The organism is Chitinophaga dinghuensis (assembly GCF_003259435.1).
Taxonomy (GTDB): domain Bacteria; phylum Bacteroidota; class Bacteroidia; order Chitinophagales; family Chitinophagaceae; genus Chitinophaga; species Chitinophaga dinghuensis.
Genome location: NZ_QLMA01000009.1, coordinates 177514 through 292856 on the forward strand (window position 1 = coordinate 177514; position 115343 = coordinate 292856).

Here is a 115343-nt window from a genome sequence, read left to right on the forward strand (position 1 = left end):
ACTGCTACTAATGGACAATATATGATGTCGAATAGAATAACTGCTCCTGTAAGATATACGGTTTATCGAAATGGAGAATTATACCTAACAAAGGATTTTTTAGATTACATGAATTCCTGGTACTTTGAAATCGATCCTACCTGGGAAGATTATGAAATCATATTAGAAGACATCCAACCCTAAAATTTAACCTCTTACCCATGTTAACACGATTGTTTGTTTTCCTGATGTTGCTCTCTTCTGCAGCATCAGCCCAGAGTAATGCCACAGTGAACCGCTTATTGGTAAAGGATTCCATGAGTATTGGCGGACGTTGGATCAGAGAGATAAAATCCGATAGTACCATGCAAGGGACCAGTGAAGGTACAATTTCAACGGATGGCGCATGGAAAAGCTATATTCTGAATACGGTGCGTAATAGCCCTTTAAGCCCGGTTCCCGGGCCACCAAGAGATAGCGCTCTTACAATTGATCCGGTAACCGGAAAGCCTGCAATTACTAAAGTATTAAGAAAGCTTTTGATTAAACAGGATTCGATACTCTTTCGAAATCCCTGGTTAAAAGTATCTATGCTTCCTCCTGGCAATGGCGGGGCAATTCTGGAAGATACTATTTATGTAAAATGTACCAGCAGTGATGGCATAGAAAGTGTAGTATCCTTTAATGGTGGCTATCCTGATTGGAACTATGCAAAAGGAATTCCACCATTTAAAGTGGCCATCGACCTGGTCAATAAATATCCTGGTAAAATAATACAGCTGGAGGTAAGAGGTGGCTTTGTTCCCAATAGTTTTAATGTAATGAATCTGTTTATTGGCCGATATAATGACACTATCCATTTTGAGCAAAAGCATCTTAATGAACCAATTGAGGTGCTAATCTCGCTTTTAGATTCCCTAAAGAATTACAAGTCAATATCAATGACTGTAAGGAACAGGACATCTTCTATGATTAACATGGAAGTTCCTGGAGGCGTTAACAAAGTATTGCCGGGTGAAGATCTTTGTTATGAACATTGGTACAGTTCAAATCTATATTTTACTGTGAATGGGGTGTCTGTGTCAAAAACAGGAATAATGATCGTTGTAGGTCGAATTAGACACCAAATCAGATATCAGATTTATGAAAATGGAATTCTTACTAATACTATCCAAGAGGATTTGCATAGTAATATGCCTATCCCCATTAAAGACCCAACTGCTAAAATTGAAATAGTGCTGGAGGATAGATAGGATACTTTTAAATAGAAATAATAATAATGATACAAATACAGTTCATTAGAAATATGTCGATTTTGTTTTTGGGTCTGTTGTGTAACTTGTCGAATACTTACTCTCAAAGTAATTTGAGCTCAGACCGAGTAGTGGTGAAGGAATCTTTGACGTTGAAGGATCGACAGATTAATACAATTAATAAAGACAATCAACTGAGTAAAGCAAGTAACAGTACACTATCTACAGGAGGAGCCATCCGTAATTTTATTGACAACCTCGTAGGATTAATTCCTGTGGGCAGTAACCAGCAAAGAGATAGTATACTTTCACGCAATCCGATAACAGGAGTGCTGGAACTATCTCCTGCTCTGTTATTGAAAGATATTTCAATGGAGTTGTTGGCCAAGCGTCAGATGCTGGAATTAAATATTACATCTTACAGCGAAATGCCAGTTTCTGAGTTCGTAGATTCTCTGGATGTTACAATCATAAGCAGCGATGGAGTGATTACAAAAACACGTTGTGGAGGAAATGCATTAACCCGCGTGTACGGTTATGGATCCCCTCCTTTCAATATTTCTTTTTTCTGTATTAATACACGGCCGGACAGAATTTATATGCTCGAGGGCAGAAACTATTTTAATTTTTATCAGATATGTTATTATGGAGATACACTCCACTATACTGCGAATAAACTATGTGAACAAGTATATATATCATTTGAGAATCTCCCGAAATTTGGAACTGCCCTCCGTGATTCGGTAGCGAAAGAAGTAACTATCGTTAATAATACAAAGAGTTATTGGCTATACCTCGACTCCTACGAAGATATCACAGTTGCACCAGGGGATTCTACCACTATTTTTTTTAGATATCTTCCCTATGCCCGTTTGAACTTTAATGCCTATGTATGGTATCCTTATGAAGGATACCTTCTGGAGGAGTACAGTTTAGAATACATGCATTATCGACTATACAAGAACGATGTATTGTTTGAAGAGATGGATGTTCCAAAACCTATAGGAACAGTTATTCAGTATCCTACTGATTCTACATGGAGGAGGTTCAAACTAGTTCTGGACAACATTTAACTTACTTAAATCTCAAAATAATTCTGGTTTCACATGATGAAGATAATTTTTATATTCAGCCTTTTCCTATTGAAATTATTCATAACACCAATTTATTGCCAAAACATTACTGTGGTGAACAGGCTGTTAGTAAAGGATTCACTGGCTTTAGGTAGTAGCTGGATTCACTGTATATCTGATGACTCAGATATGCTCCATGCCGGCTCTAATGCACTTGCTAATGACGCTGCTTTGAAAAATTACATGTCCGCAGCTCTTAAAGCACCAGTATTAACTAGTAGCTCACGTTCTGATAGCCTATTGTCTATTGATCCCTTAACTAGAAAGTATTGCATGGTCCCCAATCCTATGGAGCATAACCCCTCGCCGAATGAAGTTATTGAAATGATGCATATTCATCCGCATATATTAAGATTTAAATATTTTCGTGATATGGATTGGGGGCCTGTGGCTATGGAAGTAGTAAGTAGCGATGGTACAATCAACTCAATGGCACTTACCGGAGAATCGGGGATGTTATTTGCTTTTGGTAGACCGCCTTTCACCTTGAAAATTGATAACATTAATTCTTTCCCTGATAAGGCGATTGGCATTTCTCTTTATAAGCCACGGACAGAAATTTCCCCCTATGTAGAACTTAGTAGGACAGTACTTCCCGGAGATACCCAAACTATTGTAGTAGACGAATTAACAGGAGGTTATGATCTCTATTTAGGGTTAATACAAGCAAGTAGCTCTTCAATGAAAAAATTGATTATGAGGAGCGAAACCAACAATTTTATGCTCGGGCTTCTTAGAGAATATGTATGGCCTGGAAAAACTAAAGATATTTCTGTTACTACCTTTGGCTATGGAAATAGTATTGAGTTCTGGACAATTCCATTTGTAAAAACGCAAACGGGGGAATATGCAATGATCTGGAATAACCCCTCAAAATACAGCACTCGGACCTTGACTGCGGACATCTACATTAACAACGTGTTTTATCAAACCAAAACTTTTACTGGGAAATTTAGTTTGCCAAACGATTCCACCTGGAATACCATCGAAGTAATCCTTAAAGACCCCTCTGAACCCATGCCATAAAGCATTTCGTAGTATCCGGACGTCTCGTTTTAATCCCTCGGACGTCTGGTTTTACCTGTATTATACCTCTCCTGTTCCCATAAAAAAAGCCTGCTCACCAGGAGTAGGCTTTAGTATGATATAATTAGGTATGATTAGAAATCTACTCCCATTCCAAAGTACCAGATGGGTCCTCCTTTAAAGAATCCTGTCATTGGCCAGCCTGCATCTGTACGCAGGAAGTAGCCGGCGATCGTGGTTCTTGCACCGAAGCCATAACCCGCAATAAATGGTCCGAGGAAGCCTTCTTTCACACGGGTTACTACGCCTGAATTATCAACATAGTTACCGTAGTTGGAGTCTTTAAATACCAGCTTTCCATTCCATGCCGTACCAATATCCATGAAGCTAAGCAGCTGGAAGTTACGCAGGAAGGCTGAGTTGATAGGCTTATCAATGAAGGTGGCAAATACTGGTAAGCGCAGCTCTGTATTCAGCAACATCACGTTGTTACCATTCTTCTGATTCTGTTTGTAACCGCGGAGGTTTCCTGCCAATGTCTGATATGCATAGTTCACATTGGTATTTACTGGCGTATTTCCATTGATTTGCGGATTCAACCAGTTATCGATACCACCCAGGTAGTAAATCATTTTACGGGTACCCCATGACATATCCATCGCGAATCTGGTAGCCCAGATGAAGTTGCGGTAGATCTTCTCATAGTGACGGATATCTACTCCCCAGTTATAGGTAAAGCGACCGTTTGCAGCCGGGGCATCCGGATTGAACAACTCATTCAGACCGCCATTGGTCAGCTGTGAGTTAAGATCCATATACACTTTGTAACGGGTACCATTCCAGATATTGATAGCTGGGTTAATGGTATTATCGTATACATATTCCAGTCGGCCAAGTGCGTAGGTTTCTTTGAAATCTTTCGCATTCAGACTTGGTTTATCCTTGGCGGTCAGCACCAGTTTGTCTGTACGTATACCTACCTGCAAGCGAATGCTCCTCACCTGGTCAAATGGATAGCGCATTTCTCCCTGATAGAGATTGGTAACCAGTTTAGTAGGCAGGAACTGTTGCTGGTTCTGATCATCTGTATAGTTGAAACCACCGCTTCTGTCTAACTTCCTGTAGTAAGTGAATTTGTAATCGAAGCGTTTTTTCAGGTAAGAGGTAGAGAAGAAGTATTCAGATCCCTGTAAGCTGGACGGAATACGGAAACCACCATTGAATTTAACATCTTCAAACAGATCGCTTACGCCTATACGAATTAATCCGTTTACCGGATCTGTCAGTCGGATAGGATTATTTCCCGGAGGGCCGGTGAAGATCTGATATCTGTTAATCAGCACCGAGTTATCTATCTGAAGGATGAGATAATCAGATGCAAATTTCAGTTTATAAGGAAGCAGTTTAGATTGCTTCAGTATGGAAGGCTGCTGTTTGTTCAGTTGTTTGAAGCCTGTTACCTCATCATATTCGTTCTTAATGACGGGCGCTTTGGCTACTTCCGCCACGAGTGTGTCTTTGGGCTCGTCGCCAAATTCATTCTGGAAGAAGTTAGGATGATTGTTGGTGGCGGTATCCTTGCGAGGCGCCATGAATGTGGGCAGTCCTTGTCGGAGACTATCCTGGTGCATTTGATCCTGACGGAAACGCGTATTTCTGGCGGAAACATTCCTTCTGACAAGTGTAGTCGTGTCTACCTTTAACTTCATCAGACGCTTCATATCTCCATATTTCACTACTTCTGAGAGCTCTCCTTTTTCGCCGGTGATCCTGGATTCCAGGATGCCATATGGATAGTTGGAAATAGGGAAAGTATAGGTAGAGTCGTTGGTGATGGTCACGGCTTCCACGGAATCAGGCGCGCTGGCGCCATAAGCTGCCAGGGCAGAATCCAGCTCCTCTTTTTCAGGGTTATGCAGGATTTCTGATCCGATATAGAAAAGAGAGTCCACACCTGCATTTTCTGAATGGAAATAACCCGCATAACGGTTACGGATACCGTTGGCGTCAGAAACGAAGGTAAAATGCATGGTGTTGTACTGCATCGGCAGTTTGGCATTACCAGCCTTCATATTGGTAAGCTGGGTAATCTGCCTGTCGGCACTCTTATTCCAGTTGTCTACCATGAAGATATTGTACGGGTTATTCAGCAGAGAGGTATCGCTACCGCGGCCTTTAGGCCCCGGACGGTTAGAGGAATAGATAATTCCGCTCTTGCCAGGGAATGCTGCGTAGGATGGATCGAGGTCATCATACACATCATTAGTGATCTGATCTGTTTTGGAATTACTGATGTTATAGGTGAAAATATCTGTGTGTCCGTTTTTCACGGCAGACAGTAACAGGGTATTTTCCATTACCGGCATGTATTTGAAGTCGATCACGCGGTCGAACTGTGGCAGGTCCTGGCGCAGGGTGATGCGGGTAACCAGGTCGTACACCATCAGTTTTGTTTTGCCTTCATGCTCATAAATCACGGCCAGACGGTTTCCTTTAGGATTCCATGCCATCTGTGGATAATTCGGGTCCAGTTGGTTGGCCAGTTGCATTACCCCACTTTTCAGCAGCACTTTAGGCTTATTCCAGCCCAGTTGAATTTGTACTTTATAGAGGCCTTTGCGGAACTCCACAACGGCATAAGAGTTGTTTTTGGGATTAGGATTGAAACGGTAGTAATCGGATTTACCGATTTCCTGGGCTACAATTGTGCGGCCTTTGGCAGATGTCTTACGACGTTTATTATCATCCAGGTATCTTTTCTGATAGAATACAAGGAAGTCCTGTGTTGCTTTTTTAGGTGTCAGGTTCAATACCTGCTCGAAACCTTTTTTCAGTCCTCTGTTGATACGGGTGATATACATGAGGTATGGCACCGCATCTTTGCCGTATTTGGCTTCCACATAGTACCAGAAGGCATGTCCGGCCAACAGGGGATGATCATAGGCCAGTTGGTTGAAGTTGGAATATTTACCGGAGAGGATGATAGATTTCAGTTCCTCATCTTCCTGGGCGGTCCAATTTTCTGCGGCGTAGGCAATAAAGCCGTCAGTAAACCATTTAGGGAAGTCGATAAGTGCGGCATTACCGGCAAATTCGCCGATATCTTCCCCAAATAATAATGTTTCCAGCATAATGCGGGCAATCCCTTGCCGGATCTGTTGGCGGAGATGCTCGTGGTTACCGTCGAAGTAAACAATCATCTTGTTGCCTACCAGTTTGGTGACGCCACCGGTATTTTGCCAGTCGACGCCAATACCGATGTTGGACTGCTTCATTTCGCCGAAGCTGTTATAGACCACAATGTTGATACGCTGACGGGGCGTGGTTTCCATGAATTGTTCCAGCTGGGGTAATTCCTTCTCCGCGATTTGTACCACGTATTTCCCGAGTTCCATACCATTTTGGGCGAAATAGGTATTGAAGTGCCGACTTTGGTAGTATCTCCACTTAAAATTCTTAAACTGCACACGATTCTGGCCGAATTCTACGGTATTTGTCTGCGCAAACGACACCATCGTTCCAAGTAATAGGGCTCCGTGGAATAATAACCTGGTAATAAATCTGTTCATACAGAAAGTATTGATAATATTGTGATCTGTTTACAAATTAGCTAAAAATCGGGTAACATGATCGAACTTCACCATTTCACCTTTAGTCCCTTGCAGGAAAATACCTACCTGCTTATTAACGAAAAAAAGGAATGCATAATTATAGACCCGGGTTGTTATTTTCAGGACGAAAGAAAAGAAATATTACAATATATACAAACGCAAGGGCTAATTGTTACGAGGCTATTGAATACTCACTGTCACCTGGACCACATTTTTGGTAACAAATTGGTATCCGATACTTACAAGGTAAGACCGGAGATTCACCCCAACGAACAAACGATTTTGGACCGTTCCCAGCAGGCCGGCGCCATGTATAATCTGCCTTTTGATCCTTCCCCTATGCCGGGCCGTTACCTGGAAGAGGGCGAAATCATCACTTTTGGCGATAATTCCCTGAAAGTACTGCTGACTCCCGGTCATTCTCCCGGAAGTGTATCATTTTATTGTGAAGCCCAGAAATTTGTAATTGCGGGTGATGTGTTGTTTTACCAGAGTATAGGAAGAACCGATCTTCCTGGAGGAGACCACCAAACCTTGTTGAATAGTATTCATACCCAGTTATTTGTATTGCCGGATGATGTGAAAGTATATAGTGGTCATGGACCGGCTACCTTTATTGGCGCGGAGAAAAAGAATAATCCTTTCTTGCAGTAAGCGATCAGCTATATTATACGGCCATCCCTATACGAAGTACGGGGATGGCTTTTTTATTAGCGAAAATATTTACCAATGAAGGGAAAGCGGGCAAATTCCCGTTTTTCCATACGGATAATGAAAAACAGATATCCCAGGAAGAAAACAGTGGACAGGGCCAGGGAGGAGCCTTTGAGCGCGTAAATATGTCCAGGGCTGATAAAGGTACTGTTGATCCAGGTATAGAGATAGAAGATGCCTATCGCCAGGAGCATGTAGGTAAGGATTTTAGGGAGATGATATGGCACTGGGTAATGCTTTTGTCCCCATACATAACAGATAACCATCTGCACGAGGTAACATACCATAGTGGCCAATGCAGCTCCGAAATAGCCCATTACCGGAATCCACCACCAGTTGAGTAAAAAGGCCAGGCCGGCGGAAATCAGGGTGATAACGGCGCCAGCGCGGGTGTTGTTAGTCAGTTTGAACCAGATGGTCAGGTTGTAGTAGATGCCCAGGAATATATAGCCCATCAACAGTAACGGAACTATTTTCAACCCGTCATAATACTCCGGTTTACGTAGGAAAGCCTTCCAGATATTCAGGTACAGGCTCACAAACAGGAACATGGAACATAATAAGACCACGAAGATTTTCATCACGCGGGCATACACTTTCTGCGGATTTTCCGACTCCGCCTGTTTGAAAAAGAAAGGCTCCGCTCCAAGACGGAAGGCCTGAATGAACATATTTATTAGGATCGCCAGTTTGTAATTGGCACTATAAATACCGATCAGGGCTTTTTTCTTTTCCTCGTCTCCGCCAGGCAGGAATGTAGGAAGGAACCAGGCGCGGTCAAATGTTTCGTTTACCATTCCCGCCATACCCACTATAATCAGGGGCAGGGCATATACAATCATCTCTTTCCACAGGCCTGCGTTGAATTCCCATTTTATCCGGCGTATCTGTGGCAGGAACATGACGAGTGTCAGGCCGCTGGCCAACATGTTGCTGAGGTAGATATATCCCAAAGTTCCGCCGCCGCCCAGTACATCCGGTACCCAGTGGTGACCGGAGCTGTAGAGCAAGGGGCATATTTTCAGGAAGAATATATTGAAAACGACGTTGGTAACGATATTGGCTATACGAATAAATGCATACCGCAGCGGCCGGTTTTCGAGTCGCAATTGTGCATAGGGAATCGCTGTCAGGGCATCAAAAGCCATGATCATCACGATATAGAAGTAGAAAGACGCGTGTCCGCTGAGTCCTGCCATTTCCCCTGAATGGGAATTGGTAATCGGGCTTTGAAGGAGTAAAAGCAAAATAGTGGCGCCAATGGTGGAAAAGATCAAAGAGATCATCGAGGTACTGAGTACCTGTTGCTCTTTGTCTTTCTTCGCAAAACGAAAGAAAGCGGTTTCCATACCATAGGTTAGCACAATATTGGCAAAAGGAACATAGGAATAGGCGGTGGACATCTCTCCAAAAGCGGAGGCGCTGATGATGCCCAGATAAAAGGGGGTCAGTAAATAATTCAGCAGTTTGCTGATAATGTTGCTGAGGCCGTAGTAAATCGTTTGTCCTGCCAGTGTCTTAATGCTCAATGCCTGTAGATTTTATACAAATTTATTCAAAGTTTCCTCCTCTGCGCTGCTGCTTTTTATCGGAAAGCCGCTTTTTGAACTGTATGCGCTTCTCCACCATGGCCTTACTGGGTTTGGTGGCAATACGTTTTTTCCGGGGAATGAGCGCTTTATTTATCAACTCATTCATTTTTCGCAGTACTTCTTGTTTATTCCCCAGCTGGGTGCGGGATGTCTGAGATTTTACCAACAGCATCCCCTCTGCATTAATCCGGTTGGAAAGCTTTTCCTGTAAGATGCCTTTCTGCGCGTCTGTTAACAATCCCGACGCGTTTATATCGAAGTAACCTTCCACCATCGTTTCCACCTTGTTCACATTTTGTCCGCCCTTACCCCCACTGCGGGCCGTGCGGAATGTGATCTCGGGGGTTACATCTATGTTCATAATCTATTAAATATATTTATATATAATGTGAAAGCACATTATCCGGGGGCAAGTTATTAAAACATTTACCAATGATTTCCATTAATTTCCCTCCCGGACAAAATTGAAATGTACATGAGAGCGGTGATACAACGCGTTAGCAGGGCTTCTGTAACGGTAGACGGAACAGTAACAGGAGCAATTGAAATGGGATTACTGGTCCTGTTGGGAATAGAAGATGCAGATACCATGGAGGATATTCAGTGGTTGAGCAGTAAAATTGTGAACTTACGCATATTCAATGATGATGCAGGGGTAATGAATGTATCTGTAAAGGATGCCCATGGAGATATCCTGCTGGTAAGCCAGTTTACCTTGCACGCCTCTACGAAAAAAGGCAATCGTCCTTCCTATCTGAAGGCCAGCAAGCCCGATTTTGCCATCCCTATGTATGAAAAAATGATCCTGCAGCTGGAAAAAGATATGGAAACCTTAATCCAACGAGGCATTTTTGGGGCCGATATGAAAGTGGAACTCCTCAATGATGGCCCGGTTACCATCATTATTGATTCTCAAAACAGGGAGTAAACTTTTCCTGTAACTTTCGCCAGAGGTCTCCGTTTAACAGTGGTATGTAGCAGGCAGACTGTATGCCTGTAAAAAAATCACTGCCAAAATCAACCTCGTTATGTTGAAAAAATTACTCCTTGCCGCTTGTTGCCTGATGGCCCTTTCCTGCAAAAAGAAAGATAAAGAAGATGCTCCAAAAGTAGACTGTAGTGCTGTATTGTGCGTGTCCGGAACACAATCCTTCTCCTTCCGCCTTACAGACGGGTTCAGTGGCAAAGATATCGTGTCTGGCTCTCAGCCAACCATTGCGCTGTCAGATATCAGCCTGAAATTCAGTAATACTACCCTCCCACTAGCGATCAAAGCCGCCACAGCAAACGATAATAATGGGTTTATATATACTAATATTAATCCAGTCGCTCCTTTTACGGATGCTACTGTGCCACTGCTTTTGACGGTAAAGATAAACGGCGAGAATAAAGTGTATAATCTAAGCCTGAAAACAAAATACAGCCCATGCTGCGGACAGTTTGTATTGGGCATGTACGTCAATAGCGGGTCTACATTAATTGAAAAAGTAGATGGTGTGATGAGTTTCAACATTCTGAACTAATATTCGTTTCATGCCCAATAACCCATCGTAGTTCTTCCGTGTATTGTATAACGGTATGGGATATACGATTTTAAATGTTCAGGTCGGAAATCTTTTCCTGCCTGAACATTTTTTTATTGCTTTCCTTATCTTTAGGAGAATTAACAATTTATCCAACATGACGATTAAGGAAGCGCAGGAAAGAATAGACAACTGGATCAACACCACTGGTGTACGCTACTTCAGCGAACTCACCAATATGGCTATTCTCACTGAGGAAGTGGGGGAAGTGGCCAGAGTGATGGCCAGAAAATATGGGGATCAGTCGTCTAAAGAAAGCGATCATAAAAAAGAACTGGCCGATGAGCTGGCCGATGTAATGTGGGTGCTGTTATGTATCGCCAATCAAACCGGGGTAGACATGACGGTAGCCCTGGAAAAGAACTTTGATAAAAAAAATATCCGGGATGCTCACCGACATGTGAATAATCCCAAGTTAAAATAAATGAAAAAAGAGAGTAAAATAAAGATAGTCTGGCAGGTGCTAAAGCAGTCTGGTAGCGAATTTATGAATGATAAGGTACTGAAGCTGAGTGCGGCTTTATCTTATTATACCATATTTTCCATCGCGCCTATGCTCATTATCATTATTTTCCTCTGCGACCTCTTTCTCAGTAAGGAATCCATAGAAGGTAGCGTATATAGTCAGATACGTGCATTGGTAGGTAACGACGCTACTATTCAGATTCAATCCATGATCAAGAACGCTACTCTCTCCAATGATGTCAGTTGGGCGACTGTAGTCGGCGGCGTGACGTTGGTCATTGGCGCTACGGGCGTATTCGCAGAAATCCAGGATTCCATCAACTTCATCTGGAAACTGAAAGCCAAACCCAAGAAAAGCGGTATCGTCAAATTGTTACTGAACCGACTCCTGTCTTTCTCCCTGGTTATAAGTATGGGCTTTATCCTGCTGGTATCCCTGGCGCTGAATGGCTTGATGGAGGTGCTCAATCATCGACTGCTGGCCCTTTTCCCGCAAGTAGAATACCTGGCTGTATACGTAGCTAACCTGGTCATCACTTTCCTGGTGATCACGTGTCTCTTTGCTATTATCTTCAAAGTCCTCCCGGATGCCCGCATCCGCTGGAAAGATATACTGGTAGGGGCAATCGCCACTGCCATCCTGTTTATGCTGGGCAAATTTGCTATCGGCTACTACCTGGGCGCAAGCAGAATTTCTTCCGCCTATGGGGCCGCCGGCTCCATCGTTATTATTCTCCTTTGGGTATATTACTCTGCCGCCATCCTTTATTTTGGCGCTGTCTTTACCCGGGTCTGGGTACAATACTTTGGCTCCCGTATATACCCCAATGATTACGCCATCTGGATGCGGGAAGTGGAAGACGATACAACTAATAAGTAGCAATAATATGATTGATATTTATTGGTAATTAATTATATATAGATGTAATAATAATTACATCCATATTTTCAATTTTGGCATTTATCTTTGCGCAACTATGTCTACAGATCAGAATATATTCCAGGCGATTATATCGCATTGTAAAGAATACGGTTTTATTTTCCAGTCCAGCGAAATATACGATGGACTCAGCGCGGTATATGACTATGGTCAGAACGGTGCTCAGTTAAAGAAAAACATCAGGGATTACTGGTGGAAAAGTATGACGCAGCTCCATGAGAATATCGTGGGTATTGATGCGGCTATCTTTATGCACCCTACTACCTGGAAAGCCTCCGGTCACGTGGATAACTTCAGTGATCCAATGATCGACAATAAAGACAGTAATAAGCGTTACCGTGTAGATCACCTGATTGAAGGTCATGCCGAGAAATTGTCTGAGGCAGATGCCGCAGCACTCCTGGCTACCATGGATAAACTGCTGGCAGATAACGACTTCGCCGGTCTGAAACAACTCATTGAAGACAATAAAATTGCCTGCTCCGTGAGCGGTACCGTTAACTGGACAGATGTTCGTCAGTTTAACCTGATGTTCTCCACCCAGCTGGGTAGCGTTACTGACGAGGCAAGTGAAATATATCTCCGTCCGGAAACCGCTCAGGGTATCTTCGTGAACTTCCTGAACGTACAGAAAACCGGCAGGATGAAAGTACCTTTTGGTATCGCACAGGTGGGTAAAGCCTTCCGTAACGAAATCGTTGCCCGTCAGTTCATTTTCCGTATGCGTGAATTTGAACAAATGGAAATGCAGTTCTTCGTGCGCCCTGGCACCCAGAAAGAATGGTACGAGAAATGGAAAGAAGAGCGTATGCAGTGGCACCTGAGCCTCGGTATCGATCCTTCTAAATACCGTTTCAAAGATCACGTGAAACTGGCGCACTATGCAGATGCCGCAGTGGATATCGAATTCGATTTCCCAATTGGTTTCAAAGAAGTGGAAGGTATTCACTCCCGTACCGACTTCGATCTGACCCAGCATCAGCAATTCAGCAGAAAGAAAATCCAGTACTTCGATACAGAAATCAATCAGAACTATGTTCCTTATGTAATCGAAACGTCTATCGGTCTGGATCGTATGTTCTTGCTGGTGATCTGTTCCGCTTATGCAGAAGAAGACCTGAGCACGCCAGAAAAACAAGACAGTCGCGTAGTACTGCGTCTGCCTGCGAAACTGGCTCCTACCAAACTGGCTATCTTCCCGCTGACCAAAAAAGATGGTCTGCCTGAACTGGCACAGCAGCTGATGACAGAGTGTAAACCGCATTTCTACTGCTTCTACGAAGAGAAAGATGCCATCGGTAAGCGTTACCGCCGTCAGGATGCCGTAGGTACTCCTTTCTGCGTAACCATCGATCACCAAACTAAAGAAGACGGTACTGTTACTATTCGCTACCGCGATACCATGGAACAGGAGCGTATTCCAATGTCAGAAGTGAAAAATCTGGTACTGAATAAAATCGCATAGTAGCTGATACGCTATATAGTAAAAGGTCCGTCTCTACGTAGTAAAGACGGACCTTTTTTTATTTATGCGACTAACCATATAATTCCTGGTGTATGCTTTTTCGGTCATATCCGAGGGCTTGTATGCGTTGCTTTGCCTCGTCTATCATGGCTTTCCAGCCACAGAGATAAAAGTTCGCCGGGCGTTTGTCCTGTAGCATTTCTTCATAAACCTGGTGTACATACCCTTTACGGCCGGTCCACGCTTCTTGCCGGGATAAAGTAGGAATGTAATGAAAGCCGGGAAAATCTGCTTCCAGCTGGCGCATCTCTGCAGCATATAACAGATCCGATTCATACCTGGTGCCGAAAATGAGATGGATATCTTTATGAGGAATGTTATGCTGCATCAGGTACTTGGTCATGGCGCGGAAAGGGGCAATGCCGGTACCGGTGCAAATAAAGAAAAGATCAGTGTCTAACGTTGGCGGTAGTACGAAAACTCCTAAAGGCCCTTTTAAAACTAACTCGCTTCCCTCCTTCACTTCGTTGAAAAGATAGTTAGTGCCGGCTCCGCCTTCCAGCAATACGATAACGAGTTCTATTTCATTAGTACCATCCGGATGAGAAGCAATAGAATAGCTGCGCCACCTTTTATTCTTTTTTTCGTGGATGGGAAGGTCGAGTGTTACAAACTGTCCTGGCTTGAAATCGAAGATTTCCATGTCAGGAATTTTGATCCAGAACCTGCGCGTATTGTGGGTTTCATCCACAATCTTAGTAACAATGCCGGTATGCCAGTTTTCAGTCATGTGGAATGGGGATTTTCTGTTATTGAATATAAGGCAAATTGTTGAAGAATAAAGGCTATTTGTGATAACGCCTAACTGGATCGTACCTACGGGAAACTTTTCAAGAGGAGCGCTTTTCATCGCTCTATAATTATCTTGTTTATTGTAAATTAAGTATATAGATATTTATAATTAATTTTATACCAAATCTAATTTATCCTTATCCAATGAAAAATATGTACTGGCAGTGCGCTACTGCTCTACTATTTAGCGTTTGCGTTATTTCCTGTTCGAAAGGAAAAGATCCTGTGCCTGATGTTCCTGTAAGACCTGAAGCATTGCTGGACTCCGTTGTTGAAAAAAATACTTTCTATAATTCTATTTATCACTTTGAATATAATCCACAGGGCGCCTTAGCTGCGTTACACTATGTAGATCTGGACCCTGTGAGGGGATATGATTATGACGAATATTATGCCTATAACAGCAAGCATCAACTAGCCTATGTGTCTGGCGATGCGAGTGAACCGCCAAGTGAGAACTCCTTTATATGGCGTTTCCGTTACAATGCATCTGGCCAGCAGTTAATGATTGACCCAGGAGATAATGAGTATAGAGATTCGGTCATCTTAAACAGCAATAAGCAATTAATCAGAAGATATAAATACCGTCAGAACGAGCTGCAATTCGCAGATACGCTCACCTGGTCAGGCAACAATGTGGTGAAAATAAATACAGGCGTTTTTTCTCCTGGTAGCCTGCCGGCGCGTACCCTGAAAGTCTTTAAGTATGACGATAAGAAGAATCCATATGCATCTGCTGCTGTAATTGCTATGTATCAGGGAATGGGCGAACATATATGGATGAGCGCCAATAACGTGACAGAAATCGCTGAAACCTATATCAATTCTTATGATAATCAAGTCGGCGGCGTAAATGCGACTACCATCACTTATAAGTATAACGATAACGGCTATCCGATAAGTAGTGTTGCGAATATAATTACCAATGATTATCCAACTACTACCACAAAACAGTATACCTACAAGAAGTAATTATCAGTAGTGTAGGTTAAATGATTACAGAGAAGGGACGCCATTCGCGTCCCTTCTCTTATTTTTTATGGGGATGAATCAATTATTTGAATACTTGTAGTTGTATAGTGTATTGATAATTAGATAGATAGGTATGTAGATAGGAAGAGGTTCCCAGAAATTTTATTACAGGAAATAATACATTCGTTTAATATATTATTCGAAAGGGACGCCAGCGCGTCCCTTTTTCTTTTTAACGTTCTTCTTACAAGAGAAATTTAATTTCTTCGTATCTTTGCAGCCTTCATGAATTTACAGGCCGTATTACAACTTTTTCAGCGTGATAGTCGCCTGCAAACCCTGGTGAAAGGGATCAACTCCCCCGCCCCGCAATATTTTCAGCTATCTTCCCTTAGCGGAAGTGCGATCAATTTTGTAGCGGTAGGCGCCTGGGCTCAAGCAGATGCGAACCATCTCTTTATCCTCAACGATAAAGAGGAGGCGGCGTATTTTCAAAACGACCTGGAGCAACTCTCCCAGGCCCTCGATATCTTCTATTTCCCCGATTCTTTCAAGAAAACAGGCCAGTTCAACGACATCAACGGTAGCCACAGCATGCTGCGAACCGAAGCATTGATGAAATTCTCCGGCCCAAGTCCACATAAAAAAATACTCGTTACCTACCCGGAAGCCCTCTGGGAAAAGGTTGCCGCCAGCAATGCATTTAGTAGCAACATGGTGCAACTGAAAGTAGGCGACGTGTTGAAAGTGGATGATCTCCTGGAAAAACTTGTGGAATGGGGATTCCATTTTACCGATTTCGTCTATGAACCCGGCCAATATGCTGTGCGTGGCGGTATCGTCGATATCTACTCCTTTGGTAACGACAAACCGTATCGTATAGAATTGTTTGGGGAAGACATTGATTCTATCCGCCTCTTTGATCCCGAATCCCAGCTGAGTGAGCGTAAACTAAACCAGGTGACCCTCATCGCTAATATGGATACAAGAGCGGCGGAACGCGATAAAACCTCTCTGCTCGAATTCCTCCCGGATAATACCATCGTTTGGATGAAAGATCCATCCTATATCCAGGGCGTTATCGAACAAATGGAACAACGCCTGGATGATTTCCTCCAAACCGGCCAGAAAGTAAGAGTAGACGATGATGAAGAGATGATCCTCAAAGAGGAAGACTTCGTAAAAGCAGCCGTTCTCATAGAACAACTGAAAAAACGGACCAATATCATCTTCGGAAGTAAAGACTGGCTGCAAACAGAAGGCTTAAAGGCAGAAACCATCGCATTTGATACCCAGGAACAACCTGTCTTTAACAGACAGTTTGATATGCTCCTGAAGGATCTCGGCACACATAACACCAATAAATATTCTCTTTTCATATTCGCAGACAATCCGCGTCAGCTGGAACGTCTGCGCAGTATTTTCGAAGATCTTAAAGCACAGTTTGTATTCTATCCGATTCCAGTGCCCGTCAGCAGAGGATTCATAGATCACTCCCTCAAACTGGTTTGCTATACAGATCACCAAATCTTCCAGCGTTTCCATAAATCCAAGGTAAAACAAGCCTACAACAAGAATAAGGCAATTACCATGAAAACGTTAAGGGAGCTGCAACCCGGCGACTATGTAACCCATATCGATCATGGTGTGGGCGTATACAGCGGATTGCAGAAAATTGAAGTAGGCGGGAAAATGCAGGAGGCCATCCGCATTATTTACAAAAACAACGACCTGTTGTATGTGAATATCAACTCCCTCCATAAAATCAGCAAATACACCGGTAAAGAAGGCGTAGAACCTCGCGTGAATAAACTGGGTAGCGATGCCTGGGATAAGCTGAAAGAAAAAGCTAAAACCCAGGTAAAAGATATCGCAAAGGATCTGATCCAATTATATGCGGTACGCAAAGCCCAGCAAGGTTTCTCACACACGCCTGATACCTACCTGCAAACTGAACTGGAAGCATCCTTCATTTATGAGGATACCCCGGATCAGAGCAAAGCAACTGCAGATGTAAAGAGAGACATGGAAGCCCCTTCTCCTATGGACCGCCTCGTATGCGGCGACGTAGGCTTTGGTAAAACAGAAGTGGCCGTACGTGCAGCTTTTAAATCTGTAGTGGATGGGAAACAGGCCGCAATCCTGGTACCTACTACCATCCTGGCTTTCCAGCACTATAAAACTTTCGCCGATCGCCTGAAAGACTTCCCTTGCACCGTCGATTATCTCAACCGATTCAAATCTTCCAAGGAAAAGAAAGAAACGCTTAAGAAACTGGAAGAAGGTAAAATCGACATCATCGTTGGTACGCATGCGTTGTTAAGTAAAGACGTGAAGTTCAAAGACCTCGGCGTACTCATCGTCGATGAAGAACAGAAATTCGGCGTAAGCGCTAAAGAAAAACTCAAGCAGATAAAACATAATGTGGATACGCTGACCCTAACGGCAACGCCTATCCCAAGAACCCTGCAGTTCTCCCTCATGGGAGCAAGGGATCTCTCCATTATCAATACGCCTCCTCCCAATCGCCAGGCAATTGAAACCGAAGTGCATGTATTCGATCATGACCTCATCCGCGATGCCATCTATTATGAAGCAGAACGCGGCGGACAGGTATACTTCGTGCATAACCGCGTGAAAGGGCTGGGCGAAATGGCCGGACTGATACAGGGTCTGTGCCCCGATCTGTCTATCGCTACCGCCCATGGCCAATTAGAAGGCCATCAGTTGGAAGAAGTTATCCTCGATTTCATCGATAGAAAATACGACGTATTAGTTTGTACCAATATCGTGGAAAGTGGAGTGGATATTCCTAACGCGAATACCATCATCATTAATAATGCGCATCACTTTGGATTAAGCGACCTCCATCAGCTGCGTGGTCGCGTAGGCCGCAGTAACAAGAAAGCATTCTGTTATCTGCTGGCGCCTCCAATGAGTACGCTGCCTGCCGATAGCCGTAAACGCCTCCAAACACTGGAACAACACAGTGAATTGGGTAGCGGCTTCCAAATCGCTATGCGCGACCTGGATATCCGCGGAGCCGGAAACCTGCTTGGAGGAGAACAAAGTGGATTCATGGCGGAAATAGGCTTCGATATGTACCAGAAAATCCTGGACGAAGCTATCCGCGAACTAAAACAAAACGAATTCCGCGAACTCTTTAAAGAACAACTGGAAGAGAAAAAGGACTTCGTGTCTGACTGTACAATCGATACCGATCTCGAAATCCTCATCCCTGATACCTATATTGAAAGTATACAGGAACGTCTGAACCTCTATCAGGAACTGGATAATACCACCGAAGAAGGTAAACTCCAGGCATTTGAAGCGGAACTCATAGACCGCTTCGGCCCCATGCCAGAACCAGTGAAAGACCTCCTGACAATGATCCGCTGCCGCTGGATGGCTATACAGCTGGGCTTTGAGAAAATGATGCTCAAAGAAGAAAACCTGCGCTGCTACTTTATTAACAACCCGGATTCCCCTTATTTCGAATCCCCTACTTTCAATCATATCCTGACCTATATTCAAACCCGCACCAACAACGCGAAACTGAAACAAGTAGGTAAAAACTTCATGCTCGTCGTAAACCGTATCCGGAATATGAACGACCTCTTCGACTTCCTCAAAGGCATGACCGATAGCCGTCACTAAAATTTTTTTGTAACATTTTTTGGGTGTAACCGTTTCATTATTAACTCGAAACGCATAATTTTTATTTATTAACTAAAAATTTTCACCCTCCTTTATGGAAACGCATCATGATACCGCATCATGTTGTCGTAATTCACAAAGAACATTTTTTACAAAGAAAAACACAGACACATGAAAAAGGTAATGTTATTAGCCGCAGGATTATTTTTAGCGATGACTTCATTTGCACAGGCAGCAGACAATAAAACAACTGAAAAGAAAATCGAAGTAACCGGTTCTTCCGAAATAGAAATAACTCCTGACGAAATCTATTTCCAGATCTCCCTGAAGGAATATATGAAAGGTAAAACCAAAGTGGAAATCACCGCACTGGAAAAACAATTACAGAAAGCTGTGATAGACGCAGGTATTCCTAAAGAAAATCTCACTGTGGAAAATGTTTCCGGATATAACTACGACTGGATGAACAAGAAGAAAAACCCACAAGAGTTTATGGCCAGCAAACAATTCCGCCTGAAACTGAGCAAGCTGGATAAAATCAACATCATCCTCGGCGCCGTAGATGCAGAGGGCATTGAAAGCACCAGAATCACTTCTTATTCTTCCAGCAAAATGGATGAATACCGCAAAGAAGCTAAAATTAAAGCGCTGCAGGCAGCTAAAACAAAAGCGGATTATATGGTGAACGCTATCGGCGAGAAACTGGGCGGTATCCTGGAAATTCAGGAAATCAATACAGACAACTATGTAGATGTTCGTCCAATGGCAGTAAACTATATGGCTAAATCTGCTGATGGAATGGGTGGTGGAATCTCCGATGTGGATTTCAAAACCATTAAAGTACGCGCTGAAGTAAGAACTGTTTTCAGCATCAAATAAATACAACAGCTATACGGATGAATAAAGAAGGGCTGACCATTTGGTCAGCCCTTCTTTCATATTGTTCTTACTAACTCAATATTAGAAGCTATATCTCAGACCCAGCTGCATCTGGTATCTTGATGCAAAGAAATCTGTTGCATAAGGTACGCCAGGGTTAGACCAGGTGTAGATTGGATAACCGTTAACAGGAGCATTTTTGGTTGCTTTCAGACCAACACTGGAAGTAGAGTTGAATGTGTTTGGAGAGAAAGTTTGGATACCCCAGTTTTTGTCCAGCAGGTTAGTCAGGTTCACGATATCATAAGTCAGGGTAATAGTGTGAGTACGTTTACCAGTTTTGATATTCAGATCCTGAGACAGACGGAAGTCAGCCTGATAGTTCCATGGAGTACGGCCACCGTTACGCTCTGTGAAGTTACCTTTACGAGTGCTCAGGTATTTGTTGCCATCTACATAAGACATGAACTCAGCAGCTTGTTGTGCAGCGGTTTTACCACCAGCGATGTCTACGAAGAATTTCTGTGCTTCGGTTACATCAGCAGGGATATAAGCCAGGCTCACTTGCTGTGGAGTACCCTGGATGGTAGCGTTTACGAAACCATAGGTATAAGGAGTACCAGATTGAGCGCTGAAGAACAGGCTGAAGTTAGTTACCCATTTACCTTTAGAACCCCAGTCTTGTTTGTAGTTAGCAGTTGCTACGATACGGTGACGGATGTCGAAGTTAGAGTAAGCCAGTCCTGGATTGTTTGGATTCAGTGCCTGGTTCAGCTGCCAGTTAGACTCCATAGAGTTACGGATACCGTTGGTGATATCTTTCGCCTGACCGTAAGTGTAAGCAGTCATGAAGTTCAGACCCCAAGGGAATGTTTTGGTAATCTGACCAGTGATGCTGTAACGGTAACCTTTGTCGGTGTTAGACAGCAGGTAAGCGTTGGTGTACAGCGGATTGATTTTCTTACCAGAGAAGATCGGCTGTTGTTTATTTACGTCGTAAGCGTAGTAAGTAGGATTGTCTACCAGGTTAACCTGTTGGAACATCAGATCCTTGATTACTTTGGTATAGATACCCTCTACAGTGAATTTCCACTGGTCCTGAGTAGTGTAATCAAATGCCAGACTGCTTCTCCATACCTGAGGCATTTTGAAGTTATTGTCGATCAGATCCACCTGAGTAGCGCCAGCTGCGTTGTTAACATCAACACCGTTCTGTTTTGCGAAATCGGCGATACCGTTTGCAGAAGGTTTAGCAGCAGGCAGCGGAGTGTTTACAAATGCTTTGTCGGAAGATTTCTGATCGTAAGCACCGTAAGTTACACCGTTGTTGTAGAATGCATAACCCAACCATGCGAAAGGAATACGACCAGTGAATAAACCAGTACCACCGCGCAGTACCATAGTGTTGTCACCTTTAATGTCGAAGTTAAAACCTAAGCGTGGAGAGATCTGTACATTATTCAGGAAATCATTTTTGATATCCGCTGGTTTAGTGTAGGTATAGGTAGTGCCGTAGTTAGCATCAACAGGCGCTTTGGTAGTTTTGTCGCTCAAAGGCTGTTTGTTAGGAATACCGGCGTAGTCCAGACGGATACCTGGAGTGATTTTGAAACGGTCAGTCAACTGAATTTCATCCTGTCCATACAGACTCAGCAAGTTCACTTTAAATTGAGCAGGAGGATTGTTCCAGATATAATCGCGGGAGTTGTTAGCGTAGTTGTAGTTACCACGTACACGAGCCGGATTGTTATTCAGGAAGTCAGCTACAGAGTTGTAGTCCAGACGACCGTTCCAGGAGTTAACAAAACCATAGGTGATGTTATAGAACTCATTGTGAGTACCTATGGTGAATGTATTTTTACCTTTGAAGATGGTAACGTTATCAGTTACTTCAAAAGTTTTCTGTTTCATGTTGAAGATACTAGCTTCACGGTCAGTACCCAGGAAGATAGTAGTACCAGGCGTTTTACCAGCAATCTGGATCTGCGGAGTAGCAGGATCAGACAGTGGATCACGGTAGTCATGTACAGAAGAGTAACCCAGAATGAAACTGTTGGAAACAGTTGGGTTGAAGTTACTTTTCAGTTCTGCTACTGTAGAAGACTGGTTATTGGTTTGTTTGAAGTCAATTCCTTTGAAACGGAAGTTCTGTTGATCGCGCTCCAGGTTGGTTGCTTCAGAAGTAATCGTGTTGTTACGCAGTGTCAGCGTGTGTTTGGAGTTGATATGCCAGTCCAGACGATTGAAGAATTTGTTGGAGTTGGAATAGATGGAAGTGTTACCATAAGTTCCTGGATCCACACCGTATTCTTTCATTTTAGCGGTGATATCCTGTGCATCTTTTTCGCTGAGGATATTTGCTACGTCAGGAGTACCTGCTGCAAGGATAACTGGATCTACACGACGAGTGATTTCCGCATTCGTGAAGAAGAACAGTTTATTCTTAATGATAGGGAAACCTAAACGAACACCTGCCTGATAATCATGGAAATCAGAAGGCAGTTTGGAACCGTCGCCTGCATTGTTTTTACCAACCATGAAAGCGCCACGACCATAACCATAAACAGAACCATGGAATTCATTGGTACCGCTACGAGTTACAGCGTTGATAGAACCTCCAAGAAAGTTACCCACTTTTACGTCAAATGGAGCCAGTAATACCTGTACATCCTGGATCGCATCGAGAGAAACAGGGTTAGTACGAGTAGAACTACCTGGCTGACCGCTGGTGTTAGACTGACCACCCAAAGAAGGACTGAAACCAATCGCATCGTTGTTGATGGCGCCATCCAGGGTTACGTTATTGTAACGGTAGTTAGTACCCAGGAAAGAGTTGTTGCTGCTCTGAGGAGTGATCTTAGTCATATCCTGCAGGCTGCGGTTCAGGGAAGGAATACGCTTAATCTGCTCCTGCCCTACTCTTACGCCGTCTTTTTTACCACCATTACCAGTGATAACGACTTCGCTCAATGATTTCGATTCTTCTGATAATTTAAAAGAAAACTGTGTGGAGCCCAACGCGAGGTTAATTTCTTTAGCCTCTTCTGCCTTATACCCGATAAAGGAAACGGTGATAGTGTAAGGACCACCTGGGTTAAGGTTGTTGATAATGTAACGTCCGTCAGTGTTGGTCTGTGTACCAGCCTTAATACCGGTGGAGACGTTCAGAATTACTACCGTTGCTCCGGGAATAGCTTGTCCTTTTGGATCTGCTACCTTCCCTGTGATGGAGGAAGTTGTTACCTGAGCTTGCGCACTGTACAAGAACAATACTATAAAGCTAGCTAATAACGTAATAAATGATTTCATAAAAGTTGCTGTCTGTATTTACTCCGCAAAGGAATAAACCCAAAGCAACCTGAATGTTAACAGAAGATTACGGAATTGTTAAGAGCTCGGTATGGTTACCCCATTTTGATCGTAATTTTCATAAAATTGGTTTAAAAAGTATCATTTTCATGAACTTAATGTTAACAGATTACTTAGAATATGTTAAATTTTTAAACCTATACAACCAATTGAAAACGATAAAGTTCTGTTAAGAAAAAGCCCCGCTTTTAAAAGCAGGGCCGGTTGAATCTTAAAACGATGATTTACTAATAATTGACTTTAAAAGTCCCGTCCGTTAAAGGTTTTTCAATTTCACCACTGGTTAAAGTGCCGGAGAATGTACCTTCGGCATGTTTACTATTGATGCTAGTTAAATTAATTGTGATCCCTGTTCCCATACAGTAATACATTACCTTATTCGCCTTGACATCCGATAAAATCAGGAAAACATCCGTATTATACTGACCTGTCTTGGCGGAATCCGGGAAAAACAGGGTGAGCGACATATGCTGATTAAAGTTGTTCGTGATACCATTGATGGTTAAGGCCATCTTCTTTTCGGCAGTATCCCGCGCCAACGTCGTTTCCGTAGAGGATGACGTATAAGTCATATCTCCTATCTGAAAACTAAAATAACTGACAGGTATCCCTTCCTTGGACGACCCACAGCCGGTAAAAACAGTTACTATGGCAATTAATGCCACTAACCATAGGGTAAATCTCATTGTTAATTATTTTGAGTGTTGATGATATGCCCAGAAAATCCCGGAACGCAAGTAGCTGGCGTCAATTTCACAGGTATGGATATGCTGCTGGCCATGACTCATAGGCACAACGTCCCGGCCAGCAATCATTTTATAAATCGACATAGGATGCCGGTGAGCATCTTGGTATAGGGATAAAATATATCTGCAATATATGCAGAAAATTATAAATTATATAAAATATTTATAAGAATAATTTATAAAGGGTTGTTTCGGGAGACGACAGCCGCTCAGAAGGCTTGTGTCTCTTTAAAATACATATTTAACAATATTTTTCTCCACCTAATTGCCTATTATTACGATCTTACGCCATTAATTAACTAAAGCGCATTATGTCGTCCGAAGTGATCAAACAATTACAGGAAGCCGTGCAGTTTTCCCCGGAGAATGTGCCGCTACGACTGCACCTCGCTCAGGTGCTCCTGCAGGATTTTCAATATCAGCAGGCAGAAGAACAATACAGAAAAGTACTGGAACTCTCCCATGATAATATACCAGCCCAGCTAGGACTGGCCCGCACTTTCTACCATCAGACGAAATATTCTGTGGCCATCGTTGTACTGGAACAACTGGAACACCAGGACCCTGATAACTTCGATGCCCTCCTGCTCCATTGCAGAATATTGGTGAGAGAAAATTCCATGGAAGCAGCCAGAGATATGTATCAGCATCTGTTAGCACTCAATCCCGGCTTCCGCGATGAAGCCCTGGATGGCTATTTCAGAATGCCGCAACAACAATCTGCCCCTTCTCTGGATGATGAAGAAGAAGAGGTGGAAAAAATCTTCACCCTCGAAAAACCGGAGATCAATTTCGGCGACGTGGGCGGCATGGAAAGAGAAAAACAGGAAATAGACCTGAAAATTATAAAACCACTGCAATTCCCGGATCTGTATAAAGCCTACGGCAAAAAAGCCGGTGGCGGTATCTTATTATACGGCCCTCCAGGCTGCGGTAAAACCTACCTGGCGCGCGCTACCGCCGGCCAGATACAGGCAGAATTCATCAACGTCGGCATTCACGATGTGCTGGATATGTGGATCGGTAACAGTGAGAAAAACCTCCACAGCCTCTTTGAACTGGCCCGCCAGTCCAAACCATGCGTACTCTTCTTCGATGAAGTAGATGCCCTCGGCGCTAATCGCAGCTCTATGCGCAACAGCGGCGCCAGTCATCTCATCAATCAATTCCTTTCCGAAATGGACGGCATCGCTGCCAACAACGACAATGTCCTGATCATCGGCGCCACCAACGCTCCTTGGAGCCTGGACCCGGCTTTCCGCCGCCCTGGCCGATTCGACAGAATCGTTTTCGTAGCTCCTCCAGATCAGGAAAGCCGCGAAGAAGTACTGCGCATCCAACTACGGAACAAACCTGTTGAAGCCATTGATTACCGCGCTATCGCTAAAGCAACCGCTGGCTATTCCGGCGCTGATCTGAAAGCTATCGTGGACCTGGCCATTGAAGATAAACTGATGGAAGCCTTACAGAAAGGTATTCCACAACCTATTACCCAGAAAGATTTGATGAAGGCTACCAAAACGCATCGCGCTACTACCAGGGAATGGTTCAATACCGCCCGCAATTACGCGCTGTACTCCAACGAGGCCGGCCTCTACGACGACGTTTTGAAATACCTGGATATTAAGAAATAGCATATGGCTTTATTGATACAACGCGCTCAATTGCTCATGCAACAAGGCCGTGTACAGGATGCAGTCACCACTTTACGCCAACATCTCAGCACTTACGCCAACGATATTGACGGACTTTTTCTACTGACCATCTGCTACCTGGAATTAAATAATATTGAAGAAGCAGAACACATCATCAGCACCGCGCTCGGTATGGCGCCTGCTGATGATAGGTTCCTATACCTGCGCTCCCGGATCGCATTTAACAGAAATCAGTTTAGCGCTGCCATTATCGCCATCGGTGAAGCAGTCGCCGTAAACCCGAACGAACCAGATTATTTCGCTATGTGGAGCCAAATTCTGCTCTACAAAAAGGACTACCAGGAAGCCCTCGCCAAAGCGGAAGAAGGACTCGCCCTGGACCCTGAAAATCAAGCCTGCCTTAATCTGCGATCCAATGCGTTGTTTAACCTGGGCCGAAAAGAAGAGGCCTTTTCAGACCTCCGCGAAGCCCTGGAACGTAACCCGGAAAACGCTTATACACACGCAAATATCGGCTGGAAATGGCTACAGGCCGGCGATCATCGCCAGGCGCTGGAACATTTCAGAGAATCCCTGAAACTGGACCCCAACCAATCTTTCGCCAAAGAAGGTATGGTGCAGGCCATGAAAGCCAGATATTGGCTCTATCGCCAGTTCCTGAAATACGCCTTCTTCATGGGCAAACAGAAAGCTGGCGTACAATGGGGAATTATCATCGCGATTTTTATTTTAGGTCGTATAGCCAGTAACGTATTTTTCCCGCTATACATCCTGTTTGCTGTAATGGCCATCAGCACCTGGCTGATCTTACCTATCAGCAATCTTTTCCTGCGACTGAACCCATACGGCCGCTATGCCCTTACTCCTGAAGAAACCCGGGTATCCACCATCGTAGGTATTCTCCTACTGGTAGCGCTACTCTCGGCAGGCGCCTTCTGGATTACATCCTTCGTCCCATTCGTGGCACTCGCCATTACATCGGGAGTAATGATGCTACCAGTTTCCAGCCTGTATGCCTCGCAGGATAAAAAGAAAAGAACCTTATTCCTTGTATACACCCTGGCACTGGCGGTGATGGGCCTGGGCGGGATCTGGATGTCTTTCTCTCTGGGCGGCGATTTTGATAATAATATATGCATGAATATAATGCTGATAGGGGTATTCATCTATCAGTTAATGGCCAACTTCGTGATTAGTCGGGGCCGTTGATGATTTTGAACTATCCGTATATCGCCCACTAACCTATGAAACCCTATGACATCTGCTGTGATTCAACGTGCGCAAATTCTAATAGAACAGCGCCGTTTTCAGGACGCTATTTCCTATATACTGGAACATCTTGCGTCCCTCCCCAATAATAGCTATGCCCTTTATCTCCTAGCATTCTGTCATATCCAGCTACAACAAATAGATGAGGCAGAGATAGTGGTAAACAATGCCCTTGCAATAGATCCTACACGAGATACATTATTTTTTCTAAAGGCTAGAATTGCCTTTATGAAAGACGAGTACCAGGATGCTATTCAGGCTATTAAAGAGGCGATAGCCATCAACCCCCAAGAGGCAGATTATTTTGCTTTCTGGAGTCAGGTCTTACTCTCTAAAAGTTTTTATAAAGAAGGCCTCGCCAAAGCAGAAGAAGGGCTGGCCCTGGCTCCGGAACATGAGAACTGTCTTAATATGCGCTCAAACGCACTTTATTACCTAGGTAAAAAAGATGCTGCATTCTCGGATTTGAAAGATGTACTCAGCCGCAACCCGGAAGATGCCTATTCTCATGCCAGTTTGGGCTGGAAAAGACTGGAAGCTGGGGATCATCGCCAGGCGGTGGAAGACTTCCGGGAATCACTACGGCTGCACCCCAATCAGCTATGGTCAAAAAGAGGAGCCCTGCAGGCACTTCAGGCCAGGTACCTGATATTTCGGCAGATATTGAAATATACCTTCTTTATGAAGCGCCAGGGATTGTTTATCCAGTTATTCCTCATTGTAGGAATACTGGTACTGGGGCATCTTATCAGCCAGGTATTCTTTCCATTATACTTATTATTTGCAATGATGGCTGTAGCTCCATGGTTGATGGATCCTTTGAGTGACCTCTTTTTACGATTTCACTTAAAGGAGCGTCCTATTGCTGCTGAGGAGCAATCCGGCTTATCCTCGCTGACAGGTATACTCTTTAACATAGCCATTACAGCCGCTGTTGGATACTGCGTAACAGCTATTCATCCTTTGTTGGGACTCGCTGCTATTATAGGCGGTATGATGCTGCCGGTTATCAATGTCTTTTCAACCTATGACGGCAGGCCCCCCAGTACCATTATCATTTGCTATATCCTGATAATAGCAGCCATGGGAATTACTGGTATTGGGATAACCATAGCCTCCCGTGATCCTTTTAGTATATGCATGTCCGTTATAGTGATTGCCGCATTTATTTATCAACTTTTGGCAAAATTTGTTTTCAGTCAGAAAAAATGATTTTTTAAATACCAGTAACTTAATACCATAACCTGTGAATCCTTCTCTATCTGCAGACATTCAACGTGCACGAATACTAATAGATCAAAGACGATATCGGGATGCTATTCCCTACTTGCTGGAACATCTTGCTTCCTGTCCCAATGATATATACTGCCTGTCTGTATTGGCGGAATGCCATATTAATCTGGGCAAACTAATTGACGCAACCCGGGTTATTGACAGTGCCCTCGCTATTAGTCCTGCTGACGACAAACTAATGTACCTTAAATCCAGGGTGGCCTTTTATAAAAAACGGCTGGATACTTCTATTCAGCATCTCGAAGAAGCAATCGCCATCAATCCGAATCAGCCGAGCTATTTTGCTGCATGGGGAGAAGTCCTCATGTATAAGAATGATTTTACACAGGTTCTCGCTAAAGCAGAACAAGGGCTGGCGCTGGATCCGGAAAACAGTATCTGCCTTAGCCTGCGCTCTCATGCCCTGTTTCAGCTGGGTAAAACGGCAACGGCTATTTCGGATCTGGAGCACATGCTAAGTCAAAATCCGGAAGATGTGGGATTGCATTGCAGTCTGGGCTGGAAATGGCTGGAAGTCGGCGATTATCCCAGGGCAACAGGTTATTTGCGGGAGTCGCTACGACTGGATCCTAACTATGATTGGGCGAATCAGGGGATATTACTTGCCATGCAGGCGAAGTATTGGGTTTGTCGCCCATACATAAAGTATAATTTCCTTTTTAAGACACATGTCAGAAGGCTGCTATTGGGGCTCCTGGTAGGCTTTCCTTTATTAGGTTATTGGATCAGTGTTCTCTTTCTGCCATTATATATCGTATTAGCGGTGATGTTATTATCTCCCTGGCTGGTATTGCCAATAGGTAATATCATGTTGTTGTTTAGCCGGTCTGGCAGAACCGCGCTCCCGAGTGTACAAACAAGGATTTCTTCAGCAATAGGTTTCCTCCTTTTGATGATAATTGCGGCAACTGCCGGATATTGGCTGATGACTACCAAGTTCCTGCTGGCCATTGGTATGGTGGCCGGTGCCTTGATCTTACCTTTAGGTTCTGTGTATTTGTCGCACAAGAAAGTACGCTGGCCACTGGCATCTTTTTATACCTGGCTACTCGCTGTTTTAGGGATAATCGGCATCTATCGCACTATTGCAAGTGGTCATTTATTCAATGGCTGGATGATAGCGATGTTTATTGCGTTATATATCTTCCAGCTTTTTGCACTTAAAGTATTTGGTCAATTACGGAAATGAATATAATAAGGAAGGGCCTGCAGTCGCAGGCCCTTCCTTATTATATATATGCTCTTTTATTATGCATCAATCTTAGCATATTTCGCATGAGATTCAATGAACTCACGACGAGGAGGAACTTCGTCTCCCATTAACATACTGAACACGCGATCTGCTTCTGCAGCGCTTTCAATAGTTACTTGTTTCAGGGTACGATTATCCGGATTCATGGTGGTATCCCACAGCTGTTCTGCGTTCATCTCACCAAGACCTTTATATCGTTGAACAGTAACGCTGTCTTCACGGCCATTACCCGCAATACGCGCGATAGCTGCTCTACGTTGTTCTTCTGTCCAGCAATACTCCTGATCTTTACCTTTCTTCACCAGGTACAGCGGCGGTTGTGCGATGTACACATATCCTTGCTCCACCATCGCTTTCATATAACGGAATACGAAAGTCAGGATCAGCGTTGCGATGTGGCTACCATCCACGTCGGCATCCGTCATGATGATCAGTTTGTGATAGCGCAGTTTAGCGAGATTCAGGGCTTTTTCATCTTCTTCTGTACCGATGGTAACACCCAGAGCAGTGAAGATATTCTTGATCTCTTCGTTCTCGTAGATCTTGTGCTCCATCGCTTTTTCTACGTTGAGGATTTTACCTCTCAGTGGCAGAATCGCCTGGAACTGACGGTTACGGCCTTGTTTGGCTGTACCACCCGCGGAATCCCCTTCGACAAGGTACAATTCGCATTTTTCAGGATCATTATCAGAACAGTCTGCCAGTTTACCAGGAAGACCGCTACCAGTCATAACGCTTTTACGTTGTACCAGCTGACGGGCTTTACGGGCAGCTTCACGTGCCTGCGCTGCAAGAACTACTTTATTAATAACGGTCTTAGCTTCGCGAGGATGTTCTTCCAGGTAAGCTTCCAGTACGCTGGCAACAGAACTGTCTACCACACCCATTACATCGGAGTTACCGAGTTTGGTTTTGGTCTGACCTTCGAACTGAGGCTCAGGTACTTTTACGCTAATAATAGCGCTCAGACCTTCGCGGAAGTCATCTCCGGTTACTTCTACCTTCGATTTCTCAAATAATTTATTCTTATCGCCATAGGACTTGAATACACGGGTGATCGCACGGCGGAAACCGGCAACGTGCGTACCACCTTCTATGGTGTTGATGTTATTCACATAAGAGAAAATGCTCTCACTGAAAGAGTCATTATATAACAATGCTACTTCCACAGCAACATTAGAATCTTTATCCTGTGCTTCGATAAAGATAGGCGCTGGCAACAATGCATTTCTGCGACCATTCTTATCAAGCATCTGTACAAACTCCATAATACCGCCTTCAGAATAGAAAACTTCTTTATGGAATTGACCATTCTCGTCTTTCTCACGCTCGTCCGTGAGGGTAATACGAATCTGGCGATTCAGATAAGCCAGTTCGCGTAAACGACCAGCTAGGATTTCTCTGTTATAGGTGGTTTCCTTAAAGATTTCGCTATCTGGCTTGAAGTGAACGGTAGTACCAGTACTATCCGCTACGCCGATCTCACGTACGGCATACTGTGGAATACCACGATGGTATTCCTGCTCGAAGATCTTGCCTTCAGTACGAACAGTAACATGCTGACGGGAGCTGAGCGCATTCACGCAACTCACACCCACACCGTGCAGACCTCCGGATACCTTATAGGTGTTTTTGTCGAATTTACCACCGGCATGCAGTACAGTCATTACTACTTCCAGTGCTGAACGTCCCTCTTTTGGAATAATACCTACAGGGATACCACGGCCATCATCTACCACACGGATGGAATTATCTTCCAAGATAGTTACATCAATGTTTTTGCAATATCCGGCCAGCGCCTCATCGATAGAGTTATCCACAACCTCGTAAACCAGGTGGTGTAAACCCTTAATACCGATATCGCCAATGTACATGGCCGGGCGCTTGCGCACGGCTTCCAGACCTTCCAATACTTGGATGCTCCCCGCATTATAACTGTTGCTGGGGCTGGTTGCTTGCACTAATTCTTCGCTCATATGTTGGTGTAAAATCTATTAGAAATAAAATGTGTCGACAATCATGCAAAAGTACGAAAAATAAGCCTTATTTCAATAAAAAAACAACTGTTTTTAAGTAGGATGGATGTAGAGTTTTCTTTCTATATTTTGCCAGTCCCTGCGGTTTCTTTTACGCCCGCGAAAATCGTTTTCCAAATAAGATTGAAAAAAGACTTCCGGATATCCCGCTGTAGCGTAGGCCGACTAATTCTTACATTCTCTCCAGGCAAAGGATTACTTTCTTTCAGCGCCATAATATTAGCCAATAAGCTGATAAGCCCCTTCCTCACATACTCATTATGTGCTTTATCCTCTTTAAGAATGGCAATTCTGAGATGATCGTACAGTAGTTTCACCTGTCCGGAAGCTTTACGCTCGTCTCCCTTAATCTGGAAACTCAGTTCATTGATATGGCAGGACCGGATTTCCACTTTTCCTAAGGGTTTGGTAACAGGATTTAACTCCTTGCCATTCATATTTTTCAGCTCCCCGGATACAGCAAAATTACCGGTTTTACTGCCAAGGATGAAATCAAAACGGGCTGTCAATTTGCCACTATTCATCAAAATGGCATCTATATCAGCAGTACAATGATTATTCCTTTGCACCAGGGAATCCACATTGGTGATATTCAAAAATCGACCATTAATATTGCTGAAACGGAGCTCCCCACTACGTCCGGATTCGGGATTTGTTTCCATATACTGCATATTCACCCGATGCCCCATTAAGGTATCTATTACTATTGGCACCGCAAATTTGGCCAATACCTGGTTTGGGAACTGCCCCAGTTTATCTCCTGGCGGCAAGGGCAAGCTTCTGTCGCGGTAAATTTCAAGTTTTCCCCCTCCTATTACCACTTTATCTGCCCAGATCTGCTGAGCCTGCAATAATAATTTCGGATTAATATTATATACCGCGATATCGCTTAATATCGCATAGTAATAGTCTTGCTGGTAACCCAATAACTGTTGAAAAGCCTCTTTTTCGTACCTGGGATTGACTTCTATACCTCCAATTCTGAGGGTTCGTTCTGCTGCTTCATAGCGTATTCCAGTGATATTCAATGAATAAAGACTATCCTTGGTAAGAGAGGTGTAATTCCGCATCCCGATCTCATAATTCCGGGCATACAGGAAGCGGGTAGGGTCGTTCAGGGCTTGTGAATCAATCAGGAAATCGTTTACCCGGATATCCAGGTTCTGGAACTCATGCAGCACTACTGAGGAATCCTTCCTGATAAACTTGTACCTGACATGCGTGCTGTCCAGCGCAAGAGTGCCAATCAGAATAGATTTCATTTTGGGAGATATATGCTGATAAGCCGTCAGCGGTTTACTCGTATCGCGGACATTGGCGTTTTGTTCTATAATAATTGTTGGACTGCTTACCTTCAACAGGCCTGCATTCAGTTCTTTATTGCGGAAATACCGCCATGGTTTAAAGTATTTTAACTCCAGTTTATCCACACTGACCAGGTATATTTCGGGAGGAGCTGTATGGTTTTTCCGCATCCGTTCATAAACAGCGGTATCCAGTACCATACTGGCTTTCTCAATGGTTACACTGCCAGTGAGCACATTTAGTCGGGCACTTTTATACTCCACTTTGTACAAACTGTCCGATATCTCCTGTACATAACTTTTCAGTTCTTCCCGCATCATGCCGTTCCAGCGTTGATTCAGGTAAAATCCCAGCGCGAAGATTAATCCTGCCAATATCCCGGCAATGACCATGACCGCCTTAAAAGTCTTGTTGATATTATACTTCCTTCCCATGTGTAACTGAATACCCTAAAATTACGCTAATTGCCTGTTTTTAGTACTACATCTGTCTTTTAAATATATTGAAAAGTATCGATGATTGTAAGGGGAGTGTCATAATAATTTTCAATTAAAATCGAATGACTAAATTTGTGAGGTTTTTAACACAATAGCAAGATGAAAGAAGTACAGGACATACTAGCACTGGCCATTCCTCAGCCAGCCATGAGCGATCAGCTGCAACTGGTAGAACAGGATCAGGTGTCGGTGCCAGACTGTCTGGATTTCACCTTGCAACGATTCACTTACGAGATGCCGTTGCCTGTGGAAGATGTGGCTATGGTGGTATATCAGCCGGCGAAAAGAGGTCATGCTGCTGCCATTGAGCTGAAATACTGTGTGGCGGGCAATAAGTATTGTAAGAATCCGGGTTGTACAGATCAATTATGTGCGGAAGCAAAGCATGGAGAATGTGATGAAAAGCTCCCTTCTGTAGACCTGATTACTGTTAGATTTCAACCTTCTTTTATACAATCTCTCCAGAAGGGTTCTACTTCTGTTTCTTTCCTGGAAATGCAGTCCCGTAAACCATTTGTGAAAACCATTCAGCCTTGCACGAAGTCTAAGTCGGTGCTGGAAACCATGGTGCATCACAATTACGACGGCATGTTGAAGAACATTTTCTTACAGAGTAAGGCATTGGAGCTGTTGTTATTCAGTTCTGATCAATTTATCCAGAATGATCCGGATGAGCGATATGGCTGTAGGTTCCTGACTCAAATGGAAGACCGCGAGAAGATTGAGAAAGCGCGGGCTATTTTGTTGGAGCAGTTGGATTCGCCGGTAACTATCCGTGATTTGGCTCGTCGGGTGGCTATGAATGAATGTTACCTGAAGAAGGGCTTTAAAGCGATGTATGGCACTACCATTTACGATTATTTCCAGAAAGAGCGTATGGAGAAAGCCAAAGGATTGTTATATGAAAAAGGGATGTCTGTATCAGAAGTAGCTATGTTGATGGGATATTCCTGTATCTCTCATTTTTCCACTGCATTTAAGAAGCATACCGGGCTCAAGCCTTGTGAATTGTTGCTTCGCTAATCCTTTACTGTAAAGGGTTTGGCATATTTTCCCAATTTGATTAATAGATTTCCCGATTCGATATGTGGAAGCCGGAATATCATCGTTTCTTTGTGTCACGATAAGCGGATATCGATTCGCACTTCCAAAGCTTCCTTATTAGATTTGACCATGGAAGAAACTTGTCTGGCAAAGTAAGTAAAGCCATAAATGTACTTGCAATATCAAACACCATTTGAATAAGTGCAATTCTTGCCAGAAAGGTTTTGACCACATTATAAATCGCCTTGCATATTTATGTAAGGCGATTTTTTTTGCTCGCAAAGGTCGCAAGGGAAGGCGCAAAGACGCAAGGGCGCCTGCGGCGCTGGCGAATTGTTTTTGCTCGCAGAGCAGCGTAAGCAGCAATGCAGCAAAGATTAGGGTGTTGTTGTTTGTTAAGAATTTTAATATATAATTTTAGTGATTAGTAGTCCAAACATATTGGTGGTATTAAGTGGTTTTAGAGGAGGAAAAGAGGGATTCAAGCATAATCTATCAACAACATTCGACACAACATTCAACACATATTTCATCGGCAAACAATCATCAATATATCCAAATCCTTTGCTGCTTTGCTGCTTACGCTGCTCTGCGAGAAAAAAAACCTCCGCTTAGCGCCGCAGGCGCCCTTGCGTCTTTGCGCCTTCCTTAGCGCCCTTTGCGTGAAACCCACGTGCATGAAAAAACCCCGCCCAAAAGAGCAGGGTCTGTCCTATTTATCCCTATACCTATGAAATACGAATTTAATGTTATTCAGTGATGGTGCCTGCGTCGTTCAGTAGCACTGCCTTATCTGCACCATTATCCTGAATATTAACCTTGTAGTAGGCAGCAACATCTGCCCTTTCAATTTTCCAGCCATCTTTGATGGTAGCAGCCGGGTATTTTGTTTTCAGTGTTGTTGTCACTGATTCCGGCAGATTCTGTGCGTCGAACTCGCTTCTAGTGGCTATCCAGCCTCCATCGGCGTTATACTCAGCAACAGTTTTAATATTTTCTTTCAGGAAACTAACGTTCCAGTGTCCAGCACTTGTCTTTGTCCACTTGGCGTCAGTTGTACCTGCAAAATTCTGTTCAAAAGAGCTTTTAACTGCGACAGGTGCTTCCACCTTTTGTACGACAGTTTTTGTTTTTTTAACTGATTTTTTTTGCTGTGCAAAAGTTATGCCGGAAGAGACTAAGACTGCGCAAATAATTAACGTCAACTTTTTCATAAAAAGATATGGTTTTACCGTTGGGTTAAATTTACCAGGTTTCTCAATTCTTCCTTTTGGACACCAAAACAATGCCAAAAACGTAAATTAAATCCTCTTTATTGTAATTTACGAAAAAAAAGACAAAAAAGTTTGAGACTCTCGCAAATTTAAGGTAATAACCTCTCTTGGTCCCGCCCTATTTTATTAACTTCGCACAATTTTAATCAATTATTGTATCATATAACATCAAAGGACGGGGAATTGTTTTATGTCCAGCAAATATCAGGAATATAACCAACTGAATTTACCTCAGATAGAGAAAGATATACTCCAGCAATGGGAGCTGCACCAGGCTTTTGAAAAAAGCGTGGACGTTCGTGATGGAGCTACTCCGTTTGTATTTTATGAAGGCCCACCAAGCGCCAATGGCTTGCCTGGTATTCACCACGTGATTTCACGTACCCTGAAAGATCTCGTTTGTCGCTATAAAACGATGCAGGGCTTCCAGGTAAAACGCAAAGGCGGATGGGATACCCACGGTTTACCAGTAGAATTGGGCGTTGAAAAAATGCTCGGTATTACCAAAGAAGATATTGGTAAGAAAATATCTATTGCAGAATATAATGATACTTGCCGCCGGGAAGTATTGAAATATAAAGATAAATGGGATGAACTGACCAAAAAGATGGGCTACTGGGTAGACCTCGAACATCCTTATATCACCTTCGATAACAATTACATTGAATCCCTCTGGTGGGCACTCAAAACCCTCTATCAGAAAGGATTCCTGTATAAAAGTGTCAGCATCCAACCTTATTCGCCTGCTGCCGGAACCGGTCTGAGCTCCGCAGAGCTGAATATGCCAGGTACCTATAAAGATGTAAAGGATACCACCATCGTTGCCATGTTCAAAGCGAAAAAAGCGGAAAATTCCCAGTTCCTCTTCGATGCTGCCGGCAACGACGAAGTTTTCTTCCTCGCCTGGACCACCACGCCATGGACTTTACCTTCCAACCTTGGTTTGACAGTTGGCGGAAATATTGAATATGTTTTAGTGCAGACTTTCAACCAGTACACGCACCAACCAATTAATGTGGTGATGGCGAAAGTACTGTTGGGTAAATACTTTAAGCCAGAAGGAGAAAACCTGGAAATGGACTCCTACAAAGAAGGCGATAAAGTAATTCCTTGGAAGATCCTCACCAGCTTCAAAGGAAAAGACCTGGAAAACGTTCGCTACGAACAGCTGCTGCCTTTCGCACAGCCGGAAGAAGGCGATCCTTTCCGCGTACTGGTAGGCGATTTCGTTACCACTGAAGATGGTACCGGTATCGTACACACGGCGCCTGCATTCGGTGCAGACGATAACCGTGTAGGTAAAAAATATGGTATCGGCATCCTCACCCTGGTAGACAAATCCGGTAAATTCACTGAAAATGTAGGAGAATTCTCCAACAGATATGTGAAGAACTATAAGGATGATCCAGATTATAAAGATGTAGATGTAGATATCGCCATCAAACTGAAGAAAGAGAACCGCGCCTTCAAAGTGGAGAAATATGAACACAGTTATCCACACTGCTGGCGTACAGATAAACCAGTTTTATATTATCCGCTCGATGCATGGTTCATCAAAACCACTGCAGTTAAAGACAGGATGATTGAACTGAACAAAACCATCAACTGGAAACCTGCGTTTACCGGTACAGGCCGCTTTGGTAACTGGCTGGAAAACATGGTAGACTGGAACCTGAGCCGTAGCCGCTACTGGGGAACTCCACTGCCTATCTGGCGTACAGAAGATGGTGCAGAAGAAAAATGCATCGGTAGTATTGAAGAACTGAACACAGAAATCCGTAAAGCCAGTGAAGTACTGGGCGGAGATGTGAACAAATCCTACCTGCATGAAGGTATCCTGGATCTGCACAAACCTTATGTGGATGATATCATCCTGGTAAGCGAATCCGGTAAACCAATGCGCCGTGAACCTGATCTGATCGACGTTTGGTTTGACTCAGGCGCAATGCCATTTGCACAACAGCACTATCCGTTTGAGAATAAAGCAGAGGTGGATGGCCGTCAGGCATTTCCGGCCGACTTTATCGCGGAAGGAGTGGATCAGACCCGTGGCTGGTTCTATACACTGCATGCACTTGGCGTAATGCTGTTTGACAGCGTAGCTTATAAAACAGTGGTTTCCAATGGTCTGGTACTGGATGCCAATGGTATGAAAATGAGTAAACGCCTCGGAAACGTGGTGAATCCATTCGAAACCATTGCCCAATACGGTGCAGATGCTACCCGCTGGTACCTGATCACCAATGCTTCTCCTTGGGATTCCCTGAAATTCGATGTGAAAGGCGTAGGGGAAGTACAACGCAAATTATTCGGTACCCTCTACAATACCTATAACTTCTTCGCCATGTATGCGAACCTGGATAATTTCACATTCAAGGAAGCATACATCCCGCTGGAAGAACGTCCGGAAATTGACCGTTGGATCATTTCCGTACTGAACTCCCTCGTTAAAGAAGCCACCACTTACCTGGACGACTATGAGCCTACACAAGCAGGCCGTGCCGTTGAGCGTTTTGTGGATGAACATCTGAGTAACTGGTACGTTCGTCTCTGCCGCCGCAGATTCTGGAAAGGCGAATACGAACATGATAAGATTAGCGCTTACCAGACCCTGTATGAGTGCCTGGAAAAGGTGATTCAGCTCATGGCGCCAGTATCTCCATTCTTTACTGACTGGATGTTTAACAACCTGAACAAGGTAACTGGTCGTAGTAATGCTGAGTCCATTCACCATACCGATTACCCGGTAGCAGATCCTAAAGCGATTGATCCGGAACTGGAAGAAAGAATGCAACTGGCACAGGATATCTCCTCCCTGGTATTATCCCTGCGTAAAAAGGTGAATATCAAGGTGCGTCAACCGCTGCAAAAGATCCTCATTCCGGTGTCAAATACCCACATGCAGGAGCAGATTGCGAAAGTGGAAGATTTGATAAAAAGTGAGGTAAATGTGAAAGGGATTGATTATCTTACAGAAACTGAAGGTTTCATCAAGAAAAAGATTAAACCAAACTTCAAATCTCTCGGAGCAAAAATGGGGGCCCGAATGAAAGCTGTAGCAGCTGCCATTCAGGCACTTACAGACGCAGACATTGCTGCTATTGAGCGCGACGGGCATTTAATGTTGTCTGTGGATGGTGAGCCGGTGCAGATACAACTCTCTGATGTAGAGATCATTTCCGAAGATATTCCTGGATGGACAGTTGCGAATAAAGGTGCACTGACGGTAGCGCTTGATATCACTATTACTCCTCAGTTACAGGATGAAGGGAATGCACGTGAGTTGGTAAACCGTATACAGAAAATTCGTAAAGACAGTGGTTTTGAACTTACTGACAGAATCGATGTTAAAGTAGCGGCAGCGGACTCTCTGAAGTCGGCGATTATTAACTATAATGACTATATTTGCACGGAAATTTTGGCAGATAGCTTGGACTTGGTAGCAGCGCTACAAGATGGTACAGAAATAGAGGTAAATGACCTTAAATTTAATGTATTAGTTAACAAAAAAAGCTAATCCCCCATGGCAACAAAAAAGAAGGTTGCTAGCAAACAGATCCAAAAGGCCGCTCCGGCGAAGTCCATAACAGCTAAAAAAGCGGTAACAGTAAAAGCTGCCGCTCCAGCAAAAAAAGCTTCGCCTGCGCCTAAACCGGCAGCCGCTAAATCGGCAGCTGTCAAAATTGCGAAGCCAGCAGCTTCTAAAGCCGTGGTAGCTAAGTCATCCGGAAAAAAGACTGAACCAGTCCCGAAGCCGGTTGCAAAAAAGGCATCTGCCCCCCCAAGTAAAACACCGTCCGTGAAAGCAACAGTTGCTGTACCTGCGAAATCGGCCGTTAAACAAGAACCTGCTGCAAAGCAGCTAGTGGTGACCAAAAGCGTTTCCGCTGAAAAACAGAAACCATTAATTTCTAAGTCAGAAGAAAAAGAACTTAAAACGATGGCAGTAAAGAAAGCAGAAAAGGAACAAGTTGCTAAGGAGAAAGAATCCACCAAGAAAGCAGCGGAGAAACCAGTAAAGGCGGAAAAAACAGCCAAAGCGGATAAAACCGCGAAACCCGAAAAGGCTGAAAAATCCGAGAAAACCGAAAAAACCGAGAAAAAAGGTAAAGGGAACACACTGGTAACTTACCAGCCTGAATTCACTAAATCCGTGCTGGATCAACCCGACCAGCCTGTCGGACCAGTATTCAGGTATAGTGATGCTGACCTGCAGGAGTTTAAAGAGCTGATCCTGAAAAAACTGGAAGCAGCAAAGAAAGAACTGGTTTACCTGCAAGGCCTCATTACGCGTAAGGATGAAGCTGGTACCGATGATACTGAAAATAAGTATATGAGCATGGAAGATGGTAGCGGTTCTCAGGAAAGAGAGCAACTCAACCAAATGGCCAGCCGTCAGATTCAGTTCATCGATCACCTGGAAAAAGCGATGGTACGCATTGAAAACAAAACTTATGGTATTTGCCGCGTAACCGGTAAACTTATCGATAAGGCACGTCTGAAAGCTGTACCTCACGCAACTCTTAGCATCGAAGCCAAACTGGCAAAAAGCAAATAAGCTTACACGCATTAGCGTAAAAAATAAAGCGCCCCTTCGCATCTCGCGAAGGGGCGCATTGTTTTTATTAACTGCATCCTGCTATCAGTCTCCTGCAGCCTAACATGCAGCCGTCTCTTTTTTTCGTTTAGTCATTTGCTTTACTGCGAAATATAGTAACGTCGCAGCTCCTATTCCTACCAAGCTACCAATACCAATCCTTTTGGCCTGCTGCTGATTAATGCGAATAGGCGGAATTTTTATTCCTTTTTTTACCGGCGTCACATCAGGAACAATATCTAATAACGGCTGCAACGACAGCCCAGTGATGATCTTGTCAGCAATCTTTTCTACAGCTGCCCGCTGGTATTGTGGACAAAAGGCCACACCTATTCCTGCTTTTATCAATAACTGTTCGTCTTGCTTACCATCTCCCACATAGATAATATTCTGTGTAGCGATACCATATTCTTTGGAAATATAAGTCAGCAATTGACTTTTATCGTACGCTTGTTCCTTCATGAAGTATTCGCCAGCGGTGAATCTCCCTGTAGCGACGCTGTTCACCAGCTGGATTTTGTTAGAGAAGACGAAATCCATTCCCAGTTTATTTTTTATATGCCTCGCTACACACCCGTATGCATCTGTGACAAGTCCGCATACATATCCCCTTCTCTTCAATTCTTTTACCACTCCTTCAATGCCTGGAATAATCGGAATAGCATCCGCTACTTCCAGTAGTTCTGCCAGATTTCTATGTTCAAATAAGGCAGTGATTTTTTCCAGTTTTTCTATCGGATCTTCTACAGTAGCTTGTATTTGCAGGTAAGCAGCTTCCTCGTCAAACGCAATGGCTGCCCAGTAAAGATAATCCTGTGTGAATACGGCATGGTCCAGATTGAATATCACCATCTTTTCCATTTTCTCAATAGATTCAAGAATGGAGTATTCCATCTGTTCCCGGATAACATTAATGTTACCAAGGGTTTCCAGGTTTTCTGAAGGAATATTTTCTGCTTTCTTCAGGATGGTTCGGGAAACTTCGCGCGACATTTTACTGAGTTGTTCCCATGTTTGCATGGCGTTCTCCAGACGGCCTATATTGGCTTCTGTAATGCGCGCGCCCATGAGATGAATATCAATCAGTAAACCAATGTCTACCCCATAATCATTTTCAAACTGCACTTTGGTCAGTAATGATTTTCTGGCGGCAATCATACCGCTGAGCGGTTGCTGGAAATGTGCCAGGTCTGGGAAGAGAATACTTAGCAGTGGCTTGGCCACCAGTTGAGTGACCCTGCCTGCCTGCCGTTCAAAGTAGGATTTAACGAAATCAGCTTCGTCTTTTTCAATAGGAATGGTTAATATGTCCACAATATTGTCGGGGTAGGTAGTAATATCACCATCTACGTAGGCGATGATATCTCCTTTGGCCGCCATCATTCCTTCTCTCATAGAGATACCTTTTCCGCGCTGGCTGCTGGTTATGACACGGACATCTTCTTTCATCGCTTCAGCTACAGTATTATCGGTGGAATTATCATCTACTACAATAATCTCTATCTGTCGGGATGTCTTCTTTATCGTTTTAATAACCTGGCGTATAGTGGCGCCTTCATTTAATACAGGAATTACGATCGAGATCATAGGAGTTCGCTATGTTAAAGGTTAATAAAATATGCTACAAAGAGCTATGTTGGCATTATCAGCATGGGGTATAACAAAAACGGTACCATAAAAACCGCTGTGGTGGCCAAAAAAAGCGGCTCCGGGATTTCCGGAGCCGCTTTACGTATAGGCAGTAACGTTAAGATATTGTTATTTGAATTCCTGCATCTCCACTAATTTTCTGTAGATACCTTCCACTGCCATCAGTTCATCGTGGGTACCAGTTTCCACGATTTCGCCTTTTTCCATCACTACGATTTTATTGGCATGCTGAATAGTACTGAGACGATGCGCAATCACAATAGTGGTGCGGTTTTGCATCAGTTTATCCAGGGATTCCTGTACTAATTTTTCAGATTCTGTATCGAGTGCGGAAGTGGCCTCGTCCAGGATCATGATGGGAGGATTTTTGAACACAGCTCTCGCGATGGTAAGGCGCTGACGCTGACCACCACTGAGTTTCATACCGCGATCTCCAATAGAGGTATCGTAGCCTTTTTCCAGGCCTTCAATGAATTCGTGGGCGTTCGCAATTTTTGCCGCCTGAATGACTGCCTCGCGATCGACATTCGTCTGCCCGAACGCAATATTATTCAATACGGTATCATTGAAGAGAATGGCTTCCTGGGAAACAATACCCATCAGATCGCGCAGGTCGTCCAGTTTAATGTCTTTTACATCTGTACCATCAATTGTAACTGCGCCTTTATCCACATCGTAGAACCTTGGCAGAATGTCGGCCATGGTGGATTTACCGGCGCCACTGCGGCCCACCAGAGCAATCATCTCTCCTTTTTTTACCTGTAATTGTACATTTTTCAGTACTGGTTTGTAAGGATCTTTTTCGAATGCAAAAGTGACGTTGTTATAATTGATATCTTTTTCAAACCCTTTAACAGCAACAGCATCCGGCTTCTCCTGGATATTTACTTCTGCATCCAACAGACCGAAAATACGTTCACTGGATACCAAACCTTTTTGCAGGGAAGTGATCGCTGTAGAAATATTTTTTGCTGGCTGCAGGATCTGTGAATAGAATACGAGGTAGGTGATAAACGCAGCACTGGTCAATACTGTATCGCCTGCAAGTACGATGCTGCCGCCAAAAATCACCAGTATAACAACGATGATTACACCGAAAATTTCAGAGATAGGGGATGCCATCTCACGTTGGTTATAGATAGACTTACTGACTTTGATAAAGTGTCCGTTCACAGCTGCAAATTTTCTTTGCATGAATTTCACTGCACTGAAAGATTGGATCACCCGAACGCCGCTGATACTTTCTTCAGAAATAGCGATGGTTTCGCCAAAGAGCGCCATGCTGAAAAAACCTTTCTGCTTCAGTTTCTTGCTGATGTAGGAAAGCAGAAAACCTGATACAGGGAAGAATAAAATAGTGAAGAAAGTAAGTTTGGCAGAGAGATAAAACAACGCAGCAAAATAAGCAACAATGATAAACGGATCACGGAGAAATACCTGAATAGCATTGACTACGTTGGATTCTATCTCCTGTACATCGCTGGAGAAGATGGTGAGAATTTCTCCTTTTTTACGATTATGATAGAATGAAAGTGATTGTTCAGTCACTTTGTTATACATATCATTTCTTACTTTTTCCAACAACACCATGCGCAGTCTTACAATCACGCGTGCACTCATATAACGGCCTACGTTGGCGACAGTAGTACAGATGGCAATGAATGCGCCGACAAATACCAGTGCGCCGAATTTATCGTTGTGTAGTACGATATAGCTGTTGAAATGGTATTTGAAAAGATTGATAAAATATTGAACAGAGAAAGTAAATTCAGGTCGTGTTAATACATCTGGTTTTACCTTATCAAACAACACATCCAGCAAGGGAATCAACATGGAAAAGTTTACAAGTCCGAAAACGATTCCTATAATTGTATAGATGATGTACTCGGGCAGGTAATGATGTAAGGGAGAGGCGTATTTCAATAATCGCTTTAAAGTCTTCATTCCTGTTTCTTTAGTCTTGATTTTAAGAACAGGCAAAAATAGGATAATTAGATAGAATTGTGAGGTAAACAGCTCCTAAATCGGTCAATCTTCCGCGGAAATGGTTAATTTCGCGCTTAGCTCCCGATTATAAACGAAAAAACTGAACGACATGCAGGAAACTAAGAGGCAAAAACAAATTGGACAGTTGGTACAGGAAGAACTGAGTACTATCTTCCAGCGCATGGGCTTTAACGTGCTGGAGGGTGGAATGATATCCATTGCTGCCGTTAAGATGACGCCCGATCTGCTGGAGGCGAAAGTTTACCTGAGCATGTTCCAGATTAAGGATAAAGACGGCATGCTGGAGCGTATCAACGAGCGTATGGGGGAAATCAAGAAAGAGCTGGGAAGGCAGGTTGGCAAGCAACTGCGCCGTGTTCCGGAGCTGACTTTCTTCCTGGATGATACCTTGGATTACGTGTTTAAAATGGAGGAAGTGTTCAAGAAAATTAAAGAAGACGACTCCAAAATTAAAGGCGATTCCGATACCAAAAACGACACAAAATAATTAAAGTCCCCTCGAACAGAGGGGCTTTTGGCTTATTCTTATGATCTGGCAGTTTGCTTCCCGTTACTTCAGGGCCAAGAAATCCACAAATGCCATAAATATTATAGCCTGGGTAAGTGTGGGAGCGATTGCGGTAGGCGCCGGGGCATTAATAGTTATTCTGAGTGTTTTCAATGGTTTTGAGGATCTTGTAAAGTCCTTATATTCTTCTTTTTACCCTTCTGTAAAGGTGGCGCCTGTATCTGGCAAGATTATCCGGCTGGATTCGGTGCAATTATCCCGTATCGCTACCCTTCCCGGGGTGGCTGATTATTCGGCGGTAATAGAGGAAAAGGCGGTGATGCGTTATGGCGATGAGCCTACCATTGCGGTTTTGAAGGGGGTAGATGGCCATTACACCCGGGTGGCGGATCTCCGCGGAAAAATCGTCCGGGGGAAATTTGATACCGGCGATGCGGAGGAGGGCTATGGGGCTATCTTTGGCCTGGAGCTGGAAGGCGCATTGGGCGTGGATGTAGAACATGGACTTTCGCCAGTAACGGTATACCTTCCCCGCAGATCGGCTACTTCTTTTACGGTACCTGAAGATGCATTAAATAGTGGGATTATCTATCCTAAAGGCACTTTTGCTATTCAGCAGGAGTTCAATTCCAAATATGTATTAACAAATATTGCGTTCCTGCGTAAGCTGCTGGAGCTGGGGCCTGATGAGATGTCGGCCCTGGAGATCAGCGCTAAGCCTGGTACCAACGACGATCAGTTACGTAACCAGTTACAGCAATTGTTGGGGCCAGGATATAAAGTGCAGACGCGGTTCGAGCAGAATCAGTCGTTGTACGCTATTATGCAGACGGAAAAGTGGGCTGTGTATGTACTGTTGAGTTTCATCCTGGTGATAGCCGCCTTTAACATGATTGGTTCGCTGTATATGTTAGTGATTGAAAAGCAAAAAGATATTACTATTCTGAAAGCGATGGGTGCCCGTCAGTCTTTAATAATGCGGATATTTTTGGCGGAAGGGTTGATCATTGCGGGTATTGGCGCTTTATTAGGATTGGGCTTGGGGACTGCTTTTTGTCTGATGCAGCAGCATTGGGGACTTATCCGATTGGAGGGTACTTCCTTCCTGGTGGATACTTATCCGGTGAGTATACATTTAATGGACTATGTATTGGTAATGGTAACGATAGTTGTGATTGGTGTGTTGGCGAGTTGGTATCCGGCGAAGCGGGCATCCAGGGAAGTGATCACATTAAAAGCGACTTGATAAATAAATAGCTTAAAAAGAAAGGCCGTCTCTTAGAGGCGGCCTTTCTTTTTATAATTAAGTACGAAATGCGGAATTAGTAATCGCCCAGTGTTTCTGGCAATTGAGCAAGTGCTTTAGCGAGTTGTTCGTCGCTAGGAGCGATACCATGCCATTCGTGGTGGCCTTCCATGAAGTCTACACCTTTACCCATGATGGTGGTCATGATGATGCAGATAGGTTTACCCTGACCGGTGAGGGATTTTGCTTTTTCCATGGTAGCAACTACTTCGTCGATATTGTTGCCATCCATGTGCATTACGTGCCATCCGAATGTTTCGAATTTAGCGCCGATATCGCCGAGGCCAGCAACGTCAAGGGTGGTGCCGTCGATTTGTTGACCGTTGGCATCTATAGTGATGATCAGGTTGTCTACTTTATGGTGAGGAGCAAAGAGCGCTGCTTCCCAGTTTTGACCTTCTTCGAGTTCGCCGTCGCCATGGAGGGAGAACACGAGATGTTTATCGCCATTCAGTTTTTTCGTTAGGGCGGCGCCGATAGCAACGCTCATACCCTGACCGAGAGAGCCAGAGGCAACACGTACGCCTGGAAGGTGTTCATGCGTAGTAGGGTGACCTTGCAAACGGGAGTTCAGTTTGCGGAAGGTGCTGAGTTCAGCCAGTGGAAAGTATCCGGAACGGGCCAGTACGCTGTAAAAAACCGGAGAGATATGGCCGTTAGACAAGAAGAACAAATCCTGATCCTTACCATCCATATCAAATGGGGCTGGTTTATGATCCATTACTTTGAAGTAGAGCGCAGTCAGAAAATCTGTACAACCGAGAGAGCCGCCTGGGTGGCCGCTCTGCACAGCGTGAACCATTCTGACAATGTCCCTTCTAACCTGTGTAGCGATATCTTGTAGCTGTGGCATGATACTTGTTAATTTTTAAAGCCGCAAAACTAAAAGATTTTCGTAGAAATGTGGCTGTTGAATGTTTGATTTGCGCGACCAAAATATCACAAAATCTTTATTTTTTAAGAGAATATTTACACATTTCATTGAAATTAATATCTTTGCACTCTAACCCCCCAATAAATGGAGAATGTATTAATTGCTACCGTCCTAAGTTTTGTTGTTACCTATTTTTCGATTCCAATACTTATTAAGGTCGCGGAATTAAAACATTTATACGACGAACCGGACGAAAGGAAAGCCCATAAAAAGCGTATACCAACGCTTGGAGGAATCGGATTTTTTTCTGGTTTCATCATCGCTGCAACAGTCTGCGTACCTGCGTTGCAGAACTCCCCTTTCCAATATATGATGGCAGCATTCTTTATCATTTTCATGGTAGGTATGAAAGATGATATCGTAGGGTTGTCTCCATTAAAGAAACTGATAGGCCAGTTACTGGCTTCATTCGCTATCATATATCTTGGCAACCTGCAGATTTCTAATATGTATGGTTTTATGGGGATTTATGAATTACCGGCTAGTATCAGTCTGATGCTGACGTATTTCACCTTTATAGTAGTAATAAATGCCTTTAACCTGATCGATGGGGTAGACGGTCAGGCGGGTAGTATAGGCTTGCTGGTTAGTGCAATCCTGGGCGCTTATTTCCTTCATGTTGGCGAAACTACTTATGCGGTGATTGGGTTTGCACTCGCAGGCGGTTTGGCAAGTTTCCTGATTTACAATATTTCTCCGGCTAAGATATTTATGGGAGACACGGGCTCTCTGTTAATAGGACTGGTAAATGCGGTCCTGGCAATCAAGTTCATTGACGTAGCTGGTAATCCGGCTGGCAAAATGCCTATTACTGCTACGCCAGGTGTGGCTTTTGCTATTCTGATTGTACCGCTGTTTGATACGCTGCGTGTATTTGCCGTGCGTATGCTTCAGGGACGTTCTCCTTTCTCGGCAGACCGTAATCATATCCATCATTATCTGCTGGATCTGAAACTGAATCACAAACAAACAACGTTGGTTTCTGTTACGGTAAACGCGATTTACATTGCAGCAGCCTTTGCATTACAAGGCATTGGTACCACTGCTATGGTATTCGTGGTGGTTGGGTCAGCATTGTGTCTCACTACATTATTATACCTCGCCCGCAGACGTAAACTGGCGACCGTATTACAACCCGTGCTGGCGCCCGCCGTTGCTGAAGCAAGCATCATTTCGGAATCGCCCGCTTCCAAGATCCTCCGCGTTACAAATGATGGGATTTTACAAGATAAATAGTCTCATAATCATATTTAAAAGGGTAGCAAGCAACTTGCTACCCTTTTTTAATCGCCGGCAGGCGGCTTTACTTTGACGATTAAAAGAAAACGTGTAGGTTTGCACGCACTTAACTATTTATGTTATGCAAGATGATCTAAATCTTATCCTGGATGATGCTACGGAATCGATGAAAAAAGCCATCGGACACCTGGAATCGGAACTGACAAAAGTTAGAGCCGGTAAAGCCAACCCGCAGATTCTGGATGGTATTAATGTTGACTATTACGGCGCTTCCACTCCACTGAACCAGGTAGCTAATGTGGCCGTTGCTGATGCCCGTACACTGACTATACAACCTTGGGAAAAAAACATGCTGCAGCCAATTGAAAGAGCAATCATTGCTTCCAATATTGGTCTGAACCCACAGAATGATGGTGTAATCATCCGTCTTTTCCTCCCTCCTCTGACAGAAGAAAGAAGGAAAGAGTTTGTAAAAAGAGTGAATGGTGAAGGTGAGCAGGCAAAAGTAGCGATCCGTAACATCCGCCGTGATGCTATTGAAGCTATCAAAAAGCTGCAGAAAGATGGTTTAAGTGAAGATACCGCTAAAGACGCAGAAGCCGATGTACAACAGATGACCGACAAACACATTGTATTGGTAGACAAGCACTGTGAAACCAAAGAAAAAGAAATAATGGCCATCTAAGACTGGATAATATTATTACTTAAAAAGCCCCGGATGACAATATCATCCGGGGCTTTTTGTATCATGATTAAGTTGAAATTATGCGTCTTTCGCCCTGTTGACCAGGTATACCCCAAAAAGGATCAGTAACATACAGGCTATCTGTATGGAATTGATCGCTTCATGTGCCAGCAATCCCCAGCCCATGGCTACAATTGGTAAAGCGTATGTTACCATGGAAGCAAACATAGCTCCAGCCCTGCGAATCAGCAAATAGAACAAGACCGCAGCCACACCAGTACCCATTACACCTAATACCATGCCTGCCGCCAATGAACGCCAGGGAGCGTGGTCGGTTGTAAACTGTGGGAAGAAATCCGTGAAAAGTAAGATAGGCAGCGTAAACAGCCCACAGAAAAACATGGCAATAGATCCCAGCTGTAAAGAACCATACCCTTTTAAATGATGATGTACCAGACTGATATTGGCGCCGTAACTAACCGTTGCGGCTATTACCAGTAAGCCATAGTACCAGTATTCATTGGTAGCAATACCCTTATTGGAAAAGAGCAGCGCCACGCCAATCAGGCCCACTCCTACCCCCGTTAGCTGTGCCTTTTTGATAGGACTATGAAAGATGAGGAACCCTGTGAGGAGTGCCATCAGTGGTGTTAAAGAATTCAGGATACCCGCAAGAGAACTGTCGATTTTTGTTTCTGCAAGACAAAACAAGAATGCTGGCAGGCCGTTTCCAAGGATACCTGAAAGTATGATGATAGGTAGTTTACGTATGGGCGTTTCCTTGAGGTATTTCGGCAGAAAAGGAAGTAGTGCCAGTCCTGCAGCCACAAGCCTTAAACTGGCTACCTGGTAGGGACTGAAAGACTCCAGGCCTATTTTCATCAGAATAAAGGAACTGCCCCAGGTAAGAGATAACAGGAGAAATACTCCCCAATTGGCGATTTTTTGGTTCAAAGTGGCAATATTTTATGTGTGCAAAGGTCATATTATATGGCCATTTATGCAAAAGAATCAGGAAAATACAGAACAGATATGGCTCCATTTTGTTAAATTTAAAAAACAGAATCAACCACGCATGGGTAAAATCAAACTGGCAGATATTAACACTTCCGCGCCTAAAAAACTAGATAAAGAAAAAGTCAAAGCAGCCACCAGAGAAATTTTGCAGGAACTGGATGAACTCCAGAACTTGTTGTATGCAGAGCATAAACATAGTGTACTGATGGTCATTCAAGGTATGGATGCCAGCGGGAAAGACGGCGTTATCAAGAATGTGACAGGAACACTGAACCCACAGGGCGTTACGGTACATTCATTTAAGACTCCTACCAAAGAAGAAATGGATCATGATTTTCTTTGGCGAATACATAAGGAAGCGCCAGGAAAAGGTATGATTCAGGTATTCAATCGCTCTCATTACGAAGATATCCTGATTCAGCGCGTACATAAATGGATTGATGATAAATTGGCGTATAAACGAATGGATGCCATCAATGATTTTGAAAAATTACTGGCAGTACACGGGAATACGCAGATACTGAAATTCTATTTGCATGTATCCCGCGAAGCGCAGACACAAAGACTCCTGGAGCGTACCGAAGATCCACGCAAGATGTGGAAATATAATGAACAAGATCTGGAAGAGGCCAAATTGTGGGACAAATACATGGCCTGTTACGAGGATGCATTGAACAACTGCAATTACATTCCATGGATTGTAGTACCTGCAGATCACAATTGGTACAAAGAGTATGTCATTGCAGTAACGTTAAGGGATACACTAAAATCGCTCAAGATGAAATATCCAAGACTGAAGAAATAAAGTATAAATTAATAGATTGTCAATGAATGAGTTCCACTAAAATGTTAATTTTGCTTTCGAAAAATTTAACCACTTAAACCTTTTCATTATGTCGTTCATTAAGGAGTTTAAAGAATTTGCCATGAAAGGCAATGTAATGGATCTTGCTGTGGGTGTGATTATTGGTGGAGCGTTTGGAAAGATAGTTACATCATTGGTAGATAATATTCTGATGCCGCTAGTTGGATTGTTTACCCAAGGCAAGAATTTTAATGACTTCTTTGTATTGTTGGACCATAGTAAGGGGGACGTATCTACATTGGCAGAAGCAAAAGCTAAAGGTATTGCTGTTTTTGCCTATGGCGCTTTTATTCAGAGTATCATAGATTTTCTGATTATTGCGCTCTGTATTTTCATGCTGGTAAAATTCATGAACCGCTTAACCCGTAAACAACCAGCAGCTCCTCCAGAACCTACCGCACAGGAAAAACTGCTGATGGAAATCCGCGACGCTATCAAATCAAAGTAAAATTTTATATACCCCCATTACCTGTTTCCTCTTCTGAGGAAACAGGTTGGCTATTTCATACATAGAAGAACAATAAAATAGAAATTGATGAAAAAAATTGCTTTATCCATTGCCTGCTGTCTGTTGTTTGGTTTGATGGTTCAGGCCCAGGATAATAACTGGATGAAGAGCGAGCGGGAAGCCGCCGCCAAGAAACTGAAGAAGAAAGATGACAAGGATACCATTCCTGATGGCTGGAAAAAGGGGATGAACCTCAATGTTAACATCAACCAGGGATCATTGAGTAACTGGGCAGCTGGAGGAGACAACTTTTCCTTATCCCTCGGTTCTACCATCTTCGCATGGGCGAATTACAAAAAAGGTAGAAGAGAATGGAGCAACGTAGCAGATCTGGCTTATGGTTATATCAATACTACCAGTCTTGGTGGCCGTAAAAGCGATGACCGTATTGATCTGACGACTAAATATGGCTATGATATCGGACGTAACTGGTATGTAAGCGGATTAGTAAACCTCCGTACGCAGTTTACAGATGGTTATCAATATCCGCCAGATACCACCCCGGTATTTTCTTCCACTTTCTTCGCTCCTGCGTATACTTTATTATCTCCGGGTTTTGATTACAGACCTAATAAGGAGTTTTCCCTCTTTCTCTCCCCTGTTACAGCGCGTTTTGTAATAGTGATGAACAGATTCCTCTCTCAGCAGGGAGCTTATGGGGTAGACACGGGTAAGCACATGAAATATGAAATGGGCGCCTATTTATCGGCTAATTATATTAAAACGATTGGTAAAAATATTACTTATAAAGGCCGTTTAGACTTGTTCTCTAATTATATGCACAATCCTCAGAATATCATTGTTTATAACACCAACGCCTTGGAACTGAAGGTAAATAAGTGGATCTCTGCAGTGTTGACACTTGATATGATATACGATGATAATGTGAAAGTATTTGAGAATAAGGAGACCGGCGTATTAGGACCACGATTGCAGATCAAACAGGTCATTGGGGTCGGGTTTGCCGCCAAGTTCTGATTAGCGGGAATTTTGTTATTTTTGATATATACAGCAGCAGGAATTTGTCTTTTACAGGCACTTGCTGCTGTTTACAATTAAAAAAATAGAGGTGATCGATCAATCCACATATAAAATTGTACTGCCACAGTTCGAGGGTCCTTTTGATCTGCTGTTGTTCTTCATCGAGCGCGATGAACTGGATATTTACAATATCCCCATCAATAAGCTGACACAGGATTTCCTCGGCTATATTCATCATATTGAATCGCTGAATATAGAACTGGCCAGTGAGTTTATTCTCTTTGTTTCTACGCTGATGCGTATTAAAGCGAAGATGCTGCTGCCACGTAAAGAGGTGGATGAGCAGGGAAATGAAATCGATCCGAGGCTGGAACTGATAGACAAGATCCTGGAATATAAGCGTTACAAGCAAGCTGCCGCTGAAATGGCGGAGATGGAAGCAGACAGGCTGCTGGCGCTTAAACGCGGAAATATTGCCAAAGAACTGGCTGAAATTGGGGAAGCTTCCTCAGAAGGAACGGAAGTACAAACACTCACGCTTTTCAAGCTGGCAAAGACTTTCGAGAAGATTATCCAGCGCATGAAAGAGCGGGATAATAAACCGCAGCACGTCGTTTACAAGTACGACTATACCATGGAAGGTTCCAGGATGTACATGGAAGAACTGGCGCGTGCGGAACGTACCCTTTCCTTCGAGAAAATCTTCGATCACTGTAAAGACAGAGTACATGCTATCTTCCTCTTCCTCAGTATGCTGGAACTGGTACAGATGAAGCATCTGGGCATTATGGTGGGAGAAGGCAGAAATAATTTTATCATTGATTATATAGATCCTTCCAACAGGGAGGAAGAACCCGCAGGAGTAGTTATCGATGGCTGATAAAAGAGGAAATATAGAGATAGTATCCTTACCGGATTATGAACACAGTAACCCATCCTTCATTGTGTCGGGCTTGTGTGAACTGGGAGAAAGTTTTTTCCAACAGATAGGCGTGCCTCACCGGCATGATTTCTATACTATTTATTGGATCAAAACAGGAAAACTTACCCAAACAATTGATTCCGTTGTACATGAAGTAAAGGATAATACCCTCTTTTTCCTGGCCCCCGGTCAAGTGCATAATATTCAGTCCAGCGAAAAGATTGAAGGCTATATGATCGCTTTCCAGGACTCCTTTATGTGCCTGCGCGATCAACAGCAAGCATCCAGCATTAAATCCAGCCTCTTTTTCAATAATCGTTTCAGTTCTATAATTACTATCTCCAAAGAGGAATCGGTCGATTTTGAGGCCGTTATTCACTTAATGATGAAAGAACTGAGCCTGAAGGAGCCCGATTATGATACCGCACTCCATGGACTACTTCGTTACTTCCTGGTACTGGCATCGCGGGTGAAAGGCGAAAGCGTGGTGGCTACCGCAGATCAACATGCGGCCCATAATAGCTCTATCTTCCTGAATTTCAAGAACTTAATTGAGGAAAAATACACATCGTTGAAAAATGTTTCAGATTATGCTAGTTTGTTATATATTAAACCGGTGTTACTCAATGAAATAAGTAAGCAATTGTCCGGTATTACCGCCGGCGAGCACATCCGCAACCGGGTTATCCTGGAGGCGCAGCGATACTTACATTTTACCGACCTCACTGCAAAGGAAATCGCCTACAAGCTTGGGTTTGAAGATCCGCACTACTTTAGCCGCTTCTTTAAAAAGTATACCAATCAGAGCCCTTCTGAGTTCAAAGAAGCTTCCCGGGTAGTTAATACACAGCCATAATCCCCCTTTTGAAAAAAAAAGTCCATTACTAGGTGAGTTTTATCCATTTTATAAGGGTGTTATAACATGTAGTTTTGTGTTGTCTTAATCAGGAGGCAATTATGAAAACGATAAAACATGTAATTGACATTTATAAAGCACCTGCCCCTCACATGGTAGGAGATGGATTCAGGGTGCACAGCGTATTGCCTGGCGGTACGCGCAATGAGAATAACCGGGTAAGCCCTTTCATCCTGTTGGATTACGGCGCACCTGCTTATTTCCCGCCTACCAACCGTCCTCGTGGCGTAGATCAACATCCGCATAAAGGTTTTGAAACCGTAACCGTAGTGTACCAAGGCGAACTGGAACACCGCGACTCTACCGGTAGCTATGGAAAACTGGCTCCTGGAGATGTGCAATGGATGACCGCCGCAAATGGTATCGTACATGAAGAAAAGCACGAAACAGCATTCAGCAAACGCGGTGGTAAAGTAGAAATGGCACAGCTGTGGGTAAATCTGCCGAAGGCACATAAAAGCGACCAACCACATTATCAAAACCTGACTAAAGCGGACATTCCTGTCGTACCGATTGGCGAAAACAGTTATCTGCGGGTGATTGCGGGAGAATACAATGGTACCAAAGGCGCTGCCAGTACATATTCTCCAGTGAACGTCCTCGATGTGCAGTTGAAGAAAGGCGATAGTGTAACTGTGTCTTATCCTGAAAATTTCAATACCATGGCGGTATTAATGCAAGGTAAAGCGGATTTCGACGGAACAGCTGCCAATGCAGTGGAAACAGTTTTCTTCGGAAAACAGGGAACAGATATCACGATTACCGCAATAGAAGATACCTCTTTACTTATGTTGAGTGGTGAGCCAATAGACGAACCTATTTTTGCATACGGTCCGTTTGTGATGAACAACGAACAGGAAATTGTGGAGGCTATCAACGACTATAATGCGGGCAAGATGGGCTTTTTGAACTAAATATTATTACGTCTACATACATATAAAAAACAAATTTTAACACTTTTAATTCATACTATATGACTACCTGGAAAATTGATCCTACTCACAGTGATGTACAATTTAAAGTGAAACACCTGATGATCACTACCGTAACCGGACAATTTGGTACCTTCGATGCTACCATGCAAACGAGCGGTGATGATTTCTCCAATGCCAATATAACTTTCGAAGCAGATATCAACAGTATCACCACACAGAATGAGCAACGTGATCAACACTTGTTACAGTCTGATTTCTTCGAAGCTGCGAAATTTCCTAAAATGACTTTCGTATCCAAAGAAGTGAAAAAAGTGGATAATGAAACTTACAAATTGCTGGGTGATCTGACCATCCGTGATAATACCCGCCCAGTAGAACTGAAAGTGGAATACGGTGGCGAAGTAGTGGACCCATGGGGCCAAACCAAAGCTGGTTTTGAGCTGAGCGGTAAAATCAATCGTAAAGATTTCGGTCTTACTTTCCATGCGGTAACAGAAACAGGTGGCGTTATGCTGAGCGATGAAGTAAAACTCCTGGCCAGCGTTCAAATGGTAAAACAACAATAATTATATCTCCATTACAGCTGCATCCACTGATGCAGCTGTTTTGTCGATTTATACAAAACTCAAATTAAAGATGAATATCGTAGAGAAACTAGAATGGCGTTATGCCGTTAAGAAATTTGACCCAAGCAAAAAGCTGAGCAAAGAACAATTAAATAACCTGATTGCAGCCACTCGTTTGTCTGCTTCTTCTTATGGTTTACAACCATATAAAATACTGGTAGTGGAAAACCCTGCTGTACGTGAAAAACTGAAAGCGGCTTCCTATAACCAGCCACAGATTACAGATGCATCACAACTGATTGTGTTTGCCCGAGTAGCTGACCTGGCAGAATCACACGTGGATGAGTATACGAAGAATATTGCGCAGACACGTAACATCGATCATGCGATGTTGGGCGACTTCGCCAATATGATGAAAGGTACAGTACGCAACCTGGATGCTGCCAGTGCTGCCACCTGGACATCCAAGCAGGCATATATTGCCCTGGGTACTCTGCTGACAGCCGCTGCTGCAGAAGGTATTGATGCTGCTCCAATGGAAGGCTTCAATCCTGCACAATACGATGAGATTTTAGGACTGAAAGAAAAAGGATTATCTGCTGTAGTGATTGCTGCAGTTGGATTCAGAGCGGAAGATGATGCGGTGCAACATTTTAAGAAAGTACGTAAGCCACTGGAAGAATTCGTAGAAGTAATTTAGGAATCAATTGACAGGTAATGGAAATGGCCTCTTTGCGGATATCTGCGAAGAGGCCTTTCTCTTACACAGGAAATCCGGAATTAATTTGTAATTTGGCGTCCTACACTGCTATTTTCACCGCAAAAAGTAAAATATTAAAACATGAAAAGATTTGCATCTGCCAATTGGCAAGGAACAGGTAAGGAAGGTAAAGGTACGCTGTCTTCCCAAGCTGGCGCCCTCAATAACACTCCATATTCTTTCAGCAGCCGCTTCGAAGATGGCGCTGGAACTAATCCTGAAGAGCTGATCGCTGCTGCGCATGCTGGTTGTTTCACTATGAAACTGAGCTTCATCATTTCCGGTGCAGGTCTGACTCCTGGTAACATCGATACCAAATGCACTATTACTTTCGAGAATGGCGCTATCACTGAAAGCCACCTGGAAGTAAAAGCCAGCGTTCCTGGTCTGGATGCTGCAAAGTTTGCTGAATTCGCAAAAGATGCAGAAGCAAACTGCCCTATCTCCAAATTGCTGAATACAAAAATTACCATGGATGCAACCCTGGTATAATCGATAACTGTATTTAACTTTCGAAAGGGCTGCCATCGGCGGCCCTTTTGTATTTCAAGCTGTTTTTGTCCATGCTTTTCTACATAACGTCCATTCTCTACCCTTTGCAGATGTGCGATATTTGTACTGTTAAAAAGGAGTAATTATGAAAAAGATTATACATCGCGGAGCAGACAGAGGATTTGCAGATCATGGTTGGCTGAAATCACATCATACCTTTAGCTTTGCTAATTACTATAATGCTGATATGCTTCATTTCGGCGCACTTCGCGTACTCAACGACGATTGGGTGAAAGGCGGAATGGGTTTCGGCGCTCACCCGCACGATAACATGGAAATTGTCTCCATCGTCCTGAATGGCGCCCTTGCACACAAAGACAATACTGGCAGGGATAAAACAATAGAACATAACGAGATTCAGGTAATGAGTGCTGGTACTGGTATCGTTCACTCTGAATTCAATGCCAGCAAAACGGAAGATGTAAACTTCCTTCAGATCTGGATTTTCCCGAAATATAGAAATGTACAACCTCGCTACGATCAACAGGCATTTAATCCGGCAGATCGTCATAACAAAATGCAGGTAGTAGTTTCACCGGAACAAAAAGAAGGGCAACTCTGGTTGAACCAGGACGCCTGGTTTTCACTGGGGAATTATGATGCCGGACAACGGTTTACCATTTCTCCGAAACAGCCTGGTATAGGCAGTTACCTGTTTCTTATCAGCGGAGAAGCAAAGGTGGGCGATGATATTTTACAATCCAAAGATGCGATAGGTATTTCGGATTATGAGCAAATAGAGATTGAAGTAAACAAATCGGCAGAGTTTTTGTTAATAGATGTTCCGATGTTGCAATAATTCGAACTATATACTAACCCATTATTCGAAGGGTGATAGGTAGCAATCCTGTCACCCTTTTTTAATGCAACTGCATTTTATTTTCCGGGAAAAAATTGTAACCTTAGCTTAAATGATCCTTACTGATGAAACGTATCTCCCTGTTTTCCGTCTTCTTTTTACTGTTAACAGTTTTGTCTAAAGCCGGCGATAAGCATCCCCGTGTGGAATCCTGCGATAAATGTATCGTTATTGCAGAGCAATCACAGCATAGAATCGTCATCGCAGATGTCCATTCCGGTAAGGTGATTTGGGAGTGGAGACCCGATCGCTCCAACGTGCAGTCGGATCACGTGAAATGGTTTAGTAATCCAAGTGAAGCCAAGGTAGTCTATAACCGCCGTTATGTATTGATGACCGCATCCGGAGGCGGTGTGGCATTGATTCGGATTGCTGACAAAAAAGTAGTCTTTTACGCCTATGCAGGTGGCAATACGCACTCTGCTGAGTTGCTGCCAGATGGCAATATTGTAAGCGCTTCCAGTACCGGTAATTTCCTGACAGTTTTCAGAACCGATACAACACATTTCCCTGATGGCGTTTATACGAAACAGGTGCCTATTGAATTTGGCCATAATGTGGTTTGGGACCCCGGGAATAACAAACTGTGGTCTGTGGGAATGTCGTCTATACATGCCTTTCGTTATAACCATAATTGCGCTGCGCCTGATTTGGTGACAGATACGACCATTGCGATGCCAGGGAATGAAGGACATGATCTTGTCCCGGTATACGGTGAGAAACGACTCTGGCTGACGAATGCCAGCAATGTGTATTACTTTGATGTGAATCGCAAGAAATTGACACCAGCAGACCGCGTATTACAGGATAATATCAAAAGTGTATCTTCTGGACCCGCTGGCTTTCCCACTATTGTCATCCGGCCTAAAGAATCCTGGTGGACGGACGAAGTGCTGGATGCTGGCGCCAAGACCGTTTTTCAACATAAAGGTTGGAAGATATACAAAGCAAGATGGGTATTGCCTGATACTTTCAGTAATCCTGATGGATTTGATTTTCATACCTGCAAATAATCATACTGTATGCTGGTTTCCCTGATTTTGGCTAACTTCATACCGGACTAACGATGGAACCTATGCTGTTGGCAACAGATCTTGATGGAACTTTTTTAGGAGGAACAGACGCAGATAAAACTTCTTTATATCAACTTATCAAAGAATCGCCTGATGTACGATTGGTATTTGTAACGGGCAGGGGTATACGAAGTGTGTTGGGATTATTGGAAGACACGGCTTTACCAAGGCCTGAATATATCATCTGTGATGTAGGCGCTACCATTACGCACTTCCCGACTATGATGCCTGTAGAACCCATACAGTCGGGCATAGCAGCCAAATGGCCTGGTGAACAGGTACGTGAGAAGTTAAAAACTGTAGCTGGTCTGTTACATCAGGAAGCGCAACAACAATACCGCTGCTCTTATTATTACGACGCACAAACAGATATTCCTGCTGCACAAACAGTGGCAGCCTCTTTCTCCTGTGATCTGATGTTATCGGCGGGTAAATACCTGGATGTATTGCCAGGAGGCGTAAACAAAGGGTATACGCTGTTAAAGCTGCTGGAGGTGTTGGGTACATCACAGGAGCAAGTATTAGTAGCCGGCGATTCCATGAATGATCTGGCCATGTACGAAACTGGATTGCAGGGCGTAGTAGTAGGCGGTGCGGAAGAAGAATTGCTTGCGCAGACGGCCGTAATGCGACATGTGCTGCAGGCCAGCAGAATCGGGGCCGGAGGGATACTTGAAGCGATGGAAAAACATCATGCATTTGCTTCACTAATTGATAATGTGGGATTAAGATAGTGTGATTTGATGTAATCCAATCTGTAAGCATAAAGTCCGTACCTTAGAAGAACGTTACGTTAAAATATAACAATAGTCTGGTGTAATCTGTTATTTGGATATTGACGATAGCTTAGTTTATGATGTTTATTTTAATCATCATTTAAATTAACACACCATGGATACCAGCACACAACCAACAGATCTGCATGAGCAGATCAATTCCTGGAAGGAAGAAGTAAGAGAAGTAAAAGAAGAAGTAACATTGATGCGGGAAAGGCTCGAGCAAATCGCCCTGAGTAAAGCGCCCAGGGAGGTGATGACGAGAGTGGAACACTTTGAAAACCGTATCCTGCGCCAAAGAGAGGTGGCAGATGAAATGTTCCACGACATTAAGCAATGTGCAAAAAAATTAACGGACGCTCCGTCCTTTGTAGACCATGATGACCGCCCTGTAGAAGACTACACCTCGATGAATGGGCGAATGGAAACTTTCCAGAAGTTATATACGGAATTAAAAAGCGAATTCAATCAGTTCATGTCTGCTCATGGTTAGCGCCTTCATTGATTGCGCGGGCTTTTGATTCAATTTTATGAATGATTTCATCCAGCTGAATGGTGGACTGATGTAGCCATTCCATCAGTTGGGAATTGAAGCGTATATCTTTATTCTCCAGGTCGAACAGTTGTGCGATACTGAGGATAGAGACAACGGGTCTGCGTATTTCATGGGAGTTGATCCATGTGATTTCCTTTAATGTCCGGTTCTGTTCTTCCAGTCGTTTAGCCTGGCGGATATGATGATCTATATCTTGCATCATACCAATCATCCGAACGGCATCTCCTCCTTCATAGGAAATATTAGCCCTGTCAGTAACATATTTGTACTGGCCATCGGCGCATCTGAATCTGTACTCGGCCGACCAGTAATGGCGGTGTGCGAAGGTGGCGTTATCCAGTGAGGCGATTACTGCGTGACGATCTTCCGGATGAATATTATTTTTCCACCATTGGAGGACCTCTGTGAATTTATCATTGCTGTAATGGAAGATGCTGGACAGGCCGTGATTCCAGGCGACCGCGCCAGTTAACAGATTTCTGTCATACACTGCATCATTGGTCGCTTGTGCGAGGAGTTCATACCTTACGCCTTCTTCACTGGCTTTCCTGGCAGCTCTTACCTGACTATCCACATCCTTAGCCATAATGAATCTGGCTTCTTTTCCCCGATAGGAAACTGAGTGGGCGTATATTTCCACAAAGAAGTTGACGCCATTTTTCCGCCTGTGTTTCCAGATGCCACGATATTCTACGCCGTTGCAACGTTCCCGGACATTATCCATCAGGTAGGGTATTTCTTCCTTTTTGCGTATATCCTTTAACGTTAGTTGCAGAAATTCTTTTCTGGAGAAGCCATATTGGGTAACGGCGGCGTTATTGACAGAGAGAAAGCGAAGCGTACTCTTTTCATAGATCCACATGGGAATGGGATGATCGTAGAACAGGCGTTCATACTGAAGGGAGCTGTTATTTTTCCGAACTGTTTGGACAATGAGAAGAATGATTGCAGCTATCAGCAGCAATTCGCCACAGAACAACAGATATTGTACATCTGCTGTAAGAAATTGTATACCTGTATTGGGTGCAAGAAGGAAGTATCCGTTTATGCTTGCCACAATGGTCAACAGGCATATATGAACGATTTTGAGAGGAGCCTTTCGCATTCCTGAAGTTCCTCAATTTTTCGGAAAAAATTGGTGAGCAGAAAAAAATTAATATCAGGCTGAACCTATGATTTATACTTCGATAATAGCAGGCCCATCTGTGATATAGCCGGTACAAGTCAATACCAGTCCTTGTTGCAGGTCGCGGTCTGTGAGTACTTCATTGACAGACATCCAAACTTTCCCTTGTTTGCATACGACGGTACAGGAGCCGCATACGCCTCCTTTGCAGCTATAAGGAAGTGCGATTCCCTGGGCTAATGCAGCATGCAGGATGGGTTCGTTTCCTGGTACCTTCAGGGTGATTTCTTGTCCTTGTAATTGTATGGTGAGTTGTTTAGGAGTGACATCTTCCGGAGTGCCTGTTTTTTCAATTTTAGCGGCTGTATTTACCACGAAATTCTCTTTGTGGAGCTGATCTTCACGGAAGCCAATAAACGTCAGGGTAAGGACGATCATACGCATATAATCCGGTGGGCCGCAGAGGAAGAATTGCGTATCGGCAGCCTGATAGCGGAGATGTTGTTTGACCAGCATTTCCAGCAGGATATTGCTTAGCCGGCGAAATGTGTGCATGGAATCCGGGTCATTGCTGTATAGGTAGATGACTTTCAATCGCGCTGGATATTGTTTTTCCAGCTCCTGGATTTGTTGCAGAAAGATGGTTCGGTCTGGAGCGGAATTGCTGTATATCAGTTTAATATCGGCGCTGGGTTCGGTATGCAGGAAATGGCGCAGGATGGCATAGACAGGCGTGATGCCGCTTCCGGCGGCCAGGAGGAAGATATCTCTTGGCTGGGAGGAGGCGGGGCCTGGAGTGAAGCGTCCGGAGGGTTCCAGGGCGGTAACGATATCCCCTACTTGCCAGGAATGGAGGATATGGCGGGATATTTCTCCGTTTTCCTTCCGTCGGATAGTAACAGCCAGATGGTTATCCAGTCCGGGTGTAGTACTGATGGAATAGGAACGGCGATGGATGATTTGATGTAACTGGATTAGGAAGGTAAGAAACTGTCCTGCCTGGTAATCGATTTTATCGGGCAGGGTATTTTCCAGCAGATAGGTGCGGGTGTCTTCTGTTTCCCTGATAATAGCTGTGATTTTGAGTTCCAGGTACATAATGGGTGGGTAAAAAAAGAGTTACAGGCGTTGGGGCCTGTAACTCTGGTATAATAAAGAACATTTGTTACTTATGCAGTAACGGTAATTTTTTCTTTCAGCATTTCGCGGGCAGCGCGGGCGATACCAGCGGCATCGTAACCACATTCGCGGAAGAGTTCTTCCGGTTTGCCATGTTCGATGATTTTATCAGGAACGCCGAGCATTCTGACATCTGCTTTGTAGTGATGTTGGGCCATGAATTCCAGGACAGCGCTACCGAAGCCGCCGGTGATGGTACCATCTTCCACGGTGATCACTTTATCGTATTGCTGGAATATTTCGTGGAGCAGGGTTTCGTCCAGTGGTTTTACGAAACGCATATCGTAGTGACCTGGCTGGAGACCATCTGCGAGCAGTTCTCTGATGGCTTCCGTTACGAAGTTACCTGGGTGTCCGAGGGAGAGTATAGCGATATCTTTTCCTTCGCGGAGTTTACGGCCGGTACCTGTTTGTATAGCTTTGAAAGGAGTGCGCCATTCAGGCATCACGCCCTGACCGCGTGGGTAGCGGATCACATACGGCAGGTTATTTTCCGGCAGTTGTGCGCTATACATGAGGTTACGGAGTTCTTCTTCGTTCATCGGGGAACTGATGATGACATTAGGGATACCGCGCATATAAGCGATATCGTACACACCGTGGTGTGTAGGGCCATCTTCGCCCACGAGTCCTGCTCTGTCGAGGCAGAAGACTACCGGTAATTTCTGGATAGCCACATCGTGTACTGCCTGGTCGAAAGCGCGTTGGAAGAAGGAAGAGTAGATGTTACAGAACACGCGCATTCCCTGGGTGGCCATGCCGGCGGAGAGGGTTACGGCGTGTTGCTCACAGATACCCACGTCGAAAGCGCGATCCGGCATTTTTTCCATCATGAATTTGAGGGAGGAGCCGGAAGGCATGGCGGGGGTAATGCCGAGGATTTTGTCGTTTTGTTCGGCCAGTTCGATGATGGTATGGCCGAAAACGTCCTGGTATTTAGGTGGCTGAGGTCTTTCAGGTACTTTCTTGAAGATCTCGCCGGTGATTTTATCGAAGAGTCCTGGAGCGTGCCAGGTAGTTTGGTCCTTTTCTGCGAGGGCATAGCCTTTACCTTTAGTGGTAACGATATGGAGCAGTTTAGGGCCAGGAATATCTTTGAGATCCTGGAGGGTATCAGTCAGTTTGGTGATATTATGGCCATCGATAGGGCCAAAATAGCGCATGCCGAAAGATTCGAACAGGTTACTGGATTTGGATACTACGCCTTTGAGGCTGGCTTCCAGTTTGGAGGCCATTTCGCGGGTGAATTTCTTACCTACCGGTAGTTTGCCCAGCAGATTCCATACGTCATCGCGGAGTTTATTGTAGGTAGGAGAAGTGGTGATATCGGTCAGATATTCTTTAAGGGCGCCCACGTTAGGGTCGATGGACATGCAGTTATCGTTGAGGATAATCAGCACGTTTGCATTGGCAACGCCGGCGTGGTTGAGGGCTTCGAAGGCCATACCCGCTGTCATGGCGCCATCGCCGATTACAGCGATATGCTGACGATCGAATTCTCCTTTATAATGGGAGGCCATGGCCATGCCCAGGGCTGCAGATATTGAGGTGGAGGAGTGTCCTACACCGAAAGTATCGTATTCGCTTTCGTCCCTTTTAGGGAATCCGCTGATGCCTTTGTATTTCCTGTTGGTAGGGAATACGTCTCTCCTACCGGTCAGAATTTTATGGCCGTAGGCCTGATGGCCGACGTCCCAAACCAGTTGATCGTAGGGAGTATTAAAAACATAATGCAATGCCACTGTCAGTTCCACCACACCGAGGCTGGCGGCAAAGTGGCCACCATGCACGCTTACAACGTCAATAATGTATTGACGCAGTTCTTCACAAACCTGGTGAAGCTGTTCCTTGCTTAACTTGCGAAGGTCAGCAGGATTATCTAATTGGCTCAACAGTTGACCGGCCGTAATATTCATAATAAGGCTCAGGGTTTATTTAAGGAACAAAAATACGTAAAAAAGCTGTTGATCTGGAGTTCTGGTTGATGGTTTGTTATCAAGCTAATAGTTTCCTAAATTTACAGAAGATCTACAAAATTTCGTCTTAATTGTTTGCTACCCGCTACCTGAACCAGTTAACCGGTCATTGCACCTTTTGTAACATTTAGGTTTCAGTAGGGGCCTCAGAAGGGTATATTTGGTTATATACCTTAGCATTCTAACATATATTAATGTTTAAGAATATTTCAAGATATTGGTGGTGCCAGATTGTTGGATGGTTTTCATATTTCCTGATAAATATTTTGCTACCTACAGGAGCCACACCTGAAAGTTTTTATATCAGCCTCCTTGTCTTTATGGTATTGGGAGTACTGTTCACGCATTTATTCCGTTGGTGGGTAAATAAGTTGAACTGGCAGGCATATCCTTTTGAAAAGCAGGTAATGTTTTTCTTTTGGATGGTGGTGGGGTCCAGTACTTTAATGTTTGTAGGGTTTTTTATTATCATCAAGTATGTATTGGATGTTGACTTTGGCAATCCATTCCGGGCATTGTTGAGTTGTTATTCCATTATGACGGTGTGGTGGATGATATATTATTTATATCACTATATAGAGGCTACCCGTTCGGAGAAGTTGGATCAGTTGACTTTACAGGCGACTGTGAAGGAACTGGAGTTAAAGACGATCAAGGCGCAGTTGAATCCACATTTTATATTCAATGCGTTGAATAGTATCCGGGCATTGGTGGATGAGAATCCACAGCGGGCCAGGACAGCAATTACGGAGTTATCTAACATTTTGAGGAGTTCAATGGCGGCGGAGAAGGCAGAAACGGTGAGTATGGAGAAGGAGTTGAATATTGTGAAGGATTATCTGGCATTGGAAACGATACGATTTGAGGAGCGATTGAATGTTACCTACGATATAGACCCGGAAACATTGGGTTTGCAGGTACCGCCGATGATGTTGCAGACATTAGTGGAAAATGCCATCAAGCATGGTATTTCCAAGACCATCAGTGGAGGGAATGTGCATATATGTTCCCGGCTGAAGGGGTTACAGCATGAGATTATGATTGAAAATACAGGCCAATTTGTGGAAAATGTGAAGAATGGGCATGGTTTTGGTCTTGAAAGTACGCGTCAGCGGTTGAGTTTGCTTTTTGGAAACCGGGCATCTTTTGAGATCAGGAATAAAGATGAACAGATGGTGGAAGCCAGAGTAATAATGCCATTGCTGTAATAAAAAACTGATAACTTTAAACCGCTGTAGCCGGAATCTGTCCAGCTACGGCATTCTTATATTTATTAACTTGATTTAATCATCAACCAAACCTCATATTGCCAATGAAAAAAGCATTGATAATAGATGATGAACGTCTGGCCAGGAGCGAGCTAAAAAAGTTGCTTGCAGACCATCCAGAGATCGTGGTGGTGGGAGAAGCCGTAAATGCGAAGGATGGTATCGAGAAGATAGAGACTTTGCATCCTGATCTTTTGTTCCTGGATATTCAAATGCCTGATAAGACGGGTTTTGAATTATTGCAGGAGTTGGAAAAAATGCCACAGGTAATATTTACCACTGCTTATGATGAGCATGCGCTGAAAGCATTTGAGTACAATGCGCTGGACTACCTGTTGAAGCCGGTAGAGCCTAAGCGACTGGCTGATGCCATTCACAAGTTGCATCAACAGGAAGAGAAAGAGCGTATGGCTGCCACCGGCGCTGTTCGTACTATGTTGTCTGAAAGTGACCAGGTATTTGTAAAGGATGGGGATCGCTGTTGGTTTGTAAAACTGCAGGAGATTCGTCTTTTTGAAAGTGTAGGAAACTATGCCAGAGTGTATTTTGAGTCCAACAAGCCACTGATTCTCAAATCATTAAATGCTTTAGAAGAGCGTTTAGATGAGCGGGTGTTTTTCAGAGCCAACCGTAAGCATATTGTAAACCTGCGTATGATTGAGAAGATTGATACGTATTTCAACGGAGGATTATTACTGGAGATGCGTGGAGGTGAGAAAATAGAAGTAAGCCGCAGACAGGCGGTGAAATTTAAGGAGATGATGTCTCTCTAAATCAATAGATGTTACAAAGTGTGTTGTAAAAAATGACGGCATAGACCGTGCTTGTAAAAGTTGCTATTAAAAATATTAGGGCCCCTGTTTCTGCAGGGGCCCATTTTTATTACAACGCGTTTTAGATCAGATTTATGCTTTTACGGCTGCGTTCACGGAGTGAACAGCATCGGCGAGTTCTTTGATGAGGGAGAGATCATTTTCGATGGCATTACCCACTACGATGATATCGGCGCCAGCTTTGCAGTTGCGGTAAGCTTTTTCTGCATCGCGGATACCGCCGCCCACAATTATTGGGGCGTTTACCTGGCTGGATACTCTGCTGATCATAGTTTCCGTGATAGGGATTCTGGCGCCGCTGCCGGCATCCATATAAATCACCTTCATGCCCAGCATTTCGCCGGCCATGGCAGTACACATAGCTATATCAGCTTTGTCAGAAGGGATGGGAGTTGCATTACTAATGTAGGAAACAGTAGTAGGAGCACCGCCATCAATGACCATATATCCTGTAGAGATAACTTCCAGGCCGCTTTTCTTAACAGCAGCCGCAGATACAACATGCTGGCCTATCAGCAGTTCAGGGTTTCTTCCTGAGATCATAGACAGGTAAAGCAGGGCATCTGCATATCGAGACACCTGCGAAGGGCTTCCCGGGAATAATATAACCGGGATATCGCAACTGGCTTTAAGTTGTTGAACACATTCATCCAGGTGATCGGTAATAACAAGGCTGCCACCAAGGAAGATATAGTCTACTTTGGCAGCTGTACATTTTGCAGCCAGTTCAATGATCCCGGTAGGGGTTACCTTATCAGGATCAATCAAAACCGCGAATGCTTTTTCCTTCTTAGCCTTTCTTTCGATGAACGAATTGTATATTTTATTGTACATCAATAGCGCATTGTTCCGGTTGTCGCAAATGTATAATTTTTTTGTTAATAACCTACATTGATAAATAAATATGCATGACAGTCATTTTTTATTCATGAAGTTCATGATAACTACATCCTTATAAGTGACATATTTCTAATGCGTCGTTTTCTGACAAATTTTGAGCCGGAAATATCGACATGGATGGTTTCTTCTATTAACAATCCAGCCGGCAAAGAGTTTGTACAATTATCCACAAGCTGTGCAAAATAAGTACGTTACTCTACCCAATTAAAAAATTATTTTAGTGGTACCCGCGTAACAGTAACCAGAATTGTCTAATCCTAAGAAAAATTAAGCATGAAAAATCCAGCAAACAGAGAGGCCGGACTTGAGTTCTCCCGTCATTTTACCAAGGCCGGCATCAGCCCCTACGAGCAGTTTGAATATGATTTTCGTTCTTCTGTAATCAGAAATCCTGGAGGCGATATTGTTTTCGAGATGAACAATGTGGAGGTGCCTTCGGGATGGTCGCAAATAGCAACAGATATATTGGCGCAGAAATATTTCCGGAAAGCGGGCGTTCCGCAAGCGGATGGTAGTTTGGGCCGTGAAACCTCTGTGAAGCAGGTGGTGCATCGTATGGCCAACTGTTGGAAAGTATGGGGTGAGAAGTACGGCTATTTTGCATCGCCAAGAGATGCGCAGGTATTTTATGATGAACTGGTCTTTAGCATGCTAAACCAGGGATGTGTGCCTAATTCTCCACAGTGGTTTAATACGGGATTGTTTGAGAGTTATGGTATTAAAGGCAAACCGCAAGGGCATTATTATGTGGAGCAATCGACAGGCAAGCTGGAGAAATCCACTTCTGCATATGAGCGGCCGCAGCCCCATGCCTGCTTCATTCTGAGTGTGAATGATGACCTGGTAAATGATGGTGGCATTATGGATTTATGGCAGCGGGAAGCGCGCATTTTCAAATATGGATCTGGAGTGGGTACCAATTTCAGCCGTATCCGTGGCGAAGGGGAAAAACTCAGTGGCGGCGGCACCAGTAGCGGGTTGATGAGCTTTCTGAAAATTGGAGACCGTGCGGCTGGGGCAATTAAATCCGGCGGCACTACCCGGAGAGCAGCCAAGATGGTGTGTCTGGACCTGGATCATCCGGAAATCATGGATTTCATCAACTGGAAGGTAGAAGAGGAAAAGAAAGTGGGGGCATTAATTGCTGCCGGTTATTCCTCTGATTATGAGGGCGAAGCTTATAAAACAGTATCCGGACAGAATTCGAATAATTCTGTTCGTATTCCTAATAAATTCTTTCATCGGTTGGAAGAAGATGGGGATTGGGAGTTGGTGGCCCGTACTACCGGTAAGCCGGTAAAGACGTTGAAAGCGCGGGAAATATGGGATCAGATAGCCTATGCTGCCTGGCGTTGTGCAGATCCGGGAACGCAGTATGATACTACTATCAATGAGTGGCATACTTGTCCGAAAGGAGGTCGTATCAATGCCTCTAATCCTTGTTCTGAGTATATGTTCCTGGATAATACGGCTTGTAATCTGGCTTCTGTGAACTTGCGCAGATTCTTTGATGATAACAGCAGCAAATTTGATGTGGCAGGATTTGAGTATACGGTCAGGTTATGGACGGTAGTACTGGAAGTTTCTGTGTTGATGGCGCAGTTTCCATCCAAAGAGGTAGCGCAGTTGAGTTTTGATTATCGGACGTTGGGGTTGGGGTTTGCTAATCTGGGTTCTATGTTGATGGTCAGCGGCATCCCGTATGACAGTGAAGAAGCCCGGGGAATAGCGGGCGCCATTACCGCGATTATGACGGGAGTGGCATATCGTACTTCTGCGGAGCTGGCAGCACATCTGGGACCTTTTGCGAAGTTTGGAGAGAACCGGGAAGATATGTTACGGGTGATGCGTAACCATCGGGCGGCAGCGTATGATGCCATAGATGCGTATGAGGGGCTCGAAATCAAGCCGGCAGGGATTCATGCGGTGTATTGTCCGGATTACTTATTAAAAGCCGCTACGAAGGCCTGGGATGAAGCCGTGAAGTTGGGAGAGCTGTATGGTTACAGAAATGCGCAAACGACTGTTATCGCACCTACAGGGACAATTGGTTTGGTAATGGATTGTGACACTACTGGTGTTGAGCCAGATTTTGCCTTGGTGAAATTTAAGAAGCTTTCCGGGGGCGGATACTTTAAGATCATCAATCAGTCGATTCCATCGGCCCTTCACCATCTTGGGTACGCGTCTTCCGAAATCAAAGCTATTGTAGACTATGCCAAAGGAACGGGATCGTTTGCCAGTGCGCCTTACATTAATCATCAATCACTGAGCGAAAAGGGATTTATTGGGGAAGAACTGAAGAAGTTGGATAATGCGGTTGTTTCATCGTTTGATATTGCGTTTGTATTCAATGTGCATACGCTTGGCGAGGAATGCTTGCAACGGTTAGGATTCACACCGGAAGAGTATTTCAGTTTGGAGTTCAGCTTATTGCATGCATTGGGTTTTACGGATGAAGAGATAGATGCAGCGAATGATTATGTATGCGGTACTATGACAGTAGAAGGTGCGCCATATTTGAAAGACGAGCATCTGGCGGTATTTGATTGTGCTAATAAATGTGGCAAACATGGGCAGCGTTACATACATCCGCATGGGCATATCCGGATGATGGCGGCAACACAGCCATTTATTTCAGGGGCTATTTCTAAAACGATCAATTTACCACATGAAGCGGAAGTGGCCGCTATTGCAGATGCTTATATGTTAAGCTGGCAGTTGGGGCTAAAAGCTTGTGCATTGTACAGGGATGGCAGTAAGCTGAGTCAGCCATTGAGTAATAAGAGTGAAAAGCGGAGGAAATCGGAGGTGCAGGTGGTAACTGCTTCTCAGTTAATTGATCTGAATGAACTGAGTACGGAAGAGTTGCTGGAGGAGGTGAATAAGCGGATGCAGGAAAGTAAGGACACTACATTGAAGCGTCAGTTGTCGAGGATTGTAGAGCGTAAAGCGTTGCCGTCTAAGCGGGGTGGATTTACGCAGAAGGCCAGAGTGGGTGGTCAGGCTATTTATTTGCATACCGGAGAGTACGCTGATGGTACGCTGGGTGAGATATTCGTGGATCTGGCGAAGGAAGGATCTACATTAAGAAGTTTAATGAACTGTTTTGCGATTGCTGTGTCGGTTGGATTGCAGTATGGGGTACCATTGGAAGAGTTTGTGGACAAGTTTGTGTTTACTCGTTTTGAGCCGGCGGGGATGGTAGATCATCCGAATATTAAGTCGGCTACTTCATTGGTGGACTTCATTTTCAGGGTATTAGGGTATGAGTATCTGGGCAGGACGGATTTGGTGCATGTGTTGGATGGTCCGGAGAATACGGGAGAGGAAGATGAGGAGTCAGTACCAGGCGTGATGCCATCGTTATCTAATGTTCGGGTAACGGCCGCTGCAAATAGTGCTGGTTCAGCTCCTAAAGTGGTGAAGCCGGCTGTGGCAGCGGTTCAGAAAGGTGAAAATAGTACGCAAGATTACATGCGGAGTATGCAAAGTGATGCGCCTGCCTGTAATGTATGCGGGCATATTACTGTACGTTCGGGAACTTGTTACAAATGTCTGAATTGCGGTAACAGCATGGGTTGTAGCTGAATTGGTGTTGCAACTCTTGTTAATGATATGTTATTTAGGCTCTAAAATTTCAAAGAAAAATAACATGCCCTTACCTTTGTATTCAAATAGGGTTTTCATAGGATAGTAACAAATTGAGGGCGCTTTTCTAGGCGCCCTTTTATTTTTTAAAAACATAGGTATCCTAGACCCACTTCTTACCATCTACTCTGTCTCCGATTATCCTATCGGTTGATAGGGATTTTCATTTTATATAAAATTCGCCTCTTTTTTTCGTTGAATCGAAATATAACTTCGCTTTTTTAGTGGTTTTCCATTATTTACTGTGCCGTGAACGTCATGATATAATTTTATTATATTTGTTATTGTATTAATTTTTATTATGGTTACTGTCCTATGAAAAACCAAATATTCCTACACCGCGTGACTCATCATGCACTGTAAATGACTCTCGAAAGCAATGGTTCGCCCATTGCTTTTGTTTTTTTATGGAACTGTCTCTTTTTTGGGGTTTTTCGTCAATTTTCCCGAAAAAATTTTAACATAATTTAATCCCAAAATAAATTGTATTTTTAGATCCGTAAATTTTGCGCCTTATGAAGAAGCTGTTGTTCTTGCTGTTGGTAGTTTTGGCCGCAGCCGCATCAGCAAATGCCAACACTGGGTTCAAGAATGGGGATAATAATGGAGACAAAAACGGTGGAGATAACAACGATAACCGTAATACTTCCAAGACGATCACTACTAACAAGCCACTTCGAGTGGAAGAGTTTGTTTTCTTGTTTCCCAGGGTAGATGCTCCCGAGAAAGAGAAAGTAGATGAGGGAGAGTTGGAGAAAGCTATTGTGGATCTGTACAAATGGTACCTTCAGAATGAAAATAAGATCAATGCCAATGACTTTCTGAAGTCCAGTGGCAAAGAGTTGTTATTTCCATTTAAAGTGGATCCTAAGGTGCTGCAGCAGTATTTCCTTTTCGTAAAGAAGAATTTTCCTGGTTTCAGCGAAGACGACCTGAGCAATGTTAAGCGGTCTCGCAAGAAAGAAGCCGTTACTGTACGCGACGACATGGATAACCCAATGTCAATTTCCGTTAACAGATAAATTTAGTGGCATTACGTAATGCATGTAGAGTTCAATTATAATAAGGGGGAAGTGTTAAGTGCATTGCGTTATCATTTTATGCATAGAGGCGAAATAAAAGTATTTCGTAACACTATCATCATCTTCCTGCTGGCCACATTTGCAGGCTATGTTTTCCATCTGGTTACTATTGGCGCTTTAACGGGTATCACAGTGATGATACTGGCATTGGTATGGATGTTCTGGTACCTGTTGCCATGGTCTATTTATACGCGTGCCGCTACGTTTAAAGATGAAATCAGACTGAAATTCAAGGATGAAGGTTTATTGATTTCCACCGGTTCCAGCTATCATGAACGTACGATCAGCTGGAGTAAGTTTTCCAGGGTAGTTGAAACAAAAGAATTTATCTATCTATACAGAGATAAAAAGTCGTTTTTCCTCATTCCGGCCAGTGCTTTTGCATCAGAAGAGGCGTATCAGGATTGCGTGAAATTGCTGAAAGAAAAGATTGCTTAGTTGCTCGCAAAGGCGCTAAGGGAAGTCGCAAAGGCGCAAAAGATGTGGAGTGGAGATTGGAGACAATAAGGATATGGAGCGGAGATTGGAGAAGCAAAGGATGTAGAGGGAGGTTGGAGCGTAAAGGATGGAGGGTGAATGGAGATAAATAGTTTTATGAAGATATTGGGCTGACCAGTGAGGAACTGGTCAGCCTTTTTTATGCGTGTCTCCCTATAAATCAAAATTATGGAAGACCCCAAAATGGAGAATGTGATTCATTGTTTTCGCGCCTGAAGTGACTTGCACCAGCTGGTTCATATAGCCGATATCTACTTTGAGATTCGATTTGATCTGATAGCCGCCGGCTACCAGGAAACGGTTTTGATCGAAGAGCAGATTACTGATTTGGTTACCCCAGAGATTCAGGAAAATTTCGTCTTGTAATGCTACATAGAAAGACGTTGGTTCCTTTTTGTATTTAATGGGCAGCTGTGTACGATTGAAATACCGGGTTCTGTTGCCGTATTTCCAGTCGTTTACAGGCTTATGCGGGCCATCTGGATTAGGTTGGCCTACCCAGCGCTGTTCCAGCCGGAAACGGTGCGTCATGTCCACCTTTTTGCTTTTGTGGATATACTGCTGGAAAATGCGGTGTTCTGGCAGCCAGGTATCAGCAGCGTTGCTGTAGGTGGGCACATAGGCATATCCCAGTAATACATGATTTTGTTTGTTCAGCGAGTATTGCAGGCCTCCACGCATCAGGAGTTGGCCCTTGTTGCTGAAACCGTCGCGGAGACGAAGCTGGACATCAAAAGGAATTGCCCACTTATTATTGATTTTAGCGGTACCAAAATAGGTATACCAGTTTTGATAAAGCTGCGTGACATCCTGCGCCGCTGCTTGCTGGCAGACAAACGCCAACAGCAGCAGCCATGAAAATTTTCTGATCATTGCTACTTACGAATATAGGTTGGCGTTAAAGATAAAAATTTGAAGGGGATCTAAAAAGGCAGGATTGTTAATGAAATATAATAATGTATTTAAATGGGAAACGCCCGGACAGCTATAGTAGCTGTTTCCGGGCGTCAGATGATTGTTGTTGTGTTATAGTTGCGACTTTGTTAAAATTTATTGTACCAGAGCTTTGTACCCTTGGTGTCCCCTCCTATTGCTTTGGAGGCTGCCTGGTAATTATTGGGATTCTGTGTGGTTTCAGAGATCAGGTAGGTGAGTCGGTATGGCACGAAAGTAACTTTCGGGTCCACAGAACCGGATACCGGCGCAATGAATAATGGTGAACCGCCAGGTTTGGAGAAATGCAGTCTTGTTCTTTCAAACCATGCCTGGAACCCTTGTGGGTAGAGAGATAACCATTTCTGCGAGCCAATTACGTTGCGCCAGTCGGCCGCATTATAAGGTACTCTGGTCAGATAAGCGCTGATGTCGGCATCTGTGTAATCGGCTTTTGCCAGTGTGCGCCAATATTCCAGGGATGCTTTTACGGCATTGTTGTAGTGTGTAGCGGGATCGCCTACACTCCAGCCTCTTGCGGCAGCTTCTGCGAGAATGAATTCCACTTCAGAGTAACTCATGAGAATACCGGGCATAGTAGCGCTGTATACTTGTGTTCCGGGGAAAGAGTATTCATTTGGCGGGAGTCTGTTTTTATCAGAGCTGGAGGTGCCATAGGCCAGGCCTTTAATGGTATCCGAGTTCCTGGAAGGACGCGCATAGATATTCAGGCGTGGGTCCTGTACACTTTTCATATAGTCGACCAAAGTAGAGGTTACGAAAAACTCGCTTATTTCCCTTTCGGAGTCGTTATACGGAAACTTGTTGGGAGCTGCATTCAGGTATTGGAACTGGGCATTATCGGCGTTACTGCTGAGGGCATTTTGCCAATGTGCTTCAATGATCTGTTGTGCCAGCTGTGGGTTTGCGTCTGCCATGCGGATGGCCATACGAAGCATCAGCGAGTGTGCCAGCTTTTTCCAGAGAGCAACGTTCCCGTTATAGATAATGTCGCCGGAATTGAAGCTGCTTTGGTGTTCATCCATTACTGTAATCTGTTGCTGAAGGGTGTCCAGCAAAGATTTGTAGATGGTTTGTGCGTCATCGTATGCCGGCGTGATATTGGTAGTTACCTGGAATGCCTGTGAATATGGAATATTCCCGTAGGTATCTGCAAGGATCTGGTAGATCCAGGCTTTCATGATCAGCGCAATGGCATTCTGGTTGGCGATGCCGGTTTTACTGGCTTTGGAATTGTTTTGTTTTACCAGGTCGTCCAGGTTGTGGAGGGCTGTGCTGTACAAGGTATTCCAGAGAGCGGCGTTATTCCCTTCATCCAGCTGGTACTGGGCATCGTTGGTGCGGGAGTTGCCTGTCCAGAACTGCGCATATTCCATGGCGATATAACCATTTTGCAATCCGCTGTACAATACGTCCATGGCGGATTTTTGAGCGCCTGTCAGTAGATATTGAGGCTGCGTCTCCGTAGGTTTTGTTGGGTTACGGTTATATTCATCCAGTTTTTTACAACCGGTGAAAGTTGCTGTGATGGCCACCAGGGCTATAGTGCTGTATCTTGTTATCTTATTCATCATACATCTCAAAAGTTTAGAATGATACATTCAGGTTCAGGCCGATGGATCTGATGGATGGTAATGCGCCACCTTCAATTCCCTGTACGTTTGAAGCGGAATTGAGAATGTTGGACGGATCCACATTGGGTGCATTGGATTTAATCAGCCACAGGTTACGACCATAGAGAGAGAGTCGCGCTGCCTGTGCTTTGATCTTTTTATACCATGCTTCCGGCAGACTATAACCCAGTTTCACTTCGCGTAAATAGATGTAGCTGGCATCGTAGAGGTTTGCCTTACTGATGACATTACCGCCGTTGAAATTGAAATGATCTTTTGCAGTGATTCGTGTGGTGTTAGGTTTACCGTCGTCGGTAACGCCGGGAACGATAATACCTGTTTCGCGGATGTTGTTGGCTACAGTGCTTTCCAGGAGGCCGGATTTTTCTCCATACAGGTTGGTATAGGAGAAGAAGTTGCCGCCTTTCTGGAAGTCGATCAATGCGGAGAGGTAAATGCCTTTGTAGCTGAAGCTGTTGGTGATACCGCCTACATAGTCCGGATAGGCGTTGCCGATAGGTTTGATACCGCTCACCTGATAGTAACCGTTTGCATCCACTTTTCTGTTGCCATGATCGTCGTAAACATAGTCAGTACCCATGATGGTACCGAGAGGTTGGCCTACCAGTGCCACAACTGAAACTTTCTGGGTACGTCTGTCGGTACCGATGTTGAGGAGGGAAAGGGCCAGGTTATACTGGTTTACATCCATATTCAACAGTTTATTTCTGTTGCGGGCTACGTTGGCGTTGATATCCCAACGGAAGCCATTTTTCAGGCGAATAGGATTCAGGTTTAAACCTATTTCCACCCCTTTGTTCTGTACGGCGCCGCCATTCACATAGGTGCTGGTATAGCCTGTAGCAGCAGGGATTTGCAAAGGCAGTAACTGGTCTTTAGTGGTTTTATTGTAGTAGGTAACGTCTAAGCCTATACGATTATCAAGAAATTTCAGTTCGATACCTGTTTCAAACTCGGAGGTACGTTCTGGTTTGAGTTGCAGGTTATTTTTCGTTGGATCGAAATTATTGATTGGGTTATTTCCGAAAGGAGGAACGAACTGGTAGGTATCGTAAAGGCGGTATACATCGGCATCGTTTCCGACAGCGGCCACGCTACCGCGGAGTTTACCGAAGCTGAGCCATTTCCAGTCTTTCAGCAGATCGGAGAATACGAAGGATGCTGAAGCTGACGGATAGAAATATTGATTGTTACCGTTCAGCAATGTGGAGCTCCAGTCGCTACGCCCCGTCAGGTCCAGGAAAAGGAAGTTTTTATATCCCAGGTTTGCTGTAGCAAAAACGGAGTTGATTTGTTTTTCTGCGTATTCGTCGATGGGTGTAGCTGGCGTTACGGAATTGAGCAGGTTATATATACCTGGTGTGATAAGACCGCCGTTTGTAGAACCGCCTGTGGTGGTCCATTTGCGGTGCATGATGTTTCCGCCGGCAGTAGCATTCAACATGAAATTGCTACTGAGTTCTTTGTGAATGTTTGCGGTGAATTCGTAGTTCAGTTCTCTGGAAGTGCGGATACGTTTGATATAGCCTCCAACCAGATAATCTTTCGCTGTTCTTTCTTCTTCGAGTTGGTTATAGTCGTCCATATAAACGCGACCGCGGAAGGTCAGCCATTTATTGGCGTCGTAATCCAGTCCTGCGTAACCGAACATACGGTTACGGCTATCCGTTTCGTAGTCCATGTAACGGTTCCAGTATGGGCCGTTGCTGGAGGACATAGTATCGTTATTCCAGGCGCGGCGGTTCCAGGTCATTTGGGAGCCATCTGGATATTGATAGATTTTTTCTTTATCCAGTTCCAGTTGGCGTTGGCCATACATGGTAAACTGGAGGGTTGGGTTTGGACCGGTGAATCCGGTGCCGGGGCGGCCTTTCGCGCTCAGGGAGCTATAGTTAATAGCGGCGGTGGCGGTTAGTCCTTTACCTAGTTTATAGTTTCCGTTGAAGGAAAGGTTATTACGTTTCAGTGTAGAATTGGGCAGTACGAATTTTTGGTCCATGTTGCCGTATGAGAGGCGAAAAGCGCCTTTATCGTTGGTACCGCTCATTGCGATATTGTTGGTAACGGTGACGCCGGTTTTGTAGAAGTCGCGCACATTGTTGGGTTGTGGCGACCATTTGGTTGTCTGGCCGAAGAAGGGATTGTTTTTATCTTTTCCCCATGACCAGTAAGGGCGTATGATTTGGCCATTGAGGCGTGGGCCCCAGGATTGGTCTTCGTAATATTGCGGCATGAGATCGTAGCGGCCTTTGCCGTTGTGATCATCGTAGGTAGCTGCTTGTTCGTTGAGGAATCCTTCCGGGTGTTGATTATAGTAGAGGGTATCAAAAACGCCTGTAGCGCCGCCGCCGTAAAGGTTTTGGTATTTAGGCAGAACCGCTACCTGGTCTATTTGTGCATTCAGGCTGTAGGTGACACCGATGCCACCTTCCGCATCCGGGCGTTTTTTGGTGGTGAGGAGGAGAACGCCGTTTGCACCGCGGCTACCATAGAGTGCGGTGGCTGCGGCGCCTTTCAGCACGGAGATATTATCGATGTCTTCCGGGTTGATATCCTGGAGGGGGCTGCCATAGTCGTAACCGCCGCCTCCATTGAGCTGACCGCCCTGGTTGGTGTTGGTATTCATGATGGGTACTCCGTCTACCACGAAGAAGGCGTTGTTATCGCCGAGGATGGATTTCACGCCGCGGATGGTAATTTTAGAGGAGCCACCCATGGAGCCGCTGTTGGTATTTACCTGGAGGCCGGGTACTTTACCGCTGAGGGCATTCACGAAATTGACTTCTTTGGCTTCCTGTACGGTGTTGCCGGCTACTTCCTGCATGGCGAATCCTACGCTGCGAGGATTTTTTCGTATACCCAGTGCCGTTACTACCACTTCGTTCAGTACTTTTTTGCCGGCATTGGCAGGAGATAATTTGATATTGACATCTCCCCTTTTCGCGATGGGGATAGCTTGTTCTGCGAAGGTAGGAGCGCTAACGATGATGGTATCGTTGATGGCGGCCTTCATGGAGTAGGTACCTGTAGCATCAGAAGTGGTGCCTGTACCTGTTTTTTTGTTCTTTATCATGGCGCCAGGAATGGGAGTTCCGGCATCATCTTTCACTATACCGTTGATAGTAAATTTATTGATGTCCTGACGGATGGTTTTTTCATCCGGAGGGAGTATTACTCCGGTATCCTTTGCAGGAGCGGCTTTGCTAGTGTCTTTTGCTGGAACTGTTGTGTCCTTCCTGGGTTTTGCAGTAGTGTCGGCAGCGGGTTTAATAACAACCGGTGTTGTGGTGTCTTGTTGCTGCATATGCAGATACCCATGCGGGATTGTGTATGCACTGCTCGAGGTATAGCAGAAAAGGGCATAGCACAGCCCCAACCAGGCTGGTACTTGGCTTCTCATTATATAGTGCTTGATTTGGTTACAAAATTTGGGACAGGATAGCAAATGCTACACTATCGACAGTTATATGGCACGATCTATCAAGTACTATACAATTGAGAAGCCTTTTACAATGGGTTGCAGGTTAAAAAAAAATCAGATTAGATTTTTATGCATTTCGTAGTGAGGGATGCCAACCTCTGTAAACTCTTTTCCAGCAATGGAATAGCCGAGTTTTTCGTAGAAGCCGGCGGCTTCTTTGCGAGCGTGCATCATGAGAACTTTAAAGTTTTCATTGCGTGCGATATTTTCTGCGTAGATGATAATATCTCTGCCGATGCCTTTGCCTTGGAGTGTGGATGAAACTGCCATTTGGCGGAGTTGTATCATGTCCTGGTTTTCTGTTGGAGAGAGGATACAGCATCCGACGAGGGATGTTTTTTCTTGTTCGGTGTAGAAGGCGCCGATGAGGATATCGTTGATTTCCTGTTGGAGATATTCTTCTGAGAAGGTTAATCCCAGTGGTTTTCGGAGTATTTTGTCCCGGAGGGCAACCATATCCTTGTAGTCGCAACTACCGTATTCGAGTATACGAAAAGTTATCATGATGAGTCGGTTATAAAGCGAAGAGAGGCTATGCAGTTGTTTTAGCAGGTGTCTCTCTAAAAATTAGTTACAAAAATTTTGCCATCAGGAGAATAGTTGTCCTTCGAAGAACTGGATGATCAGGTGATCGATGGATCTTACTTCCAGCATGTCGTCTTGGATGAGGAGGGCATTTGGATGAGAGTCTGTGCAGATAACCTTTTTGATGATGCCGCTATTTTTGATGCGCTGCCAGCCGTTTCCGGCGAAGATGCCGTGGGTGGTAATGACATAAATTTCTGCGGCGCCGGCATCTTTATAGGCTTCTGCGGCGTGCAGCAGGGAGCCGCCGGTACGGATCATATCGTCGTAGATGATGACTGTTTTATCTTTTACATCGGCGCTGATGGCGGTGATAGCGGTTTCTTCCCCGGAAATGCGGCGTTTGAAAACGAATGCAGCGGGCACATGCAGGTCGTTGGCGAGGGATTCCACCCATTTGGCGCGGCCGGCATCTGTGCTGGCGAGGACAAAGGGGTGACCGTCTGCCAGTTCCCAGGCGGCTTCTTTAACGAAGTTTTTCGCGTATATGTGGACAGGGCGGACGCCGCTTTCGAAATAGTGGGTGATACCGTCTACGTGGAGGTCTATCAGCACGATTTGGTTACCGTGGGCAGTTTGGGGCAGAGATGAAAAGAGGACGGCCCGTGTCTTGGCTTTCACTATTTCGCCGTATTTAACGGCTCTTTCCATGGTAGAATAGCCGAAATACGGGATTACGATGGTGATAGCGGTGGCGCCTAGTTGAATACAGCCGCTGGCGAGGTCGTAGAGTTCAAGGGTTTCCTTATCGTCAATAGTGCCTCCCAGGAGGACTACTTCGCGGTTTCTGACATTGGAGAGAATGCGATGGTAGTGTTCTCCATCGGGGAAATCGCGAATATCGAGTTGTCCATTTTCCCATTGTGGCAGGGAAATGGCCAGTATTCTGTCTTTCAGATATTGATAGTGCTGTGTAGCGAATATGATTTTCTGCGCCATGATATAAGAGTCGTCTATAGTAAAAATAGCTAATAATACGGACAGCGGAGATATTTATCCTCCTGATAATTAATAAATTTGCGGCCGGGCACTGTCGATCTGCAAAAAATTAAGTAGGGTGAATTTCATTTTAACTTTTCTTTTGCGGGTGGAAGATTAATTTTGATAGATTACAACATACATGGTTCGTTTTTTCGCATATATCGGAGCACTTATACTTTTCTTATTCATCAACCTGCAGGATACTGTTGCACAAGTACGATTGTCTGGTATGGTGGCGGATCAGGATACCAAGGTGGGGATTCCCTTTGTTTCTGTTTTAAACAAGAAAGCAATGACCGGCACTCTCAGTGCTGAGAATGGTCGTTTTTATATTGAGGCAATGCCTGGAGATACGATTGAGTTCTCTATGATAGGTTATGCTACCCGCGTGATAGTGACGCCAGGCATGAGCGCTACATTTGATGTGTTGATGCAGAAGCGTTTGTATGAACTCGGAGGTGTGAGTGTGCAGGGAAAGAGTCATTATAAGGATTCTATTGCGATGCGAGAGGAGTATAATAAGTACTTCAACTATCATAAACCAGGAGCGGTGGATGTATTAAAGACATTACCTTCCAATCCTATTACAGCATTGACTTATCTTGTTCCCAGCAAGACGAGAAAGCGTAAGGAAGAGTTCAAGGAGCAGTTGGTGTATTGGGAGAAAGAAAAGTTTATAGACTATCGTTATTCTCCGGAGGTGGTAGGTAGAATGACGAAGTTACAGAGTCCGGAGTTGGATTCCTTTATGTTGCGATACCGACCCACCTATCAGTTTCTGAATGATGCTTCAGAGTATGATTTGTTGTTGTACATCAAAAAATCATTTGAAGAATGGAAGAAGGAACATGTTTCTTCCGGTGTTTCTCCACAATAATTTACAGGGCGCCTTTGGGCGCCTTTTTTAATACATGATATTTATTTTGTACCCTGCTTCTCCCAATACGAGAATACTATTGTCTGCTAATAGTACCGACTCTTTACAATTGATTGTTTCTCCGTTTACGATTAGGAAGGTGCCATGAGTGGAGCCTACGTCTACCACCCAATATTGGTCTTTGGATATTTTAACCATGCAGTGTCGTCTGCTGATGGTATTGTCCTGGAAGAAGTTTTGTCCTATTTCCTGTCTGCCGAGGAAAGCGGTATGAAAGAATTTTATTTCGAATGTTCGTTGGGAGGAGATTTCCAGGAGTCTGATGCCTATCGGGGCTTTTAGGGCGATTACAGGAGCGTCTGCGGGCAGTGGGGCTCCGCAATTGCTGCAGGCAACAGGTTTATTGGAGGGGGAAGAGAAGGTATTGTCCTGTTGGCATTGAGGACAAACAATTTTCAAATGGTTATTCATGATGAAGGCAGATTACAACGTGTCTCACTAAAAATTATCCGGACTATAAATATCGAACTGAATACTGTCTTACCGCCGCAGTGGCGGAAGATTTTGGGAGATGCTGAAAAATATTTTTATCTAGTGAGGGGTGATATGATCGTGGTATTGCAGGGGCTGGCGAATGCCTTAACTTTGAAATAGATTTAACCTTACCTATCCCTTATGAATAAGCGCTATCGGCGATTTTTGCTGGCAATCATCTTTCTCTATGCTGCTCCACTGAAAGCACAAACGACAATATCAATGTTGATGATGCATGAAGTTAACAATACTACTTATTGGATATGTAAGTAAATCGCTGGGTACATAGTAGGAGTAATTGTAAAGACGCCGTGATTAGATCATTCCAAAAGTAGATGTAATACTGCATTTCATGAACAACAGGAAGCTATATTTTGACTGTATTACCTATATGCTGTGGCTGGTAGTCATTGAAACTGTACTTAGTACTGTAATGGCGAGTGTATTCGGGCTTAGAGGTAGGCATCTCTTTTTGAACAGTTTTCTTCCGATAGTAGCGTGGCAGGTATTTTGGTCGGGAATTCGGGTATTGTTTTTTTATCCCATTTGGGTGCCGTTTACTTTTTGGTTTGTATGTAAAACAGGAGAGTTCAAATTCGGCGTACTGTATAATTTTCTTTCTTATTTGTTGTTGACTTTATTGTATTTATTGATTCTTCCTGATTCATGGGGATGGTTGGGATGGCGGTTCAATGGTGTGAGTGGTACGTTCTATTATACTGCTGTGGCAACGTTGTTGAGTCCTGTGATACTGCCTTATTCCAGGTATCAGGGATGGAAATAGAGCGGGTAAAATGTATGAATTAGTGTGAGGAACCACTATCCGTGGGGCAGGCTATGCAATACTAGACAATACTCCTAATATAAATGGTTTTGGATCAAGCTGAATAATTATGAGAATAGTAATTTTACTTACGGTGGGGTGTTTGATGTTGGGATGTAATGCGGCAAACCATACTCCTATACCTGACAATCTTTGTTATTATAAATTTACTCATGTTAAGGAGATTTATGATAGCCAAGACCCTGAACACTTTTTAAGTTATAGATATGATAACATGAAACTAAGTAAAGTTGAAATGGATACATTGGTAGCTATTTTAGAGGAGTTAAATGTTGAATATTTGGTTACAGATGGCGGGGATGTGCTTATCAAAAAGACTGACATTGAGGATGCAGATGGTAAGGCTGATGGGCAAATGTTTTATTATATTGATGGATTGTTGATAAGAAGAACTGGAATGCATTAGCTACGATTTTAGGTATCCGTAGGTATGGAGAACCATTAAAAGATATTAAAAGAGTGGGCGAACGAATTAATGAGTACATAGAGAACTAAATTGTTCGGGAAAGCAATTATGAGCAAAACATCAATTTATTATTTAAAATATTCCACCAATTTAAAAGTTATGGGGGATGTTCCACATGGGCGGTTTAAGTACCATCCGGGAACCGATTATGAGGATGTTGATTTTAGTTTGGATTTATCTAAAGCTATTGCTGGTATTGAATTAACAGCACATGCGAAAATGACCGACTTCTTAAATATCGTTGATTGTATGATGCCGCGTGGAATGGTGTTCAGTGATAAAGCACAATTTGCTATTAAAGAACTTAAGTTACCACCTGTTCAAACTTTAACCACATCAGCTCAGAATAAAAGATATCAAGGGAGTTATTGGATAAACCTATTTGATTATCAACTTTATGATTATATTAATTATAAGGGATCAGAGTTCATTGCGCGTGGGATATTAACGGATGATATAGAATTCGTTGCTGAAAATAAATTGGATTTTGAGGATAAAATGAACGATGCGGTAAAAAAACGTTGCTTCGAAATACTCCCGCAGCTTGTTTATTTGAAAGAAGAATTAATCAATAAGTATAATTTATTTTCCTTTCCTAAATGGGGGACAGCGTTATACGTTACAGAGAATTTCTTTCGATTGTATAAGGATAAAGGCTTATCGGGTCTATAATTCGAGGAAATTAAATGTTTTAAGATTGCATAGTGTCTCAATAAACTTTAAAAGATTACCCCAGTATGATTTGCATATTGGGGATTCTTTATTAACGCTCATTAGTTGGATAATATTTCATAAACGTTGTAAATCAAGTAATGAATAAGCTTATTTATAGTGGCGTTCACTCAGTTGAAATTTACATTCAATTTGATGGACAGTTTTTGTTGAAGCAGAACGAGTATTTAGAAAATATTATGTTAAGAACATCACTGATTCGGTTTCTGTCACAGTTTGAGCTGTCGGTGGATGAAGTAAAAACAAGAGTGACTGATGAAGAATTTAGGGTTGAGGATCTTATCCCATTTAATGAATTTATCCCCTTCCTAATTATGGACATAAAATCGATATATTGGTTAGATTTAGTATGTACCTTTTTATTGAATGATCAGATACAGTTCAAACTTAATTCCCAGGCATTGGACTTACTGAGAGATAAGGATAGTACTGCCTGGCTTCCACAAAAGGAAAAGCATCTTATATGGAAGCTTGTTCGTAAAATATCATGATTTTACATTTCAGTAATATTTATCAAGTAGATGATATTGAGGGGAACTCGCAGTTTAAGTTATTAAAAAACTATTGAGATATTAAGTGAGGAGGCTACCTCTGATTGTGATAAGTATTGTATCCCTCAAACTTTCAAATGTCATCGATCTTGGGAGTAGGATCCTAATGGTAGCAGAAAATGGTAAGAAATGGATAATGAGACATTTTACAGAATTTATTTGCCTGCATTGAAAGAGGCCCTAGCACAAGACAGTATTAATCATGGATTTTTTGTATATCCACCTGAGTATTTTATTGATAAAAGTGTTGAAGGTGAGATTGAATCATTTATTGAGAATGAGTTGGCTGAAGATAAACTTATACAATTAGTAGATGAATACTTTGATGCAAAATCTCACTACGCGACAGAAGTTAGAGGTGTTCCGATTCAAATCATAAAAGGCAGGATTATAAATGAGATGAATGTTGTCGGAAAATATTACGAATAAAATCGGCTAGCCACTGTACATCAGCAAATTTTATTCAAGAATTGTTTGAAGTTTCTCTTTGGCTAAGAATGCATCTAACAGAGAGAAGATGATACTATTTAAACCATTTTGATTTATGGAATTTATTGGTTATATAAAGGAGCACGAAAGTGGCCTGGTAAAAATGGGAGTATCAATTAACGATATTGAGCCAGCTGAGAATTGGCTATTGATGGAGTATTACTCAGAGGTACTAAATTATTTAGAAAAAGCGCCTATCCTATTGGGATTTCTTAGATGGTTATATGATGAGAATGGAGAGAGTATTGGTCCACTAATGATTCATACAGATGGACATTGGATCTGGCCTAGCTATCTAGTCTATTATTTAAATAGAGGATATCAATCAATGATTCCTGATGAGTTTATGCATTATATGCATAATGTAAAATTTATGGTAATGCCACTTACCGATGAAAAAAGAAAAAGTGTTGAAATATTCTATACTAATGCTTATCAGTCAAGGAGGAAAAGGGAGCGGTAGTGATAGCGAAATCTAATAATCCAATCAGCATGGAGGTCAGAGAATCGGAAAATGGATTAATGAAGAAAGAGATAAATAATAAAATAAGTAAGAAAAACCTGAAATGAAGTTTCTTAGCTTTACTATAATCGCAGTGGTTTTATTGTTTGGTTGTGTTTATACGCCTAATAAAAATTCAGAATTGATCGATGTTGGAGACGTGTTGTTAGAGAATGTTTTAAACAGTAAGATTAATTTGGTCAAAAAGAATGCTGTCTTAAATGAACGATATAACTTAAAAGATACAGTTATGGAAGAAGAGGGCGTTGAATGGAAAGCCATAGCATTAAAGAGTAAAAGTCCTATTGATAGTGAATTTGCAGCCTTGTTGGAAACAAACTGGGAGGATCAATCAGTTATTTCAAGAATTTCAATTCTAGGTGAACGCATCGGTATCAAAGGTATTCATGTAGGAGATGCGTTTGAAAAAATTAAATATATAATAGATTCTACTAATTTAAATGGTTCTCCGGATGGAGAACTTTCATTGACCTATGGTAAGGATAATAGAATTCATTTTTTATTGGAGTTAGCCGAATCTTCTCCGTTAAATGAGGGTGTAGGATCATTGGATGGAATACCAGGAGAATTACAGATTAAAGAAATCGTCTTGTTGAATAGAAAGTAAAACGAGAGATTCTTTTCTTATACACCTCTTTAATTATAGATTGGGTATTGTATCGAAAATGAATGTATCATGTTGACAAAAATAGATGCGATTAAGATTGCAGAAACGTATTTGCAGAATAAGCGTTCTAAATATGACCTGGTTCTCGTACTTGATAAAACAAAAGAATTTGAGCACGGATGGGTTTTCTTTTGGCAAAGTAAAGCGTTCTATGAAACATTGAATCCACTACATGCATTAGGGGGAAATGGGCCCTTTATTGTAAATAAGTTTGATGGAAGTGTTTTTAGATTCGGAAGTGCTCATAGACCAGAATATTATCTTGAAAAGTATATCAAAATAATGAAAGAAAATAAGCCATTCGATTCATGATTAATCAGTAATGTAACTGGGAAAGTTGGACTAAGGGTGACGGGAATCGGCAGGATTATGGTATTAGAATCTATGATCCTAGAATAGGGAGGTTTTTGAGTGTGGATCCACTGACTCAAGAGTATCCGTGGTATAGGCGTAATTATTGAAATATTTAAATAATTCTCGTTTTGCTATCGTAAGGAGTATAGCAAAGGAGAATAAAATTAGGATACTTGATTTGACTCTTGAATACTTACACTGGGATAATTAATTGTAATAGTTAAGATTTGACCGGATATTCGGGTTAATATTTTATGCAGTTGCAGGTAAATCGTCCAGCTGCTTTTCTTTTGCTAAAGATAGTGACTGATGCAAGTAGAGTTGATAAGAGAATTAACGAATATAGAATGATTTACCAAATATTTACTGATCAATAGGTATTATGGAACCAATGCAGAAAAAAGACAGGTATAAAATTCTTCTGAGATCAAATAGTGCAACTGAAAAATGAACGTTGTTATCAATAAAGTAGATTATCCATTTGTTACTTTTAAGAGTGATTATGGAGAAGGAATTGCCTCCACTACACAACGGCATTTCGATCAAGGAGCGGTCCATGGTGTAGAGCTGGACCTGATAATTGACCTAATTATAAATGTGAATACCCGAATTGGAACCGATAGGGTACCTGGTTTTTCTTTTGAGGAGGATCATACTGTCATTGTCGCAATTGTTGAGAGTATAGCGGAGGATGATTCCATTTGTTTACGCATTTCGATAGACTGCATAATAGAAGCCTATGCTATCGATAAGCAAATAAAGACGGGAGACATGCTGGAGATAGAAGTGCCCAAGGAGAAGTTTCTAATAACGAGCTTTGGGACGCTCCCTAAGCTGGCGTTAGGTTAAAATTTAACAGTGGATCTGTTAGCGGTTTTTGCCCCGAATACTGTAAATCCTTTATTCCTAAGATTTTAACATGCTTAAACCCTTTTCCCTAATCCTATTCGTACTAATATCCAGTTGTACAGGTAATCAGCCTAAAATTGTTGCTGCGAAAATACCTTCCGACTCCACAGAACCGCGTCTCCAAAAAGATTGTTTATCTACTCCCAGTGAATCATTGGTGGTACATGATAGTCTGTTGGATTTGGTGGCCACTAAATCGGCTACAGCGGTGAAAAATATTGGACAATTACAATTAAGGTATAAACTTAAAAATGATACAGCCTTTAAAGAAATAAGCGTTAAATATCCACTGTTTTCGGATGTGATTTTCCCAGATACCTCTGTCGCGATCATTCGCGGTCATCATATCAGCAAATCGAATTATTTCCTGTTTAATGATAAGAAGCTATTGTTACCCATCCTTGGGATGAATTTCATGATAACATATGTTATTGATCTTGAAAAGAATAAGGAGGTGACTACTTATGAGAGAAGAACGTATCTACCATTGGTGTGGGTTGACAGTAGTACCCAAACCTTCCTGGTGACGGATAGCCCTAACTATCCCGGGGATCAATCGATAGTTGAATTTCGATCTTTTGTATGTAACTTCAAAGGAAACACATTTATTCAGCAAAGGAAGGAGAAAATACGGTATAAAACGGAAGATATATTTGATGAAAACTTGACTAATAACCAGGTAAAGATTATACTGAAAAATAAATAAGCAAACTGCAAATGGACTCCCCTTCATTGATCGCCATACATAACCTGTCCTTAGGTTTAATGGCTACTATTCAATTCCCTGCTGGTAAAAATCCGCGGATAGGCAATACCATTATTTTAGAAGGAATTACCTATAAGATTACAGGAGTCGTGAGTTTTACAAGTGTTGAAACGTATATGCACAGACTGGAACAAAATATACACGATTGCCGAATCGAGAAATTGTAAAATAAACATTATAACTATTTGATGATAGGCTATTTTTTCTTCATCTGGTTTATTCATAAAATATACGAATCAAAAAATAAGTTTATCAGAAATAATGAACGTTCTAGATATTAATAGGCATGGATCTGATTTAAGTACTGTTATTAGAAAAGACTGGCAGGATTTTCCATCTTCATTTTTGAGATCTGTTTTCCTTTTTTTTATGGATAAAGCGGATTATTTGGTTGTATCGGCAAACCGCCACTATGGATATGATCCGGTGAACATAGTGCTCGAACAATTGGAATCAACTCGTAAATATGCCAGTTATTGGGATGTGACAAAATGGACGGAGGTGACAGTTGTATTCAAAAAGGAGGATGCTTTAAAGAGGGAATGGTCTGAGATGTTGGAGCTGGTTTGGTGAATCTCAGATGGAGACGTAACAGTAAATATGACTGCTAATTGCCCTTCGGCCAGAATAAATTTCATGTGATCTGATGTGGGAAATGGGGTTGAAGTTGGACAGATAAAACAATTTATAAAAATCTGATTGATGAACAGATTAATCAACAGCCCCATATATTACATGTCAAAGTCAAAATCAGCCCTTATTATACCTATGAGATACTTAAAATCAATTATCCGGGTCAAAAGAGTGTGTCGTGGTGGGATAGGTTTAATGTATATTAAGTTATTATTGTTTAGTTTAATTCTGTGGTCTTGTAATTCTGTTACAAAGGGTCCTGGATTTACTTTTCAATTACTGCATGTTATGCCAAACGATACAATTACTGTTAGAGTTAATGACTCGTTGGTTTTTCATAAAGTGTATAAGACTTGGTTTGATGCATCTAATGGGAATCGGTTATACATATCCAGGCCAATTTATCCGAACAAGATTGTTTCTAGGGTTCAGATTTTGGTAAATGGCCAGGATACAGTTTTTATGGTAAATAGGGATTCCATAAAGAGCGTATGTGTGGGATATTTTTATATAAGATACGAGTATGATGAGAAGGTAGTTTGCCGCCCTTCTGAAATTGGATTTGAATAAAATAATTATTCGACTTAATGAGAGGTTGCACGGATGGGCTGGAAGATATTACACTTAGGCTGGGCAAGTATGATATTGGTATACTACTTACAGTACTTTATTGAATATTCCGATTAACTATGGTGGAAAATTAATTGGTAAAGAAGTAAAAAAACAAGTTAGTAAAAAATGAAAAAGGTATCTGGTATAATAGCGATATTAATTTGTGGTAGTGTTTTATTTTTCTAATCTTAAAGCCCCTTTTTATTGATCCATATAAATTGAATTGAATGGTAACCATAGGTACACTATAGGAACAATATATAAAATTGATGCTACTGCAGAAGGGCTACCGGCAGCCGATTTTAACTATATGGTTAAAGGGAAACGTTACTCTTCATTTTTTAGTATTACAAAAGGAATTTCGGTAAAAGCGGGAGATAAGTACTGGGTTATATTTTATCCTGATAATCCCAAAAATTCAGATATATTGTTAGATGATCCAGTACTAACATATAATATAGATTTGCCTGAGGATGGTTATGCCGCTCATCCATAACTAATGTATGTTTGGATTTGCAAAAAAAAATGGACGACTTATTAAGATGCGTCGTCACCCTTTGACTAACACCACTACTACCTGGGGAGCAGGCCAGATTGGTACTAACCGTAATGGCGAAGATTATACGTACGATGCGAATGGTAACATCCTGACATTGAATCGCAATGGTAATGATGATAATCGTCTTGCCATGGACCGATTGACATATCAGTATGAGCGTGATGGAGAGGGATACTTGCTGAATAACAAGTTGCAACTGGTGCAGGATGCGGTTCCTGCCTCTACTTATCCGTCGGATGTGGATGACATGACAAAAGCATTCCGTTATGATTCCATTGGCAACCTGATTGCAGATGAGTCAAATGGTATTTCGGAAATCAAATGGACAGTATATGGCAAGATTCAGTCCATTAATAGTGCAAATGGCTCATTATTATACAAGTATGATGCTGGTGGAAACAGAATTTATAAAGAATTCCGTCCCACTTCCTCTCCTGCTGCAGTACAGCGTACCTGGTATCTGCGTGATCCTCATGGACAAGTGTTAGCGACCTATGGAAATACTAATGGAGACAATGCTACATACTGGAAAGAACAGTATCTTTATGGAAGTAGCAGGTTGGGAATGTGGCAACCAGATATGCTGGTATCAGGAGGAACTGTTGGAAATGCCGGCTCTATCTGGGGACAGGGCAACCGTAAACGTTATGAGCTGACCAATCACCTGGGTAACGTACTGGCTACCATTTCTGATGAAAAGAGTGGTGGAAATGCTACCGCGTTCAACCAGACGGATTATACGCCATTTGGTGCACAGATGGATGGTGCGGTTTGGAATTTGGGTGGAAGTTATAAGTATGGGTTCAATGGGCAGGAGAAGAGTGATGAGATTAAGGGAGAAGGAAATAGCTATACTGCTCAGTTCTGGGAGTATGATCCAAGGATAGGAAGGAGATGGAATTTGGATCCGAAACCTATTGCAGGTTTAAGTGCATATGTAGTTCTTGCGAATGCTCCACTCTGGCATGTCGACTTTCTAGGTGATACAACTGTTATAGTTCCAATATTTGAAAGTGTTTGGCCAGATATATATAGGAATCATTTATAATATGTACAAAAGTGGCCTTTGGAAGCAATCGTTGGGGCTCATAAGCTAATACATCTACATTTTCATTATGACCCAAGTCGAGCAAGGAATGACGCAAGAAGAACGGCTAATGAATTGGCACATCCTCTTTTTAATCCCAACCCAGTACTATTTCAAGAAGATGAAGTAGCTTATGCATCAACATGGGAAGGAGGCGCAAGAGGTGTACGAAATCTTGTGAGAGCAATAGAAAATCAACAACATGGTAACCTTCTGGCAGCATTGATTAAAACCTATAAGTTGACTGATGGGGATATATTTGATGTCGTATTGATTCCAAGAGATTATGATCAGTATGATCCGACACCAGGGGTTCCACCCTTGATACCTCCCAAAAAGAAATATCCAAGCTATGAAAAGTTAATAGAGAAATATAGAAAGGTTCCATTTCCGTCTCCAACTCTAAAAGAACTTGAAAAGCAGATTCGAAACCTTCCAAGTAAGCCGAAAGTTGATGGAGGCCATCCCTTTTCAGCATTTGAAAAATTACTTAAGGATTTACTTGGAATAGACTCTAGAACAACGGTACCAGTTCCGGCTCCAGCTCCCGTCCTTACCCCAATTGTACTTTAGGGTAAAGGCAAGAGATACAGGAACTTATAATTAATACGTATAAAAAAACAAAAATGAATTTCATTTATAAATTTGATACGATCATCAAACATCATTCTAATTTCCTGTATGAAAGATTGCAGGAACCCAAATCGGAAAAGGAAATATTAAAAATCCTTGATGATTTGGGAATAAAAGATAGTCTAGCAAGGACACAACTGGTAGAATTATATAGCTGGAAGGATGGAGTTGCGTATGACACAACAGAATATACTAACCTATATAACTTTACAGGAAGAGGAGTATTATTACCGCTTAGCTTTGTTCAGGATCTCTATAACTTAAATGGGAATGGGAGTTGGGAAGTTGGTACTATTCCAATTTTCGGAAACTATAAAGGAGATTATCTGTTTTATGATACTAATTCCAAGAGTATCAACTATAATATGATATTATTATATTCAAAAAGTTCGTTATCCATATCGCCAATGATGACATTTTATGATTCGATTGAATCAATGTTTCATACAAATATTGAATGTTTTAAAAGTGGTGCATTTCAATACATTGATGGAAAAGGACTCATTGTAGATGTAGAAAAAATGTTTGATATTAGTAGACAACTAAACCCTAAGTCGCAATACTGGCAATAACTTTTAGAAGTTCTGGGCCAAGTGAATTGGAGTTGTAAGGTCGTGTTGATAACTATAGGTATGGGGTTAATGACAGGAGAATCAGATGACATCAATGGAGTAGGAAATAGTTTTACGGCATAGGTCTAAAAGTATGATCCATGGATTAAACGAAGATGGAATTTGGATCTCCGTTCTGATATCTGCAAGAGTCCATATAGTTGCTTTGCAAATAATCCAGTCATGTCATCTGATGTGAAAGGAGATATTCCTATGGATTATTCTAGGATTTTTATAAGACAAAGGGGGAGGGATTTTTTAGCAAACTTTCGGGGAAATAAAAAGTATGGTAATCCATACCGAAGGCTTCATTATGAAAAATCCTTAAATTTATATTTGGCAAGCATTGTATCGATAATCCGGTACACTGTTTGCCTATCTTCATGTTTGACCTTTTGTATTAAACGTTGCTTCTCAGCAATACATTTATCTTCAACCCTGACCTCACTAAGACTTTACTTTCCAGGTGTATTAGTTCGTCAGGTCATATAAAACTGTTGCGCAATCTTCACTAAAGCACTAATTGCATTCAATCGGGCGGAATAAGGTTTTATTCCTCCCGTTTAAACTCTTTATATATTTTTGGTAAGATGTTTTTTTCGAAGAGGTTTCTATATTTCCTTTTTTGCCAATAACCCATATCAGGTGCTAAATCCATAGATGTGCCCCATTTTGTTGCGGATGTTAGGGACAGATCAATGTCTTTGTCATAGGGTGAAGGGTAGCTAATAATTGTACATTTGAAGACATATCGTTCGTGTTCTTGACTAAGAACGAAATAGAATATATTACCGTTGTTGTTGCCATACATTGAAGTATCATTTTTTATTAAATCTGGATATTTTTGATATACCCTATTAATAGCTGCACTTAATGTGTCTGGGTTGGCATTTGCGAAGGAATATTTTTGGATGTTACCAATTACTCCTCCACAAGAGCCAAGTATAACAATTAGAAAAATGATTAAATAGTGTGATTTCTTTTTCATAGTGTATTATAAATGGGAATTTGATAATTTTAAAACCTGTATGGCACGTTTCAGAAGCATTTAATGTTTAAAACGAATGCTATATTTGATGATGATTTGACGACCCTTCTAGTAAAAAAAACTAACAAATTCAATACCAAAACAGTAATGGAGAATCCCCTACTAATTGCCATACATAAGGTATCCATGGGTGTAATGGCTACTATTCAATTTCCTACAGGAAAGGTCCCTAAAATTGGCGACATAGTAATATTAGAAGGAATTTCCTACAAAATCGCAGGAGTGGTGTTTTCGGTGAATCCAATTACACAGGGAGATAGACTGGACAACAACATTCATGATTGCAGAATAGAGAAATTATAGAGAATGTAAAGAGAAGATCAACTCGATCTTCTCTTACTCCGTCTGAAACCCATACATCTTATAAATCCTCTTCCCTTCAGCCGATTGAATAAATTTTATGAAATCCTTTGCTGCAGCCGGATGTGGCGCTTTTTTCAGTTGCCCAATCATGTAAGTAGCGCGGATATTCTCTTTCTCAGGGATAACCACTTCTTCTACCGGATGTCCTAACATTTTTTGATAATAGACTTCAGAAGACCAGACCGGGGCTACATCGCTTTGTTGATATAGGATGCGCATCGGGCTCTCGCGGTGATGAATACGTGTCAGATAGGTGGTACTGTCTTTTGTTTTGGCTTGCATTATTGCTTGCTGTAACACCTCCCCTCCTGCCTTTTGATAGGCAGTTTCTATTTGTCGGCCGATGCCTTCCCATGCAGGATTAGGCATACTTATGCGGATACCTGACTGACGCAGATCAGTAAGCCCCTGAATGTTTTTCGGATTGCCTTTATAAACCATCAGACTCAACTGATTATAGGCGTAGGGCGCGGTGTACGACATATATGGCGTCATTTCTGTCATGCGGGTTTTGCCCGCTGCATATACATCCGGTTGCGTGGTGATATGCAGGTTCCCCATTGTAAGGCTTCCTTTTTTAATCTGTTCCGCCAAAATGCCTGGTGGTAAGGTTTCTACGAAGATGCGCTGGTATTTCGGATAGGCTTTTTTGAAAGCTGCCAGCAGCGAATCCAGGCACATAAACTGATTGCCTGCGAAGAAGATGACCAGCTGAGGATCGGTGATATCGCCGTAGAGGTCGGGAACGTTATCCACACCGGGAACCGTGAAGTTAACACCTGCTGCGGGCGGTTGATTCCAGGGCGGATCATATTGGTAGTTTTGCTGCGCAGACACGGTTCCGGCCAGCAGCAACATGATTCCTGCGAAGAGTATCTTTTTCATATTTGATGATTGATTACGGTTTAACAATACTCCATCCTGCTGCGGCTCTGATCACCAGTTCTCCATTGGCAGAAGGTACATAAGCGATGAAATCGTACAGTTGATCTTTGTCTATTTTCCTTTCCCGTAGCGTGTTCTCACACTCTGCTACGATAACGCCTCTGTTGATAAGCGCTATCAGCTTTTCTTCGAATCCGGATGTTTTGAGATAGGCATCAGCCCCTTTGGAGAAGGCGATGAGTTCCACCTGTATTTTTCCTTTCAGCCTGGGATCATCCAGTAGGTTATTGATATTGCGAATCGCTTTTTCGATTCTTTCCGGAGCATTGGTATCCAACTGATAGATGGCTTTATAGCTTTTTGCAGTAGCAACAGCGCCATGGAAGGATTTGTTTTGAGATAGTTTGTCTTGTGCCTGGGAGACGCCTGTCGTCAGGCAATAAAGTGCTAATAGGCTAATCAGTTTTTTCATGGCGTATTATTTTGCGGAGAAATTATATGGACCATATTGGTGTTGGTGCTGGGAGATCTGATCTGCGTAAGGAGGATACGGACTATCCTTGGGCTTTTTGGTTAAATCAGGATAATCTTTCTCCTTGTTGCTTTTTACGGGTCTTGGCTGACTGTTGATGTAAGCGGCAACGTCGAGGGCTTCCTCATCGGTGAGTAGTGGGTTTTCGGCGGTTGCGCCGAAAGGCATATTGCCTTTAATGAAAGCAGCGGCGGTGAGGAGTCGTGCCATGCCTGCGCCATCGTTATAGCTATGAGGGCCCCAGAGCGGTGGATACGTGTAGCCGTTAGGGTTGTCTCCAGGCTGTCCCTGCCCCTCTTTACCATGGCAGCTGGCACATTTGGCGATGTAAACTGTTTGACCTTGTTGCGGACTAGCGGCTCGGGGAAGATGAGCGATCCGGGTGAAGCCGCGGCCCCGCAGTGTATCACCGAGTATAGTGCCTTTACTGATGTGTTTGATGTAAGTCACGATGGCACGCATCTCCCGAGATTCCACACTAATGCTACTACCATTCATACTGCGTTCAAAACAACCATTGATTCTTTCTTCCAGCGTTTCAATTTTATCTTCACGACCGATATAGGTAGGGAATTTATCTGTCAGGCCAATATATGGCGCAGCAAAGGGTTTGGTGCCTGCCTGTAAATGACAGTTGGTACATGCCAGTTTATTACCTGTGATTTTCATTTTTGTATCGGGCCCCAACAATGCTGCGGTGCTGGTGATCAATTGTTCGCCATAGGCCGCCAGTTCTCCTTCTGGACTGTTATCGGAGAGGTGGTTCTGCACGTGTGCTGCATCGGCACTTTTTATTTCCGCATTAGGAATTTGCCGTTGATGATTATATGTCCAGTATATTCCACCGCAAAGCATCAGTACCATCAGGGAAAGAATAATACAATAAGTTACCAATCTGTTGATACGTGGAATTGGGTCATTTTCAAAGTTCTTACTATCGCGTTCAGTATTCATGATCTCAAAAGTAATATGGTCTTTTGTAGAAAGTAAATTACAATGGTTTATGTATCATAACTAAAAGTTATTAAGGCTATAATATAGTTCTTTGGGGCCATATCATATGTTTTTATTACATGGTTGGTAATTTGAGTTTTCAACTATCGAATAAAAATAGCAGGAACATGATATGATTATTTCTTGCAGGAATATTGTCGTTATGTTTAAAATTACGTTTGATGAATTTTTTATTTTGCTGTTAGAATGCTTGTGGTGGCGAATTGTACCGTTTGATTTATACAGAACTATAGTGCTACTATTGTTGTATTTTTAATTTATATTTTGAAAATTAAATTGAATGGTTACTTTTGTAAGCTATCAATAATTAGCACTTGTCGAAAGTTTGTTGTCGTTAACCCTTAGTTAGATTGTTATTCTATATATCCTGTGAGATCATTAAAGTTAATACTACTATGCCTATTTTTTACATTGGAAGCGGTTGCCCAAGTGAAGCAACTACCTAATAAAAATTTCGCAACAGATACGATTGGAATTTCTCTACTGAGTGGTTGTAAATCATCCATTATTATACCTGTTGAATTATATAATGGTCCTTTGGGAGATACGCGTCTGCCAACGATTAGAGAGCGTTTTCCGAGAGCGGCAGCTCCGCTGAAATCTAATCCTTTCCTGAAAATACACGGAAATGTTTCCTATGATGGATTTTATCAATCCAACACGGATACGCCGTATCTGGAAAAGGATATTCAACAACATACGCTTTCCACTAATCTTGATATCACCGTAAAAGATCAATATCCTTTGAGGGTAGCATTCAGTACCAGTAAAGGTAATTCGATGCTGTTCAGAAATCTGACAGGTATAAATCTGCGATATACGAATCGTGATTTTAAACAAATGTTGCTGGATAAAGCCAAAGGGTGGGAAGCTGGAAAGCTAAAGCAGCTAAAAGAATTAGATAGCTTACAGACAATGTTGAACACGAAGTGGAGTCAGCTTGAGAAATTAAAAAACTGGTTTAATTCTCCACAACAAGTACAGCGACTAATTGAAGCGAAAGAACATGATTACAATCTGCGTTTCAAAAAGGCAGTAACCGATATTTCAAAACTGGAAAGGCCTGATTTCTCTAAGCCGACAGTTAATATGCCTTCCTGGAAGAAAGAGGTAGATCTGGACTCAGACAGCGCAGTCGCCAAGTTAAGAAATGAATTTGCCAGAAAGCAGCAGGAGCTTGATTCTATGAAGTTGGTGTACGATGGACTGGAGAAGTTTTATAACAAGAAGAAGCTGGCTTATGGTAATAAGAAAACAAAGCTGTTGGATGTAATTCATAATAGCAAGTCTGATGAAGAGTTGATCAGTTCACTGGAAAGCATGAATCTTCCTGACTCTGTATTACCAAAAGGGTATAAAACATTACTGGCATTGAAATCTGTCGGGATTGGCAGAACAATGGTAGACTATAGTGAACTGACCGCCAAGAATATTAGTATTACTGGTGTGCAGGCGGAGTTTAATCCTTCCTGGTACTTTGCTTTTGCAACAGGTGCGGTGGATTATCGTTTCAGAGATTATGTTGTCAATGCTAACCGCGCCAAGCAGTATTTGAATATAGTTCGTGTTGGCACTGGACTGAAAGAAGGCAATAATATTATTCTCTCCTTCTACACTGGGAAAAAGCAGGTGTATAATTTTAATACTGGTGCTAATGGCGGGAATGTAGAAACGCCTGATTATAAGATCATGGGCGTATCCCTGGAAGGACGTTGGCAGATAAACCGTAATCACTATATCACAGGCGAGGTGGCGAAGTCTTCTACCCCTTATTATGCAAGAGTGGCAGAGCATCAGAGCCTGGGAAGCAGCATGGTTCAGTTTAACAATCATTCGAATGAAGCCTTTGCTGTGACTGCGTTTAGTTATATCCCTCAGACGGCTACCAGGATAACGGGTATGTACAAACTGATGGGGGCCGACTTTCAATCATTCAGCCTTTATACGCCAGGAACGCAGCAGGTGGCCTGGCAGTTAAAAGCGGAGCAGCCATTTTTTAAGAAGCAGTTGACCGTGGTGGCCGCAATAAAGCGGAATGCCTATAATAACTTTTTTGATAGTACGAATTACAGTAGTTCAACCATCTTTAAAAGTATACAGGCGACCTTCCGAAGAAGGCACTGGCCAGTGGTGTCGGTGGGGTATTTCCCATCCAGTCAGTTGATGAAGATGAGTGATGACAAGTTTATTGAGAACATGTTCTATACCATGATGGGAACGGTGAGCCATAACTATACGGCTGGCGCCATTGGAATGAATACTATGATTACTGCTACTCGTTTTTACAATCGTCAGGTGGATAGCAGTTTTGTCTATTTCAACAGTACCAACTTACAGTTAACACAGACCCTTTTTGTGAAGAAGTTTACGTTAACTGGAGGGGCAAATATGTCTTCGAATCAGGATTATGCCTTATATGGAACAGATGGGAATGTGCAGTATCAAGTAACCCGATGGTTAGAAGTTGGAGGTGGCTTGAAGTATAATTACCAAACAGTATTCAGGAACGAGCAAACTGGTTATTCCGGGAATATTCGGTTGAATGTTCCGAAGATCGGCGAGTTTGGATTGATGGCGGATAAAGGGTTTGTTCCTGGAGTGAATCGTCAACTGGTGCCTAACAAAACAGGCAGATTAACCTATACCAAGATATTTTAATTACAAGATATGAAGAGGACCCTATACCTCCTATGGATGCTAATGGCATTTCGTGTGCAAGCGCAGGTAACTATGACTCCACAGCTTCCATCAGGAGGCGTATTGTTAAAGGCACAGCTATGGAATGTGGTGCTGGTTTCCGGCTCACAGGTTCCAGTTGGAGCAAGAGTAGCAGTTCGATTAATGGATGCTACTACGAATCAACCTGTGCTTACAGGTATCAGTAATGAAATTATGCTCACCAGAGGGGCGCGGCAATTGCAGGCAAGCGACCTTGGACCTATTCAGTATGAGTACCTGAGTACGAGTATTGACAGGAGTCCGACAGCTTTGTTGCCTGCGGGTAATTACCTGGCATGTTATAGTCTGAGTCTTTCTGACAATAAGCAACAACAACAATTTGGAGATGATTGTATTCCTTTTGTGGTGGAGCCCGTGAGTCCGCCCTTACTGAATATGCCCTCCAATGAGAGTTTGCTGGAGGAACGTTATCCACAGTTTACCTGGTTGCCGCCGGTGCCAGCCAGTATGTTTAGTGATCTTAACTATGATATGGTGATCACGCGTGTTCGGGAGGGGCAGTCGCCGCAAGAGGCAGTGCAACAGAATATTCCTGTTTACAGAGGAACTTATTTGAAGAACATGTTTGTTAATTATCCACCTGCGGCTGCGCCTTTGGATACGGGCGTTACTTATGCCTGGACGGTAACTGCCCGTAATGGGAAGTTATTTGCAGCGCAGACAGAAGTATGGACTTTTCGTATGAAGAATAATGTAGTGCGTCCGGAGGACAATAACGATGCTTTTGTTCGTTTGAGAATGGAGCTGGATGCGGCCATGGTGCATGTAAGTGGAACATTGAAAGTGGCCTATGTAAATATGAGTGGAGAAAAAGAAGTAAGATATGAATTGTTGTCGCTGAAGAATAATAAAGTGATAGATGAAGGCAAGCTGCCCGTAGTTCCCGGAGAGAATTATCTGGTAGCGCCATTGAAGAAGCGGATGCAGGATGGAGAGATTTATTTATTCAGGATAGAGAATTCCCGTGGAGAGCACTGGCAGATTAAATTAACCTATTCAGCAGCGAAGTAAAACTGGACTGTTACCTATACCAAATTAGTGTAAAATGATTTTGTCTTTTATTGATAGAAGAAGGAAGATAGTTGCTTCCCTGATGTTATCCCTTATATATTTTGAAATAATTGTTCCGGCATATGCATTGGGTGGCGGAGGCCGGAAGTCCTTCTCTGTATCGGTGGGGAATAATAAGTCGATTGTAAGTGCCCCATTGTTCAATGAGGGTACGGTTAGTAAGGCGCCGGAAGAAAGTAAGTCTGCCGCGGCAGTTGCTCCCAAATCAATGGATTTCGGAGGGCCTACGCAGCCGGAATCTCAGACTTTCCGCTCTGTGACGAACGATAATATGGTGGATTTATTTACGGGTGATTTCAAGTATACGATCCCGTTAGTGGACGTGGGGGGGTATCCGTTGGCGTTGGGCTATAACAGTGGCATATCCATGGATCAGGAAGCCAGTTGGGTAGGCCTTGGATGGACTTTAAATCCGGGAGCTATTACCCGAAATTTGAGAGGTATACCAGATGATTTTAATGGAAAGGATACCATCAGCAAAACATTAAATATCAAAGAGAATAAGACAATCGGGGCTACTGCTACTGCAGGAATAAAGTTGAGTGGCTTCCCTATTAAAGCCAGCTTGAACCTTGGCTTGTTCTATAATAATTACAGGGGATGGGGTATGGAATCTGGCGCCAGTGTTGGGTTGAATGCAGCATCCAAAGGATTTGGCACGCTTACAGCCGGTTTATCTGTCTCTAATAATACCCATGATGGTATTTCGTTAAATCCTTCCCTGGAGCTGGAAACCTACAAGAAAGACCTCAATGAAAAAGGAGGTTATACAGGACATATATCTGTTGGACTTAGTTACAATACTCGTTCTGGTTTGAAGTCGCTGCAATATTCAGCGGGGATAAGACAGTATATCGCTGGTGTTGCTAACAGAACAGTTGCTGGGACGGATGCACAGGGCAGACCGGTTTCCATGCTGAAGCAGGTGCCTTATCATGGTCAATTAGAGAAGGCCACGCTTTCCAGCAGTATCTCTTTTGTTTCTCCTACCTTTTCGCCTGGTGTAAGCGCTCCATTTACTACAGAAGCTTATAATGGCCGGTTTGGGTTTGGTGGTATTGCATTTTCCATCTTTGGGTATGCAGGTATCAGTGGATATGTTACGCGTCAGTTCCTGGCAAAAGCAGACCAGTATAAGGCTATTCCTGCCTATGGTTACTTAAATATGCATCAGATAGATAAGGGTCGTAATGGCTTAATGGATTATGGTAGAGAGCGGGATATACCTGTGAAGGAAGACAACAGAAATATTGCCCTGCCTTATTACTCTTATGATGTGTTTTCTATCAGCGGTGAAGGTAGTGGCGGTATGTTCAGGGCGCATCGTGGTGATGTTGGCTTTGTATCAGACCATCCATTGAAAACAAAATCCATTGCTATCGGTGGTGGACTTGAGTTTGGATTTGGACAATTGTTTACAGTGGGGGTGGATTTTAACCGCAGTGTTCCAACTACGGCAACAGGCCCGTGGATGGGAACTGGTATGGCTTCCAAATTTGACTTCCAGCAAGGGGATGAATATTCTGCATTCGAGCCTTCTTACTTTATAAATGCCGGAGAAATGGGAGCTGCAGATCCGGATTACCTGGAATCAATAGGAGGTACAGATCTGGTGTATGGAGATAAAACCGGGGCGCTGAATGTTTATCGTGGAGGAAGAGTAGTTAATAAACTGGATGGTGTGGATGGAAAGAAGTATAACCGGGAAAAGAGAACGCAGACCATTACTTACCTCACTGCTGATGAAGCCTCTACGGCGGGTGTATCGAAGTTCATCGAAAACTATCCGGTGAATAGCTTTCCCGTAGGTAGTTGTGGAAATACCATTCCTGATGGTCTGGAATCAGAGCTAGGTTATACCGGAGAGATCTATGATTTGACCAGTTCTAACTGGCTATTGGATAAAAGATACTTTTTGAGAACTGTTAACTTTCAGAATATCCAGTTTAATAATATCAAAGAGCTATTAACAAAAAATCCTGAATTAGGAACACCAGTTATTAATACTTCGCCTGTTAGAAAAGACAATACCTTTTTTGCGGTAAGATTCAAGACCCGCATGAGAGTGTCTGAAGACGGTACTTATAAATGCTCCCTGCAGTATAACGATATGTGCAGGTTTTATATCAATGGTGTCAAGAAAGCTGAAGACTGGCAAGATAATGCCAATGCAAAGCGGGAATTCACGGTTAATCTGGAAGGGAATAAATTTTATGATGTCGTAATTGAATACGGTAATACTTGGGAAGACGGATATTTGAGGCAAGCATGGACTAAAGATGGACAGCCTGTAGAGCCGACCTTTTTCGTACCGCCTCCAGCAGATTCCCTGCTTACCGCCTCCGGCATTAGCGTGGAAAAAAGAGTGAACAATTTCCGTAAACAACACCATATATCAGAAATTGATGTGCTGAATAACTCGGGAGAACGATATATATACGGACTGCCTGTATATAACCTGTTCGAAAAGGAATATACCTTCTCTCTGAATCACGACGAATCCGCGAAGAAATCTGGTGAAGCACCTTTTGTATTTGGAGTAGACAATACTCCGGATAATAAGAACGGTAACGACAACTATTTCAATATGCAGGAAACGCCCGCTTATGCACATTCCTTCTTATTGACAGGTATTATTTCACCGGATTATGTGGATGTTACCGGAGATGGTATTTCAGATGACGATCTTGGGACGGCAGTGAAATTCAACTATTCTAAAACTGCCGGTGGAAAGTATGGTTTTAAATGGAGAACGCCCTACAACGATAAAGTAGGATATAATGATGGGCTGGTGAGCGATTTCAGAGATGACAAGGGAAGTTATGTTTATGGAGAAAAGGAACTCTGGTATCTCAATTCCATTGTATCCAAAACAATGATAGCCACTTTCACCGTTGGAGACAGAGAAGACCTGCTGCCTATCAATGAAAGAGGTATACTGGAGAATAATCAGCAGACAAAGTACCTGAAGGAAATTAACCTGTATTCTAAATCAGCCTATATGAAGGCGATGAAAGATGGCGTTACTCCTACTCCTGTAAAGACGGTACATTTTGACTACAGTTATGAACTCTGTAAAGGAGTAGCTGGCGATCCTTCAAAGGGCAAGCTGACGCTGAAAGACGTTTGGTTCTCTTATAATGGTAACCAGAGCAAAAATCTGGCAAGGGCAAAACAGAATGGTTATTTCTTCTACTATAATAAGCTTAACCCGGATTATAATCATCAGTCCTCCGATCGTTGGGGCAATTACAAGAATCCGTTGGATAACCCCATGTCTTCCGGAAATGATTTGATAACAAATGCGGAATATCCATATGCGTTACAGGACAGTGCTATTATGGCTAAAAATGTGGCTGCATGGACGCTTGATTCTATCAAACTGCCTTCAGGCGGTCGGATGAAAGTGAATTTTGAAAGTGATGATTATGGGTTCGTGCAGAATAAGCGTTCTGCCAGCATGATCCAGATTGCCGGACTTAGTAAAGAAGCTCCTGACAGTAAGGAAAAGCTGACCAATAATTTATATACCAATGGAGGTACTTCTTTTGAGGATTATCTGTATGTGTCTTTTGCCGCACCACAACGGGTGTCATCTAAAATGGACGTATATGAAAAATACCTGAAGGAGTTGCATGATACTATCTACTTCCGATTGAATGTGGCTATGCCAAAGGATCTGAATGGCTATGGTAATGAGACGGTAGCATGTTATGGATTTCTGGATACCACCAATATTGGCGTCTTCGAAAATGGGAAATATTTCTATCTGAAATTGCGTCCGGTTCATTTGGATGGCGATGAAGGCAGTCGTTTTAGTCCACTGGCTAATGCTGCCATTCAGTTTATGAAAAACAATTTACAGTCGAAGACATATCCTGGCTCAGAGGTGGGAACAGGTCTTACTGGAGAGGCAGCCATTAAAATGTTTTATCAACTGGCGGCCAACATCGTATCTGAATTTTCTGGAGTGGAACGTTCTGCGCGTATCCGAGGAAGTGCCAGAGACCTGGATTTAAAGCGCTCCTATGCGAGATTATGCGTACCAGACTATAAAAAGTATGGTGGTGGTATCAGGGTGAAGAATATCCTGATTTATGACAACTGGAATGAAATGACCAAACAGAAGGAATCTGTTTATGGTACTGAATACAAATATACCATGACGAATAGTGATGGTACCGAAATTAGCAGTGGTGTTGCTTCCTATGAACCATTACTGGGTGGTGAAGAGAACCCTTGGAGAACGCCGATTGTCTACAAGGAAAAAGTTGGAAAAATGGTACCAGAAGTCACTAGTTATGTAGAGACGCCATTGGGTGAATCTTTATTCCCATCTCCGCTTGTAGGTTACAGAAAGGTTACAGTAAGATCTATCCATTCCGGTAAGCATATCAGATCTGCGAATGGTTATACGGAGAACTGTTTCTATACAGCATATGATTTTCCTGTCATTGCCACATTTGTAGAGCTGGATGGCGCTACAAGAGAACGTTATAAACCAAGCAATATAGGCAACTGGTTAAAGTTCAATGCGCAATATCATCTCACTATTTCTCAGGGATTCAAGGTAGAGTTGAACGACATGCATGGTAAAATCCGTAGTGTTGAAACCTACGCAGAAGGTAGTGATAAACCTATCTCCTCACAGACAACTTATTACCATGTAGACGACCAGAATATGGAGTCGAAACACCTGAGTAACAAGGTGACTACTGTTTCAGCAAATGGTGAAATCAATGATAATGCGCAATGTGGACTGGATGTAGAAATCATGAATGACCTGCGTCAGCAGATATCCCGTACTACATCCCTTTCTGTTAGTGGCGGAACGATTGGTGTATTGTTCGGATGGGTGGTTTCCTGGCCTTATATAGTGCCTATTCCGCAAAGTGAAGAAGCCATCTTTAGATCTGAAGCTACTACCAAACTTATTAACAGGAAAGGTATTGTAGATAGTGTGGTGGCTATTGAGAAAGGTAGCAGAGTGGTTACAAAAAATCTACTCTACGATGAGGAGACAGGAGGCGTATTATTAACAGCCATACAGAATGAGTTTGATGATCCTGTATATACCTTCAATATACCTTCTCATTGGGTATATAATGGTATGGGACCTGCTTATAAAAATGTTGGGCGCCAGTTTGGTGGATGGCAGATGATTAAGGGAGTACCTACTGTCTTTCCATATCCGCAAGATCAGAAGTTCAGTTTGACATCTGGAGATGAGATTATCTACTATTCCAGAAAGAACATTGGAGATATTGCATACTGTACCCCGTTGTATGCTGATTTTCCAAGTGTCAATAAAGGATATGTCATAGATATCAATCGTACCAATACCGAAAATCAAAGACTCATTTTTATTAGTGCAGACGGACAACCCATAACAGGTAATGTCTCATTTAAAGTTATCCGCTCTGGCAGAAGAAATATTTTCACCAATGTGGGAACAATTGTAATGAAAAAATCACCACTGGTATTTGAAGACGGGCAGTATAACCTTATCCTGGATGAAAGTAGGGATATCTTGAATGCCTCGGCTATAGAGTTCAGTGAAGACTGGAAAATTAATGATATACAGAAATCCCTTTTACGTTGTGTGTTAAAATAATGATCCTATGAAAATCTTTTTTAAATATATCCTGGGATTATTGATCCCTATGCTGATGGCAAGTGTAAATGAATTGAGTGCGCAAATAAAGGTTCCTGATACTAAGCTGTTGGGGACCTGGGAACTGGTCCAGGTCTCTTATGAAGCTTACCATATGCAACTGGGTACCTTACTAAAAAGTAAAACTATAACTGGTAAGGATATGAAGGCTATACCTGGTGGCGGTTTAATAGAACAGCTTGAGTTTCTGTCTGACTTTTGTATGGTGAAATTTCACCTGAGTATGGATAGATGGAAGTATAGTTGTCCGGAGAATGGTCGTTTGCTGATACAAACCTATCCTGTCAATAAAGAAGCGAAGCAATCACAGGAACCCTTATTTGAAGGACCCTATGCACTACTTCCTGGAGATACATTGGCGCTGGGGAGTATGACAAACAATTATATGGATCCCCGTGACGGCGTGCCGATGAAAATTGTTTATCAGTGTAAGTTCAAGAAGAAGTAATTCCACTGTTGCCCTTTTATTTATTGAATTATTCCTATACGAATGATACGTAAAATATATAGTTGTTGCCTGGTATTGGTATTTATCCTTTCATCACAAATGATAGTGATGGCGCAAACCTCACAATGTGATAACTGGCGTGTTGAACTGAAGACAGATACCTCCAGATGCCCGAGAAGTGGGAAAATAGAAGTTTCTCTTGTCGGACCAAGTGTAACCTCTTTACAAAATATAACTTATTCACTCAGTCCTGATGCAGGTACTACTGGTGGAACCACCATTGTTAGTACCAGTCTGCCGCTATTGACGAATATCAGTCCGGGATATTATACTGTTGCGGTGACTGCCACTTGTAATGGTAATAAGGTCATTAAAACAGCGGTTACTAATATTATTGGTACCTATCCTGCATTTTATCCTTCTTTTACGGCTACGAAACCTACCTATGGTGACTGCCATAATGGGGAGATATTATTGAAACTACAAGGAGGTCGCCCCCCGTATACTGTTAAGTTTCTTCAGTCGCCTGCTGGATTTGATGCCAGTCCGATGACCCTTCAAAATAATGATGACAAGTATTTTAATAACCTTCCTGCAGGGAGCTATCAGGTATCTGTGGTGGATGCCTGTGGTACTTCCCAATACCTGAACCCGGTAACAGTAGAGCAGGATGATATTCCAAATTACCTGCAATTGGATATGTCGCCACTGGAAGATTGCAGTGGTTTAAAAATTAGAACCATAGGACAGCTATACCTGGAAAACATTGGAGATGTCAGACATTATTCGATATGGGTGGATGATGAATTGCTGGTAGCTGATAAGCTGATAGGAAATAGGGTCTACCTGATAGATACACTGACATTTCCTACAGGTAAATCGATGAAAGACTATTATGGTAAAGTTGTAACGGTGAAAGTTACATCTTCCTGTTTGCCGGAAGCAACTGCTAACATCGTAGTTACCCCGGCAAGACTGGCATATAATCTTATGAAGAATTGTGCAGATACCACCTACAATTTAAATTATACCGTTTATTATGGACATAGTTGTTTCCCTTTAAAAGCGGTTTTGTATGATGGAACTGGCGCCATACAATCCCAATCAGTATTAGGGAGAGATACCATTTATGACCAGCGTACAGGAGTTTTTACGGGTGTGAGGACAGGCAATTACAGATTGGTACTCTATGACAGTGATGGCGCTGTATTAACGGAGAATATGTTGACGCTGAATGAGATATTGCCACCAACTGTTACGATGCGTGTGGTATACTCGGCTGGCGAGATTTATCAAGGAAGGAGTAATGTGGCCTCCGTATTCATAACGGTCAATGGACGTCCCGGTAATTTTCCATCTAATGGAAAAATAGAGATGCTCTTCCCATATCAGGGAGAATATCCACTAAGGCTACTGCAGCAGGAGTCCGCAATTTATGGTACGCCCAATTACCACTCTTCTTATCTGATGCAGGATCGCGAACCGCTGACGCCTGGGTTTTATATGTTCAGAACAACTATTGATTGTGATACCTTCCTGTTTCCAATTACAATAACTGAACAGCAAGTGGGACAATTTACCTGGACAGCCACTACCAAATGGGAATGTGGTGGATTAAGGGTTTTTCCGAAATTTACAGGTCGTGCGCCATTTTCGACCGCGTCAATGTCCTTTCAGACTCTTGGTCGCTGGGGAACTTCACTGGGAGTTGTTGCCCTTACTAATTCTTTTTTACTTCCTGTGGGAGGAACGTATAAAGTTGCGCTGGGAAGCCTCTCCCCTGCATTGGACTGGGGAGAAAATGTACTGACTTTCGAAACCTATACTTACCCACTGGCAGTGGATTCTGTTTTAGGCTGGATATGTCCTGGTTCGCCTGCTAATAGTGGCGTCATCCGAATTCGTGCAAAAGGGGGAGGAATGCCTGGAAGTGCTTATACTTATCAGCTGGCCAATAAAGGGGAAGCGCTGAGTGATCACTACCTGGCCACCAACCAAACGGGTGATTTTAGTAGCGGCGCCGGTTATACTTTGGATAAAGGAATGGAATACTCCATTAAAATTACTGACTCCTGTAATAACTTCATCGTGCAGGATGTAAAGATCTATGACTTTGCAACGCATCACTTTATCATCAGCGAGCCCTATTACTGTGCGCACGATTTTGTACAGCTGATGTTGGATCTACCGGTTACCAATCCTGTATATACCTGGGCTGGTCCGAGAGACCCGCGCACAAATAGGTACTATGAGTCGCATAATAGATTCGCCATTATACCTGATTTCTCTCCACTGAATGCGGGTATCTATACTGTATCAGTTAAAACCGATATGTGTCCTACACCTATCCGCGATACTACAGAAATAAAGATTGCACCGATAGTGACAGCATGCTATAGCGCTGTAACCGATACAGTAGTAAACCCTTATGCGATTGGGTTACTCGGTAACTGGAAACCGCTACGGACAATGCTTTATTATGACAACAGAAAAGAAACCTCCACTGAGCAGGCTACCAATATCCGCACGGATGGTACCTATAAGAGTTTTATGTCTTTCTGGGCGCAGGATGGAGATTTCTGGAGTAAAAGTGGAAACTTAGATACCACCAAGTGGGTTTGGAATGAACAAAGCACTGCCTTTAACAGTAAAGGCTTGCAGCTGGAAACCATGAATGCTATGGGGATATATAGCGCGGCATTGTTTGGGTATGATAATTCGCTTCAGATAGCTGCTATTGCAAATGGTAAGTACAGAAGCTCTGCTTATGATGGATTTGAGGATTACGATTATGTTGGTGGAAATTGTGATGTAGTAAAATGTGCCACCGGCCGCCACTTCGATTTTACAAGCTATGCGTCACAGATTGATGATGCAGAACATCATACCGGCAGGTACAGTCTAAGAGTGGAAAAAGATCGCCCTGTTATGTTAAAGGTGCCTGTGGTAACGCAGGATGTATTGCCTGATGGCCCGGACTTCCAGATGCAATCAGATGATTGTGCCAGCGACATGGTACTAAAAGGAGTAAGATTGAATGGGAGTGTACTGTTACCAACCTTCTCCCCTGTTGTGGGCACAAATATGTTATTCAGTGCCTGGGTGAAAGAAGCTGGTCCATGTACTAGCACCAGCTATGCTAATCATCGCATTACCATTTTTGTAGGAGGCGCTGTGCGTCAGACCATCGAACTAAAACCTACAGGCGGTATTATTGACGGGTGGCAGCGTTATGAGCAGGCATTCAACCTGCCTGTGGGCGATAGCAGTCTTACCCTGATGCTGGAAGCAACCACCAGTACGAAGGTATATTTTGATGATATCAGGTTCCATCCCTACAATGCCAACATGAAATCCTATGTATACAGCTCTTCGGACCTCCGTATGATGGCCGACCTGGATGAAAATAACTACGCCACTTTCTATGAATATGATGATGATGGAACCCTCATCAGGGTGAAGAAAGAAACAGAAAGAGGTATTCTAACAATCAAAGAAACCAGAAATGGTATCATTCAAAATGAAAAATAACATGAGGAACAGATTGATACTTGTAGCCCTGTTTTTCCTATGTGGCAGCCAGCAGAAAAGCTTTGCCCAGGAATTTAAGGATACGACCGGTTTCCGGGAAGCATACAGGAAGATGCAGATAGATCCGAATGTGAAACCTTATTCCTATGATGTGACGGTTGTTGGAAATATTGGTCAGACACCTGATACTATGAAGGCCACCATTTCATTTGGCCCCGAAAGAATGAAGATGAAAATGGGAGAAATGGAAGTTATTCTGAATCCGCAATACCGGATTATGATTAACAATACTTTCCAACAGATGATTGTAAGCAGAAACTATGAGCGAACAGTGCTGGCACAAATGTCTATGCCAAGCATCGAAGCTATCATACCGTTCATTGATACATGGAGTCTTGCCATAGATAAAGGAGTGAAAAAACTGACCTTTAATTGTCAGCCTGGTACTGGTTTTAAGTCTTTTGTGGTGACTTCAGATATTAAAACCGGATACATGTTGCAGGTGTTTGCTGTTGGTGCTGATGTAATTGATGAAGGCATAAGTACGCCTCCTACAGCCACTTCTTATTTTTCTAATTACAGGATTATTAAAGCAGATTTTGAAGAGTTTAAATCGGAAACCTACCTTGTTTTGGACGGGCCTGATTTAAAACCTGCTGGTAAGTATAAAGATTATTCACTGACTTTTGATAAGCCCAACCAATAATTCAGCATGAAGCCCTATATAAGATTATCCCATATACTATTTTTATTATTTACGGCTGTATTGTTGCCTTTTACCGTGTTTTCACAAGGGAAGAAAGAAATTGCCATTGTGAAAATGTTGGATGGCGCAAAAGGACAGCTGGTAAAGGATTCTGTGGCTACTCTAAAGGATGCCGTTTACTTTGATCCTTCACTGAAAGCAAAGCTGACACCTGATTCCAGGGTTCGGAATATTATTACGCTACGGATGAACGAGTTTTCCCGGAGAGTACTTCCTGTGAAGTTTACGGCTAAAGTAAACGTAAGAATTTTCTACAGTAAGGATGGCGTGAACGAATCATCTGTTGATAAAGAACTGGCAATCGACTATGATACGCTGAAACCCTACAGCCTCAGGAGTTCATTCATCTTTGAAAATGCCCATTCAGTAAAAGTGCAGGTATTACAGGTAACAACGAATGATGATAGTAAAATTGTTCCTACACTCATTTTAGAAAATGAAATGAGGATATTACCCCGTTTTATTTTTTCTTGTACTGCCGATGTCGTTAAAACTATTACAGCCAGTCCCTCCAATACAGAAGATGAGGATAGACTGCAGGTATCATGGCCGGCTGTCGCGACAGCAGATGTATATGACCTGGAATGGACCTTTGTTGATTCCAGTGCAATTGAAGCTAAGAGGTATGGAACGCCGGTAAAACCAGGACTGGTCTTTAATAACAATGCTACCCGTATCACCACCGCTGCTACCTCTTACGATATCCCGTTATTGTATGGTAAAGTAGGGGTGCTTTATTACAGGGTGAGAGCTGTGCAGGAAAACTCTGAGACAGAACGTATTCCCAGTTCCTGGAGTTCTGATTTTTCAGGAGGCTTTGGTGAATACACATTTAATGGTCATCAGCGTAATCTTAACTGGCAGGCTGCTGTTAGTTTTGCGGAGGAAGGCAAAAGAAAAGTTGCAGCCAATTATTTTGATGGAAGTCTGAAACAACGTCAGAGTGCAGCTATAGATAACACCACCAACAAAGTAATTGTTACAGAGCAATTGTATGATTTACAGGGAAGACCCGTTATCCAGGTGCTGCCAGCTCCAACTACCGGATCGGTATTGAAGTTTAATCCGCTGGTAAACACTGCGCTGAATGGTGCTCCATACGAAAAAAAATTATACGAACATATCAATGCGCCGGTGGATAACCTGACCGCTTATGCTCCTCCGATGGACTCTTCATCAGGTACGGCTCAGTATTATTCCTCGCTGAATCCTAATATCAATGAGGGTAACAACCGGTTTATCCCGCGTGCGAATGGTTATGTGTTCTCCGAAACAGTATTTGAACCGGATGGATCGGGAAGAGTTCGCAAACAGGGAGGGCTGGGCGAACAATATCGAATCGGAAGTGGACATGAAAGTCTTTATTACTACAGTGGCGCCTCTCAGCAGGAACTGGATGCGATGTTCGGAACAGAGGTTGGGGTTAGCTCCCATTACTTCAAAAATGCAATAGTAGATGCAAATGGTCAGCTGTCAGTGGCATATTTGGATATGCAGGGGCGTACTGTGGCTTCTGCATTAGCAGGAAAACCATCTGATACCAGTCTGTTGGATCTGGATAATGTGAACGCCGTTTATCTGACAGAGGATCTGACCAATGATCATTACGATGAACGCAGCCAGGAGATGCAATTACATGAATCTCGCCTGGTTCCGGAAAAAGGCGTTTATCATTTTAAATATGACCTCACTCCTCCTGTACTGCAGTTGCCTAACTGTAAAGGAGAAATCCTTGCCTATCCCGGATTATATGACCTGGAAATCAAGATTACAGATGATTCCTGGAATCAACATCTCGGTGGTCAGCCTTATAAAATTACAGCCAGCAATTATACTTCCTCCTATCAGTTGAAGGATGATGGTCGTTTGCAGTTCGACTTTGAACTCGAACTGGAAAGGGGGGCTTATGAAATCACAAGAACGCTGACGATCAACAAACGGGCTATGGATTATTATAGAGATAGTATCTATTTTAAATCCAGTGCTTGTTATACTATAGACAAGGCGATTGAAGAACAAAAGGCCAAACAGCGCGACGCATGTAATGTAACCTGTGATGATTGTCCTACAGGGAATGACCGTGTTGGAACAGATGATATCCGCCAGATGATGTTGGCAGACATGACTCCTCCCTATGGACAGTACGCTTTAACGAATGATACGACCAGTATATATTCTATTTTTTATCTGGATCATAAGGTGGCGCCTCCTTATCAACGTACTGGAGGAACTTTCCTGGATGCCAATGGTGGCGTTGCAAGTATCTACGACCCTGTTACTGGCAAATTCCTGAGTCCGGACAAACTGGACCCATATCTCTTTATCAGCAATTTCGAACCGCAATGGGCCAATGTGTTGCTGAAGCTTCATCCTGAGTTTTGCCGGTTAGGTATCTATGAGCAAAATCGTGATGCCCAGAAATGGATCAGGGATTTTGAGAATACCGATACATATTTCGCGGCGCAACAAGCCGGTTATCTGACACCTACCGATGGGAAAACCAAGAATCCGGATCCATTGATAAAACTGGCTGCCAAGTCACTCTCCTGGCGGTTTGCCAGCAATCAGAAGATATTGGTAGGCAGCGAATCCAGAATGGCCAGTATGTGGGAGATGGCAGCTATCAGCGTGAAATGTGATAATACCGCTGCCTGTATGAATAAATATAAGAATGCAACACCGGCTACTTTAGAAGGTGCATTATGCGGTCCGGACCTCGATATGGTATGGAGGTCATTCCGTGGCGCTTATATCAATGCACATCAGAATGTTCTCGATAGCTTAGCGGCTGTATATTGTACCGTAGCTGCCAACAAACCAGATAAACTGTTGGCTGCCGGAAAAGAAGTCCGCTTCCCTACTGCGACCACATTGATGCAGGCGAATAACCTTACTGGTGTGGAGAATAGTGTGAAGAATAGTGCAGATCCTTCTGCCGAAGCGCAGGCGCAGATGATGGCAGTATATTATCGGGATATTGAGAACATGGCGGCTACCTGGATGGAGCAATTAGCGCCTTGTAAATTCTCTCCTTCAGCACTGGCAGAAATTAAACAACAGTTATTGATTGTTTGTAAAGCCGGTGCAGACGCGACTCATCCTTTCGGCGCAAGTACCGTTAAGCCTGGAGCGAATACCGTCTACAAAAGTTTTGAAGAAGTCCTCAACGCTTACACTTATGCCAAAGGCATTAAAGACCCGCTGATCTGCAACAGTGAACTGATCACCGCGCCCAAGCCTTACGATGTAACAATAAAATATACCGATATACCAACTGTAACCAAGCCTAAGGATTGTGAATGCGATAACTTAAAAGCCCTGGTAACTGAGTATAAAACCTTTAAACAAGCTGGGGATGTTAATTTATCTGCTTATGTAAATCGGGTAAAACATGTTGCCATTCCGCAAAGTACGTTTGATGATATGCAGCTGGCATGTGATCAAACCAACACAGAATGCCAGTATCTCCCTAAAGCGATCAACATTCCGGTAATGTTGCAATGTACTCCTAATCCTTCCTGCGTAAGCTGCGACAGAGTGAAGACATTGGATGCACAGTTTAAGGCGGCGTATCCAGGCCTGACACCTGTTTACCAGGATACGGATGAAAATGCAAGAGCAGTTAATCTGTTGTATGCAACTTATATGAATAATCGGCTTGGATTCTCCAGCAAGGCTTGGGAATACCTGAGCTTTATGGAGGAGTGTGCAAATGGCACGGGAACAACACAATCTATATGTGTTCCTGGTGGTGCAGAAACAAAACAAATGCTGAAAGTGTACAATGCAGGAGAAGGGGTAGATAAAATAGAAGATATCCACGAAACCTCAACTGGATTGATAATGGCTGGAAGTACCCGTATAACCGGCGGAAGTAAAGATGCATATGTTGTAAGCACAGATAAAAGTGGAAACCTGATCTGGTCCAGAACATATGGTGGTGAAGCAGATGATGAGTTAAACAGACTTATACCAACTGCCGACGGCTACATAGGCATTGGAACTACTTATTCCAGCTGTTTGGATAATGGCGCCATTTTCCTGCTGAAACTGGATGCAGATGGAAATACTATCTGGAATAAGACAGTGGATTTCGCGGAATACGGCGCAAAGGGAATGGATATCGGTATAACGGCGGATGGAAACTATGCCTTCACGGGTATTAAGAAATCCAACAGTGCAAATACCCATTGGATTGCCGGCGTATTATCTCCTGATGGCGATATGAAATGGATGAATCAGACGGATTATGGTGAAACAGGTCCTTACCTTGGTTTAGTTGCCAGTAATGATACCTTGTTTACAGCAGGATCGATTAACTATGGCCAGGGTATGCAGCCTGTGCTGGTTGGCTACAATTTGACAACCGGTGAGCAGATCTATCGTAGAAAATATTCACTCGACAAAGCAAATACTGTCCGTGATTTTGTGAAGCTGAACAATGGCTTCCTGATGGCTTGTGAAGATGGCGTAAGTAATCATTTTATCAAACTGACGCCTTTGGGTACTCCAATGAGTATTGTAGAACCGCCTGCTATTCCGGGAGAAGACCTTACCAATGTGAGAATTACAGGTACTACTGATGGGGGATTCCTGATAAGCAGATCCGGACAGGATATCTGGTGGCAGAAATTTGATGCACAAGTTATTTCCTCCTGGATAAATCAGGTAGTACTTCCTGGAAATGAAGTAGTGAGAAAGGTGGTACAGCTCAAGTCTGGCGCTTTTGCCGGTGGTGGTAATCAGGATGGTAAGGCATTACTGGTTTCTGGTAACGCCAGTGGAAAAACAGGCTGTTATGATAATCGCCCTACTCAAAAGTATAACATCGTGATGGGGCATGATTATGCAGAATCGCTGCTGCAACCTGTTCCTGTGAATGATCTTGCTGTCAACACACTGGCAATTGGAGAAGTCAGTAAATATATCATCGCTAAAAGCTTGAATTGTCCGGGTATCGACAGTTGTTACCTGGTGGGTAACAGTATGATGTGTGGAGCAGTAGCTGCAGTATTCCCTACAGATACTACTGCGGAATATACGCCTTGTACAGATTCCTCCATGATAGCGAATGCGAAGGGAGAAGAAATTTATAATTATTACAAAGACTCGTTGACCTATGACTTCCAGCGTCTCTATGTGCAGGCGGCGAAGAACTTGCGTAACAGAGAGCAGTTCACGGTAGGTCATGAATCGAGGGAGTA

93 protein-coding genes (2 of these 93 only partly in view) are annotated in these 115343 nt (G+C 43.1%); 66 read left to right on the forward strand and 27 right to left on the reverse strand.

Annotated elements, in window-relative coordinates; all coding sequences use genetic code 11:
* The 4 genes from CLV59_RS24340 to CLV59_RS24355 form a co-directional block, all read left to right on the forward strand.
* A protein-coding gene (locus CLV59_RS24340; RefSeq protein WP_146616300.1) for a hypothetical protein crosses the window boundary here: on the forward strand, window positions 1-183 show its final stretch. 816 nt of this gene lie to the left of the window's left edge; 183 of the gene's 999 nt are visible here — the last part of the coding sequence; its start codon lies beyond the left edge, outside the window; the stop codon is at window positions 181-183.
* A 17-nt stretch (window positions 184-200) separates the two neighbouring features.
* Window positions 201-1232, forward strand: a complete 1032-nt coding sequence (locus CLV59_RS24345; protein WP_111594706.1) for a hypothetical protein — start codon at window positions 201-203, stop codon at window positions 1230-1232.
* 113 nt (window positions 1233-1345) lie between these two features.
* Complete coding sequence (locus CLV59_RS24350; RefSeq protein ID WP_146616301.1) at window positions 1346-2305, forward strand: hypothetical protein; 960 nt, start codon at window positions 1346-1348, stop codon at window positions 2303-2305.
* Between the two features lie 33 nt (window positions 2306-2338).
* Window positions 2339-3391, forward strand: a complete 1053-nt coding sequence (locus tag CLV59_RS24355; RefSeq protein WP_111594708.1) for a hypothetical protein — start codon at window positions 2339-2341, stop codon at window positions 3389-3391.
* A gap of 134 nt (window positions 3392-3525) precedes the next feature.
* On the opposite strand, the gene CLV59_RS24360 is transcribed toward CLV59_RS24355, so the two are convergent.
* Window positions 3526-6960 carry a TolB-like translocation protein gene (locus CLV59_RS24360; protein ID WP_111594709.1) on the reverse strand — a complete coding sequence of 1145 codons (3435 nt, stop codon included), beginning with the start codon at window positions 6958-6960 and terminating at the stop codon, window positions 3526-3528.
* A gap of 57 nt (window positions 6961-7017) precedes the next feature.
* Between CLV59_RS24360 and CLV59_RS24365 the strand changes: the two genes are divergently transcribed.
* Window positions 7018-7656 (forward strand): MBL fold metallo-hydrolase, encoded by a 639-nt coding sequence (locus CLV59_RS24365; protein ID WP_111594710.1) that lies wholly within the window; start codon window positions 7018-7020, stop codon window positions 7654-7656.
* 56 nt (window positions 7657-7712) lie between these two features.
* Here the strand turns inward: CLV59_RS24365 and CLV59_RS24370 are convergent, their stop codons facing one another.
* Together CLV59_RS24370 and arfB are read right to left on the reverse strand one after the other, a co-directional pair.
* On the reverse strand, window positions 7713-9245 hold the full coding sequence (locus CLV59_RS24370) for a lipopolysaccharide biosynthesis protein (RefSeq protein WP_111594711.1): 1533 nt from the start codon (window positions 9243-9245) through the stop codon (window positions 7713-7715).
* Window positions 9246-9267: 22 nt separating this feature from the next.
* Window positions 9268-9669 (reverse strand): alternative ribosome rescue aminoacyl-tRNA hydrolase ArfB, encoded by a 402-nt coding sequence (gene arfB / locus CLV59_RS24375; protein WP_111594712.1) that lies wholly within the window; start codon window positions 9667-9669, stop codon window positions 9268-9270.
* Window positions 9670-9783: 114 nt separating this feature from the next.
* Here arfB and dtd point away from each other — a divergent pair, with 114 nt between their 5' ends.
* From dtd to CLV59_RS24400, 5 genes are all read left to right on the forward strand, one after another.
* A complete protein-coding gene (gene dtd / locus CLV59_RS24380; protein WP_111594713.1) occupies window positions 9784-10236 on the forward strand; it encodes a D-aminoacyl-tRNA deacylase in 453 nt (150 codons plus the stop codon).
* A gap of 100 nt (window positions 10237-10336) precedes the next feature.
* Complete coding sequence (locus tag CLV59_RS24385) at window positions 10337-10831, forward strand: hypothetical protein (protein ID WP_111594714.1); 495 nt, start codon at window positions 10337-10339, stop codon at window positions 10829-10831.
* Between the two features lie 157 nt (window positions 10832-10988).
* Window positions 10989-11315, forward strand: a complete 327-nt coding sequence (locus CLV59_RS24390; RefSeq protein ID WP_111594868.1) for a nucleotide pyrophosphohydrolase — start codon at window positions 10989-10991, stop codon at window positions 11313-11315.
* Window positions 11316-12236 (forward strand): YihY/virulence factor BrkB family protein, encoded by a 921-nt coding sequence (locus CLV59_RS24395; protein WP_111594715.1) that lies wholly within the window; start codon window positions 11316-11318, stop codon window positions 12234-12236. It begins immediately after the preceding gene.
* Window positions 12237-12333: 97 nt separating this feature from the next.
* Window positions 12334-13761, forward strand: a complete 1428-nt coding sequence (locus CLV59_RS24400) for a glycine--tRNA ligase (RefSeq protein ID WP_111594716.1) — start codon at window positions 12334-12336, stop codon at window positions 13759-13761.
* Between the two features lie 70 nt (window positions 13762-13831).
* Here CLV59_RS24400 and CLV59_RS24405 read toward each other — a convergent pair whose 3' ends face one another.
* Window positions 13832-14551 carry a ferredoxin--NADP reductase gene (locus CLV59_RS24405; protein WP_111594717.1) on the reverse strand — a complete coding sequence of 240 codons (720 nt, stop codon included), beginning with the start codon at window positions 14549-14551 and terminating at the stop codon, window positions 13832-13834.
* A 206-nt stretch (window positions 14552-14757) separates the two neighbouring features.
* On the opposite strand from CLV59_RS24405, the gene CLV59_RS24410 reads away from it, so the two are divergent.
* The 3 genes from CLV59_RS24410 to CLV59_RS24420 all read left to right on the forward strand — a co-directional run bounded on the left by CLV59_RS24410 (window position 14758) and on the right by CLV59_RS24420 (window position 20121).
* Window positions 14758-15585, forward strand: coding sequence for a hypothetical protein (locus CLV59_RS24410; protein WP_111594718.1), 828 nt, complete (start codon window positions 14758-14760; stop codon window positions 15583-15585).
* 285 nt (window positions 15586-15870) lie between these two features.
* A complete protein-coding gene (gene mfd / locus CLV59_RS24415; RefSeq protein ID WP_111594719.1) occupies window positions 15871-19242 on the forward strand; it encodes a transcription-repair coupling factor in 3372 nt (1123 codons plus the stop codon).
* A gap of 171 nt (window positions 19243-19413) precedes the next feature.
* Window positions 19414-20121, forward strand: a complete 708-nt coding sequence (locus CLV59_RS24420) for an SIMPL domain-containing protein (protein ID WP_111594720.1) — start codon at window positions 19414-19416, stop codon at window positions 20119-20121.
* Window positions 20122-20202: 81 nt separating this feature from the next.
* Here the strand turns inward: CLV59_RS24420 and CLV59_RS24425 are convergent, their stop codons facing one another.
* Together CLV59_RS24425 and CLV59_RS24430 are read right to left on the reverse strand one after the other, a co-directional pair.
* Window positions 20203-23430, reverse strand: a complete 3228-nt coding sequence (locus CLV59_RS24425) for a TonB-dependent receptor (RefSeq protein ID WP_111594721.1) — start codon at window positions 23428-23430, stop codon at window positions 20203-20205.
* A 287-nt stretch (window positions 23431-23717) separates the two neighbouring features.
* A complete protein-coding gene (locus tag CLV59_RS24430) occupies window positions 23718-24176 on the reverse strand; it encodes a hypothetical protein (protein WP_111594722.1) in 459 nt (152 codons plus the stop codon).
* Window positions 24177-24547: 371 nt separating this feature from the next.
* Between CLV59_RS24430 and CLV59_RS24435 the strand changes: the two genes are divergently transcribed.
* Genes CLV59_RS24435 through CLV59_RS24450 form a run of 4 tightly spaced genes read left to right on the forward strand, consistent with a single transcriptional unit; the run spans window position 24548 to window position 29642 of the window.
* Window positions 24548-25870 (forward strand): AAA family ATPase, encoded by a 1323-nt coding sequence (locus CLV59_RS24435; RefSeq protein ID WP_111594723.1) that lies wholly within the window; start codon window positions 24548-24550, stop codon window positions 25868-25870.
* 3 nt (window positions 25871-25873) lie between these two features.
* Window positions 25874-27100, forward strand: coding sequence for a tetratricopeptide repeat protein (locus tag CLV59_RS24440; protein WP_111594724.1), 1227 nt, complete (start codon window positions 25874-25876; stop codon window positions 27098-27100).
* A gap of 45 nt (window positions 27101-27145) precedes the next feature.
* Window positions 27146-28372 carry a tetratricopeptide repeat protein gene (locus tag CLV59_RS24445; RefSeq protein ID WP_111594725.1) on the forward strand — a complete coding sequence of 409 codons (1227 nt, stop codon included), beginning with the start codon at window positions 27146-27148 and terminating at the stop codon, window positions 28370-28372.
* Between the two features lie 34 nt (window positions 28373-28406).
* The gene (locus tag CLV59_RS24450; RefSeq protein ID WP_146616302.1) at window positions 28407-29642 is read left to right on the forward strand and encodes a tetratricopeptide repeat protein; all 1236 of its coding nucleotides are present in this window, start codon (window positions 28407-28409) and stop codon (window positions 29640-29642) included.
* A 59-nt stretch (window positions 29643-29701) separates the two neighbouring features.
* Here the strand turns inward: CLV59_RS24450 and gyrB are convergent, their stop codons facing one another.
* Window positions 29702-31681, reverse strand: a complete 1980-nt coding sequence (gyrB, locus tag CLV59_RS24455) for a DNA topoisomerase (ATP-hydrolyzing) subunit B (protein ID WP_111594727.1) — start codon at window positions 31679-31681, stop codon at window positions 29702-29704.
* A gap of 122 nt (window positions 31682-31803) precedes the next feature.
* Window positions 31804-33480, reverse strand: a complete 1677-nt coding sequence (locus tag CLV59_RS24460; RefSeq protein WP_146616303.1) for a hypothetical protein — start codon at window positions 33478-33480, stop codon at window positions 31804-31806.
* A 162-nt stretch (window positions 33481-33642) separates the two neighbouring features.
* On the opposite strand from CLV59_RS24460, the gene CLV59_RS24465 reads away from it, so the two are divergent.
* A complete protein-coding gene (locus CLV59_RS24465; RefSeq protein ID WP_111594729.1) occupies window positions 33643-34566 on the forward strand; it encodes a helix-turn-helix domain-containing protein in 924 nt (307 codons plus the stop codon).
* Between the two features lie 770 nt (window positions 34567-35336).
* On the opposite strand, the gene CLV59_RS24470 is transcribed toward CLV59_RS24465, so the two are convergent.
* The gene (locus CLV59_RS24470) at window positions 35337-35801 is read right to left on the reverse strand and encodes a PepSY-like domain-containing protein (protein ID WP_111594730.1); all 465 of its coding nucleotides are present in this window, start codon (window positions 35799-35801) and stop codon (window positions 35337-35339) included.
* 250 nt (window positions 35802-36051) lie between these two features.
* Here CLV59_RS24470 and ileS point away from each other — a divergent pair, with 250 nt between their 5' ends.
* Together ileS and CLV59_RS24480 are read left to right on the forward strand one after the other, a co-directional pair.
* Window positions 36052-39378 (forward strand): isoleucine--tRNA ligase, encoded by a 3327-nt coding sequence (gene ileS / locus CLV59_RS24475; protein WP_111594731.1) that lies wholly within the window; start codon window positions 36052-36054, stop codon window positions 39376-39378.
* Window positions 39379-39384: 6 nt separating this feature from the next.
* Window positions 39385-40419, forward strand: a complete 1035-nt coding sequence (locus CLV59_RS24480) for a TraR/DksA family transcriptional regulator (RefSeq protein ID WP_111594732.1) — start codon at window positions 39385-39387, stop codon at window positions 40417-40419.
* 99 nt (window positions 40420-40518) lie between these two features.
* Here CLV59_RS24480 and CLV59_RS24485 read toward each other — a convergent pair whose 3' ends face one another.
* Together CLV59_RS24485 and CLV59_RS24490 are read right to left on the reverse strand one after the other, a co-directional pair.
* Window positions 40519-42045, reverse strand: a complete 1527-nt coding sequence (locus CLV59_RS24485; RefSeq protein WP_111594733.1) for a glycosyltransferase — start codon at window positions 42043-42045, stop codon at window positions 40519-40521.
* 171 nt (window positions 42046-42216) lie between these two features.
* On the reverse strand, window positions 42217-44052 hold the full coding sequence (locus CLV59_RS24490) for an ABC transporter ATP-binding protein (protein ID WP_111594734.1): 1836 nt from the start codon (window positions 44050-44052) through the stop codon (window positions 42217-42219).
* Window positions 44053-44203: 151 nt separating this feature from the next.
* On the opposite strand from CLV59_RS24490, the gene rbfA reads away from it, so the two are divergent.
* Window positions 44204-44602 (forward strand): 30S ribosome-binding factor RbfA, encoded by a 399-nt coding sequence (rbfA, locus tag CLV59_RS24495; protein ID WP_111594735.1) that lies wholly within the window; start codon window positions 44204-44206, stop codon window positions 44600-44602.
* A 40-nt stretch (window positions 44603-44642) separates the two neighbouring features.
* Window positions 44643-45869 carry an FtsX-like permease family protein gene (locus tag CLV59_RS24500; protein WP_111594736.1) on the forward strand — a complete coding sequence of 409 codons (1227 nt, stop codon included), beginning with the start codon at window positions 44643-44645 and terminating at the stop codon, window positions 45867-45869.
* Window positions 45870-45945: 76 nt separating this feature from the next.
* Here the strand turns inward: CLV59_RS24500 and CLV59_RS24505 are convergent, their stop codons facing one another.
* Window positions 45946-46782 carry a transketolase gene (locus CLV59_RS24505; RefSeq protein WP_111594737.1) on the reverse strand — a complete coding sequence of 279 codons (837 nt, stop codon included), beginning with the start codon at window positions 46780-46782 and terminating at the stop codon, window positions 45946-45948.
* A gap of 165 nt (window positions 46783-46947) precedes the next feature.
* Between CLV59_RS24505 and CLV59_RS24510 the strand changes: the two genes are divergently transcribed.
* On the forward strand, window positions 46948-48099 hold the full coding sequence (locus tag CLV59_RS24510; RefSeq protein WP_111594738.1) for a glycosyltransferase family 4 protein: 1152 nt from the start codon (window positions 46948-46950) through the stop codon (window positions 48097-48099).
* A gap of 124 nt (window positions 48100-48223) precedes the next feature.
* Window positions 48224-48787, forward strand: coding sequence for a ribosome recycling factor (frr, locus tag CLV59_RS24515; RefSeq protein WP_111594739.1), 564 nt, complete (start codon window positions 48224-48226; stop codon window positions 48785-48787).
* 78 nt (window positions 48788-48865) lie between these two features.
* On the opposite strand, the gene CLV59_RS24520 is transcribed toward frr, so the two are convergent.
* Entirely contained in the window at window positions 48866-49741 is an 876-nt protein-coding gene (locus tag CLV59_RS24520) for a DMT family transporter (protein WP_111594740.1), read from the reverse strand.
* A gap of 46 nt (window positions 49742-49787) precedes the next feature.
* Between CLV59_RS24520 and CLV59_RS24525 the strand changes: the two genes are divergently transcribed.
* The 13 genes from CLV59_RS24525 to CLV59_RS24585 all read left to right on the forward strand — a co-directional run bounded on the left by CLV59_RS24525 (window position 49788) and on the right by CLV59_RS24585 (window position 60010).
* Complete coding sequence (locus tag CLV59_RS24525) at window positions 49788-50609, forward strand: PPK2 family polyphosphate kinase (RefSeq protein WP_245950948.1); 822 nt, start codon at window positions 49788-49790, stop codon at window positions 50607-50609.
* Between the two features lie 88 nt (window positions 50610-50697).
* Window positions 50698-51117 (forward strand): large conductance mechanosensitive channel protein MscL, encoded by a 420-nt coding sequence (mscL, locus tag CLV59_RS24530; protein WP_111594741.1) that lies wholly within the window; start codon window positions 50698-50700, stop codon window positions 51115-51117.
* A gap of 87 nt (window positions 51118-51204) precedes the next feature.
* Complete coding sequence (locus tag CLV59_RS24535) at window positions 51205-52155, forward strand: DUF3078 domain-containing protein (protein WP_111594742.1); 951 nt, start codon at window positions 51205-51207, stop codon at window positions 52153-52155.
* A gap of 91 nt (window positions 52156-52246) precedes the next feature.
* Window positions 52247-53038, forward strand: a complete 792-nt coding sequence (locus tag CLV59_RS24540; protein WP_245950949.1) for a segregation and condensation protein A — start codon at window positions 52247-52249, stop codon at window positions 53036-53038.
* Window positions 53031-53936 carry a helix-turn-helix domain-containing protein gene (locus CLV59_RS24545; RefSeq protein WP_111594743.1) on the forward strand — a complete coding sequence of 302 codons (906 nt, stop codon included), beginning with the start codon at window positions 53031-53033 and terminating at the stop codon, window positions 53934-53936. Before CLV59_RS24540 ends, CLV59_RS24545 begins: the two co-directional genes overlap by 8 nt.
* Before the next feature lie 101 nt (window positions 53937-54037).
* Window positions 54038-54910 (forward strand): pirin family protein, encoded by an 873-nt coding sequence (locus CLV59_RS24550; protein WP_111594744.1) that lies wholly within the window; start codon window positions 54038-54040, stop codon window positions 54908-54910.
* A gap of 59 nt (window positions 54911-54969) precedes the next feature.
* Complete coding sequence (locus CLV59_RS24555) at window positions 54970-55497, forward strand: YceI family protein (protein ID WP_111594745.1); 528 nt, start codon at window positions 54970-54972, stop codon at window positions 55495-55497.
* Window positions 55498-55567: 70 nt separating this feature from the next.
* A complete protein-coding gene (locus CLV59_RS24560) occupies window positions 55568-56197 on the forward strand; it encodes an NAD(P)H-dependent oxidoreductase (protein ID WP_111594746.1) in 630 nt (209 codons plus the stop codon).
* 141 nt (window positions 56198-56338) lie between these two features.
* A complete protein-coding gene (locus tag CLV59_RS24565) occupies window positions 56339-56749 on the forward strand; it encodes an OsmC family protein (protein WP_111594747.1) in 411 nt (136 codons plus the stop codon).
* Window positions 56750-56894: 145 nt separating this feature from the next.
* Entirely contained in the window at window positions 56895-57608 is a 714-nt protein-coding gene (locus CLV59_RS24570; protein ID WP_111594748.1) for a pirin family protein, read from the forward strand.
* A gap of 125 nt (window positions 57609-57733) precedes the next feature.
* Entirely contained in the window at window positions 57734-58681 is a 948-nt protein-coding gene (locus tag CLV59_RS24575; RefSeq protein WP_111594749.1) for a DUF6528 family protein, read from the forward strand.
* A gap of 53 nt (window positions 58682-58734) precedes the next feature.
* Window positions 58735-59475 carry an HAD family hydrolase gene (locus tag CLV59_RS24580; protein WP_111594750.1) on the forward strand — a complete coding sequence of 247 codons (741 nt, stop codon included), beginning with the start codon at window positions 58735-58737 and terminating at the stop codon, window positions 59473-59475.
* 157 nt (window positions 59476-59632) lie between these two features.
* Complete coding sequence (locus CLV59_RS24585; protein WP_111594751.1) at window positions 59633-60010, forward strand: hypothetical protein; 378 nt, start codon at window positions 59633-59635, stop codon at window positions 60008-60010.
* Here the strand turns inward: CLV59_RS24585 and CLV59_RS24590 are convergent.
* From CLV59_RS24590 to dxs, 3 genes are all read right to left on the reverse strand, one after another.
* Window positions 59991-61178, reverse strand: a complete 1188-nt coding sequence (locus CLV59_RS24590) for a PAS domain-containing protein (protein ID WP_111594752.1) — start codon at window positions 61176-61178, stop codon at window positions 59991-59993. The two genes, CLV59_RS24585 and CLV59_RS24590, sit on opposite strands and share 20 nt — an antisense overlap.
* Before the next feature lie 72 nt (window positions 61179-61250).
* Complete coding sequence (locus CLV59_RS24595) at window positions 61251-62297, reverse strand: ferredoxin--NADP reductase (RefSeq protein WP_111594753.1); 1047 nt, start codon at window positions 62295-62297, stop codon at window positions 61251-61253.
* A gap of 71 nt (window positions 62298-62368) precedes the next feature.
* Window positions 62369-64294 (reverse strand): 1-deoxy-D-xylulose-5-phosphate synthase, encoded by a 1926-nt coding sequence (dxs, locus tag CLV59_RS24600; RefSeq protein WP_111594754.1) that lies wholly within the window; start codon window positions 64292-64294, stop codon window positions 62369-62371.
* A gap of 254 nt (window positions 64295-64548) precedes the next feature.
* On the opposite strand from dxs, the gene CLV59_RS24605 reads away from it, so the two are divergent.
* Window positions 64549-65562, forward strand: coding sequence for a sensor histidine kinase (locus CLV59_RS24605; RefSeq protein WP_111594755.1), 1014 nt, complete (start codon window positions 64549-64551; stop codon window positions 65560-65562).
* 104 nt (window positions 65563-65666) lie between these two features.
* Window positions 65667-66395 carry a LytR/AlgR family response regulator transcription factor gene (locus tag CLV59_RS24610; protein WP_111594756.1) on the forward strand — a complete coding sequence of 243 codons (729 nt, stop codon included), beginning with the start codon at window positions 65667-65669 and terminating at the stop codon, window positions 66393-66395.
* 132 nt (window positions 66396-66527) lie between these two features.
* On the opposite strand, the gene CLV59_RS24615 is transcribed toward CLV59_RS24610, so the two are convergent.
* Window positions 66528-67289 carry a geranylgeranylglyceryl/heptaprenylglyceryl phosphate synthase gene (locus CLV59_RS24615; RefSeq protein ID WP_111594757.1) on the reverse strand — a complete coding sequence of 254 codons (762 nt, stop codon included), beginning with the start codon at window positions 67287-67289 and terminating at the stop codon, window positions 66528-66530.
* 339 nt (window positions 67290-67628) lie between these two features.
* Between CLV59_RS24615 and CLV59_RS24620 the strand changes: the two genes are divergently transcribed.
* The 3 genes from CLV59_RS24620 (at window position 67629) to CLV59_RS24630 (ending at window position 72526) form a co-directional block, all read left to right on the forward strand.
* A complete protein-coding gene (locus CLV59_RS24620; protein ID WP_111594758.1) occupies window positions 67629-70946 on the forward strand; it encodes a vitamin B12-dependent ribonucleotide reductase in 3318 nt (1105 codons plus the stop codon).
* Window positions 70947-71521: 575 nt separating this feature from the next.
* Entirely contained in the window at window positions 71522-72028 is a 507-nt protein-coding gene (locus CLV59_RS24625; RefSeq protein WP_111594759.1) for a hypothetical protein, read from the forward strand.
* Between the two features lie 18 nt (window positions 72029-72046).
* Entirely contained in the window at window positions 72047-72526 is a 480-nt protein-coding gene (locus CLV59_RS24630; protein ID WP_111594760.1) for a YcxB family protein, read from the forward strand.
* A 213-nt stretch (window positions 72527-72739) separates the two neighbouring features.
* Here CLV59_RS24630 and CLV59_RS24635 read toward each other — a convergent pair whose 3' ends face one another.
* The 5 genes from CLV59_RS24635 to CLV59_RS24655 all read right to left on the reverse strand — a co-directional run bounded on the left by CLV59_RS24635 (window position 72740) and on the right by CLV59_RS24655 (window position 80179).
* Window positions 72740-73459: a DUF2490 domain-containing protein gene (locus CLV59_RS24635; RefSeq protein WP_111594761.1), complete on the reverse strand. Its 720-nt coding sequence runs from the start codon at window positions 73457-73459 to the stop codon at window positions 72740-72742.
* 170 nt (window positions 73460-73629) lie between these two features.
* Window positions 73630-75114, reverse strand: a complete 1485-nt coding sequence (locus CLV59_RS24640; protein ID WP_170137916.1) for a SusD/RagB family nutrient-binding outer membrane lipoprotein — start codon at window positions 75112-75114, stop codon at window positions 73630-73632.
* A 13-nt stretch (window positions 75115-75127) separates the two neighbouring features.
* Window positions 75128-78574 carry a SusC/RagA family TonB-linked outer membrane protein gene (locus CLV59_RS24645; RefSeq protein ID WP_111594763.1) on the reverse strand — a complete coding sequence of 1149 codons (3447 nt, stop codon included), beginning with the start codon at window positions 78572-78574 and terminating at the stop codon, window positions 75128-75130.
* 135 nt (window positions 78575-78709) lie between these two features.
* Window positions 78710-79159, reverse strand: a complete 450-nt coding sequence (locus CLV59_RS24650; protein WP_245950950.1) for a GNAT family N-acetyltransferase — start codon at window positions 79157-79159, stop codon at window positions 78710-78712.
* Between the two features lie 84 nt (window positions 79160-79243).
* Window positions 79244-80179, reverse strand: coding sequence for a ribose-phosphate diphosphokinase (locus CLV59_RS24655; protein ID WP_111594764.1), 936 nt, complete (start codon window positions 80177-80179; stop codon window positions 79244-79246).
* A gap of 181 nt (window positions 80180-80360) precedes the next feature.
* On the opposite strand from CLV59_RS24655, the gene CLV59_RS24660 reads away from it, so the two are divergent.
* A complete protein-coding gene (locus CLV59_RS24660) occupies window positions 80361-81098 on the forward strand; it encodes a carboxypeptidase-like regulatory domain-containing protein (RefSeq protein ID WP_111594765.1) in 738 nt (245 codons plus the stop codon).
* A gap of 27 nt (window positions 81099-81125) precedes the next feature.
* Here the strand turns inward: CLV59_RS24660 and CLV59_RS24665 are convergent, their stop codons facing one another.
* Window positions 81126-81569, reverse strand: coding sequence for an FHA domain-containing protein (locus tag CLV59_RS24665; RefSeq protein ID WP_111594766.1), 444 nt, complete (start codon window positions 81567-81569; stop codon window positions 81126-81128).
* A 415-nt stretch (window positions 81570-81984) separates the two neighbouring features.
* On the opposite strand from CLV59_RS24665, the gene CLV59_RS24670 reads away from it, so the two are divergent.
* The 15 genes from CLV59_RS24670 (at window position 81985) to CLV59_RS24750 (ending at window position 92029) form a co-directional block, all read left to right on the forward strand.
* Window positions 81985-82416 (forward strand): hypothetical protein, encoded by a 432-nt coding sequence (locus CLV59_RS24670; RefSeq protein ID WP_111594767.1) that lies wholly within the window; start codon window positions 81985-81987, stop codon window positions 82414-82416.
* A gap of 109 nt (window positions 82417-82525) precedes the next feature.
* Window positions 82526-82882: a hypothetical protein gene (locus CLV59_RS24675; RefSeq protein ID WP_111594768.1), complete on the forward strand. Its 357-nt coding sequence runs from the start codon at window positions 82526-82528 to the stop codon at window positions 82880-82882.
* 108 nt (window positions 82883-82990) lie between these two features.
* A complete protein-coding gene (locus CLV59_RS24680; RefSeq protein ID WP_146616304.1) occupies window positions 82991-83614 on the forward strand; it encodes a hypothetical protein in 624 nt (207 codons plus the stop codon).
* Between the two features lie 140 nt (window positions 83615-83754).
* Window positions 83755-84165 carry a hypothetical protein gene (locus tag CLV59_RS24685; RefSeq protein WP_111594770.1) on the forward strand — a complete coding sequence of 137 codons (411 nt, stop codon included), beginning with the start codon at window positions 83755-83757 and terminating at the stop codon, window positions 84163-84165.
* A gap of 189 nt (window positions 84166-84354) precedes the next feature.
* Window positions 84355-84654: a hypothetical protein gene (locus tag CLV59_RS24690; RefSeq protein ID WP_111594771.1), complete on the forward strand. Its 300-nt coding sequence runs from the start codon at window positions 84355-84357 to the stop codon at window positions 84652-84654.
* A 115-nt stretch (window positions 84655-84769) separates the two neighbouring features.
* Window positions 84770-85177, forward strand: coding sequence for a hypothetical protein (locus CLV59_RS24695; RefSeq protein WP_111594772.1), 408 nt, complete (start codon window positions 84770-84772; stop codon window positions 85175-85177).
* 103 nt (window positions 85178-85280) lie between these two features.
* The gene (locus CLV59_RS24700; protein ID WP_111594773.1) at window positions 85281-85844 is read left to right on the forward strand and encodes a hypothetical protein; all 564 of its coding nucleotides are present in this window, start codon (window positions 85281-85283) and stop codon (window positions 85842-85844) included.
* Window positions 85845-85913: 69 nt separating this feature from the next.
* Window positions 85914-86216, forward strand: coding sequence for a YrhB domain-containing protein (locus CLV59_RS24705; protein ID WP_111594774.1), 303 nt, complete (start codon window positions 85914-85916; stop codon window positions 86214-86216).
* A 489-nt stretch (window positions 86217-86705) separates the two neighbouring features.
* Window positions 86706-87107: a hypothetical protein gene (locus CLV59_RS24710; protein ID WP_111594775.1), complete on the forward strand. Its 402-nt coding sequence runs from the start codon at window positions 86706-86708 to the stop codon at window positions 87105-87107.
* Between the two features lie 70 nt (window positions 87108-87177).
* Window positions 87178-87873 carry a hypothetical protein gene (locus CLV59_RS24715; protein ID WP_111594776.1) on the forward strand — a complete coding sequence of 232 codons (696 nt, stop codon included), beginning with the start codon at window positions 87178-87180 and terminating at the stop codon, window positions 87871-87873.
* Window positions 87874-88194: 321 nt separating this feature from the next.
* Window positions 88195-88506: a hypothetical protein gene (locus tag CLV59_RS24725; protein WP_111594778.1), complete on the forward strand. Its 312-nt coding sequence runs from the start codon at window positions 88195-88197 to the stop codon at window positions 88504-88506.
* An 895-nt stretch (window positions 88507-89401) separates the two neighbouring features.
* Entirely contained in the window at window positions 89402-89674 is a 273-nt protein-coding gene (locus CLV59_RS24735; RefSeq protein ID WP_111594780.1) for a hypothetical protein, read from the forward strand.
* Window positions 89675-89720: 46 nt separating this feature from the next.
* Window positions 89721-90785 carry an RHS repeat-associated core domain-containing protein gene (locus CLV59_RS24740; protein ID WP_111594781.1) on the forward strand — a complete coding sequence of 355 codons (1065 nt, stop codon included), beginning with the start codon at window positions 89721-89723 and terminating at the stop codon, window positions 90783-90785.
* Between the two features lie 18 nt (window positions 90786-90803).
* Window positions 90804-91397, forward strand: a complete 594-nt coding sequence (locus CLV59_RS24745; protein ID WP_111594782.1) for a NucA/NucB deoxyribonuclease domain-containing protein — start codon at window positions 90804-90806, stop codon at window positions 91395-91397.
* Between the two features lie 53 nt (window positions 91398-91450).
* Window positions 91451-92029 (forward strand): SMI1/KNR4 family protein, encoded by a 579-nt coding sequence (locus tag CLV59_RS24750; protein WP_111594783.1) that lies wholly within the window; start codon window positions 91451-91453, stop codon window positions 92027-92029.
* Window positions 92030-92618: 589 nt separating this feature from the next.
* On the opposite strand, the gene CLV59_RS24760 is transcribed toward CLV59_RS24750, so the two are convergent.
* The gene (locus CLV59_RS24760; protein WP_111594784.1) at window positions 92619-93056 is read right to left on the reverse strand and encodes a hypothetical protein; all 438 of its coding nucleotides are present in this window, start codon (window positions 93054-93056) and stop codon (window positions 92619-92621) included.
* Window positions 93057-93203: 147 nt separating this feature from the next.
* Between CLV59_RS24760 and CLV59_RS24765 the strand changes: the two genes are divergently transcribed.
* On the forward strand, window positions 93204-93419 hold the full coding sequence (locus CLV59_RS24765; RefSeq protein ID WP_146616305.1) for a hypothetical protein: 216 nt from the start codon (window positions 93204-93206) through the stop codon (window positions 93417-93419).
* A gap of 33 nt (window positions 93420-93452) precedes the next feature.
* On the opposite strand, the gene CLV59_RS24770 is transcribed toward CLV59_RS24765, so the two are convergent.
* From CLV59_RS24770 to CLV59_RS24780, 3 genes are read right to left on the reverse strand one after another with little or no spacing between them, the layout of a single operon-like run.
* Window positions 93453-94364: a molybdate ABC transporter substrate-binding protein gene (locus tag CLV59_RS24770; protein ID WP_111594786.1), complete on the reverse strand. Its 912-nt coding sequence runs from the start codon at window positions 94362-94364 to the stop codon at window positions 93453-93455.
* Between the two features lie 13 nt (window positions 94365-94377).
* Window positions 94378-94836 carry a DsrE family protein gene (locus CLV59_RS24775; protein WP_111594787.1) on the reverse strand — a complete coding sequence of 153 codons (459 nt, stop codon included), beginning with the start codon at window positions 94834-94836 and terminating at the stop codon, window positions 94378-94380.
* Between the two features lie 6 nt (window positions 94837-94842).
* A complete protein-coding gene (locus CLV59_RS24780; RefSeq protein ID WP_111594788.1) occupies window positions 94843-95850 on the reverse strand; it encodes a c-type cytochrome in 1008 nt (335 codons plus the stop codon).
* A 489-nt stretch (window positions 95851-96339) separates the two neighbouring features.
* Here CLV59_RS24780 and CLV59_RS24785 point away from each other — a divergent pair, with 489 nt between their 5' ends.
* The 7 genes in view from CLV59_RS24785 to CLV59_RS24815 are tightly spaced (at most 42 nt apart) and all read left to right on the forward strand, a layout consistent with a single transcriptional unit that may run on beyond the window.
* Window positions 96340-98568 carry a hypothetical protein gene (locus CLV59_RS24785; protein WP_146616306.1) on the forward strand — a complete coding sequence of 743 codons (2229 nt, stop codon included), beginning with the start codon at window positions 96340-96342 and terminating at the stop codon, window positions 98566-98568.
* Window positions 98569-98577: 9 nt separating this feature from the next.
* Window positions 98578-99660, forward strand: coding sequence for a hypothetical protein (locus CLV59_RS24790; RefSeq protein ID WP_146616307.1), 1083 nt, complete (start codon window positions 98578-98580; stop codon window positions 99658-99660).
* A 34-nt stretch (window positions 99661-99694) separates the two neighbouring features.
* A complete protein-coding gene (locus CLV59_RS24795) occupies window positions 99695-105334 on the forward strand; it encodes a PA14 domain-containing protein (protein WP_111594791.1) in 5640 nt (1879 codons plus the stop codon).
* Between the two features lie 7 nt (window positions 105335-105341).
* Complete coding sequence (locus tag CLV59_RS24800) at window positions 105342-105842, forward strand: hypothetical protein (protein ID WP_111594792.1); 501 nt, start codon at window positions 105342-105344, stop codon at window positions 105840-105842.
* A gap of 42 nt (window positions 105843-105884) precedes the next feature.
* Complete coding sequence (locus CLV59_RS24805) at window positions 105885-109373, forward strand: carbohydrate-binding protein (RefSeq protein WP_146616308.1); 3489 nt, start codon at window positions 105885-105887, stop codon at window positions 109371-109373.
* Window position 109374: 1 nt separating this feature from the next.
* Window positions 109375-110079: a hypothetical protein gene (locus tag CLV59_RS24810; RefSeq protein ID WP_146616309.1), complete on the forward strand. Its 705-nt coding sequence runs from the start codon at window positions 109375-109377 to the stop codon at window positions 110077-110079.
* A gap of 6 nt (window positions 110080-110085) precedes the next feature.
* Window positions 110086-115343, forward strand: the 5' portion of a protein-coding gene (locus CLV59_RS24815; RefSeq protein WP_111594795.1) for an RHS repeat-associated core domain-containing protein. The gene runs 3052 nt beyond the window's last position; 5258 of the gene's 8310 nt are visible here — the first part of the coding sequence; it begins with the start codon at window positions 110086-110088; the stop codon falls past the right edge of the window.

Coding starts and splice junctions, on each gene's coding strand:
- CLV59_RS24715 (WP_111594776.1), top strand. CDS start 87,178: ATGCTTAAACCCTTTTCCCTAATCCTATTCGTACTAATATCCAGTTGT.
- CLV59_RS24500 (WP_111594736.1), top strand. CDS start 44,643: ATGATCTGGCAGTTTGCTTCCCGTTACTTCAGGGCCAAGAAATCCACA.
- CLV59_RS24575 (WP_111594749.1), top strand. CDS start 57,734: ATGAAACGTATCTCCCTGTTTTCCGTCTTCTTTTTACTGTTAACAGTT.
- CLV59_RS24390 (WP_111594868.1), top strand. CDS start 10,989: ATGACGATTAAGGAAGCGCAGGAAAGAATAGACAACTGGATCAACACC.
- CLV59_RS24780 (WP_111594788.1), bottom strand. CDS start 95,850: ATGAATACTGAACGCGATAGTAAGAACTTTGAAAATGACCCAATTCCA.
- CLV59_RS24685 (WP_111594770.1), top strand. CDS start 83,755: ATGAATAAGCTTATTTATAGTGGCGTTCACTCAGTTGAAATTTACATT.
- CLV59_RS24465 (WP_111594729.1), top strand. CDS start 33,643: ATGAAAGAAGTACAGGACATACTAGCACTGGCCATTCCTCAGCCAGCC.
- CLV59_RS24505 (WP_111594737.1), bottom strand. CDS start 46,782: ATGCCACAGCTACAAGATATCGCTACACAGGTTAGAAGGGACATTGTC.
- CLV59_RS24800 (WP_111594792.1), top strand. CDS start 105,342: ATGAAAATCTTTTTTAAATATATCCTGGGATTATTGATCCCTATGCTG.
- arfB (WP_111594712.1), bottom strand. CDS start 9,669: ATGAACATAGATGTAACCCCCGAGATCACATTCCGCACGGCCCGCAGT.
- CLV59_RS24710 (WP_111594775.1), top strand. CDS start 86,706: ATGAACGTTGTTATCAATAAAGTAGATTATCCATTTGTTACTTTTAAG.
- CLV59_RS24485 (WP_111594733.1), bottom strand. CDS start 42,045: ATGATCTCGATCGTAATTCCTGTATTAAATGAAGGCGCCACTATACGC.
- CLV59_RS24480 (WP_111594732.1), top strand. CDS start 39,385: ATGGCAACAAAAAAGAAGGTTGCTAGCAAACAGATCCAAAAGGCCGCT.
- CLV59_RS24395 (WP_111594715.1), top strand. CDS start 11,316: ATGAAAAAAGAGAGTAAAATAAAGATAGTCTGGCAGGTGCTAAAGCAG.
- CLV59_RS24420 (WP_111594720.1), top strand. CDS start 19,414: ATGAAAAAGGTAATGTTATTAGCCGCAGGATTATTTTTAGCGATGACT.
- CLV59_RS24460 (WP_146616303.1), bottom strand. CDS start 33,480: ATGGGAAGGAAGTATAATATCAACAAGACTTTTAAGGCGGTCATGGTC.
- CLV59_RS24550 (WP_111594744.1), top strand. CDS start 54,038: ATGAAAACGATAAAACATGTAATTGACATTTATAAAGCACCTGCCCCT.
- CLV59_RS24410 (WP_111594718.1), top strand. CDS start 14,758: ATGAAAAATATGTACTGGCAGTGCGCTACTGCTCTACTATTTAGCGTT.
- CLV59_RS24675 (WP_111594768.1), top strand. CDS start 82,526: ATGAGAATAGTAATTTTACTTACGGTGGGGTGTTTGATGTTGGGATGT.
- CLV59_RS24525 (WP_245950948.1), top strand. CDS start 49,788: ATGCAAAAGAATCAGGAAAATACAGAACAGATATGGCTCCATTTTGTT.
- CLV59_RS24565 (WP_111594747.1), top strand. CDS start 56,339: ATGAAAAGATTTGCATCTGCCAATTGGCAAGGAACAGGTAAGGAAGGT.
- CLV59_RS24790 (WP_146616307.1), top strand. CDS start 98,578: ATGAAGAGGACCCTATACCTCCTATGGATGCTAATGGCATTTCGTGTG.
- CLV59_RS24725 (WP_111594778.1), top strand. CDS start 88,195: ATGAACGTTCTAGATATTAATAGGCATGGATCTGATTTAAGTACTGTT.
- CLV59_RS24425 (WP_111594721.1), bottom strand. CDS start 23,430: ATGAAATCATTTATTACGTTATTAGCTAGCTTTATAGTATTGTTCTTG.
- CLV59_RS24555 (WP_111594745.1), top strand. CDS start 54,970: ATGACTACCTGGAAAATTGATCCTACTCACAGTGATGTACAATTTAAA.
- CLV59_RS24545 (WP_111594743.1), top strand. CDS start 53,031: ATGGCTGATAAAAGAGGAAATATAGAGATAGTATCCTTACCGGATTAT.
- CLV59_RS24470 (WP_111594730.1), bottom strand. CDS start 35,801: ATGAAAAAGTTGACGTTAATTATTTGCGCAGTCTTAGTCTCTTCCGGC.
- CLV59_RS24770 (WP_111594786.1), bottom strand. CDS start 94,364: ATGAAAAAGATACTCTTCGCAGGAATCATGTTGCTGCTGGCCGGAACC.
- CLV59_RS24680 (WP_146616304.1), top strand. CDS start 82,991: ATGAGCAAAACATCAATTTATTATTTAAAATATTCCACCAATTTAAAA.
- rbfA (WP_111594735.1), top strand. CDS start 44,204: ATGCAGGAAACTAAGAGGCAAAAACAAATTGGACAGTTGGTACAGGAA.
- CLV59_RS24560 (WP_111594746.1), top strand. CDS start 55,568: ATGAATATCGTAGAGAAACTAGAATGGCGTTATGCCGTTAAGAAATTT.
- CLV59_RS24580 (WP_111594750.1), top strand. CDS start 58,735: ATGGAACCTATGCTGTTGGCAACAGATCTTGATGGAACTTTTTTAGGA.
- CLV59_RS24690 (WP_111594771.1), top strand. CDS start 84,355: ATGGATAATGAGACATTTTACAGAATTTATTTGCCTGCATTGAAAGAG.
- CLV59_RS24765 (WP_146616305.1), top strand. CDS start 93,204: ATGGAGAATCCCCTACTAATTGCCATACATAAGGTATCCATGGGTGTA.
- CLV59_RS24535 (WP_111594742.1), top strand. CDS start 51,205: ATGAAAAAAATTGCTTTATCCATTGCCTGCTGTCTGTTGTTTGGTTTG.
- dtd (WP_111594713.1), top strand. CDS start 9,784: ATGAGAGCGGTGATACAACGCGTTAGCAGGGCTTCTGTAACGGTAGAC.
- CLV59_RS24630 (WP_111594760.1), top strand. CDS start 72,047: ATGCATGTAGAGTTCAATTATAATAAGGGGGAAGTGTTAAGTGCATTG.
- CLV59_RS24345 (WP_111594706.1), top strand. CDS start 201: ATGTTAACACGATTGTTTGTTTTCCTGATGTTGCTCTCTTCTGCAGCA.
- CLV59_RS24655 (WP_111594764.1), bottom strand. CDS start 80,179: ATGGCGCAGAAAATCATATTCGCTACACAGCACTATCAATATCTGAAA.
- gyrB (WP_111594727.1), bottom strand. CDS start 31,681: ATGAGCGAAGAATTAGTGCAAGCAACCAGCCCCAGCAACAGTTATAAT.
- CLV59_RS24740 (WP_111594781.1), top strand. CDS start 89,721: ATGCGTCGTCACCCTTTGACTAACACCACTACTACCTGGGGAGCAGGC.
- CLV59_RS24615 (WP_111594757.1), bottom strand. CDS start 67,289: ATGTACAATAAAATATACAATTCGTTCATCGAAAGAAAGGCTAAGAAG.
- CLV59_RS24355 (WP_111594708.1), top strand. CDS start 2,339: ATGATGAAGATAATTTTTATATTCAGCCTTTTCCTATTGAAATTATTC.
- CLV59_RS24640 (WP_170137916.1), bottom strand. CDS start 75,114: ATGATGAATAAGATAACAAGATACAGCACTATAGCCCTGGTGGCCATC.
- CLV59_RS24705 (WP_111594774.1), top strand. CDS start 85,914: ATGTTGACAAAAATAGATGCGATTAAGATTGCAGAAACGTATTTGCAG.
- CLV59_RS24650 (WP_245950950.1), bottom strand. CDS start 79,159: ATGATAACTTTTCGTATACTCGAATACGGTAGTTGCGACTACAAGGAT.
- CLV59_RS24700 (WP_111594773.1), top strand. CDS start 85,281: ATGAAGTTTCTTAGCTTTACTATAATCGCAGTGGTTTTATTGTTTGGT.
- mscL (WP_111594741.1), top strand. CDS start 50,698: ATGTCGTTCATTAAGGAGTTTAAAGAATTTGCCATGAAAGGCAATGTA.
- CLV59_RS24440 (WP_111594724.1), top strand. CDS start 25,874: ATGGCTTTATTGATACAACGCGCTCAATTGCTCATGCAACAAGGCCGT.
- CLV59_RS24430 (WP_111594722.1), bottom strand. CDS start 24,176: ATGAGATTTACCCTATGGTTAGTGGCATTAATTGCCATAGTAACTGTT.
- CLV59_RS24490 (WP_111594734.1), bottom strand. CDS start 44,052: ATGAAGACTTTAAAGCGATTATTGAAATACGCCTCTCCCTTACATCAT.
- CLV59_RS24590 (WP_111594752.1), bottom strand. CDS start 61,178: ATGCGAAAGGCTCCTCTCAAAATCGTTCATATATGCCTGTTGACCATT.
- dxs (WP_111594754.1), bottom strand. CDS start 64,294: ATGAATATTACGGCCGGTCAACTGTTGAGCCAATTAGATAATCCTGCT.
- CLV59_RS24360 (WP_111594709.1), bottom strand. CDS start 6,960: ATGAACAGATTTATTACCAGGTTATTATTCCACGGAGCCCTATTACTT.
- CLV59_RS24610 (WP_111594756.1), top strand. CDS start 65,667: ATGAAAAAAGCATTGATAATAGATGATGAACGTCTGGCCAGGAGCGAG.
- CLV59_RS24695 (WP_111594772.1), top strand. CDS start 84,770: ATGGAATTTATTGGTTATATAAAGGAGCACGAAAGTGGCCTGGTAAAA.
- CLV59_RS24510 (WP_111594738.1), top strand. CDS start 46,948: ATGGAGAATGTATTAATTGCTACCGTCCTAAGTTTTGTTGTTACCTAT.
- CLV59_RS24750 (WP_111594783.1), top strand. CDS start 91,451: ATGAATTTCATTTATAAATTTGATACGATCATCAAACATCATTCTAAT.
- CLV59_RS24570 (WP_111594748.1), top strand. CDS start 56,895: ATGAAAAAGATTATACATCGCGGAGCAGACAGAGGATTTGCAGATCAT.
- CLV59_RS24400 (WP_111594716.1), top strand. CDS start 12,334: ATGTCTACAGATCAGAATATATTCCAGGCGATTATATCGCATTGTAAA.
- CLV59_RS24775 (WP_111594787.1), bottom strand. CDS start 94,836: ATGAAAAAACTGATTAGCCTATTAGCACTTTATTGCCTGACGACAGGC.
- CLV59_RS24810 (WP_146616309.1), top strand. CDS start 109,375: ATGAGGAACAGATTGATACTTGTAGCCCTGTTTTTCCTATGTGGCAGC.
- CLV59_RS24605 (WP_111594755.1), top strand. CDS start 64,549: ATGTTTAAGAATATTTCAAGATATTGGTGGTGCCAGATTGTTGGATGG.
- frr (WP_111594739.1), top strand. CDS start 48,224: ATGCAAGATGATCTAAATCTTATCCTGGATGATGCTACGGAATCGATG.
- CLV59_RS24670 (WP_111594767.1), top strand. CDS start 81,985: ATGAACAACAGGAAGCTATATTTTGACTGTATTACCTATATGCTGTGG.
- CLV59_RS24405 (WP_111594717.1), bottom strand. CDS start 14,551: ATGACTGAAAACTGGCATACCGGCATTGTTACTAAGATTGTGGATGAA.
- CLV59_RS24665 (WP_111594766.1), bottom strand. CDS start 81,569: ATGAATAACCATTTGAAAATTGTTTGTCCTCAATGCCAACAGGACAAT.
- mfd (WP_111594719.1), top strand. CDS start 15,871: ATGAATTTACAGGCCGTATTACAACTTTTTCAGCGTGATAGTCGCCTG.
- CLV59_RS24760 (WP_111594784.1), bottom strand. CDS start 93,056: ATGAAAAAGAAATCACACTATTTAATCATTTTTCTAATTGTTATACTT.
- CLV59_RS24645 (WP_111594763.1), bottom strand. CDS start 78,574: ATGAGAAGCCAAGTACCAGCCTGGTTGGGGCTGTGCTATGCCCTTTTC.
- CLV59_RS24635 (WP_111594761.1), bottom strand. CDS start 73,459: ATGATCAGAAAATTTTCATGGCTGCTGCTGTTGGCGTTTGTCTGCCAG.
- CLV59_RS24585 (WP_111594751.1), top strand. CDS start 59,633: ATGGATACCAGCACACAACCAACAGATCTGCATGAGCAGATCAATTCC.
- CLV59_RS24445 (WP_111594725.1), top strand. CDS start 27,146: ATGACATCTGCTGTGATTCAACGTGCGCAAATTCTAATAGAACAGCGC.
- CLV59_RS24805 (WP_146616308.1), top strand. CDS start 105,885: ATGATACGTAAAATATATAGTTGTTGCCTGGTATTGGTATTTATCCTT.
- CLV59_RS24625 (WP_111594759.1), top strand. CDS start 71,522: ATGAAGAAGCTGTTGTTCTTGCTGTTGGTAGTTTTGGCCGCAGCCGCA.
- CLV59_RS24795 (WP_111594791.1), top strand. CDS start 99,695: ATGATTTTGTCTTTTATTGATAGAAGAAGGAAGATAGTTGCTTCCCTG.
- ileS (WP_111594731.1), top strand. CDS start 36,052: ATGTCCAGCAAATATCAGGAATATAACCAACTGAATTTACCTCAGATA.
- CLV59_RS24365 (WP_111594710.1), top strand. CDS start 7,018: ATGATCGAACTTCACCATTTCACCTTTAGTCCCTTGCAGGAAAATACC.
- CLV59_RS24620 (WP_111594758.1), top strand. CDS start 67,629: ATGAAAAATCCAGCAAACAGAGAGGCCGGACTTGAGTTCTCCCGTCAT.
- CLV59_RS24660 (WP_111594765.1), top strand. CDS start 80,361: ATGGTTCGTTTTTTCGCATATATCGGAGCACTTATACTTTTCTTATTC.
- CLV59_RS24595 (WP_111594753.1), bottom strand. CDS start 62,297: ATGTACCTGGAACTCAAAATCACAGCTATTATCAGGGAAACAGAAGAC.
- CLV59_RS24385 (WP_111594714.1), top strand. CDS start 10,337: ATGTTGAAAAAATTACTCCTTGCCGCTTGTTGCCTGATGGCCCTTTCC.
- CLV59_RS24435 (WP_111594723.1), top strand. CDS start 24,548: ATGTCGTCCGAAGTGATCAAACAATTACAGGAAGCCGTGCAGTTTTCC.